A 115,343-nucleotide genomic window follows, 5' to 3' on the forward strand; every position below is an offset into this window, starting at 1 on the left:
AACCGAAGATGATTTAAAAGACACAGAAGAATCTTTGAAAAAGACAAAAAAGACAAAAGCAGAACTTCATAATGAAAGACTTGATGACATAATTGAAGCAATGCGAAACTCTCAGATAAATGAATTTAATAGATGTGCAAATACTCTGGAAAAATGGAAAGAAGAAATACTAAATTCATTTGTATGGTTTGATGGACGACGGTTCTCGAACGGTGTAATTGAAGGTAAAAATAACTATATTAAGAAAATTTTGAATAATGCAAATGGTTTTAGAAACTTTGAGAGAGCTCGCAATAAAATCATGTACTCGCAAAATAAGTATGAGCGCTATTCCTTAAGTGAATACAGGACAAAGAAGAAAAAAACAAATAAGAAAAAGAAAGGAACGAAAAAATAGACCTCAGTCTTGACTGAAGTCTATTGATTGAACTGATGGCTTTAAACTAATAGAGGGGTCAAGATTGACCCCTCTATACTTTATAACTTTTGTCTAAAACCCCGCTAGTTCTCAAAGCACCTGTATTTTTCGTATGTATTTTATAAAGAAAAAGAGCAGAATTACTTCCACTCAACTATGTTTGATTCATCTTAACTATTATTGAAAATAATGAACATCTTCATCAATATTAGACCAAAGAACAGTCTCAATGTTATATTGTTTCAAACCTTCTATTATTCCATAATCAACTTTATTATTATCATTTATCAAAACAATTAACTTACTACTAGTACGAGTAGTAAAAATATCATTCCAAGCAAATATTGTGTTCACCATATTATTCTTTGTAGTATTATTCATAGCTTTACATAGGCGTTCATCATTATTCTTGTTTCTTTGAAACAGAAAATCAAAACTATGAGTTAAACCCGTTTTTCCAACAAAAGTGATGTTATCAGAATAATATATTTCATGCGTATCAAAATAGGATTTAATATCTTCAAGAAAGTAAGAAGTTACTCTATTTTGCGAAGTTAAATACATATCATCAACTCTTAACATAGTTTGTGCTAAAGCATGCACTTTTTGAACTAAATCTTTTTCATTTGATACTATTTCCAACTGATTACCATTTAACTTTACACCCATTTTTGAACAAATCTCTTTAATTGATTCTTTTCTTTTCTCTGATATACTCAAACCGGTATCAGATAAAGATCTAATCACATAAGAATCATCACTGATGATATATTCCTCTGGATTATTCTCACTAACTTCTAAATATACTTGTAACGCATCATTGTATCGATCAAAAAAAGGTAAAGTTAATTCTGTTGAATTTTCCAATGTTTTTCCAGTCAATGAGTGTTTAAGATACTCCAAATATTCATTTTTGAATTTATTCAAATCAAATTCCATATCTCTCTCCTAACTAAATAGCGTTTGTTGATCATTAAATATTATCTTACTCTTACTTACATTAGTTATGTTAAATTCATCTATAAAAGTCAAGCAATAGTCTACAAGGTTTTCATTATCTAATTTAAACTCAATTGCGTCTGATAATACTTTTCCAGTATTATCAAGAATATGTAAATGTGTTCCTTGAATTCTTTTACCATCTGAATTGTAATGATTAAGTGTTTCACCTATATCTAACCTTAATAAATCTACTTTTGTATCAGCTGTCATTGCATGAAATGTACACTTGTTTGGATTCTTTTTTGAGCGGTTAACCACTATCGTATAATCCTGACGATAAAGTTTAATACTAGACGCAGTATATCTCCTAGATTCTCCTCTTTGCGGTATAGTCAAATATTTTTCAAGTAATTCTTTCAAGTCTAATACTAAACTTTTATAATTAATGTTCGCCATTTTATTCCCTCACTCTTATAAACCACAGTTTTCTATATACAATATAATAACATAGAGTAGAAGAAAAAAATAATAAAGAGCAGAATTACTTCCACTCTTCGAACTCATCATAAACTTCTTTATACTCTTTTGCACTGTGTTCCCAACTCACGTCAGTTGCCATAGCATTTCGTACAAGTTGTTTGTAATCTTTTGGATTGTCATAGTAACATTCCAACGCGCGATATACAGCATCAACCATTTCCCAACCATTGAAATTGGCAAAGCTAAATCCAGTACCTTCTTTTGTGTATTGATTATATGGAATGACTGTATCTTTTAACCCACCAGTTTCTCTAACAATTGGTAAGGTTCCATAATGCATGGAGATAAGTTGTGAAATTCCACATGGTTCAAATTTTGAAGGCATTAAAAATCCATCACAAGCTGCATAAATTTGATGTGCAAGATCTTCATTATATCCACAATAGAAGACAAACTTTCCTTTGTTTCCAGCTTCTACTGCTCGAAAATCATTTTCTATATCTGCATCACCACTACCAAGCACTACAATTTGCATATTTGCTGCAATCAAAGCACCCATTTCTTGTTGCACAAGATTCAATCCTTTTTGACCAGTTAATCGTGTAACTAATCCAACTAAATATACATCTGGATCTTCTTGTAATCCAAGTGCTTTTTGTAATGCCAGTTTATTAAGTTTCTTGTTTTTGAAAACATTGACCTTATTGTAGTTATGTGGAAGTGTTGTATCCGTTTTTGGATTCCAAACATCTACATCAATTCCATTCACAATTCCACGTAAGCTTTGAGCACGCATTTGAAGTACATGTTCCAAATGTTCACCATACTCACTTGTTAGAATCTCTTGCGCATAAGTTGGTGATACGGTTGTCACCTTATCTGCATAGACAATTCCACTTTTCATAAAGGAAATTCCAGTATCAAAACGAACATTTCCGTTGTCATATAAATGCATACTTAAACCTAAACATCCATCTAACATATCTTTGGAGAAATTTCCTTGATATGCAAGATTATGAATCGTATACACATGACGAATGTTTAAATAACGTGGGTCATGTAAGAAGTTTTCCTTACACATAACTGGAATCATACCCGTATGCCAATCATGCGAGTGCATCACATCTGGAAAATAGTCCAGTTGATTGCACATTTCAAGAACTGCTTTTTGGAAATATGCAAAACGTTCACCATCATCTTGATAGCCGTAAAGTGCACCTTCACGTTCAAAATACCCTTGGTGTTCAACAAAGTAGTAACGTACATCTTCATAAACGCTTGTTAATAAACGTACAGGTACTTCTACATAATTGATATTTACTGAATACTCACAAACAAATTCTAATTCTTCATGATTTTTTTCAGCGATTTTTTTATACAATGGGATAACAACACGAACATCTAACCCCAACTTCAATAATTCTTTTGGTAGAGAACCTACAACATCTGCAAGTCCACCACTTTTAATATATGGCAGTGCTTCTGCTGCCACAAATAATACTTTTTTCTCACTCATTAATAACACCTAAATCCGATCACTTCGTTTAATGTATACAGGTTGATCTGCACTTCCCTCAACTTTTTTCACTTTGTTGATGACAGCATTTTTATCCACAACTGCGTATTCAACAACAACATCTTTACCAATTTTTGTTCCTGGTAAGATAATCGAGTTTCTAACAACAGCTCCTTCTTCAACAATACATCCACGTGAGATAATACTGTTTTCAATTGTTCCTGAAATTAAACATCCATTTGATACAAGCGAACCTGTGGCTTTTCCACTATTAAAGTAGTGTGCAGGACTTGAGTCATTAGTTTTTGTATAAACGGGTAAGTCATTATCAAATAATTCATTACGTGTATTGATATTTAATAAATCCATTGAGCAATCAAAGTATGCTTTAAAGCTATTGATTGCATATAAGTATCCTTTGTGTTGGTATCCACGAATATCTAAGTATGCAGTTGCATCTAATACCATATCGCGCATCCAATATAGAGATGAGGTAGTGACTGCTTGGTCAATCATCGCTAAGAAGATATCTTTATTCATAATATATGTATCCATGGAAATATTACAATTTGCTTTTCCACCCAGGTTAAGATTCATACTCTTAACCCCTTTTTGTCTATTTAGTTCAATCACATCACAGTTGATAAATGCTTCATCTGCATTGTTTACATTTTTATACATCATTGTAATGTCTGCACCTGAATCCTCATGTGCTTTAATAACATCATTAAAATCAACAGTATATAACATATAGTTTGAAGTAATCACCACATATTTTTGAGGCATTTCTTCAATACGTTGTCTATTGTAGTTAAATGAGTGAACATCATTTTGGTAAATACGACTTGCTTGATTATCTTCATCAAACAATATTTTTAATTCCCCACGTTTGGTATTGATGTTGTACTGACGTCCAGCCCCAACATGTGCAATAATACTACGTGGTTTTTCATTTACATATAATTGAATGTTTTCAATTCCTGAGTTTGTTAGGCTTGATAAAGGGAAGTCAATCAAACGGTAACGTCCAAGAAATGACGTTGCTCCCATGGAACGGTATTGGCTTAGCCCTTCAATTTCAAATCCTTTGTTTGAATATACAACAATTCCAAATGCATCAGCCATTACGCTTTCCCCCCTTTACTTGCAATCACATTTTCACTAATCAATTCAATCTCTTTACTGTCCTTGCTACCAACAACAGCATTTTGACCAATGATCACATCTTCCTTGACAATCACTCGATCCAAAATCGCACCAGGTTCAACGATAACACCTGGTAATAATACAGAGTCACGAACAATCGCTCCTTCACCAATTACACAACCAAGTGATAACACCGAACGTTCTACACACCCATGAATTTCACACCCTTGGTTAATGTACGAATGAACAACCGTTCCCGTCTCTCCAATATAGTGTGGTAATGATGTTGAATCTTCTGAGTAAATTTTCCAGTTTGGATCATTTAGATTGATCTTATCTGGGTGATATAGTAAGTCCATATTTGATTCCCAAAGTGAATCAATTGTACCTACATCTTTCCAATATCCACCAAACGTATATGCATATAAACGTTTGTGTTCTTCTAACATTTTTGGAATGATATTCTTTCCAAAGTCATGCACAGAATTTGCATCAGATGCATCATCGATTAACATCTTACGAAGTTGTTTCCAGTTGAAAATATAAATCCCCATACTTGCCAAATTGCTCTTCGGTTGTTCTGGCTTTTCTTCAAACTCCACAATTCTTCCTTCGCTATCTGTATTCATAATCCCAAAACGACTTGCTTCTTCCATTGGTACTTCAAGTACAGCAATCGTTGCATCTGCTCTATTTTTGACGTGCTCTTCCAGCATCATCTCATAGTTCATTTTGTAGATGTGATCCCCAGATAGAATTAAGACATACTCTGGATTGTTTCGATCTAAGAAATCGATGTTTTGTGTAATCGCATCTGCTGTTCCTTCATAAACATTTAAATCCGCTTCTGCTTTTTCACGTGGTGGAAGTACATAGACACCACTGTCAAATGTATCAAGTCCCCATCGTTGCCCTTGACTGGCATATGCATTTAATAGTACTGACTCATACTGCGTCAATACTCCAACGACATTAATATTACTGTTTGCACAGTTACTAAGTGGAAAGTCGATGATTCGATATTTTCCACCAAAATGTACTGCTGGTTTTGCCACAGTATCAGTTAAGGCATGCAATCGAGACCCTCTTCCTCCAGCTAGAATCATTGCTACCATATTACTAGCTTTCATAATAAATAAACCCCCTCTTTTCGTATTGTTATAGGTAAATCATACAACATAAAAAAATAAAACTCTATGGTTTTAATCGATATAGTTATACGATACTTATACTTTGTCTTTTTCGTTGAAGAAAGTGGAAAATTTAGTCGTTGCAAAATAAAAGTGAGTTATATATATAACCCACTCGACTGTATAAATATCTTATTTTTGTGCTGCAGTAATTACTGATACAGAATAGATTTCTTCTGCATTACATCCACGACTTAAGTCATTGATTGGTGCATTAAGACCTTGAAGAATTGGTCCAACAGCTTGGAATCCACCAAGACGTTGTGCAATCTTGTATCCAATATTTCCAGCTTCAATTGAAGGGAAAATAAATGTATTACATTTTCCTGCAACTGTTGAATCTTTTGCTTTTGTGTTAGCAACTTCTGGTGAGATGGCAGCATCAAATTGCAATTCTCCATCTACTGGGAAATCTAAGTTCATAAGTTTTAAACGGTTTGCAGCATTACGTACTTTATCTACGCTAGGCCCTGCACCAGAACCTAATGTTGAATAAGATAATAATCCCATAACTGGTTCAACACCAAACACTCTAGCAGTCGCTGCTGTTTCAATTGCGATTTCAACAAGTTGATCTTCTGTTGGATCAATGTTGATTGCACAATCACTCATTACATATTTTTCATCTCCACGAGCTAAAATAAATGCACTTGATACAAGTTTTGCTCCTGGTTTTGTTTTGATAATTTGTAAAGCAGGACGTACTGTATCAGCAGTTGAATATGTTGCTCCACCAACAAGTCCATCTGCAAGTCCCATAGCAACTAGCATCGTACCAAAGTAGTTCCCTTTTTTTACAGCTGCACTTGCTTGTTCTTTATCCATTTTCCCTTTACGAAGGTCAACAAGTTTTTGAACCATTTCATCATGTCCTTCATAGTTTTCTGGATCGATAATTGTAATTCCAGTAATGTCAAATCCTCCAGCATTAGCTGCTGCTTTTACTTCTTCTTCATTTCCTAATAAGATTGGTGATAACACTCCATCTTTTTGTAGTTTAGCAGTTGCTTCTAGTATACGAGCATCTGTCCCTTCTGGATAAACAATGCGAATGTTTTTCCCGTTAATTTTATCTAACATACATGTTAACATTTTTCTCTTACCTCTTTCTTTGCGATACTTTCCGTATCTATTATACTCCTTTTATACAACTTTTCACATATCTTGTTTGATATAAAGAAATATATGGAAGCGCATGCATTATGCAAAAAAATCATATTATTAATATAGGACTTTTTTGCATATTATATAAGTACACGTTGTTCAATATATGTATACGTTTGTGGTGCATTTGATAATAATGTTTGTTTATCATAATAGTAAAAGACAACTGCATTTGCTAACCATTCATATGTATTATCATTCATGTTTGCACTATATTTTACAGGTAGTTTCCCTTTTTCACTTACATAGATTGCTTCAAATTCTGGTGTGCGGGAAATTGCAGAATAAAAATCATATGCATGAGTTGCTTCATGTAGAGCAGTTGTTGCATAGTACGCTGCTCCATTTAACCATAGACGGCCATCACTATATGCCATACCTAAATATGGATAGGGTTTGCTAGTATCGATCAGTATTGTATGAAGATTGTATTGATTATAAGTGACAGGAAGTGATTCAAGTTCATTTACATATGAGCGAATCACATCATCAGATACATTGCTTCCAGCAACAATCTTCCAACCACGAACATGTAAATTACTACGATCCAAACTTGGCATACTTGGGCTTTGACTAGCTAACGGTTCTGAAGGTGCGATACTTTGTACTTGTGCTTGTGGCTGCATTATAATCTCTTTTTCATGTACGTGAACATGTATTTGTTTACGTGAAGATTTTTGGTTTACATCCCTTGCCTCAATAACAATCGTATACTCACCAGTAACTTCAGTATTTACATCGTTTTCGATAATGTCATAGTTTAGTTTTCCATCAACCACATCATATGCTGAAATTTCCAGTTGTTCGATACTAAATGTATCCCCTACTTCAAGCTCAATTTCATCTACCTTGGTTTCAATAACGGGTACTTGTGTATCTTCCATTTTGACATATACATCGACTATTTCATTTGCTACATCATCTGTACTATCTGACGGTTTTACTTCAACTGTAAAAATATACGCATCTATATCTTTTTGTGCTTCCTCTTTAAAAGTTACAATCACTTTATCATCTTTTAATAACGCACTTGTAACTTCATCCTTAATTTTAGCTTTGGTGTTATATTCCACTATGATTTCTTTATGTGAATATATCATTTCACTTGCGCTTGCTTGATTGGTAAATATAAAAGCTCCAACCATGATCACAATTAAAATCATGGCAATTCCCCATTTTTTTCTCATCAATTCTCTCCTTCACACACAGTTTATTTATATTTGCGATGATACATCTATATATAACGCATAATTGATCAATTGCAGTTCCCTATTGCAACAAATAATCATTTAATAAATAGAACTATTTTTCATTATAAATACTAGCATATCATGTAGCAAAGTCAATTGAAGTCCACGAGCAAATAAAAAGACACTTTAGTGCCTTTCTAAACATCTTTAGGAACAAATAAATCTTGCATATCTACTTGTTCGTGTTGCAATAGTGCAATCTTCTTTTCGATTCCTCCTGCATATCCAGTCAAACTTCAATTTGTTCCAACTACACGATGGCAAGGAATAATGATGGAAATGGGGTTGTGTCCAACTGCTCCACCGATTGCTTGTGCGGACATTCGCTTGATGCCTTTAGCTTTTGCGATTTGTCTTGCAATATCTTGATAAGTAATTACTTGCCCATAGGGAATACGCATAAGAATATCCCATACATCTTTGCGAAATGGCGTTCCTACTGGAGCTAAATGCAATTCATCAATTGGTGGTTTCTCGTTGCAAAAGTATCGATCTAACCAACTTTTGGTTTGCATGATTATTTTATGTTGATCATCATTTCTCATTTCTTCGTTGATATTTTGTTTGTAATACTTTTGATCTTTCATCCATACACCAAGTAGTGCATCATCATTTACTGCAATTAATAGTTCACCAATTGGTGAGCGATATATTGATTGTATAATCATGTTGTTTCTCCATTCTACTTGTTTTCTAGTTCCCACAAGCCAATGGTTATATAGCTACGATATGGTTTATATGCATCAAATACTTTTTGATCTTCAATTGCATATTGCTGGAATCGTTTTTTTATTACATAATCTGAAGTTAAAAGAATATCTGTATCGATGAACGTACGTAACGCAACATAATCGAACGTCCAAGCTCCGATACCTCGTATTGCACATACCATCTGTTTTGTTTTCTTGTAGTCAGTCATACCTTGCAATTGCAAATTTGTTGTACACAGCAAGTTTGCTACACCCTTTAGAGCATCTACTTTGGTACGTGTCAGTCCTAGTGGACACAGTACATCATATGCACGATCCATACTTGCTACTTTTTCTGGTGTTGGAAATGCATATTGAAGTCCTTCTATATGTGAATTTACAGGTTCACCAAACTGTTCACTAAATCTACCTAGCACTTGGATTGCTTGTTTCACACTGACTAATTGTCCAATAATTGCACGGCACACCATTTCAAAATCATTTGGTGAACCTGGAATACGTGTTCCTATTTTATAGCAATCAGGAATTATCGTATTCGCTGACTCTAAGAGTTCATATATAAGATATGGATCACTATGTAAATCAAACATATGACGTACTTTACGAATAACTTGTGGTAATACTTGAATAAGACTTTCAGATATCGTTAGTTTTAAGACACTCTGCTTTTCAGCATTTTCAACGATAATGGTTCCATAGATGTATGTATCATTTTGTTTGATTGTTAGCACTCGATAATATGTGTCATTTTCGATTTTCTCAACACCTGGTATGAGTCGATTTGCCAGAAAAGCTAATAACGCATCATATCGAAATGGTTTTTTATATCCTAGTTTTACGGTAATCGTATCATCCTTCACCTTTTGACAACCTTTGCGAAAGTGACTTGGACTCATACGATATTGCACTTTAAATGTATCATTGAACCTGCGTAAACTTTTAAACCCAGCAGCATATGCAACATCAACAATACGCAAGGAAGTATCAGTTAATAAGTTTTTCGCTAATAACAAACGTGCCGTATCTATGTAATTCTTTGGTGAAATATGCAACTCTTCTTGAAATATTCTTCGCAAGTGTCGATCACTAACTTTCAGTGTTTGAGCTAATTCAGACATACTATGTTCTTCTACATACCCATCATCGATAAGTTGTAATGCTTGTTTCAATATTTGTTTTGTATGATCTATTTTAGCACTTCCTGGTGCAAGTTCTGGTCGACAAATTAAACAAGGACGATACCCATGTAGTTCTGCTTCTGCTGCACTTTTACAGAAGGTGCAATTTTGTTTTTTTGGCATCTTTGCACTACACACCGGTCGACAATAGATTCCAGTCGAGGCAACACTCATAAAGTATTTTCCATCAAAGCGAATATCTTTTGCTTGAAATGCTTGATATAAATAATCTAAGTTTTCTTTCATCTTGCTACCTCCTTACTGCAAGTATACCACCAATATACATAGATACTCGCTATTTCCGGACATAAAAAAAGTAATTACCAATTTTCAGCAATTACTTCATTTCCACTATTTTTGTTTACTTGCAAAAGATACTTTGTGGACAAGTTTTACCAAACTGAATCCAACGACAATATCAATCGGTATCATTACACAAGCTTTTACAACTCGAATAAACATCGACACAAACCATGGTATGTGATACATCACATCTAACCATAAAGGTGTAAGAATAATCGAATATAATACTTCACCTACAATTGCAATCATCATCCATTTGGCAAATGCTGCAGCTGTATCTTCTTTTTGATTTTTTTGCATATATCGCAATACCACAAATAAGACAACAATCGCTACACTAATAAATAAGACAATCGACAATTTCATCACCGTAGTAATTGCCACAACATCTTGTCCAACTTGGATTTCATCCATTTGGAAAATATATACTGCAGCACCAACACCCAAGCATATTAACACCGTATATATAATACGAAATGCGAGTTTTGGTTCCATCGACTGGCTTTTTACATACCATAATGATGGTAGTAAAGTAACCAAGACGTGACTAAGGGTAAACCCTAAAAACGGTTGATCGGTTGGGACAATTAATAAACCAACAAGGTCAAAAACAAGTCCAACCAAGTATGCCCATGATGGTGATAAACTACTACCTGCGACAATTAAGACAAGTATCACAAAGGATAGTTTTACACTTGGTACCCCAAAGAAGGGGATCATCACCGACAAAGCATTCATAACGGATGCTAATAAGACAAACATTGCGGCGAACACAATATTCTGAATGGTAACTTGAAGGGGATATTTTTTAAATACAAATAAACATAACCCAATAAGCACCAACAAACAAATAACTTGGACGAGTAAATCGCCACCTGAAAAACCTGAAAACATAATTTGTTTGCTACTCAAATGAGTAATAGAATTCCTGTTTCGGCGTGCGTACACTCCACAGGCGTAAATTCCGCTAGAAGGTTTTTCTTCCCGCGTACATTCTAAAACTTAAGAAAGAGTAGACTCTCCTTTCTTTAAAAACATGTCTCGTACTTCTGCAATAAAATACAAAGACCCGCATACAAGTAAGATATGCGACTCATCCATCAGTTCGTTGATGGCTTTACGATAGTCTTTGATGATTTTGACATTCTTTCCTGCTGCAATTGTTTCAGCTGTTGCAGCACGTGGGAAATCAAATTCACACACAGTGATATCATCGCTTATTTCCATTAATAAATCGATCATCTCCCCATATGGTTTATCAGCTAAAGCACTAAACAATACTCTAATATTATCATACTCACGACACGAGTCAACAAGAGCACGCATGCCTTCAACATTATGTGCACCATCAATAATAACTCGAGGATGTTTTTGAATTTCTTCGAATCGTCCTTTCCAAATTGCATTTCGTATTCCTTGGTGCAAGTCTTGATCACTAAATGTAACTAATTCACGTTGTCGCAATTGCAATAATGCTTCTATTGCCAAACTTGAGTTTTTTGCTTGGTATTTTGCCAATGTTTGTTGGTCAAAGTGCATATCACGATACGTAAAGTGAAGCATATCATCCACATATACATCACGTGGATCATCACATACGATCATTGGACTGTCGACTTGTTTGCATACGTTCGCGAAAACATCTAAGCATTCTTGTCTACGTTCCATAGTCACAAGTGGTGTATGTGCTTTGATAATACCTGCTTTTTTCTCAGCTATTTCGACATAGGTCTTGCCTAAGAATTCCATATGGTCCAAACCGATATTTGTAATCACACTAATCATTGGAAAAATGATATTGGTTGCATCACGGTCTCCACCCATTCCTACTTCAAAAATAGCTAAATCAACTTTTTGGTCCACAAAATATTGAGCCGCAATAAACATATCGATTTCAAACATGCTTAAATCGTGCTCCACCCATTTTTCATAGTATGTATTTGCATAATCAACGATTGCTTGATCACTAATAAACGTATCATTGATGCGAATTCGATCATGATGACTTTCCAAATACGGTGATGTGAACGTTCCTACTTTATAACCTGCTTCCATCAATACGTGATTCATCGCATTAACGGTACTACCTTTTCCATTCGTCCCAGCAACATGAATACATTTAAGTTGAAGGTGTGGATTTCCTACTTCTTCCATAAACGCTTTTAACGACAACAATTGTAATCCATTGCGTTTTTTTACTTCTATTTTATCGATGACTTGTTTTGAGTTTGTAAATTTCATCATTTATAATCTCCAATCAATTTCTGTTTCATTATGTTCCTTTAAAAATGCATTGGTTTGTGAGAATGGTTTACTACCAAAGAACCCACGATATGCACTTAATGGAGATGGGTGTACACTTTCCAAAATAAGATGATTTGGATTATGCAACAACGCTTTCTTTTCAATCGCTTGTTTTCCCCATAAGATAAAGACAATCGGTGTATCTTGTTTATCAAGCTCCATCAATACACGATCTGTAAAGATTTCCCAACCTTTTCCTTTATGTGAATTGGCTTTATCTTTTTCTACAGTTAATACCGTATTTAATAATAAAACACCTTGCTTTGCCCAGCTGGATAAGTCTCCAAACAAAGGAATTTCATATCCCATATCTGCTTTTAACTCTTTAAAAATATTCTGTAGACTTGGTGGTATTTTTACCCCCATTTCCACAGAAAAAGCAAGACCCATTGCTTCGTTTTGTCCATGGTAAGGGTCCTGTCCTAAAATAACAACCTTCACTTGTGTATCTTTAAGTAATTCAAACGCATGAAACCATTGTTCTTTTGGTGGATAGATGGTTTTACTTTGCATCTGTTCATCCAAAAATTCCATTAGTTTCTGATAATATGGTTGTGTTTGTTCGTTTGCTAAAAATGTATCAAATTTCATAATATCTTTTCTCAATGGCAAAATTATATCATAAAAATATATGACTAAGACATCATTATGACATGTTCGCATCAATATAAAGAAAAACATGCCATTTTAGACATGTTATCTCACTTTTGTGATTAGTACTCCATATGGATATACATCAAATTGATCCACATAATGATCTTGTACAATTCCATCACTGAAGATAATGGTTTGACTTTCTAATGGCTGCACATGAAATGTTTCTCCCGTTGGATTAAAATACACATGAAGTTCATGAGCTTCATCACTTACTTTATACACCAACATTTTCTCATCCACATGATCATAAATCACATGATCATAGATATCTTCAACTTCTCGTTTACGAAATACTGGGTAACTCTTTCGTAAGGAAATTAAATCTTTTGTATAGGTTACAACATCAGCATTTTTTGCGATTAATGTATAATCCAATCGATTGATATCATCACCACTATTGTATGAATTACGAACCCCTTTTTTCGTGCGTAAGAATTCTTGTCCAGCATGTAAAAATGGAATTCCTTGCGCAAGTAAAACAAATGCAAGCATCATCTTATGTTTCTTACGTTTGGTTTCATTTGGCTCATCTGCGCAAGCTAAATTAATGTAATCAAATGATGTATACCCATCATGACAAACCACATAGTTTAGTGCATGTGTTGGTGAACTAAAGATTTTATGATACCCAAAATCACCTACACTTGCACCAAGCACATTCATCGTTTGAAACATACGTGCTACATTACCTAATGCATACCCTTTATCATAATAGGTATTGCTTGGATCTCCTTTAACTGCTTGACGAAACACATCTGAAAAATGTGCAACATGCTCCATTTTCTCATTATTGATAATCGCTGCACGCTTATCTTCTTGTAAACCTGAAGGCATATTCCAACCTTCTCCATATATCATAAAGTCCGCTTTTTTTGCTTTTGCCTTTTCACTTATTTCATTCAAAGTATCCACATCAAGAATTCCCATCAAATCAAAACGTAAACCATCAATATCAAAATAATCAATCAGATATTGACTGCTAGCAACAATCATCTTTCTACACATCAAGCGTGATGAATCGATATCATTTCCACACATGGATGCATTTGTATATGTATAATCATCGGTAATTTGGAAATAGTAATACGGCACAGTTTTATATAAACTTGAACTCTCTATCTCATATAAGTGATTATAGACAACATCGATATTCACACGCATATCTTTTTTATGAAACTCTTGGATCATCATTTGGCATTCATAAATACTTTGTTCGGGGTTAAAAGGATTACTTCCATATGCATTTGACAAACTAAACCAGTGATTTACATCATAGCCCCAATTGTAGAATTTCTTTGGACGACTATCATCAACACCAAAAAAATCAAAGATTGGAAGTAATTGCACATGTGTAATTCCTAATGATGCAAAGTAATCAATTCCTGTTTTCGAGTGATTGGACATTCCCAGTGCTTGAAAGGTTCCAGCTTCACTTGCATCACGGACGCTTAACTCATAAACAACGGCATCAACTTCCGATTCGATTGGTGTAGTTGGTTGTATACACTGTGGTTTTTGTGGATTTACAACAATACTATAATGTGCATTTGCATCAACTGCTTTTCCATAGGGGTCAATTGTCGCAAAGATATGGCCATTCACACTAACTAGATAATGATAGCGTTGATGTAATACATCTTCATATACTTTACGTGAATACACTCCATGTTCATCACGAAACATCGGGTAGATGATACGTTCTCCATTGAGTATTTCTAAATCTACACGGTAAGCAGTAGGTGCCCAAACTTTAAACATCGTTCCATTTTTATCATAACTAACACCTAAGTCATCTCCATCATAATAAAAGCGTTGTTCAAAACGATCCGTTTTTACAACCATGGCAAATTCAAGTGGTGTTCGTCTTCCTAATTCGTGAACCACATCATATTGAATTCCATAAGTGATTGGCTTACTTAGTTTACACGTATAACAAATATAGTCATCAATTTCTTTTTGGCTTTCAACCATGAGATCTAAAAAATGATGATCGGTGTCTTCCATATAAAAACTCACTGGAATCTCAGTGATACTTTCTTTCTTTCGATATATATGCAACAAATCTTCATCATCAAGATATGCTTCAAAAAAACTATGCATTCTCATACTCTACTTACCTCTTCTTATGTATTATACCATGTTCATGTTTACGAAAAAAATAAGGCACACTGTGCCTTATAGATAGATAAATCCAATTGGTGTTCCACGTTGTGCGCATAATGCAGCATAACTCATTTGACTTGTTAGTGTATATTGAATTGCTACATCTAAACTTGTCCATGTTGGAAGTCCACCCCCTGGAGCATTTACATTTGCTTCAGAGATGGTAATCATTCCACCACCATAACTTTCAACGAATGCGACATGACCATAGTATCCATGTCCCCAAACCGCAATTGCGTTTGTTCTTGGTTCGCTTCCTACACTATATCCACGTGCAGCAGCAGAACCATACCAATCTTGTGCATTTCCTGTTGGAAGTCCCATGTAACTACCGTTATTTACTTCATTTGCACGTCCATATGCATACCATGTACATTGTCCAATGTATTGCGCTACAAATGGGTTTAATCCTGTTGTATACCAACCAGAATACCAATCACGGTTCCAGTTTAGTGATCCACTTCCTGCATTTGGTGGTGCTGCCATTGTTGGCATCAATCCGGTCATAGAATCCACCATAGAATCCGCAGATGCAATTTGTGCACGCAATTGTTCTTGTTTTGTAAGAATCTCATTATATGCTAGCTCTGCTTTTTCTTTTTCTTGTGCAAGTTGTACACGTTGTACTTCTAAGTTTTGTTTTTCTAATTCGTGTGTTTCTTTAACTCGAACTTTTTCCGTTTTTGCTGCTTCAAGTTGTTTTACTTCTTCTTTAAGTTCATCCATCAATTTACGGTCCGCATCATTGATAGTACCAATACTTTCACTACGTTGAATGAAATCAACTAAGTCTTCTGCACCCATAATGAAGTCAACATATTCATTTGCATTGATAGAGACTTGAACATCAAGTAAACGTTCCAAGATTTTTTCTTTTCTTGCTTGTACTTTTTCTTCATGTAAGGCAATTGCGACATCTGCTTTTGCAATCTCATCTGCAATACTTTGAATTGCAGCTTCTTGCATTGCAATTTCGCCTTCTTTATTTGCTACATCTTCTTTTGCTTTTGCGTAGTATGCTCCAAGTTCGTCAATGTTTCCTTGAATTGCATTGATTTCACTTTGCGCGTTATTTTTTTGCTGTGTTCCAGCATTTATTTTTCCTTGCAAGTAATTGCGGTATTCATTACATTTCGCAATTGTATTTTGATCTGTCGTATACTGGGTACATAACTCTGTCCAGTATCCTTCATTTCCTTCAAACTCACTTTTTCTTTGTACGTTTGGATTTTGAATGTTGAACCCAACCAACATTGCTACTACAAGTACACTTGCAGTAATTCGTTTTATTCCTTTCGCTAAATTCATTGATGACCTCCTATGAACTATCGCTTCCATTTTAAGTTTTTATTGATTGCTAGCAAACTACCGATAAATCCAACGAAAATACCGATGGCTAGTAAAATCCCACTCAAGTATACCACAAATGGTAGTGGAGCTAATAATGTAAACATCGAAGTTAACATATGTCCACCAAGCATATCATATACATACCCATATCCAAATATCGTCAACAAGATTGGAATGATGGAACCTAGTATCCCGATAAAGATTCCTTCAAACAAGAATGGTGCTTTAATAAAACCGTTACTTGCTCCTACATTACGCATAATTGCGATTTCTTCACGTCGGTTATGGATATTAATTTTAATCGTGTTTGAAATTAAGAACATCGCTAGAAAACTAAGTGCCGCAATAAAAATTCCACCATAAATACGAATACTATTAAATCCTTTAATCATTGCATTTACACTATCTCCACCATAGTTTGCATCCATGATGCCATCCATTTCTAAGATCTTTTTCTTAATTGCTGGGACGTTTTTCCCTTCATCTGCATCTACATAAAATGCAGCTGGCAAAGGATTACTATTTTTAAAACTGTTGTATTTTCCTTTACTTTTTTCATCATTGATTAATAAATCCAACTGCTCGCTAGCACTTGAATAACGCACATTTGTGACATGATCAATAGACTTTAATTTTGCTTCCAATTCTGGAATTTGACTATCTTCCACAATCGTATCCACACGTGCTAGCACTTGAATATGTGTTTCGATATTTGTGGTAAAACTTGAAACGTTAAATGCAGCAACTGCAAATAACATGATTAAAATTAGTGTAACTGTAACCGCAAAAATACTGGAAACAGATGCTCCCAGGTTTCTTACAATGCTTTTACATGCTTTTTTTATATTATAAGGTATTGATTTGATAGCTCTAATCATTATCCTTTTCCCTCTTTTCCGAAATTCTTCTACTAAACAATTATAGCAAACTTCACATAACAAACCAAACTTTTACATCATAAATGTAAAAAAATATGAATGAATGGTTCACAAAAAAATAGTAGCATATTACACGCTACTATCGTTTCCATTTTAAGTGTTTGTTTACAGATAGTAAACTACCGATTGCTCCAACAACAATTCCTGCTAACAGCAAAATCAGTGCAATGTTTCCAATAAATGGCATTGGCTTATATAAGCGGAAGACATCAGTTAAGATTCGTCCATTAAAGTAATCATAAAGCACGTGATATCCAACCATACTTACAATGATTGGAATAATGGAACCAATGGCACCAATCATCATTCCTTCAAAGATAAATGGGATTTTAATAAACCAGTGGCTTGCTCCTACATTACGCATAATTGCAATTTCATTACGGCGGTTTTGAATCGCTACTTTGATCGTATTTGAGATTAGGAAAATCGCAAGTACACAAAGCACACCAACAAAGATGGCTCCACCAAGGCGTACTTGGTTAAAAACATTCACCATACCTAAGGTTGATTCTCCACCATAGTTTGCATCATATACATTTTCAATTTTTACAGCTGCATCACGCACATTTGCTAGTGCTTCACCTTCTTTTACATCCAAATAGAATGCAGGTAAGAATGGTTTGTCTTCGCGTAAACTTTCGTATTGTTCTCCACCCTGTTCCGTGTTTTCAATCAGTTTATCAAATTCTTGATCACTTGATGAATACGTAACACTTTTCACATTTGGAATACGTTCTAGTTCTGCTTTGATTTCATCTTCTCTAGCTTTTGGTGTATCGCGTTCAACACGTACTTGTACTTGTACTGCACCTTCTACTTGAGAAATAAAGTGATCCAAGTTCAATGCTGAACATAGAAAAATAGAAATCAAAATCAAGGTTACCGTAACTGCAAGTGCACTTGAAATTGTACTTGGTATATTACGACGCAAAGAATTGAATGCACTTTTAAGAAAGAATGGGATGGAGCGAAAAAACTTACTCATGGTTGATGTAACCACCCTTCATCATATCTGCAACAATATATCCTTCCTCAAGTGCGATCGTACGCTTTTTAAAAGAATCTACCAATTGTTGGTCATGTGTAACCATTACAATTGTCGTTTTTTCTTCTTCATTGATACGTTCTAGTAAACGCATAATTTCACTTGATTTTTCAGGGTCAAGGTTTCCGGTTGGCTCATCAGCAACCAACACTTTGGGACGATTGGCAATAGCACGACCAATCGTTGCTCTTTGTTGCTGCCCACCACTTAATTCACGCGGGAAACAACGTGCCTTGTCTTCTAAATCTACAAGTTGTAATACTTCACGAACCCGTTTACGAATTTCGTGTTTATTTTCACCGATTGCTTCCATCGCAAAAGCGATATTTTCAAATATGGTTAAATTCGGTAATAAACGGAAATCTTGAAAGACAACTCCAATATTACGACGGTAATACGGAACTTTCTTAAATTTTAGCTTTCCTACATTTGTATTTACTACAGTTACGGTTCCTTCATCAGGAACTTCTTCTCCATCGATGAGTTTAATAAATGTAGATTTTCCTGAACCAGTTGGTCCAATCAAGTATACAAACTCACCTTCAGAAATATGAAGGGTCATATTTTTTATCGCATGTACCCCGTTCGGATACGTTTTTGATACGCCCACAAAATCGATCATTGTTACTCTCCTATCTATCCTATGTATGAAGGAATGTATGTTTCCTTTATTTTATCACTTTATCATATTTGTGTTACATTTTCGAATTTGTAACACTTATCCGTTATACGTAAATCCTTCTCCATGTACTTCATTTACGTTATTAACAATCATAAATGCAGATGGATCTACATGTTCAATAATTCTTGTTAGTAATGGCAATTGCTTTTTCAAAATAACAACCATAATCATATAGCGATCTTCTCGTGTATATGCACCTTTTGCATTCACAATTGTTGCACCACGATCCAATTGCTCATAGATTTGCTCAATGATAGTATCTGTATAATCAGAAACAATCATCACATTTTGTGCTTCTGCCATACCAAGTAACATCGTTTTTTCAACCATGAGACTACTTACATACACGGAAATCAATCCAATCAGTGCTGGTTCAATACCGTGAATTGACATCCCTAACAATACCGTTAATGCATCTGTAATCAAAACGAGTCTTGATACAGGGATGTTGGTATATTTATGAATAATCAGTGGAGGAATATCCATCCCTCCCGTTGAGGCTCCAGTTCGAAAAACAAACCCAAGACCACCACCAACAAATACTCCTGCATAAATAGAAGCTAATATCGGATCAGTCGTAATGGTATATTTTGCTGCAATCAATCCAAAGACATGAACGAGTACAGGATATAAAATACTTGAAAACGCCGACTTAATCATAAAGTTGCGTCCAAGAAATGCTCCACCAATCAAGAATAAGGATATTGTGAGAATGGTAATGATGTCAGTTACATTGATTGGCACAATTGGTGCTATAGCAACTGCAATCCCTGCAACTCCACCAGATAATATATCGTTAGGTACAATAAAGAAAGCAACTCCAATTGCCAACAATACATTTCCCAGTAGCATCATGCCTACATCATTTACTATCTCTTTTTTACTCATAATTCTCCTACTTCACTAATGATTTTAAATATGCAAAGACAAAGTCATCAAGTTTTCCATCCATGACTCCTTGCACATCTGTTGTTTCATAGTTTGTGCGGTTATCTTTCACAAGTTTATACGGTTGAAAAACATAGGAACGAATTTGGCTTCCCCATTCGATCAATTTGCTTTCTCCTTTAATTTCTGCCATTTTTTGCATTTGTGCTTCTACTTCTTTTTGATAGAGTTTACTTTTCAAAATCAGCAATGCTTGTTCTTTGTTGTCATGTTGGCTACGTCCATTTTGGTTTTTCACACTAATTCCAGTAGGAATATGGGTAATACGCACAGCGGAATCCGTCTTATTGACGTGTTGTCCACCTGCTCCACTTGAACGCATCGTTTCAATTTCCAAATCTTTATCTTCTAAGACAATTTCAACTTTGTCGTTGAATTCAGGAATGATATCGACACTTGCAAATGAAGTATGTCTACGTCCTCCTGAATCAAAAGGAGAAATACGCACCAGTCGGTGTACTCCTTTTTCACTTTTTAAATATCCGTAAGCCATTGGACCTTCAATACGGACTGTGACACTTTTTAAGCCTGCCACATCTCCTGGAAGATAATCCAAGACTTCCAGTTTAAAGCCTTTGCTTGTTGCATACTTTGTATACATCCGATAGAGCATTTCTGCCCAATCGCAAGATTCGGTACCACCTGCACCAGGATGCAATTCAAGAATGCAATTGCTTTGGTCATATTCACTTGATAATAGCACTTGGATTTCAAAAGCTTCGAGTTGTTCTTCAAAGCTTTCATATTCCATTTCAAACATTTCGTGAAGTTCATGATCTTCTTCTACTTTTAACATCTCATAGATATCAAATAGATTTGTATAGGCAACTTCTAGATGATGACTTCCATCCACATATGCTTTTAACACATTCAAGGATGCCACATTGGCTTGCGCCTTTTTGTGGTCATCCCAGAAATTTGGTTCATTTTGCGCTTGTTCAAGTTCCTCAATTTGTTTTTTCTTACTAGCTAGGTCAAAGAGAGTCGATAAGTTGTTTTAACTTATCACTGTCATTGTCCAAGTGTTGTTTAATCTCATATAATTCCATAGACACCTATGCTTCTTTACGCTCGATTTTAATACGAATTGCGAAGAATACGATTTCACGTGCGATGTTTTGTGACATATCATCGAACATTTCAAATCCTTCTTGTACATATTGTTGTAATGGGTTTGATTGTGCAAAACTACGTAAGTGAATTCCATCACGAAGTTTACTCATCGTATCAATGTGATCAATCCAGTTACGGTCAATTGTACGTAATACTACATTACGTTCGAATTGCGTATATTGTTCACGAATTCCATCAAGTTTTGCATCATAGAAATCCCAAGTGAAATCTAAAGCTTTGCCTTTTACTTCATCAGGGTCTAATCCAAAGAACATTTCTTCTTTGATCGTTCCTTCTTCAAATCCAAGTACTTCAAATGCGTTTACTAAACTTTTTGTATCCACATCTCCACTTGCACCAATGTTTGCATCTACCATGTTATTTGTAACACGTTCAAACATTTCTTTCACAATGTCATGTACATTTTCATTTTCTAAAATGTGGTTACGAAGATCATAAATAATCTCACGTTGTTGACGAAGTACATCATCATAGTCAAGTAATTGTTTACGCACGTCGTAGTTTTGTCCTTCGACACGTTTTTGCGCATTTCCAATTGCTTTACTTACCATTTTTGATTCAATCGCAGCTCCTTCAAGTGAAGAGAATGCTTTGTTTAATAATCCTTCTTGTCCAAAACGTACCATCAATGTATCTTGAAGTGATACATAGAATCTAGAGAACCCAGGGTCCCCTTGACGTCCAGAACGTCCACGAAGTTGGTTATCAATACGGCGTGATTCATGACGTTCACTACCCAATACAGCAAGTCCACCTAACACTTTACTTTCATCAGAAAGCTTAATATCGGTACCACGACCAGCCATGTTGGTTGCGATTGTTACAGAACCTACTTGTCCTGCTTTTGCGATAATATCCGCTTCACGTTCGTGGTTTTTCGCATTTAACACTTCGTGTTTAATACGTTCGCGTTTTAACATTTGACTAATGTGTTCAGAAACTTCAACTGAAATTGTACCAACAAGTACTGGTTGTCCTTTTTCATGAAGTGTTTTTACTTCTTCTACTAAGGCTAAGAATTTGTATTCTGCAGTTTCGAAAATTGCATCTGGATAGTCCATTCTTGCAACTGGACGGTTTGTTGGGATTTCAATAACACGCATGTTGTAGATTTCTAAGAATTCTTCTTCTTCGGTTTTTGCTGTCCCTGTCATACCACATAGTTTGTCATATAAACGGAAGAAGTTTTGGTACGTGATTGTTGCTAACGTACTTGTTTCTTCTTTGATCTTTACACCTTCTTTAGCTTCAATGGCTTGGTGTAATCCATCAGAATACGCACGACCTTTCATCAAACGACCTGTAAATTGGTCAACGATAACAATTTCATCACCATCAACTACATATTCAACATCACGCATCATAATGTAGTTTGCACGTAGTGCCATTGTAATGTGGTGAACAAGCTGTGAGTGTTCCACATCATATAAGTTTTTCACTTTAAAGTTTTTCTCTGCACGTGCAACTCCACTTTCTGTTAAGCGTACTTGACGTGTTTTTTCATCAACTTCATAGTCACTTGGTTTTAACATTTTTGCGAAGTAATCCGCATTTTGATAAAGGTTCGCTGTTTTCTTAGCTCCCCCTGAAATAATCAATGGAGTTCTAGACTCATCAACTAAAATTGAATCGACCTCATCGACAAGTGCTGTGTTAAGTCCACGCATAACACGGTCTTTTACGTCTGTCACCATATTGTCTCTTAGGTAATCAAATCCTAATTCTGAGTTTGTTGTATACATAATGTCACATGCATATGCAGCACGTTTTTCACTAGGCGTAAGTGCACGCATATTCACACCAACACTCAATCCTAGAAATTCATAAATTTGTCCCATCCATTCAGCATCACGACTCGCTAAGTATTCGTTTACTGTAACTACATGTACACCTTGTGATGAAAGTGCATTTAAATACACTGCCATTGTTGAAGTAAGGGTTTTCCCTTCTCCGGTTTTCATTTCGGCAATATCACCATTATGCATAACAATTGCCCCCATGATTTGGACCAAATATGGGAACTCACCAATCACACGTTTTGCAGCTTCACGACTTACCGCAAATGCTTCAACTAATATATCATCAAGTGTTTCTCCACCTTGTACTCTTGCTTTAAATTCTGCAGTTTTTCCACGTAATGCATCATCACTTAATGCTTCCATTTCACCTGCTAAGGCATCAACTTTTCTTGCTGTTGATTCAATTTGTTTGAGGCGTCCACTTTCCCCACCAAACAATTTATTTAAAATACCCATGTATATACCTCCATACCTTGATTATTATACCTTATTTACTGCCTATATACAAAACAAAGAGAAGGAATTTCACTTCCCTCTCCTTGTGTTAATTAAGCTATAACTTTAATGTCTTGCGCTTGTAATCCACGATCTGTTTCGATCATGTCAAATTCGACTTCTGTATCTGGATCAATTGTCTTGAAACCATCCATAACAAGTTGTGAATAATGGAAGAAAACGTCTTTTCCATCTTCAATTGTAATGAAACCGAATCCCTTTTCAGGGTTGAACATTTTGATTTTTCCTTGCATTACGATCAGTACTCCCTAGCCTTTCTATGCAGTGTGACCACATATACTCATTGTACACGCTTACTTTAAAAAAAACAAACATAAAACATACAAGTGTAATCCCTGTAAAACCCACATATTTTCATAACTTTTTCGAAACTATTTTACCAATAATAGTTTCATTGTATTTTTAAGCTATTTTCAGTTTTCAAACTTCAAAATAGACATTCAAAATCTACGTGTTACAATATATAAAAACTAAAGGAGGCACACCATGTTTTTAGCTACAAATGATACGACTGAACCAACCATTTTTGACTTTGGTAATACGATATTTGAAGATGGATTGCTGACAAGTTTGATTGTGGTTACTGTGTTAGCACTTATTTTCTACCTTTGTTACACATTTATTAATCGCTTTATGCAAAAACGCGAGTTAGTCAATGCAAGAAGTATTGCAAACATCACGCGTGGTATCTTAATTATGATTTGGGTAATTTTACTATTTAGTCGATTTGTTATGTTTGCACCCATCGCAAAAGGAATTCTAGCAAGTTCTTCAATTATCGCTTTGATTGTTGGTATTGCAGCACAAGATACACTTGGTAATTTGTTTTCAGGAATTATGGTTATTATTTCAAAACCATTTGTTGTTGGTGATTTAATCAAAATCAATCAAGATCAACTTATCGGATATGTCGAACAAATCACATTGCGTCATACAATTATTCGTACATATGAAAACAATCGCATCATTATTCCAAATAACGCGATCAACCAAGCAGTTGTTGAAAATGCAAACTTTGTGACTAGTGTGAAATCAAATTACTTTGAAGTTGTAGTTACCTTTGATTCTGATATCGATGTAGCAGTACAACTGATGAAAGAAGTTTGTTTGCAACATCCAAAATTCATTGATAATCGTTCACATGCAGAAATTCAAGCAAATATTTCACCAGTTAATATCAGTTGTACGCGTTTTGCTGATACGGGTATGGTCTTACGTGCTGAAGTTTTTTCAGAAGATTCCATCTCCGGATTTCACATATTAAGCGATTTGCGCTTTGCCTTAAAGAAAGAATTTGATGCACATGGTGTTCAATTTGCATACAACCATACATTTGCCAATCCAAAAGAAAAATGAGCCAACGCTCATTTTTTTAAAATAATAGAAAAATAAATAACGGTATACTTACCACAGATACTAACGTTGTTAGTGAAATTGTTTTTGAAGCAATGCTTGTATCCACATCATATTGCAAAGCCAACATCAACGGGATAGAAGCTGATGGCAACATAAATGAGAATACAAACAGTTCTTTTAAGAATACCGAAACATCTAGAAAATAGATCAATCCAAAACCGATAAACGGAAAGATAAACATCTTAATAAAGACATTTTTTAGCAGTGCGATGGTTTCCTTGTTTTTGGCAAGTCCTGCAAACGATAGATTTCCACCAACGACAATCATACTTAATGGTACAGTTGCTTGACCAAGCAACCCACTTGTTTCTGTCACAAAACTTGGTAATTTAAACTTCGCTAAAAAACAAACTAAGGCAATAATTGATGTAATTACACCTGGGGTTAAAAACATGCGTACATATTCTTTTACCTTGAAACTGCGTTTCCCCTTATTAAGCAAATAGACACCATATGTGTAAATCAAAATATTAAATGGCAAATGTAGTACCGTAAAAACGAATACTGCATAATTTCCATACATCACTTCCAACAGTGGATAGCCAATAAATGAGAAGTTAGCAAAGGCAAGTAAGATTTGATACAATGCCTTATCTTCATGCGTATGAGCAATTTTATGAGCAATCCATTTACTCATCATAATAAATACAACATAAAGTGCAATTCCAAGCAATAAACATTGTATGATTTCCGCATCACTGATACTACTTGGTGTGCTTGAGGAATACAAAATCAATGCTGGCATCATAATATTAGCCACCAAAAATGATGTTTGCTTCATCATTTCATCACCCAATCGATTTGCTCTTCGTAGAAAATAGCCAACGAGAATGAGTGAAAACAACTTCACCATCGTCGTTAATAAAACAAAAAAATCCATGCGTTTCTCCCTGTACGTCAATAAACTTTATTGTGCCTAGTATACGCCTTTTTTATACACAGTGGAAGTATAAGATACATTTTCCCTATATTTCTGCATCTGAATCTACATCTTTCAATCGAATGGAAACACGTATCACAATATCAATGGAATGTTGAACCGATATTTCATTAAGTAAATAATCTGCGTAAATATCGTTTTCCACTTTTAGTTGATGCTTTATAGCATATTTATACATACTTTTACTAAACTGTTCTAGTTGTTTAAAATCTCCATTCATATATCCAATCAAGTAGCTTCCTGCTTCGATATACGTATCACTCTTTGGAACATGATAATAAAATTCAGCTGAATCAACCGTGTCAAAACTATAACTAATTACATTATCTATACTTTTCATCCGTTGATGAAAGCCTAATGGAAAAGCAACATCATATCCTTCTTGCTTTGCCTGTTGATAAAATTTTGTGCTCATGCGCGTCATTGATTCTGTATGTGTCTTTGATTTAATCACTTGTTTGCTTGCCACAAAAATAGGTTGCCGCTTACTTCGATGTTCCACTCGTATATCACCAATCTTTATATCACTTACTTGTTTGGCGTATGCAACTTGCATTTCCATCATCTGTTGAACCTGTTGAAGCTTTGCAATTTTTGCTTCAACTTTTTTGTGTTGCATTTCAAATAATTCTATCATCGCCTCAGGTGAACGCTTATCACTATATGCTTTTATTTCTTCAAGTGACATACCTGTCTCCTTTAAAATACGAATCATACGAATCGTATATAGTTGACGATAGTAATAATAACGATATCCATTATCTAAAGTGATATCCGGCGTAAATACACCAATTTGATCATAGTAAATCAGATTCTTTCGACTTACTCCAGAGGCTTTGGCAAACTCTCCAATTGATAAATACATCTTACGATCTATTGTTTGTTCCATAAAATCACCACCTATTTACATTATAGTAAAATACCCCTTGACCGTCTAGTAACTATACAGTTTATGATGTGCATATAGATAAAGATACAACTAGAAAGGAGACCTACATGTTACATTCAAAATCAATTCAAACAAATAACAACTACTTACAACTTGAACCCATCAACTATGGTGAACTCGTCAGAAAATACGTATCACTTGTAAAACGCGATATTAATGAAAAGGTGAATTATTCTCTATACGTTGATTTGTGTCGCTATTTGCATCACTCTAAAATCATAGATGCGAAGGTAGATAAACAAACGCTTTGGCTGAATCAACACTTTTTCATGCAAGAGTACAATCTTGCGAAAGCACTTACTTCTGAATTACAATCACGAAGTTTAGCTCCTACATACAATACCTATCATGCAAGTGAAATCGCGCAACTAATTGTTGCTGCAAATTTCTCACTAACAACAAAGCAACTAAAGACGATGCATCATATCATTCTTGATATTTATCAAATCATCAATGATCACGTATCATTTTCGATTGATGAAAAGCGATTAAGTGTTCACAGTTTTATTGAACACATAAAATATCTAGCATATCGAATTATCCATCGTATTGATGCGCATAGTGATATGAGTGAACTTGCTACTTGCTACAAAGAACAGTTTCCAAAAGCCGCTACATGTAGCGCGAATATTGCAGCACATATTCGTGAACACTATGATTTTCATCTTTGTGAATCAGAACAATTATTTTTACTGTTTCATATTCAAAAACTTGCAAATATTCAGTCAAATGATTGAACCATAGCAATCGTAAGCAATTTCACATCATGCGCAGCAAGTAAATCAACCATTGCTTTTAGTGTATGACCGCTTGTACAAACATCATCAACGAGTAAAATTTTATGTGGTAAAACTACATCATTTCTAGCAATCACTTTAGCGACATCTTTTCGCTTACTTGCAATTTGATTGTTTTGTTTATAATCGTATTGTTTTACAAAGCCATGCATTTTTTTCAACTTTACTTTTGCAAACATTTTCTCTAGAGGAACAAACCCACGTTCCTCTAGTTTTTCTTTGCTTGTTGGTGCATAAACAATCGTATACCCTTTATAAGTTTTTTCAATGTATTTAATAAATGGCTCAATAAAAACAGTAGCAAGTGCTTCATCTCCACCTTCTTTACACGTAAACATCAAATCTTCAAAATATGTAGTGTATGCATAAAAACTGAATACTTTCATTCCTAACACATCATATTCACGATGTACACTTGTAAATGATCTTCGACAAGTTCCACAAATACAATCATTTGAAAAGTAATCAAAAATACTTCGTCCTTGCATAACCGATTGGAAGCAGACTAAACATGTTTCGCTTTTTTGTTCATCATGATAATTTCTTTTTTGCATGCTTCTATCTCCTTTGTTTTTCTTTTACAAAATATATAGGCATACCCTGTTGGTGCATCAAATTTACGACCGACACGTCCAATCATTTGAATCAAAGATGCTTTTGTATATACAACATGTTCACCATGCAAAATAGCAACATGTACACCTTTGATGGTAATCCCTCGTTCCAAGATGGTTGTTGCAAAGACAATTTGAAACTCCCCCTTATTAAATTGAACCATCAATTCATCTTTATCTGCAGTCTTTGAACTAATTGATCTACATCGAATAAATCGTCTACATAATTTCTCAAGTAACTCTACCTGTGAAATCTTAGGCAAAAAGATAATCCACTTCCCTTTGTGTCTCATTACACAAAGAAAACAAAGCACATATTGAAGTATGTTTGGTAAACGAAAAACCTTTGGTTTTATTAGTGGATGTTTATGTGGTCTTTCAAAGATGGATACTTGTCCCATATAACCATCTTCAACTTCTTGAAAGTGTTGTGCTTCAGGCGTTGCACTTAACAGTAACATTTTTCCACAACAAGCATTGATAGCAAGTTGCTGAAGTACTTCATTATTGGCAAATGGAAATGCATCCATTTCATCAAGCACAAGTAAATCAAAACATTTATGATACCGATACAGTTGATGTGTTGTGCAAACAATTAAGTCACCATCAATAACATTTGTATATCCACCACATACCTTAATGACATTTACACCAGGAAATGCTTGCGATAAACGCTCTGCTAGTTCAATAACAACTTGTCTACGTGCAATAGCATAACCAACCTTCTTTCCATTTCGTAAGTGTTGTTGAATTTGTTGGAGTGTGATTTCTGTTTTTCCTGCACCACACGCAGCATAGACAAGTACCTTATTATGATGTTCGTATAAGAGTTCAACTTTTTGAATTGCATCCTTTTGTACATCACTAAGTTCATAATCCAAATGAATCTTTGTTTGTATTTTAGGCTTATACACTTGTGGACTTACTATATGTTGATCCACATATACTTTGCCAAAATGAATGCATTTACGACAATAGATTCCTTTTGCATCTTCATAGAAATAGAGTTTGTTTTCATTTTTACATCTTGGACATTTCATACCTACATATACAAAAAATATAGGAAATTTCCTATGTACTTATCGTTTTTATAATAAAAATACTGTACAATAGAAACCATATAAAAAGGAGGCAGTATATGAACGATTTAGAATTACTACAATTATTAGCTGCAAATGCGAAGTATAACACTGAAGATCTTGCAGTTATCTTGCAAACAGACTTACAAGATGTGGAGCAAAGAATCGCCGCCTTGGAACAAAAGAAAATCATCTGTGGTTACCACACGATTATCAATTGGGATAAAACAAGCGAGGAACAAGTCACATCGATTATTTATTGTGATGCGATTCCTGAACGTGATCACGGATATGATAATATCGCTAAAAAGATTTACAACTATCCTGAAGTTGAATCAATGTATTTAACTAGTGGAAAAAGTGATTTCATTATTATGATTCATGGACAAACCATGAAAGAAGTGGCAAGCTTTGTTGCGACTAAACTTGCGTGTATTGAAGGTATCACTTCAACAAGTACATTATTTGTTTTACAAACATACAAAACAAGCGGCGTAATTATGAAAGATGAAGAAACAGTCAGCGAAAGACTTGTTGTTACGCCATAATGAAACTTGAAGATAAATTAAGCACTGTTGTAAAACAAATGAAGCCTAGTGGAATTCGAAAATTCTTCGACGTCGCTAAACAAATTGAAGATGTCATTTCACTAGGAGTTGGTGAACCTGATTTCGATACACCATGGCACATTCGTGAAGCTGGAATATATTCGATCGAACAAGGGCATACACACTATACAGAAAATGCAGGACTTTTAGAACTACGTAAGCAAATCTGCGATTATTATAAACATCGCTATGATTTAGAGTATCAAGCAGAAACTGATTGCTTAGTTACAATTGGTGGAAGTGAAGCACTCGACAACTGTTTTCGTGCTTTATTAAATCCTGGAGATGAAGTCATTGTTGCTACACCTTGTTTTGTCTCGTATGAGCCAACGGTACACATGGCTGGTGGTGTTGTAAAGTATTTACCACTACAACATCTAGATGAATTTAAAATTACACCAGAAGGACTTAAAGCATGCATTACCGATAAGACAAAATTATTGATGATCAACTTCCCTGGTAATCCAACCGGAGGAACAATGAGTAAAGAAGACTATGCAAAACTTGTTCCAATTATCAAGGAACATGAAATTATTGTAATTAGTGATGAGATCTATTCAGAGTTAATTTATGAAGGTGAACATGCTTCACTTGCACATTTTCCTGAAATCAAAGATCAAGTCTTAATCGTCAATGGATTCTCTAAAGCATTCGCGATGACAGGATGGCGACTTGGATATTTACTTGGTCCAAGTACAATCCTTCAAGCAGTCATTAAGATTCATCAGTTCGCAATTATGAGTGCACCAACAACTGCGCAATACGCTGCAATTGAAGCACTTAAAAATGGGCAAAAAAATGTTGATGCGATGCGCTTAGCATATAAAGCACGGCGCAACTTAATCGTTGATGGGTTTAATAAAATGGGACTACCAACGCATCTACCAAAAGGTGCATTCTATATCTTCCCAGACATTCGTCCAACCGGACTAACAAGTGATGAATTCTGTGAACGACTTATTAAAGAGCAACGCGTTGCCTGCGTTCCTGGAACCGCATTTGGTGAAGCAGGTACTGGATTCATCCGTGTATCTTATGCATCAAGTTTAGAAGAAATAAAAGAAGCACTATCGCGAATTGCAACGTTTGTTGAACCATTCAACCTAACAAGCACAAAGTAAATAAAGAAGCTGTATACAATAGAGAAATAACTCTTACATGTAACAGCTTCTTTTTATTATGCATTTGCAGTCATTATTTACACTTAGGTTGGCTAGTCGTCATAACGTTATATACAAGTTGTTAATATATATGTAATCAATAAAAAAGATGGATTCCGTAAGGTTTCCATCTTTGATTCTTAAACTTAAGGTAAGCGAATGAATACAGGTCCTGAACCTAAGTATGCACTTGCGATTGCAGTAGTTCCCATGTATCCACCATGGATTGCTTGTCCACCACCAATGTATACAGCGATGTGTGGTACTCCAGCTCCAGCGTTATCGTAGTAAATTAAATCACCAGGTTGTGCTTGGCTAGCAGGAACGATTGTTCCTAAGCTCATGTATCCAGCTGGCCATCCGTGGTAGTAAATACCTACAGCAGCCAATGCGTTTGTTACTAACATTGTACAGTCTTGGTTAACACCTAATTGAGCGTATGCAGCAGCAACGATTGAGTTCCCACTTACTGAATCAGGTACATTCACTGAAGAACCATTGTCTGCAGCTACTTGAGAGTTTCTTGCGTTTTCTTCTTCTAATGCAAGAGCAGCTCTTTCTGCTTCACGTTCTTCTTCTAATTCTGCTTCACGTCTTTCTTCAGCAGCTTCTTCATCTTCACTTACAGTTACAACTAATTGTGCTTCTGCTTTATTTCCATTAGCATCAACTGCTGTATATGTGAATGTATAATCTCCGTCGATGTATAATCCATCTTCGTTTTCTTCGATTTCTCCACTTACTGTGTAGTTCACTACTTCGTCGTAGTTATCAAATACACCTGTTACATATGCTTGAGGATCAAAGTCTCCTGTATCAAGTACATCTACATGTGTTTCTGATAAAGCAATCACTGGTGCTTGTGTATCTACATATTTTACATTAACTAAGTATGAGTTAACTGCAAATACATCATCAGCGATTACTGGTTTGTCGTTGTTTAGTTCTACTTTATTTACACTGTCACTTGCATAAGCTTCTTTTGATTGAATCTTAATTGCTACAGTATCTTCTCTTAATTCTTTTGTTGGGATACGATCCAATTTCACTACGTAGTTACCAATTTCATATCCTTGGCTTCCATCGTTAAGTGTAATTGCTTTTGCATCGTATACATTACTTTCATTTCTTGAAATGATTTCTTTAGCAACATCAATAATTGCACTATCATCACCATAGTTCACTTTGATTGCTTTTTCATTTAATGGAGTAGCAACTTCTACTTTACGAAGAACAGTTGCTGCATCAACTTGTGAGCGTCCTAGTCCAGTAAATGTAAATGTTACTGCAAATACTAAAGCAGCAGTAGTTGTTGTTAATACAAAGTGTTGAAAGTTGAAGTGTACTTTACCAAAACGGTTTTCAATTGTAGATAAAGCAACGTTTGCTTTACTTGCAATTGAAGTACACGTAGTTTTCGTTTGTTTGATAACTACTGGATAGATTTCTGTAAATGCTGCATCTGCTTTTACAATTGCTTGACTTGATAAAGCCATTGCTAATTCTAATAGTTCTGCACCAGCTACACTAGCTTTGATTTTACATGTATTTGCCCATGTTCCAGCAACTTTTAATCCTACCTTAAAGTTGCTCATTAAAATTGTGTTTAATTCTTTGAGTTTTCGTGTCCCTAGTACGAAAGTTTTCTTGATTGAATTCATTCGGTCACCCCTCAGTGTTTATTCATTTTCTACATAACAAAATCATATAGATTTTTACAAGTTTGATGATACCATAGTGAAAGCCCTTACACAATCAAATCCCAAATTTTCACATAAATATATTTATGCTTTTTCTATTAAGGGTCAAATGATGAAAAAAACGCAGTATTCATCACATTTTACTACATATTGAACTTCTAAAAAACAACGTTTTTTTATACTGTTTTTATAATAAAACTATCATGATTGTGGGTGAAAATACGCAATATTTATTCACGATTTATAACCACTTTATTTCTTAAATGAATAATTTCTATGCATAATAGAAAAAATCGACTTTCGTATGGCTTACTTCATAAAAAGTCGATCTTTAGTAACCTTAAAACACTCTATCCCTTCCTCACCTTTTCATAATTGAATATATCTTTATTTCATTCAATAATTGTATCGTTTTGCAGCATATATTCGAATCATTGCTTTTCATATTGAAGTGCATCAACGCCTTGTTCACCTGTACGAACCTTAATTGCATCAACTACATCATATACAAAGATCTTCCCATCTCCAATATTTCCAGTGTGTAATACACGTTTTGCTGTATCTACGACAAGTGCAACTGGCACTTTAGCAACAACTACCTCACATTTTATTTTCGGTAATAGCTCTGTATCAACCTTAGCACCACGATAATATTCCGTTTGTCCTTTTTGTGTTCCACATCCAAGCACTTTTGTCACGGTTAATCCCATGACTCCAATTGCACTAAGCGCTTCTTTTAAGTTTTCAAAGCACTCTGGACGACATACAATGACCACTTTATATATTCCACTTGTTATCGATGTTTCTTTTTCCATATATAGTGGAGTATATTCATATACATCATCTAATTGTTCTGTTGGTGTTATATCATCAAAACTAAAACCCGCATATGAAGAAACAAGTCCGTGTTCTTCAATATCAAGACCAACAAGTTCTTCTTGCCTTGTTACTCGTAAGCCCATTGTTTTCTTTATAGTCATAAACGCAATTGTCATGGTTACTGTAACCCATAGAATCACACTAACTACTCCAATGCACTGTGTAATAAAGAAATCCATTCCATGACCATAAAACAAACCACCATCAACAGCAAGCAGTCCTGTCATCAAGGTTCCAAGTGCACCACAACCACCATGTACAGCAATTGCACCAACAGGATCATCAATGTGTGCAATATAATCCATGAACCAAACAACAAATAACATTACTAGCCCTGCACAGCATCCAATGATAGCTGCACCAAAGGGATCTACTACATCACATCCCGCAGTAATTGCTACAAGTCCAGCAAGAGAGCCATTCAATGTCATTGACACATCTGGCTTTTTATATTTTATCCAAGTGAATAGCATAACTACAACCGTTGCACATGCTGCAGCTAAGTTCGTATTCACAAAAATATTACCTGCACTCACCATCGACTTTGAACTGCTTAACGATAATGTTGAAGTACCATTAAATCCAAACCAACAAAACCATAAGATAAACACACCTAGCGCTCCAAGTGTTAATGAATGACCAGGAATTGCTTTTACACTTCCATCTTTTCCGTATTTTCCAATTCGTGGTCCAAGAATTTTAGCACCAACTAAAGCAGCGACTCCACCAACCATGTGTACTGCAGTAGATCCTGCAAAATCATGGAAACCTTGTTGCGCTAACCATCCGCCACCCCAAATCCAATGACCTGAGATTGGATATACAATCATACTAATAATTATAGAATACACACAATAACTAGAAAACTTTGTACGTTCTGCCATAGCTCCAGAAACAATCGTAGCTGCGGTTGCACAAAACACAGTTTGAAATATCACAAATACATAAGTTGGGATATTGCTATCATAATTCCCTTGAATAAAGAAATCGAATGAACCAATCCATCCTCCAATGTCTTCTCCTTGCATCAAACCAAAACCAATAATCCAAAAGACAATCGTTCCTAATGCGAAGTCCATTAAATTTTTCATAATAATGTTTCCCGCATTTTTTGCCCTAGTGAATCCTGTTTCTACCATCGCAAAACCAGCCTGCATAAAAAATACAAGTGTTGCCCCCAATAATACCCATAACGTATCAATACCAGAAAATGAACCCATACACATACCTCCCTTATAACAAAAAAAGATGCATACTTTATAAAAAGTACACACCTTTGTGTCGGTCCAAACACAAGCAAAAACACAAAAGAGGCTTTGTAAGTTTTTTTCTTACAAAGCCTCTTTGCTTATGTTTGTACTTAGTTTACGCCTATCTAAAGTGCTTGTCAACCATTTTTTTACTCGCTCTTGCTAGCGTATGTTTCCACAAAGTTTTCTACAAGTGCTTCTGCATCTAGTGGACATGTCGTATGTCCAAGTATAAATTCTTTGCGTTTTTCACCATGGTATTCACTACCCGCACTGACTGCACAATTGTATTTTTTTACCAATTTCAGTAAATACTTTACATCATTCTTACTTTGTCTAGGCGTGAACACTTCAAGTCCATCAACACCAGACTCTAGTAATTCACTGATATATTCAGGTTCATCTTTTAAATACACCATTGGATCTTCTAACATAACAACACCACCGGTTGCTTTCACTAAAGAAATCATATCTTCTACTTTTGGATGTGCAACTGGGCAATATGCAACTGCTCCAGGAGCAAAGAAATCCTGCACGAAATTTGCAATTGGACGATTTCGTTTATTTCCAGTTAAATATGGTGCAATCAATTGATGATCTTTATAATTTACATTATTTAGTACATAACGAGCAATTAGTTCTGGTGAAGCAAGTTGGAAACGATTGCCTTTCAGTAATTGTTCGGTATCGATTTCTATACCTGTAAACTCTTCAAAGAGTTTTACACGACGCATACTACTCGCTTTTTCTTTCATCAAGTTTTCGTGTTCCAATGTCACAAAACGCTCATCAGATGGATCGATAAAGTATCCCAAGATGCGCATATGCATATCTTTATAACTACAATCGATAGAAATTCCAGGAATGTAGTTAATCTCATATAAAGGTGCTAAACGCAACGCAGATAAGTTTGCTTTTGCACTATTGTGATCTGTAATCGACAGTGTATGTACACCGGCTTTTTTTGCTTGTTTAAATAGATCTTCAACATTGTATTCTCCATCATGAGAAAATGTAGAAATTACATGTAAATCAATCGTATTTTCCGCTTTTGGTGTTTCTTTTGCTGCTGGTTTTTCAACAACAATATCTTCACGACGAACAGCATCATTTAAACAAACGACTTTTGTTTTCAAAATAAAGTCGATAATACTACGATGACGTCCATCAATAAAGACAAGTAAGCCATCAAGCACTAAAAATGCAAGTATTCCTAATATTCCATTTGTAAATAATGAGAATAATCCATAAAAGGCAAACATTGGTAATGTTTTACCAAATGCTTCACGAACAAATAATCTCTTTCTTGAACATTCACTTCCATCGCTATTTACCACTTTTAAGCGCATTGCAATTTTACCAAAACTTTGCCCTTTAAACATAATTGTCAAATACGTGTTTGCTCCAATTGCAAATATTACAATCAAAACAACTGTAACAATAGCTGCAAAATTCAATAAACTTACACTGATAAAACCACTACTTGTAAGTATAAAAACAACAAGCCATAAAATGACTGGAAGTAACATAAAAGCAATATCACCCAATTCCGCAATAAAGCGCATCCATAAATTCTTACGCGTGAAATTCTGTGCCATATATCGTCCATAACGATCATAGTCACTTGAGCGTTGTTTCATGCGTTTTTGTAGGGTTTCCTTTTTTCCTTGCATCGAATTTGTCATAGATCCTCCTATCCCTTTTTACGCAATTGATAGCATAAAAAGTGGAAATAAAAACCAAGGTAGCACAAGATTCGATACATGATCCCTGCACTTCCTAATATAATGATCATCTTTAGAAATATATCATCTGTTTTTAATATATTAATTGAAATAAACATGGCGAATATAACACTCACAAAAGGAAAAAGAATATACCAACGCCAAGCTTCGCTTTTTAGTTCATACTCTGAGCGACAATGCTCACAACGAATATGGGCAAACATAATTTTTTTCTTCGTTTGTATTTCCTTTTGACATACTTCACATGTTTGTATTTTCATAAGTTCTCCATAATTATAGCATGTATAGGCAAAAAGCTATAGTTTGAAAAAATGCTTGTAGTTTACTTGCATTTGATCCGCTAATACCTTTGGCTCAATATCTAGTAGTTCTACTAATTTTGCAAACGTATAACTTGCATACATCGGTTCATTTTCTTTTCCACGAAATGGATGTGGAGTCAAAAACGGACAATCGGTTTCAATAAACATTCGATCGATTGGCACAACTGCAGGCACCTCTAATAAACCACGTGCATTTTTAAATGTAAGTGGACCAGCAAACGAAATATATCCGCCCATTTTCATCACGATTTCTGCAGTTTCTTTACTACCACTAAAACAGTGCATCAAAAACTTTGTCTTGCAGTGTGCTGCAAGTATATCTAGTGTATCTTTTGTTGCATCACGCATATGAATTAAAATCGGATAACCATATGTATTGGCTAGTTCAATTTGTTTCATAAACAATTCTTTTTGCATTTCAATGTCCGTACCATCATAGTGATAATCTAATCCAATTTCACCAATTGCGATGATTTCATGATTTTGACATGCTTGTTCTAAACGCTGTAGATCCGATTCTTTAATATCAAATAAATCACTAGGATGAAAGCCTAGGGCTATATCTAACATATCAGGATATTTTATTTGTAAAGTTAATGCGCGTTCAAACTCAACAACGCTTGTACAAATACAAACGATTTTATTAAAATGTGCATCTTTAGCATGTTGTATAATTTCATCCACTCTTTCATAAAGTCGATCAAATGTAAGATGCGCATGTGTATCAATTAATGAATAATCCATAAACACTCCTAACTATTTCCCTAAACAGAATTTTGAAAATAATGTATCAAGTAAATCATCTTTACTTACTTCACCAAGGATTTCTTTTAGTGAATAATATGCATCTTGAAGATCAATTGTCACAAGATCTAGTTCATATCCTAACTCAAGGGCTTCTTTTGCTTTCACTAAAGATACTTTTGCTTTTGCCATTAAAGATAATTGACGTTCATTTTGTAGCATTGGCATTTGGTATGCTTGATGGAATGCTTGGTATTTTTCATTCAAAGCATCCATTAAGACATCAACATCTCCTTCTTTAGCAGAAATGTTAATTCCATCATGCGCTTTCTCATCTTTTTTATTATAGATAAGTAAGCGATCTTTTCCTTCACTAATAGCAAGCAATTCTTCATCTTGTGCATCCAATGGTTTTGAACCATCAAATACCACAAGTACAAGTTGTGCTTCTTCCACCATTTTCTTCGAACGATCAATTCCAATTTTCTCAATTGTATCATCGCTTTGACGAATTCCTGCTGTATCAATTAGATGTAATGTTACATTATCTAAACGAATACTACCCTCTACAATATCACGTGTTGTTCCTTCAATATCCGAAACAATCGCTTTATCTTCTTCAAGCAAGGCATTTAATAAACTTGATTTTCCTACATTTGGCTTTCCAATAATTGCGGTTTTAATACCTTCACGTAAAACTTTACCTGAGGATGCGCGACGCAACACCTCATCAATATCTTTTAATAAATCTAACGTTTTTGGTAATAAGATTTCAGCAGTTAATAGTTCTACATCATCATATTCAGGGTAATCAATATTCACCTCAATATTGGCAATAATATCAAGTAGTTTTTCTAACAATGGATCCATGACTTTGACAACACTTCCTTGGATTGCTTGAATTGCCATACGTGCGTTGTTTTTATCTTGCGCAAACACCATGTCATGAATTCCTTCTGCTTTCGTTAAATCCATTTTACCGTTTAGATATCCACGTTGACTAAACTCACCAGGATTTGCCATACGCGCACCATTTTCTAAACACAGACGCAAGATTTCTTTGGTAATGTATGAACCACCATGACAGTTGATTTCCACCATATCTTCACCAGTATATGTTTTTGGTGCTTTAAATAAGGAAACAAGTACTTCATCAACTTTCTCACCATTTTTTGGATCACGAATAAAACCATATGTAATCGTATGGCTTGCTTGTTGATGTAAGTCTTTATGTAATAATGTACTTGCGATTTCTATTGCATCTGGACCACTCATTCGAACAATGGCAATGGGGCCTTGTTGGAGTGCAGTTGCAATCGCTACAATTGTATCTTGGAACATATCATTTTCTCCATTTTCGTGTCTATTATTATACCACAATAAGAAAGTGAATATAACGCTTGCACTTTTAACTAAATTCCTTATAATACCAATGGGGGTAAGATAACTATGAAATATGACGTAATCATCGTTGGAGCTGGTCCTGGTGGGATTTTCTCAGCACTAGAACTAACAAGAAAAAACAAAGAACTTAACATCCTAGTACTAGAGGCAGGAAATCCACTAAGTAAACGCCACTGTCCTATCGATGGTGTGAATATTCGAAGCTGTATCTCATGTCCAAGTTGTGACATTATGAAAGGTTTCGGTGGTGCAGGTGCATTCTCTGATGGAAAATACAACATCACTAACGAATTTGGTGGAAACTTACACGAATACGTTGGAAAACAAGAAGCACTTGATCTAATGAATTATGTAGATGATATTAATATGGAATACGGTGGAGCAAGTGCTCGTAAATTCTCTACTGCAAATTCTGAATTGAAAAAGCGCTGTTTGCAACACGAATTGCATTTACTTGATGCACAAGTTCGTCACTTAGGAACAGACTTAAACTACATCATTCTAGAAAACCTATACAAAGAATTGGAAGATACAATTGATTGGAAATTCCATTCCTCAGTAACAAAAATTGAAAAAGTAAGTGACCATGACTATAAAGTATATGTTGGTGAAACGGTATATGAATGTGATACTTGTATCATTTCAACAGGTCGTTCAGGTTCAAAATGGATGCAATCGATTTGTGATAACTTAAATATTGAAACACGCAGTAACCGTGTAGATATTGGAGTTCGTGTAGAACTACCTGCTGCTGTATTTGAAGATATCACAGATGAAGTATACGAAAGTAAAATTATTTATCGTACAGAAAAATTCCAGGATAAAGTTCGTACATTCTGTATGAACCCACGCGGAATTGTTGTAAATGAAAATACAAATGGTGTTATTACTGTAAATGGACACTCATACGAAGACAAAGGATGTTTCTCAGAAAACACAAACTTTGCTTTACTTGTTTCTAACAAGTTCACGGAACCATTTAAAGATTCTAATGAATATGGAGAAAGTATTGCACGTTTATCAAACATGTTATCTGGAGGAGTGCTTGTCCAACGTTTTGGTGATTTGATTCGTGGACAACGTTCGACACAATCAAGAATTGATGATGGATTTGTGACACCAACACTAAATGCCACACCTGGTGATTTAAGTCTTGTTATTCCAAAGCGTCAACTTGATGATATCATTGAAATGCTATATGCATTAGATAAAATTGCTCCAGGAACAGCAAGTGATGATACATTACTATATGGAGTAGAAGTTAAATTCTATAACTTACAAGTAGATGTTGATAACCAACTAGAAACAAAACATAAAGGACTTTATGTTATTGGTGATTGTAGTGGAGTTACACACTCATTAAGTCACGCAAGTGCTAGTGGTGTATATGTAGCTAGAAAAGTTGCTGCAGATCTTCAAAAATAAACGTTAGAAATCATGCCTTGTCATGGTTTCTTTTTTTGTCCATCAAAAAAAATATATATTTTATGCAATACATTATGGTATACTAAAACGCGTGTAAAGGGGGAAATCACATGAATAAAAATACGAAAATGATTCTTTTTGGAGTTGCGCTATTAGTACTTGATATTATCTTACGAGTTGCATTACGATCAGATGTACAATCAGATAAGGTTGCATTAGGTTCAATTACATTAGTTATTGATGTTGTTGCAATTGTACTTATTGTAAAAGGAATTCTAGCCAACCGTAAAAACAAACAATAGAATATTATAAAACGCCAGTTCTCATATCGCGCGAGAGTTGGCGTTTTTAATTTGTTTTATTCTATATATGTACTTCTACGTTCCATCAATATGGTGTTTCTCCATATACCAAGAATATCTTTTCCAATACGTTCGCGATAACCAACAATTCGAAATCCATGTTTTTTGTGTAACTTAATACTTGCAATGTTTTCTTCCATAATTCCTGCTTGTAATGTCCAAATCCCCTGTTTTTCAGATGCGGGAATTACTTGTTCATACAAGGTGGATGCAATATGACATCGTACATACGAACGATCAATATAGACACTAATCTCGCAAACACCTTTATATACTTCTCTTGACGATGTTGAACTTAATGCAACCCAACCAACAACCTTGTCTTGAATACATGCAACATATCTTAGCTGCTTTAGATGTGACTTATCCCATGCGTTATATGTTGGTATTTCTGTTTGAAATGTTGCAAGATTTGTCTCAATTCCTTGCTTGTAAATTGCAGCCACTTGTTTCCAGTCTGATTGTTTCATTTCTCGTATTGTTATATCCATAGTATCCCCTCAAGTATGTACTTACATTACACCATATTTCCTGTTTTATGGACAGAAAAAAGAAACCAATTGCCTAAACAACTGATTTCTATATGTATCTATTCCTATAATGACTTACGGTAACGGTTTAATCTATATGCTAGATATAAACTAGCTCCTGCTAAAGTCACTAACATAACAATAAGTCCTGTTGCATTTTGACCAGTAGCTACACTTGGAAGTTTCTTTGGTTCATCCTTTGGTGTATCTTTTACATCTGGCGCAATACTAGGTGCTGATTTTTCATACCCTACATAGATATTTGTGCAATCCATAATATCTGTAAGTGCGTATGCATTTCCTGATAGTGTTGAAAGATCAACTTTACTAACTACTGCATCTTTATTCATTGGATATGTAGTTACTACAACTTCTTCTAGTGTCGCTTTTACATCTTTAGGTGCCCATGTAGCCGTATGACTTGCACCGTTTCCTACATAATATTCTGTAGTTTTATATGTATTTTCAATTGTAGAGTTTTCACATGAACTAACATTTACTTTATGTGTTGTTAAATCAACTGCTTCATCAATTGCTACTGCACCTTTTTCTTCACCATATGTGTAATTAAAAGTTACTTTTTGTTGAATGGTTGTTGTCTTAAACTCTTTTTGTGTTAACTTAGCAGCTTCTGCTTGGTTAATTTTCACTTTGTATGAATATGTATACGTTCCCGTAGTTGGACTACTTACTCCAAAAGCAAAATCATGTACATCACCAGCACTACCACCTTGGATGTCTGCTCCATTTTCTTCTGTGATTTCTAGTGAACCAGCCACAAAATCATAGCTTTGTGGAAGTGTTACATCTACATTCACCATATCAATCATCGCTTTTGAAACCTCAGTATGAATACTATTAAGCACATCTTCTAATATATCTTCTTCCAATGGAATAATGTGCGTTTGGGCATTCACGTTTGCTCCAACCGAAGCTGATAAATTGTTTAGTGCATCTGCACCTTCTTTATTCTTATCTTCTGAGAATCCCATTCCAATTAGACGATAGATAGTTGTTGTATCCTTCAAACTTTTAAAATGAGACAGAGTTAAACTTGCATTTGAAGATGGGTCATCTTGACCATCAGTAATCGCAATAATAACTTTTACTCGATCTTCCGTATTCGTGTCTTCACTGATTAATTTTTCAGCTTCTTTAACCCCACTTCCAAGATATGTTCCACCAGTTTTATCTAGTCTATCAACTGCATTGTTGAAAGTTGTTAAATCTGAAGTGAACGTCGTAAGTGTTTTCGCTGTTGAATCAAAGTCTACTGCAGCCACACGGTTATTTGCATTACTGTTCATAATTGCTTCAGCAAGTTTCTTTGTATTTTCAACTACTACTTCATTTCTTGTTTTTTCATTTGCTCCTGCTTTTTTTTCGGCACCGTCCATACCGTACCCCATACTTCCAGATGAATCAAGCACAAACACTACATCTACATCTTTTTGATTTGTTACTGTCAACTCTTTTGGTACTACCTGAAATGTTCCAGTAACTGTGTATGTATCATCAGTACCTGAATCTACCTTAGCGTTTACTGTAACATCACTTTCTGCATTCACGTATGTGTTTGCATTTTCTTTTGCATTTACTGTTGCATTTGTCGAAAACATTGTTGCGCATGCGACAAAAACAACCGCAAATAAGGCAACGAGTTTCGTTAACCCTCTTTGTGTTATTTTTAACATTTAAAAACCCTCCTTATAAAACACATTTAAATTATAACACGAATATTTTGTGAATTATAAATAAAAGATGTTAATTTTGCACAAAACACATCAAAAAAACACATAGAATTTTACATCTATGCGCTTTCGACAAATCTATTATTTTGTTATATATGTAATCATCAGTCTAGATTTGCACCATTAGACTTGATTACTTTTTTATACCAGTAAAAACTCTGCTTTTTATAACGATTGAATGTACCATTTCCATAGTCATCCGCATCTACATATACAAACCCATAGCGTTTGGACATTTCCGATGTTGACATACTAATAATATCAATTGGCCCCCATGCTGTATATCCAAGTAATTCTACTCCATTTTTAACAGCATCTCGCATTTGCTTAATATGACTACGTAAATATTCGATACGATTATCATCTTGAATTGTCATTTGAGAATTTAGTTCCTCTTTAATCCCTACCCCATTCTCCGCTATCATAAGAGGTATTTGATATCGATCATACAACTTCTCTAGTGTAATACGCAATCCGATTGGATCAACTTGCCATCCCCACTCACTACTATCTAGATATGGATTTTTCACACCATTTACTAAATTTCCAGTAGTTAATTCAGTATCTGCATCAATTTCTGCTTTGGACAATACCGTCATATAATAGCTGAATGATAAATAGTCTACTGTATATGTTTTCAACAATTCTTTATCCGACTCTTCTATATGCAATGAAATATTATGTTCTTTAAAATAAGCTAGTAGATAACTTGGGTAATATCCTCTGACCATAATATCTGAGAAAAACAAATTGTTTTGGTCTTCTCGTATTGATTCCAACACATCTTTCGGATTACATGTAGCTGGATATGCTTCTCTTCGTGCAATCATTCCTCCCATTTTTGCATTTGGACATAATTCATTCATTACCTTCTTTGCGATTGCACTTGCAACTAAAATATGATGAATTACTTGATAACGATCATTTTCTTCATTTTTAATGTAGTCTTTTGGGACTGCTCCACCTACATAAAAACTATGTTGAATAACATTGATTTCATTAAATGCCATCCAATAGTTCACATATTCTTTGAACTCACTCATCACAACACGACAGTATTTTTCAAAATATACTAACATATCTCGATTTAACCAACCACCGTATGTAGTTGCTAAATGTGCCGGTGTTTCATAATGTGATAATGTCACAATTGGTTCAATTCCATTAGCCTTTAACTCCTTAAATACATTCCTATAGAAATCCAATCCTTCTTGATTTGGCAATTCCTCATCACCTAGTGGAAATATTCTTGACCACGATATAGACATACGTAGAGCTTTAAAACCCATTTCTGCCAAAAGAGAAATATCCTCTTTGTATCTTTCGTAAAAATGATTCCCCCATCGTTTTGGATAATAATTCTTTGTATCTTCTAATCTATCTTTTATTGTTTCTATAGATAATTCCTCAAATGCTTCATATGTTCCATAGTCCTGATTCGGATGATATTGTGCAGTATCAGCAATTGAAAGTCCTCTTCCCCCTGCATTCCAAAAACCTTCTGATTGATTTGCCGCTGTTGCACCACCCCATAAAAAGTTATCAGAAAAAATATTGTTATTAGACATCGTATAAACCTCCTTGTCAGTCAAATCATAAGCGATGCTTTTTTGTAAATCAACGAATTTCATACGAGGGTGCAAAAGATGTCACCTACATGAAAAAGGGTGCATTTTTTGTAACTCATAAGATGACAAAAAGATGTATGATTAGCTCATGAAGAACGTTCTTTATTTCAAATGCCAAAAACAAAAGGGGGCTAAACTTAATGAATTTTGATCACATTTCAAAAGATCTATTGAATATCATTGGATCTTCAAACGTTACAAACGTTACGCACTGTGCAACTCGATTACGTGTTGATGTTAAGGATATTGGTTCGATTGACACAACAAAAGTCGAATCAGTAGACGGTGTACTTGGTGTAGTGAAACAAGGTAGTACACTACAAGTAATCTTTGGGCCTAATGTTGAACAAGTCTACAATGCATTTTCAAAACTAACAGGTTCAAGCGACAAAAGAAATGAAACAAGCGTAGAAACAAAGAAGGAAAATCCTTTCTCAAGAGCACTTAGTTTTCTAGCTGCTGCTTTTTTACCAACAATGCCAATTGTTGTTGCTACTGGACTAATATCTGCATTATTAAACATTCTCGTACTAACAATTGGTCTCTCAACAGACTCACCAACCTATACATTAATTAATGCAATCGCAAGTACTGGTTTCTTCTTCTTACCTTTATATGTAGGATATGGATGTGCAAAACAATTAAATATCAATCCTATTTATGGAATATTTCTAGGTGCTGTACTATTGAATCAAAGTATTAATGGAGTAGAAAATCTTGATTTATTTGGAATTCCAGTTCTTGCGACAACATATTCATATACAGCACTACCTGTACTTCTTGGTGTTGTTGTAATGGCTCAAACACATAAATTAATATACAACATCATTCCTAGTTACTTAAAAGATGTCATTATTCCATTGGTTGTAATTCTCGTTGGAACATTAGTTACATTATTAATTGTTGGACCACTTGGAGTTATTCTTGGGGATTGGATGACTGAAGGTTTTGTATTCATTCACGATAAGATTGGTTGGCTTGCTTTAGGTTTAGTAGGTGCACTATTTGGCTTTACTGTGCTAACTGGAACAAACAAAGCACTCGTTCCAATTATGGTGACAGCATTAGCTACACAAGGATATGACACATTTTTAATTCCAGCAATGTTAGGAACAAATATTGCAATCGCTACATCTGCATTAGCAGTTGCATATTTAGAAAAAGATCCTGTTAAAAAAGGAACACAAATTTCTGCAGGTGTTACAGGTCTAATGGGGATTTCTGAACCAGCTTTATTTGGTGTATTAATCAAAGATAGAAAAGCACTAATTGGTTCTATGGTTGGTGGTGCAGTCGGTGGTATTCTTGCCGGACTTACAAACTTAGCACAAAACTCAATCGTTTCTGGTATTCCTGGACTACCAACAATGATTATTTCCATTCCTCCATATGATGGATTGACAAATATGTATTGGGGAATTGCTGTTATTGTAGTATCTGGAATCGTTGGTTTCTTAACAACATTATTACTTAAGAAACGCACATAAAACTCAAAAAAGTATCTTAATAAGAAGTCATCATATGATCATTTGATGCTTCTTTTTTTGTGGTTGATAACTCTTTTAGATATTCAAAAGCAAAATCTTGTACCCTTAAGGTGGGTGTTTGCAGAAAAGACTACTTGATTCATATTTTCTTTTTTTATTTTCACATCGTATACTTTGAGTAGTTGGATTAGCAACTAGACATAGACTCTAACTTGAGGCTATTAAGAATTATTTTAATTAGTGCAAAATTGCACACTTTTTTTTGCATGATTTCGCCTGTTCTTAGGAAATTGAAGATGCAATAATGACGTTAGGAGATAAACATAGTGAATAAACAAATATTAGAATTATTTCAAGCAAATGATGTTCTATCACTTGAAGATTTAAAACAAAATCTTCACTTTTCAGAACGAAAGGTTCGAGGATTATTAAGTCAAATTAGACAAGATGAAAAATCCAATGGATTTAAAATCGTAACCGTAAGTAAACGTGGGTACTTCTTACAAATAAACAATCAAGAAATGTTTGATACGTATATGAGTAACCAAAAAGGAGACTTACAAGATTATATTGGAAAAAAGGAATATCGAATATCTTTAATCCTATTCCTTTTACTTCAAAATACTGGGTTTATTTCAATAAACCAAATCGCACAAGTGTTGGATGTTAGTAGACGTACAATCATTAATGATTTAAGTGAAGTAAAAAAGCAATTACACGCTTATGACATCGAATTGGAATCACGATCTCATTACGGAATACGAGTTACTGGGAAAGAAAAGGATATTCGTCAGATGTTGTCAAGAATTAGTGGAGATATCGCTAAAACACAGGAGATTCCAATTGAATTCTTTAACTTCATTGAACAACTCGATTTTACTAAAGAAACAGAGAAATTTGTGTCGTTACTTAATCAATACAATATTCTTATGACAAATAATGCAATTGAATCCATACTATTTCATTTGAAAATACTTGTCTATCGAATATTGCAAAACAACTACATTAATGAAATTCGAATCAATCGAAATATGATTGATTCAACGATATATTCAATCACCAATGAAATCATTTCCTTTATTGAAGAAAATCACAATATCCACGTGACAAGTGATGAAATTGATTTAGTTGCTTCTCAGATTTTTGGAAAAGCTAGTTCAGAAAAAATACCAGAGAAACAAAAAAATGAAATGAGTGCTTCCATTGAGAGCGTACTTGCCAAATTGGATAGTGATTTTGAGACAAACTTCACAAATGATGAATTATTGAAAGAGAGTTTATTATTACATTTACATCCATTACTCATGCGAGTTTCATATGGATTAACTTTGAGTGATTCCTTAATTGGATCTATATCCGTACAACATATGAATGCATTTTTAGTCGCAATTCAGTTTATTGACTATCACGATGAATTGAAGGGTTGCAAGTTATCACGTGATGAAATTGGATATTTAGCACTTCATTTTGCAACTCACATTGAAAGAGAAAATCAACGTAAACTACAGCAAATTAAGAAAATTGCATTTGTGGCTGATAACATGAGAAGTTCTACCTTATTTATAAAGACAAAAATTCAATCGTGTTTTCCATTAGCAAACGTCATCGTAATCGCACAAAGTAATATTGACAAACACGATATGAGTGATATTGAACTGATCATTACCACAGAACCAATTCATATTGATAAACAACAAAACAAAGTTGTTATGATCAGCGAACAGTTTGATGAAATGGAATTTAGTAAGATCAAAAATGAAGTGATATTTACAGTGGACAACTATACAAATGAAACACTGGGAATAAAAGAATTGTTTTATGAAGATTTATTTATCGTAAAAAAGAGGGGGGATTATATAGCCTTAATTGAAGAAATGTGCAGTAAAATGGTGCAACTTGGTTATGCACAAGACGGATACAAACAATCCGTATTAGAAAGAGAAAGTCGGTTTTCTACCATTTATGGAAATGGTATTGCAGCACCGCATAGTTTAAAGCAGATGGGAAATGTTGACAGTATTGGAGTCATCTTATTGGAAGAACCAACTGTATATGATGGAAAAGAAGTACGATACATATTTGTAATAAACGTTAAAAAAGGACATCTACTTCTACACCAAGAAATCAGTGATTTCCTAGTTCGATTAATGAATGATGAAAACAAAGTTAAGCTATTAGAGTTAGTAAATACATATCAAAACTTCAATGTATTTATTAAAGATTATTTGTAAGGAGAAAACATATGGAAGAAGAAATTATGACTATTATTTTAAATGCAGGTGATGCACGTTCAAAAAGCCTAATAGCTTTGCGTTCTGCTAGAAAAGGGGATTTCGAACACGCAGAAAAAATGTTAGAACAGGCTGGTAAATCGATGGTTTTAGCACATCAAACACAAACTACATTAATTCAAAAAGAAATATCTGGTGAAAAACAAGAAGTTTCTTTATTGATGGTTCATGCACAAGACCACTTAATGACAGCCATGGCTATTCGCGACATGGTCGATGAATTGGTAAAATTTGCGAAAGATTTGAAAGGAGAAAAACATGGTAAATAAAATATTACTTGCTTGTTCAGGGGGATTTTCAACAAGCATGCTGGTTCAAAAAATGAAAGAAGCAGCAGAACAAAAAGGATTAGCTATTGAAATTTTAGCAGTTGGAGAGGATAACATCTTTGAACATCTGGATTCAGATGTATTGTTATTAGGTCCACAAATTGGACATAAATTGGAAGATTTAAGTGAAGAACTAGATTTTCCAGTATTTGTAATCGATATGATGGATTATGGAACAATGAACGGTGAAAAAGTATTATCAGAAATATTAGAAAAAATCTAAAAGAGGGAGGATTTAATAATGAATCAAAATTCATTTTCACAAAAGTTAAATAAACTAGTGACGAAATTTTCGAATAACTTAGTTGTAAAAACGATATCATCAGGGATGGCACGACTATTACCAGTCATTATGATTGGCTCGGTAGTAACCTTATTGATTAGTTTACCAATCGATCCATGGTTAGAATTTCTTGCAAGTTCAGGATTAGGTGCAATTATTACGATTGGATCAACAATGACAAATGATATTATTACGATTTATTTAGTTGTTGCATTGGCATACGATATGGCACGACTACTAAAAGTAAGTCAAATTAATGCAGTTATGGTTGCAGTAGTATCATTCTTTATTATTACACCAATGACTGCCGCAATGATTGGTGAAAATACAGTAAATGTATTTACTACAACATATTTAGGTTCAAGAGGGATGTTCGTAGGTATATTTGTAGCATTAATTTCTACATATTTATTCTACTTATTAACGGAAAAAGGACCTAAGATCAAAATGCCTTCAAGTGTACCACCAGCAATCTCAGGTTCATTTGAATCATTAATTCCAGCAATTGGAGTTGCAGCATTATTTATTGTTATTAGTGCACTATTCTCATTAACATCTTGGGGTGATGTTCATTCAGCAGTATATGCAGTATTACAATCTCCACTTGAAGGATTAGGAAGTTCGATTTGGACAATGGTGTTCTTAGCCTTATTAGGTGAGTTCTTCTGGTTCTTTGGAATCCACGGAAGTAACGTTACTAGAGCTGCAAACAGTACACTATTTACACCACCAGCAATTGAAAATGCTTCAAATATTGCTGCAGGATTACCAGCTACAAATGTAGTTAATGCATACTTCTTAGATGTATTTAAAGGTCCAAGACATACGGTATTATCAGCAATGTTATTCTTTATGGCGAAATCAAAACAATTAAAAGCAGTGGGAAAAGTCGCCGTAGTACCAGGATTATTTGGAATTAGTGAACCAATGAAATTTGGTATTCCAATGGTGTTTAACCCAATTATTTTAATTCCTATGTCATTAGCACCAGTTATTTCATTATTAATTGCATATTTTGCAACAGCAATGGGACTTGTTCCAGTTGTATGTATCGCTGTTCCTTGGGCAGTTCCACCAATTATTGGAGGATTCTTAGCAGCAGGATGGCAAGGAGCAATCTTACAAATCGTTCAAATGATCGCAATCTTCATCTTATATTTACCATTCTTCAAATTACTTGATAAACGTAAATGTGAAGAAGAAGCAGCAATTGAAGCACAAGCCACAGCAGAGGCTGCATAATGAGCAAGATTATCGAATTAGAAGGTACCTTTAATACTCGGGATATTGGAGGCATCAAAAATCGTGATGGAAAGACAATTCGCTATAATCGAATGTATCGCTCAGATGCTTTAAACAAATTAAGTGAAAAGGATATCGACTTCTTTAAAGAAGTCGAACTAAAGACAATCATCGACTTTCGTGGGGCAAAGGAAGTCGATGATGCTCCTGATGTAAAAATTGAAGGAGTGCAAGAAATCAACCTTTCACCAAACGCTGAAGTCGCAAATTTAGCAAGTGGTAATATCGTTAATGATAAATTAAAAATTGATACCTTATTAAATGAAGTTAGTACACAAGAAGGAATCGATAAACTCCAACTTCGAATGGATGAAATGGCAGAACAAATGCGTGAATTAGTAAATGATCCATTTGCAAATGCACAATATGCAAAGTTTGTTGATGTACTTTGTGATGAAAACAACTATCCATTATTACATCACTGTAAAGGTGGAAAGGATCGTACTGGATTTGCGGCAATAATTACGTTATTCATTCTTGATGTAGATATACAAGACATCAAAGCAGATTACATGCTAACTAAACAATGTATGGCTGCAAGAAATGAGCGACGTATGGACGAATACCGACAATATACAGATAATAAAATCGTACTCGAATACTTATCAGGGTTGATGCAAACAAAGGAAATCTATTTCGATGCCGCAATTGATGAGATACATAAATTATCACCATCAATTCCAGCGTATTTAGAAACATACTTAGGTCTAACACCTGAGAAGAAGGAAAAAATTAAATCTATATTCTTAGCAGAATAAAAGAAAAAAGTTATTGGTTTGAAAATCAATAACTTTTTGTTTACTCAAAATGATGTAATAAAACTTACACCGACTCGATTTCGTCTTGTGAAGCTCTATATAGTTTCGCATACTCATTATACAAAAAATCAAAGAAAAGGTTTGTTGCATACTTGCGATTTACAACTTCCTTTTTAATCGTATCTTTTGATATTTGATGTGTATAATTATATAAAACATGATCCGTCAAACGGATAACATCATAAAATACTGGATGTGTATACTGCATGTTTAGTGTTACCAAATATATAGGGCACCCAATGGATTCCAATTCTTCTACAATCGTATTTGCTAAAACCGCGCTTGATGAAGCAACAATCACAACATCATCCTTTGTAATTTGTATGTCTTTACTCTTTTCAAAATTGATTATAATATCCCATAAGCAATCAAATCGTAAAAACTGCATTTGCATATCTTCTACCATTCGGGTAGTTGATGTTGAAGTAAGCCAATAAATATTCTTTGAATGAAACATACATTTAGCTAAATCTTCAATTTTGTTTAGAACATTCAACTTATTTTCTTTGAAAAACTCTTGTATCTCATTCATATCTGCTAAATGATCAAGCATATAATTTTGCCTTCCTAGCTCTATTTCAAACATACTAATGTCATAAGGAATCGCAAACTCATTTTTGAAATCTAAGAAACTCTCGTGATCGAGTCTTGTAAAAAATCGTCTGACAGTCGCTCGCGATACATGACATTCTTCAGACACATCATAAATATTTATATCTTTAATATTATCAAAACGTTTCAAAAAATATCGTGATAGAATTTTTTCCGTTGAATGTATAGGAGATTCATTATAAAGTCGTAAAAGAAGTAAAAACGTTCCGTATCTTTCTATTGCCATAGTATTCCCTTTCAGTGCATTTCTCTAAAATAAGTTTACCACACTTCATTGACACATAGTATAAAACGACACAGTATTCAAACAAAAAAACACATAGATTTTTACATCCATGTGTTCTTTATTTCCTTATGGTAATGCGTGCCCAATTGCATCAATGTAAATGTGGTACCATTCTTCTCTACTTAGTTCAACATTACATCCTGCACACATCTCACGAAGGTGATTCACACTTGTTGTTCCAAAGATTGGTTGGAAGTTTGCTGGGTGGCGTAAGAACCAGGCAATAACAACTGCACTTTTACTAACATCGTATTTATTTGCATACATATCTAATGTATCATTCAACTTTTGATAGTCTGGGTTGTTTAGGAAAGTTCCTTCTTCCCAACTTGCTTGCATAATACTCCATGGTTGAATCGTAACATCATGTAAACGACAGTAATCAAGAATACTTCCATCATGATCAATACTTTGACTTTCTTTCATATTCGTAAATAAACCTTGTGTCATCATTAGTGAATGCACTGGACTTAATTGCAATTGATTGAATATCAATTTTTGTTTACATGCTTTTTGTAGTAATTCCATTTGCATTGGATTCATATTACTCACACCAAATGCTTTTACTTTTCCACTTGCTTCAAGTTCATCAAATGCTTCAGCAATTTCTTTTGGGTCTGCTAGTGTATCCGGTCTATGTAAAACCAATACATCTAAGTATTCACAGTTCATTCGTTCAATACTTTGATTTACACTATTGATGATGTGTTCTTTACTAAAATCAAAATATCCTACATGTTCACCACGACGAATTCCACATTTTGATTGAATGATCATCTCTTTACGTAGTTCAGGATTTTGTTTTAGTACTTCTCCAAATAATTTTTCACTTTTTCCACCACCATAAATATCTGCATGGTCAAAGAAATTTACGCCTTCTTTCAGTGCTTCTTTTACAAGTTCTGTAAAGTCAGTTACACTCATATCACTAATACGCATACAACCGAAGGCCAGTTGACTTACTTTCATTCCATTTTGTAATTCTAAATATTTCATTAGGTTCACCTCTTTTGTATTCATCATAAACCAATTTATGAAAAACTGCACCACTTTTCATCATTTCATATGATTCTTTTAAGTTGCTAGCAAACTTGGATTAGATTTATGCTATGATAATCATATGAATTTATGGCAAAAGTATTGGGGACATTTAACTACCATTAATAAACACAAGATTAAAGTTACTGCATTATGCTTTCGATGTGGAATATATAAACAAGGACTATTACATGATTTATCTAAATATTCGTGGGTTGAATTTAGTTCTGGTGTAAAATATTTCCAGGGAAATCGAAGCCCAATTGATGCAGAAAAAGAAGACAAAGGATATTCCTTAGGATGGCTTCACCACAAAGGTAGAAATAAGCATCACTGGGAATACTGGCTAGATAATGCGGTTGGTGGAATCAAGCCGATTCAGATGCCTACCAAGTATGTTGTTGAGATGTTTTGTGATCGTGTTGTTGCCTCTAAGATATATCAAAAAGATGCATACACAGATAGTAGTGCACTAGATTATTATGACAATGGAAATGGATATTTAATTATCCACCCTGAAACAGATAAGCTCATTCGACACCTTCTTGTATACTTAAGTGAAAACGGATTAGATAAAACTGTTGCTTATATTAAAAGCGAAATTCTTTCTAAGAATTAAAAAACCAGAAATCAACTCTGGTTTTTTATTTTATTGCTGTAAAGAAACATCTTAAAAACGGAAAGAGAACTTCTCCATTTTCACTAACTGGATATGATTCGATAATTCGATTGTATATTTCTTGTTCGAAGACTATTTTATTATGTTCATCTAATTGCTGATAATATGGTCTAAGCCCACTTCCTTTATACCATTCAAGTATATCTTTATGCGAAGGTAATCGGTGATAATATACGGTTGTCCATACATCGAAGGAATCAGTCAATCTTGCTAAAACATCAACGTATGCTTCTGGGGTTAGTTGATAAAAGATTCGTTTTGTATGAAATGTATCTTTCCATTTCGACTCATGTACAACATCATGTATAATTCTTTGAATCGGTGCTTCTTGGTTGATTGGAACTTGCACCGCAAGTACACCATTTTTATTTAACATATGAAATAGTTCTTGAAGTACTTTTTCATTATTTGGTACCCATTGCAAACAAGCATTTGAAAAGATTAAATCAAAGGTTTCATTTAGTGTATATAAATCTTTTGTAACATCAACTTGTTGAAAATTAAGATGTGGATAATCTTTTCTTGCTTTATCAATCATATCTTCAGAGCTATCAATTCCAATAATATGTGCGTTTGGATATTTTTGATACAACTGATTTGTACTATTTCCAGGACCACATCCTATGTCTAAAATTGTTAGCATTCCTTCTTCTGGTAATCTGGACACCAAATCAATGGAAGGTTGTGTTCGTTCTTTGTGATAGCATAAGTATTGTTCACTACTCCATTGATGCATGTTTCTCACCTACTTTACTTTCAAGTCTGCATAGACCATAGCATGATCAGAAAACGTCGTTGCTTGCATTTGCATCGAGATTACTTCAAATGCTTCGTCGATAAAAATATTATCCGGACTAGCAAACCCCATAAAGGTTATCAAACGATTGTCTTCATTGTTAAGTTGTTGTAAGCCTAGAAATTGTTCTTGTTTTTCATTCCAAAAGGAATTGAAATCACCCATAAGTATGATATTCTCTTTAGCAAGATTGTCTTGAACAAAGTTTACTTCCTTCATTTGCACGCGTTGTTGGTTCCATGTAAAGTGCGTGTTGTACACATGTACTTCTTTCTCACCTAATTGAATAATCGCTTCAGCCAGTATTCTAGGTTCTGTAAATATCTCTTGTGGTATTTCCCGAGAAATAACTTCTTTGATTGGATATTTGCTCAATATTGCTAACCCGTAGTGACCAGGAAATACAAACATCGTTTGATAGAAATGATAGTATGGAAAACCTAGTGCATTTGCAATTGCTTCAACTTGATCAAAATTACCTGAACGTAGTGCATTTTGATCCACTTCTTGAAGACATAGAATATCGATATCCATATCTTTTAGTTCCTCAGTGATCTTTGATAGTCCCTTTCCTTCATCAAGTAGTTTAATGTTATAGCTTGCAACACGTAAGGTATCTGGAGTATGCACTGAAGTATTAATATCAAAGTCTTTTCGATAACTTCGCGATTCAAATCGCCACACTAAAAAAAGCGCACATGCTACAACTAACAATACAATAAGTCCTACTAAAAATCGTCTTCTAATCTTCGCCATATAAAAAGTATAGCATAAACTGTATTAAAAAAAGATATGCAGCTTATTTACCGCATATCAATAACTATCGTTCTTCTTGTACAATTTCTAGTGCTTTTGTAGCTCCCATTACATCTGCACCTGCTTGTACAAATTCATTTGCTTGTGTAAGACTATGAATGCCACCAGACGCTTTTATTTTCACACATTCTGGTAAGATCTTACGCATGCATTTTACATCATCAATTGTTGCACCACCAAAACTCTTTCCAGTTGAAGTTTTAAGAAAAGCAGGCTTTACTCTTGCAGCAATTTTACACACTTCTTCCTTTGCTAGATCATCTAGCTTACACATTTCCACGATTGCTTTATCTACAACATGATATTTTCTACATAAATCAGCAATGGTTTGCATTTCTAATTCAATTTGCTCATAATCTTTGTTCTCTATATTCTCTTGATTTAGTACATAATCAATTTCATAGTAACCTAAGTCAATGAGTTTTTGAAATGCTTCTACTTTCTTGTCAAGCTTCATTATTCCATCAGGAAAATCGATTGCACATGCAATCCTTACATCGCTACCAGCTAATATCCTTTTAGCAAAATCGAGTTGATCTGGATATGCAAAAATACAACGCATATGATAATCAACTGCATTTTGTAAGTACTCTTCATAAGATATTTTACGATTCCATATATAGTCTAATCTTCTACCTATCATATGAAACTCCCTTCTTTTTCATTGCTTCAAAGTATGCGATGGATTGTGCGTCTGCTTGCGCAGGATTCGCATACGTCGTACGATCTACAGTTTCAAAAGAATAGAACCCCTCATAATGATGCTTGTTGAACTGATCAAACATCGTTTGCAAGTCTAGTTCTCCAGTACCTAGTGCCATATGTCCTGTCGGTTTTCCATCCACGAAATGACAATGCTGTATTCGATTGTTAAACACTTTAAAATATGTATCTACACTATCTTTAGCTGCTACCATAGCTCCGATATCCAAGCATACTTTTACATTATCGTGGTTCACTAGTGAAAGAAACTCAGCTAATTCAGATGCGCTATTTGCAATTCTGGATTCACGATTTTGTAAGGCTTCTATTGCTAGAAAGATTCCTTGCTGTTTTGCATAATCAGCTAATTTATGTAGCATACTTGCACTTCGTTTTCTTGCTTCTTCAACAGATTCATCATAATAAGACCAGCCTGGTGTCACGACAACAAAACCTGCATTTACCGCTTTAGCTAAATCAATTGCATTTTTAAAGTATGAAAATACTCGTTTTTTCGCATCTTCATTTCCTGTTGCAACATTATTTGGTTTTGGATTGGTTTGTTCTGGACATATTCCAATAATTTGTACATCGTACATTCTTTGTAAATCTTGTAATCGTTGTATATCTTCATACCCATTATAATCCACATAAAAATGCATAGGTCCTAGCCATAGTTCTACATATTTTGCACCATTTTCATGTGCATGCTTAAAAAAAGAATCAAGTGTATAAAATCGATGATGGGTATTCATTAATGCATACTTCATATTATTTTTCCTCGTTTAGTTTGTTTTTAATGATCGTATATATTTCGAATAAATCACTTCCGCATATATCTGCTGGTGATTGATCATAATGAAATCGTTTATCTTCCTTTGCGATGACATACATTCCTGCATCCTTTGCTGCTCGTATTCCATATGTAGAATCTTCAACAACAATACAGTTTTTCGGATTCACCTGTAATTGTTTTGCTACTTCCAAATAAATATCCGGATATGGTTTGCTTCTTTGCAAGTCCTCTCCACTTTGTTTAAAAGAAAAGTACGAATCAATTCCACATGATGTACACATGGAATCAATCAGCACTTTATTGGAAGCAGAGGCAATTGCCAAAGGAATTCCTTTTTCAGACAATTGCCTTAATATAATTTTTGTATATGGTTGCAGGATATATGGATATATATCTTGTACACGAACTAGTTGTGTTGCTTGTTGGTACATACTTTTTAATTCCTGGATAGAAATTGAGGTCGGCCACCAACTTTGCATGATTTCAAAATCTCTTTTTGGCTAGACCCCGCTAGTCGATACACATCTTGCATGGATACTTTAATATGATGCGAATCAAGAAACTGTCTCACTCGATACATGTAAAATGGTTCTGTATCAACAAGTACACCATCCATATCAAAAATGACTGCTTCTATTTTCATATGGATTAATATTCAAATTGACGGTAGTAACGTCTAGTGTTTAAATCATGTCCTGAATAGTGTTCTAAGTATTTAGATAAACGTCCATTTAATAATGCAGTAGAAACGATTGGTGAGATTAATGCTTCAAATTCTTTATCGAAACCAGGAACCATGTATTCAGCTACATCGATTACATTTAATTCATCTGTATATTTACTTAAGAATGCTTCTGCACGGTCATCGATTGGACGATATTTTCCAACACCTTTAACTAAGAACACACATACATCTTTTTCTACAAGTTCAATTGTTCCGTGGAAGAACTCAGCAGTAGTTACTGATTTTGTGCGCATCCATTGCATTTCTTCTAAAATACACATTGAGTATAAATAAACTTCGCCCCAAAGTTCACCACCACCTAACCACATTTGGTAGTCAGTGTTCCAGTATTTTTTCGCAATTGCATTTGCACGATCATCAAAATTCTTTTGTACATTTACCAATCCATCAACTAATTTATCTTGAATTTGTTGGTAGAATGTATCGAATTTAGGGAAATCTCCTTGGTTAGCTAGAAGCCCATAGAACACACCCATAATATTTAAGTATTCATATTCAACTCCGAAGAATGTTGCTAAAGGAATACACCATTTACTTTCTTTTCCTAATGGAGATGTTGGATCAATAACCATTGATGCAACACGGATACCTCTTTCGTTACACCATTTTGCAGCAGCTACTGTTTCTTTAGTATCTCCAGATTTTGAACCCATAATAACAATTGAGTCTTTCGTTAATTGTTTATGTCCAGCTAGAACAAGTTCTCCAGCTTGTGCTGTATACACAGGTACTGATGAGTATTCTTTTGCAATTTCTGCAAAGTGCATCATCATCGCGATTGTCCCACCAACAGCTACAAAGAATATATTTTTATATCCTTCTTTCGCAATTTCATCAGCGATTTTCTTTCCTTCAGCAATATATTCAATTTGCTTTGTTAAATTCTTTCTGTATTCTTCTTCGTTAAACTTCAACATCATTTTCTTTTCTCCTCCTAGTTTGACGTGTTTATCCTAAAATTCCAAATTGTGCACATACGATTCCAAAAATTGCAGTAATTACAATTAATAGAATGACATTCACTTTTTTCTTTAAGAAATAGTAGTAAATTCCTGTAGCACAAAGTGGTAATAATCCAGGCATAATTCCATTTATTACATCTTGTAGTAATGGAGCATTCTCTCCACCACCAATTGTTAATGGTGTAGTTACACTCACTAACTCATTTGTCATTCCACCAATGACCATAACCCCTAGCATTGATGCAGCTAACATAAATTTGCTCATCAATCCAGATTGTTGAATTTTTTCTAAATAATTAACTCCAAGTTCGTACCCTTTCAAAGAACATACATAGCGTAGGATGAATGCAGGTATATTAAAGATCAATAAGAATAAAATTGGACCTAAGATATTTCCTTGTACCGCTAGTGAAGTACCAACACCTACAGCTAATACACGAAGTGTACCTAACATAATAGAGTCACCAATTCCACTTAATGGACCCATAAGTGCAGCTTTTACCGCATTAATCGAAGCCGTATCGAAATCTTCTTGTTGGGCATTCATTTCTTCCATCGCAATTGTGATACCACCAATAAATGGAGCAATGTGCGGTGTACAGTTGAAGAACTCTAAGTTTCTTGTTAATGCATCTTTGTATTTTTCTGGTTGTCCCTCATAAATCTTACGTAATGCAGGTTCAATCATGAATTCAAATCCCATGTGCATTTGTCTTTCATAATGCCAAGAGAATTCCATAGGAAGTGATCTCCAGAACATTTTACGTAAGTCTTTTTTCGTAATTGAATTAGAAGTCTTCATCAACTGCTACCCCCTGTACTTGTGTTTCATCTTTTGTAAATTTGATTGATAAGAAAATCAATATAACTCCAAACAAGGCAATACCTACTACTGGGATTCCTAAGTATGCTGATAATAAGAATCCTAAGAAGAAGTGTGGAATAACTTTCTTATTCATAATCATTTGTAATAACATGGCAAACCCAATTCCTGGTAATAATCCAGTTGCGATAGTTAATCCGTTTGTAATTACTTCTGGAATTGCATTTACAATTGCTTCCATTTGCGCAGATCCTAATGAGAATCCTAAAAATGTAATAATTGCTAATACTGTACATGTGATAAATCCTGTACACATGTGAATCACAGATACTGCTTTTCCATTTCCTTTTGCAGCATAGTTGTCTGCAAGTTTTGCCATCAATGGACGAACAAGTGAGAAAATCACGTTGTCAATTGCTAAAGCTAATAATGCAATTGGAAATGCCATTGTAAAGGCTACTTCTGGTCCTTTTCCTGTTACAATTGCAAATGCTGTTCCTAATACTCCTCCAACAATAACATTTGGTGGAATAAATGCTCCAACTGATACAGACCCTAAGAATGCTAATTCAAGAGTTGCCCCAATTGTTATCCCCATTTCCAAGTCACCAAGAATCAATCCAACAACTGGACCTAATACAATGGGACGTTGGATCATATTTGTTCCCGTAGCTAAATCACATTTCCCAATGAATGCTACCAACGCTAATAATAGTGCTTCCATAAATTCTCCTCTCTACAATACACTTTCAGCTTTTACTTTTTTATCTGTAGGTACCATACGTATTTCTACTTCGATACCTTTATCAACCATCTCTTTGATCATGTTTTCTTCATCTGTTGAAACATTCATCGCTTTTGAGATTTGTCTTGTTTCTTTTGATGCTTTTGTACCACCTAAGTTTACGCTTTTTACACTTGGGCATTGATCAACAAGCATTTTTGCATCTTTAATTGACTCAACAACAACTAATAATTTGTATTTATCAGTTACCCCACTGTTGATAGCCTCAACTGCATCTTTCATGCTTTTCATAACCAGTTTTACACCACTTGGTTGTGCTAGTTTGATAGTTGTTTTACGTAAATCATTTACAACAACATCATCATTAGCAACTAGAATACAGTCTGCCGAAACCGCTGATGTCCATGAAAATGCAACTTGACCATGTAATAAACGATGATCGACTCTAAGTAATTGAATCATAAGTCCTCCTTTCTAAAACTCTTCATCTTCTCGTACTTCTATAAAATCCTTACTCACTACACTCATACCATTTTTTGCGTTTTGAATAAGGTCAAGATAGTCACTAGTTTCTAACTTTTCTTTTTGGTTTAGTAATAAATCCAACACCATACTCATATTCATCCCTGATAAAATTGTCACATTTCCAAATTCCATTAGTTTTGATAAGGTTGTGTGAACACTACCACCTTTCACATCACAAACAATTACATATCTATCTGTACTTGTTGATATTTCCAACTTTAATTTTTCATAGTAATCATTTGGTGTCTCCCCTGGATATAAACTATATGTTTCTACTTGTTTTGCTAAATCACCAACAATCATCGAAACTGAATGTAGCATCCCTTTTGATAGATCACCATGTGAAGCCAAAATTACTTTTTTCAAGAAACCACTCCTTTCAATTCTTATCAAGCAAGAACTGTGCCAAACCGATTATTTTCAGTTCTTTACCCGTCACTTACTAACAAGCAAAAAGTGTGCCAAACTGACACACTTTAATCATTTTTTATATAATCGTAAATATAACCGATTTCAGGAATCGAGATATCTACCCCATAATATTCTTCAACTTCTCTAAATGTTTGCTTTACTAAATTAATAAAATTTTGATTTTCTTTGGTGAATTCATCGACATCTAAATACGTTTCAACTTCTTTGTTCATAACTAATCGTTCAATCAAACAACTAATGTGAACATACAAACCAAAACATGTACTACTTGATAATGTTTTATCCAACGCATTTTGTAAGCGATCAAGTGCATCTGCGACATGTTCTAATAGTTTGTTTGGATTTAAGATGGTTAAACTACTCATAATATTACTTAATGAGAAATTCTTTAGAATCTTCTTTTTGAAAGTATCCAATTGCTCTGCACTCATGATGGATTGCAACTCATGATTTAAAACAGCAAAGCTATCTGTAATAATTAATTCCTCGATTGGAATAAATGGAAGATTTTCAATGTTTGGATTGAGTGTTCCTACTATAAATAATACATGGTTATCTGCGAACACTTTATTATGAATTCCTTTCTCTACCAATTCATTGTAATTATATGTTTGAACTTCAATAGGAACATCTACTGGTAGTGAATCTTTTAGAATACGGCGTAGCTTTTCTGCAGTACCCATACCACTTGCACATGAACATAATATTACATTTTTCTTTAATTGATTTTTCTCAATGTGATAATGGGTCTTTGAATATTGAATGACTTCATCAAAAATATCTTCCATCGGACGATTTTGAATAATACCATTTCCAATTTCTAATGCTGTTTTTGTGCTGATGTTATTAATAATTCCAATGTTGGCTTGTTTGTTTTGTATTCCTTTGTAAATATCTTCTAAACTTCCCATATCTACTAAAAGAAATAGTTCTTCAAATTTACCCATACTATTTAGATATTCATTTAATTTTTTTATAATTGTTTGCACATCTTGGTTGATTGGCATATCAATCGCATCAAAAACATAGGTATCTAGAAATTGATTTGTCGCTTCTGCAATACTACTAGCCGTAGAAAATCCATGAGCAAGTATTACAGCTAAACGTTTCTTTTCGCTTTTATGATTTGTTACATTACTTAGATAAAACATAAACACAATTTTTACAATATCTAAAATATCTAAATCAAGATATGCATGTAAATAGTTTGTGATTTCTTTTGTAATATTAGCTTCGTAATATTTATGATTTTCTAAATAACTAAGCAATTCTGATATTTGTTCTGCTTGTTTGTACGACCAATTTCTAACACTGATATAATTCTTTCGATAATCCATAATAAAACAGTTTAAGGTCAGAATATCATTGTTTGATAAACTCAAGCCATAACGATTCCGGATCATATCGAAAATGTTTTCGATACCTTTATAGTAGAAATCTTTATCTGTTGACAGCGTGGCATGATACAAGATTTTATCAAAGTACTCATGGATATTTTGATTGATCGATACATCCATTTCTGTGATATTCGCATCATTACCTGTATATGTTTGAAAGGTTGTTAACACATTATGTAGCATTTGAATAATATAACTCTCTGCTTTAATAAAACTATCTAATTCATCTACAGCAATTGTATCTCCAGTATTTTCAAAGTTTGTCGTTATGCTTTGTAATTGTTCACTTTCTAGTATGTCTTTTGGTAGATCATGCAATTGAATAACAATTGCATCATCGTCTTGATTACTAAACATCGATTGGATACAACATGTTTGAATACATCCGCGAAGTCCTCCAATATTTCCTGGAAAATCATATGCTAAGAAAATGCTATATGCTTTTGCACTTATTCGAATTTTCTTCTGTAGTTTTTCTTGTTCTGCTTTGAACATGGAATATAAGAGTTCCACTCTTTCATGTAGCCCACGTTCTTTTAATGAAGGAACTGTAATCGTCATAGGAATACGACGCAATAATGTTTTGAGTAACACATCCTCAGGCTTTTCTGTAGTCGCAAATATCAATTTCACATTTGATGCATACCAGTTCTCATTATCTCCAACACGGTGATACTCTGCTAAATCCATAAACTGAAATAGTTTTTCCTGACATTCTGGAGATAAGTTGTGTACTTCATCTAAAAATAAAATCCCTCCATCTGCCAATGCAATTAAACCTTCATTATCCTTATCTGCACCAGTAAATGCTCCTTTTACATGTCCAAATAAGTTTGCAGTTAGTAATTCTGGGTTATTGGCATATTCACTACAGTTTACTGAGATAAACCGTTGTTCTTTACTTAATAAACCTTTATGTTTGGCATATTCATAAGTCAATCGCGCAATGTATGATTTCCCAGTACCTGTTGGTCCATATAACATCATGGGTAATCCATTAGGTGGATAAGATATGGTACCTTTACATTGACTAACTAATTCAGAAAGACTTCCATCATATCCAATGAGTTTTTCAAAGTCTCTTTTTTCATCAGAGTTTGTTGAAGTAAGCACATGTAATGAATCTACTTCAAGTGTGTCCACTTTTTGATTGTGGATTTCTTCAAAGATCTCTTTTGCTACATACAAAATTGGTTTTTGATTTATTTTTATTAGTTTTCCCTGTGCAAAGAGCTGACGAATTTCACTAGCTACTACATTTCTTGAAACTTGCAGTTTCTTTGAAACCTCAACTACCGAGTTACTCTCATAATCATTATTTTGGGTATGAACTTTAATTTCATCTAGTATTTTGTCTCGCATAGGCCACCTCTCGTATCCCATACTATTGGTAAAAAATAGCTTTGTCAAGAGCATAGTTTGGCATGAATCTTGCTATAATATTATTAATGAAAGGAAGTGCCATGAAACAAACTTTAAAAACTTCGCAAACAGTCCAACAAAAACTGATCTTATCCACAAAAATGAAGGATTCACTTGATACATTAAGCATGGATCGTTCATCTCTTTTAGTGATGCTACAAGAGGTTACACAAAACAATCCAGTTTTTGATTTTACACCAAACTATAGCAATGAGGATTCATTTTTTGAGTTAGCTTCAACAGGTGCTTCATTGCGTGATGAACTTTATTTACAGCTACACACAAGTAATGCGTATTATGATGAAGAAGTTTGTAGTTTCATCATTGAATCACTAAATGAACATGGTTTTTTAAGTGACTCCATCGAGGATTATATTCACACATTACAAATCGATACATCAACTTTTATGGCAAATCTAGCACTTATTCAATCCTTTGAGCCCATTGGTGTAGCTGCGCGTAATTCTATTGATTCCATTTGTATTCAATTACAACATAAAGGATATGATGCAGCAGCAAATTTATTAAAAGAATATCCAAAAGAACTTGCCAATAAAGAATATTCGAATATCATCAAGAATACTTCTTATTCAAAACATGATATCGATTTATTTTTGAAACAAATTCAGACATGCAATCCATATCCATGCTCAAATTATACAACTACAAATCAACAAGTAATTACTCCTGAATTTAAAGTAGAAATAGATGAACATACGATCGAACTCATTCCTAATGATCTTGGTCATGTATATGTACTTGATGAATATAAAGAATATACAGAAGAACTCAAGAGTTATTTTCAAGAAGCATATTTCTACATTGATGCAATTAGTAAACGAAATCAAACGTTAATGGTTTTAGCCAATGCGCTTTTTCATATTCAAAAGTCACATTTCTTATATAATGATGAATTACAACCTTGTTCCTTAAAAAAACTTGCAGATTTGACAGGATTTCATGAGTCGACTGTTTCTCGTACGCTCTCTAACAAGTACTACGAATTTGGAGAACAAGTACTTCCATTAAAACATCTTTTCGTATCACAAACAAAAGGTGGTACGAGTAAAGATGCACTAATTAAAGCAATTAAATTACTAATCGAACAAGAAGATCCAAACGCACCATTAACCGATGATGAGTTAGTTGTATTACTTGATGAGATGGAACTTAACGTTTCACGACGTACAATTGCAAAATATCGAAAACAATTGAACATTCCTAACTCAAATAAGAGAAAACGAAAATAAAAAAGAGAAAGACTATTCTTCCTCTAATAAATCTAATATTTCTAAGACACGATTTAAATCATTTACACCATCATAGTGAATCGTGATCTTACGATCATCAATATCAACTTTTGTTTGTAAGCGATCTTGCATCATTTTTACAACACCATCGTAATTTGAAGCTTTACTTTCTTCTTTACGTTTGTTGACATATGGTGATTTCATTTCTTTTACTAAACGTTCTACCTGACGAACGCTCATCTTATCTTTAATTGCTTGTTTTGCTACAAGTTTCATATCATCTTGTGAATCAAGTGCAAGAATTGCACGTGCATGTCCCATTGTCAGTTTATTATCAGCAACATATCCTTGAATATCTTTAGGTAGTTTTAATAAACGTAAAATGTTAGTAACATGCTCTCTACTTTTCCCAACTTGTTTTGCAAGTTCTTCTTGTGTGTATCCAAGTTTCTCAATCAAGTTCGCCATTGCTTGCGCTTCTTCAATCACGTTTAGATCTTCACGTTGAATATTTTCAAGTAAAGAAATCTCCATCATTTGTTTGTCATCAAAGTCGACAACAATAGCTGGAATTTCTTTTAATTTTGCAATTTTCGATGCACGCAAACGACGTTCACCAGCAACAAGTTCATAACCGGTAACACTTTTCTTTACTAAAATTGGGGTAAAGACTCCATGCACTTCGATCGATTGTGCTAACTCTTCCAATGCTTTTTGATCAAATTCTTTACGTGGTTGGTATGGGTTTGGTTTAATACTTTTTACTTCAATCAATGAAGCTTCATATCCTTCCACATTACCTTGTTGTAGATTTTCTACTGCTTTACCTACTTCTTTACCAAAGATTGCCTCAAATCCAGCACCTCCAGTAATATCTTGAAGACCTTTTCCTAGTCCACCTTTTTTTCCGTTTTCTTTACTCATGTTTTGCCCCTTTTCGATTTGCTTTCTCAACTTCACTTGCTAATCCAGCATATGCTTTTGCACCCTCACAACGTACATCATATTCAAAAATTGACATACCACGGCTAGGTGATTCAGAAAGACGCACATTTCTTGGTATAAAGCTTTTGTAGACTTTATCCTTGAAGTGTTTTCGTACTTCTTGTTGGACTTCCAATGATAGTTTTGTTCTTGCATCAAACATTGTAAGAACAACACCTTCTACTTCTAAATTTGGATTGAATAATTGTTGCACCAAACGAATCGTTAGTAACAATTGCATCAATCCTTCTAGTGCGTAATATTCACATTGTACAGGAATAATTACGCTATCTGCAGCAGTAAGTGCATTGGTATTCAACAACCCTAGCGAAGGAGGACAATCGATAATAATAAAATCGTATTCATCTTTCACTTTATCTAATTTATTTTTTAATAATTCTTCTTTACCTGTTTCGTATTGCACCATTTGTAAATCCGCTCCAGCTAATGAGATATTTGCTGGAATTAAATCAATTGGTGGATTTACCAATTTCTTACGCATTTGATCCACTTCATAATCTTCCATGATCAAATTGTAAACACTGAGTTTGCTGTCATCATTATTTGCACCAACACCCTGTGTTGCATTTCCTTGTGGATCAAAATCAACAAGTAGTACTTTCTTACCTAGATAACCAAGTCCACTAGCAAGATTTATCGCCGTAGTGGTTTTCCCGACACCACCTTTTTGGTTAGATATTGCAATAATCTTTCCCATAAGTCCCCTTTCTATTTCGTAATTTTTAGTGTAATCGTTACGAAATCTTCCTCTTCAGATTGGGCATAGTCAATCGAGATACCACTCTTTTCAACCATTTCCACTGCTCTTTTAATGGTATTAATACCAATTTGTACATTTCTTGATACACCTTTAACGGTTTTCGCGACAACCGGTTTCTTCTCTTTTTTCTTTTTCGCAATTTCACTTTCTACTTGTGAAACCGTCCAACGATTCTTAATTACTTGGTCTAAGATTTCGTTTTGGCTTTCTCCATCTAATGATAACATACTTCGTGCATGTCGTTCACTGATCAATTTACTTTCTACTGCATTTTGAACATTAATATCCAGTTGCAATAAACGTAATTTATTGGCAATCGCAGGTTGTGATTTTCCCAAGCGTTTTGCAAGTTCTGCTTGTGTCATATTGAATTGACGCAAAATATGATCATAGGCTTTTGCTTCTTCAATTGCACTAAGATCTTCGCGTTGTACATTTTCAACAACTGCCATATATGCAGAATCTTTTACATCACTTTCTACAATATATGCAGGTATGGTTTCATATTTTAAGTATTTCGTGGCACGTAATCGACGTTCCCCTGCTACAAGTTCATAACCATCATCAACAATCCGTACACTAATCGGTTGAACTAGACCGTTTTCACGAATCGAATTAGCTAATTCAATAATGGCATCCACATCAAAAAATGAACGTGGCTGATTTGGATTGATTTTAATTTCATTTATGTTTATGTCTCGTATTTCACTCATGCTTTTCTCCTCAACGGGTTCTTTTTTATCTGCGCAAATGGGCGCGGATATTTTTTCGGTGTCGAATCGACTTTCTTTATAATTAGGTTATTGCGTTGTTGACCAAAAAACTCTTGATGATCAATACGCTCAACACTTCCTTTTAATGTTTGTATTGCAAATGCAGCTTCTTGTAATTCATCGTCTGCACCTGGCCCCTTCAAGGCCACAAAAAATCCACTTTTTTTTACTAGTGGTAAACATAATTCACTTAACATTGTTAAGTTTGCAACCGCTCTAGCTGTCACAATATCAAATGCTTCACGGTGATCTTTGGCAAAGTCCTCTGCTCTAGCATTCATAATTGTAAGATTTGATAATCCTAGTTGTTTTTTTACCTCATTTAAAAAGGTACAACGTTTTTGCAGTGGTTCAACAATCGTTACCTTTAACTCTGGATATAATATCAAACACGGCACACTAGGAAAACCAGCCCCTGCACCAACATCGCAAAGACTGCCTTTTATATCAACCGCGTAAGCTAAAAGAAAACTATCGAGAAAATGTTTCTCATAGATCCCTTGTTCATCGACGATTGCCGTCAGATTCATTTTTTGATTCCATTCAACTAATAAGTCTGCATACTTTGCGAATTGAAGTTTCATTTCTTCACTGACTTCAATTCCTTTTTTTGCGACTTGTTGATAGAAGAATTCTTTCTTATTCATATGCCTACCTATTATAGCATATAATCCTAAAATTCATTCCCTTGACATAAAAAAATTGGGTTCATTATTATCTAATCATAATAACGAACCCGTCAACAATTCAAATTTTCCAAACAATTTCTCCTTTTCTTTACTTCTAACTTCTTTGTTGTTGATGTTTTTCCTACATTCTTACTTTTCTGTTGTATTTTCTTCTTCAATTACTTCGTCAAATTATTTTGATTGTAGTTACCTTATCACTTACCTATATTTACTTTCTCTTACTTCTATGCTCATTGTTATCAGCTAGGTGTCATAATGTATTAATCAACAACTTTTTTCTTTTGTCCAAATGAATTTCTATTCACCCTAATTTGATAGCGGATACTGCCTGAATAACCCAAATGTATTATTCATTCCTATTGCCTTATCATATTCAAATGTAGTCTTTGTCAATTTTTTCATTTAGACTGCTTATGTTCCCATGGGTCTAAGCTCCTTTCTGTTTGGAAATTTATGCGAGGTAGCTAAAGCTTTTCCTTTAGTCTTCCTCCTTACCTACATTATACGTATAGAATCGGATTTGTTAATGGCACTGTCCAATTCTGCTCGTTTTATGGAAGATTCGGATTTTTACATTATTTGAATTCTTTTTCACTAATTTTTAGGATAATCTTTTTACTTTTTCCAATATATAAGCGAGGAGGTTTTCTATGAAAATTAAACGATTGATTTATGTAATGCTCGTCATGCTTATCAGTTTTAGTAGTGTAGCCTTTTATCCTAATAAACAAGCACGAGCACAAAATGGAAATCTATCACAGATTTCTACAGGGATATCTTATCGCTGGGAAGCCACAGCAGGAAATGTAAATGGAATGGCAGCTGGATGGGGTACACTGCATGCTTTTACTGTAGATGGACAGCGCGCACTTTGTATTGATCCCGCAATCGAGGCAAGTCTAGGACCAGGATATCAAGCAAGTCCATTACCTAACAACACTTTGCAAACACGCATTGCTCGTTTAGCAATCGCAAATAATTATGCAAATATGTCAAACGAGGAAATCAGCATTTTTAATGCATATGTATGGAAAATATTACATCCAAATTTAGCCTATGCTTCTCTTGATGTCGCTAACTTTCAACAGCGTATCCAACACTGGGAAGCCATAAATACTAACTATTGGCTTAAACCAACCTATGCGCTTGGTGATAGCTCAATCAAAGCAAATGAGACACGTAGCTTCACTGTAAATAATCAAGCCACAAATCATGCATGGAAAGTCGTGTCAGCAAGTCCAAACGTATCAGCAAGCATACAGTCACAAAATACATTACATGTGCAAAATAATAATACAACAGACGATTCGATTACTATCACTTTAGAAAAGGATATTGGAAACTATAAAGGTGGTGCAACGATGTTTACTAAGACTGGTGCACAAACTTTAGCAAGCTACAAACTTAGTCAAAGTGATACAATGCAAATCACCTTAAAGAATATTCGTTATGGTGCTCTTGAGATAACAAAAATTGATGAACGTGGAACCCCTGTTGCAGGTGTAACTTTTGATTTAGCTACTGACATGCAGATGCAACATAAACTAGGTACATATATAACTGGTGAACAAGGAAATGTGCGTATCGAGAACCTTCTTCCACAAACATTGTATTTACAGGAAGTTGCTGTTGTTGCACCTTTAGTTGTTGATCCAAAAGTTGCACCTATATATATTCAACCAAATAAAACATATACATATACAATGAGCAACAAGCGTGCAAAAGGAACTATCAACTTGCACAAACAAGATGCAACAAACGGTATAACTCCACAAGGAGATGCATCATTGTATCCTGCAACCTATGAAGTATTTGCGCATGAAGATATTATCGATCCAGTTAGTAAACAAGTACTTTTACCAAAAGACACATCGATTGGTCAACAAAGTACAAGCAAAGAGAATTTAACTCTATCTTGGCAAGGCTTAGAATTAGGAACTTACCGAATTGAAGAAACAAAAGCACCTAATGGCTATGCAAAAGATAAGGCCAAGATTATTAAACTAACGTACGAGAATCAAACAACGGATGTAATTACACGTGATGTGACTTCTTATGAGCAAGTATATCAAGGACAACTAGCGATTATAAAAGTATGGGGACCATCATCGGGGTTACAACTGAATGAACAAGGTGCTGAATTTACCATACAGCTTGCTTCAGAAGTAGAGCGTGTTGGAAAAGAGAATGCAACAATTTACGATACACTTTGTACCAATGAGAAAGGGCACGCAAAAAGTAAACCCCTTCCTTATGGTACATACATCATCACAAATACAAAAACCGGAAATCTAAACTTACATAAATCTCCAGATATGACTTTCACGGTAAAAGAAGAAAACCAAGAACTTCAAACTTATGTTGTTCGCAACAATCAATTTGAAGCCTATGCAAAATTGATAAAAGTGGATGCAGACACAAATCAGAAAGTTACATACTCAGCAGCAAGTTTTAAACTGAAAGATACAGATGGAAAGTATGTAAGTCAACGAGTTGGAAATAAAGTATATGATACATTTACAACAACAAAAGATGGACATATCGCAAGCAAAGTAACTGGTGAAGCATTTACACCATTAAAACTTTGTGCAGGTACTTATACTGTTGAAGAAATTAAAATACCTGAAGGTATGCTAGTTCTCGATTATACGCCAACACTTATCATTTCAAGTGATAGCGAGTTCTTAGAAAGCGATGAAGATGGAAATAGTGTAATAAGCTTAGTCATTAAAAACAAACAACCTACTGCAACTATACAACTGCAGAAAACATGGGAAATGCCACTAGCTAGTCATACCTATAGTGCCGGATTTGAACTACAAGTTTTAGATGATATCCTTTCACCAATTGATGGTTCAACGCTATATAAAAAAGGTGACATAATTGTAAATAAAGATTCAGAAGATGGATATTTTTACACAGATGAAAATCATCTTCTACAAATTACAAACTTACCAATTTCTGTAGTAGGTAAAACCCGTTATGCCCTCCTAGAAAAAGTTACATCAACTGGTTATCTACTTCATGAAGAACCACTTATTTATACATTTAGTCAAACGGATAATAAGACAGCAATTTACACAGAAAACAAAAAACTAGAAAATACATATATTCGCACCAATCTTGTCATTGAGAAAATTGATGCATACACAAATGAAATCATTACTGATCTTGATGGGTTCGAATTTAGTCTGAGTTATACTTGGCATGACAAAGAATATCATCAAACAAGTAGTATTGATCCAAGTACAGGGAAAATAACATTTACAGATTTACCTTATGGTGCAACAGTTCATGTCACAGAAAGTAAAAGCAATGATTTATATCTACTATCTGATGAAGTGTATACATTTGTCCTAGATGAAGCATTTGTTGATTTAGGTAGTACACATACTATTGCATATGCAAATGTACCAAAGCCGAAATTGTCAACAATTGCTTTCAACAGGGATGAAGAAAAAATTATCGATCCAACCATCGATCAAGTCTTAGTAGATACATTGATGTATGAAAACATCGATATCAATCAAACATACGTATTAGTTACTGAAATAATTGATAAACAAAGTACATCATGTATCCAATCCATCACTAGCGAAGATATTCATTTTGAAACACACAATGGCATCTATGAAGTAGAACATCATGTATCAGCAAATACCTTCAATGATGCAGATGAAATCGTGTTTTATGAATATCTATATAGCAAGGACGACTATCTAAAGAGAACTGAGCCAGTACCATACTTGGTACATGAAGACATCAACAGTGAAGATCAAAGTATTACATTTCATTCAACAGAACATACAATCTATGTAGAAAAAAGGGATACATATTCAAAAGAGCCAATCAAAGGTGATAAAAATAAAGAAGTTATCTTCGAAGCAAATTTCTACAAAGATGATGCATGCGTACAAACAAAACAAATTGCTTCAGAAAGCGAAACTGGAGTAGCTACTTTATCATTTGCAGGTTCTGGAAGTTATGATCGTATTGAAATAAAAGAAATCAAAGCACCAATGGGTTATCAAATATCTGATGAGATCATTACCGTACAAATGGATGACTTTGATGATAAACATATCTACACGATTCATTATTTCAATTCTCTTATTGAATCGATGACACTCCCAGCCACAAATGATACCAGTCAAATTCATTTCTTTATTGCTTTGATTTGCACTTCGATTGGTGGAGTATGTATATTACGATATAGAAAACATCGTGAAACATCATAGAAAACAAATCATGATTTGCATCTTTCTTCTCTTTTGTAGCGGATGCAGACAAAGTGCAAGTGAACAAGGAAGCTTAAAAGATTTTTCTCTTTTAGAAGAAGAAAAAGATCTTACTCCACCAATCATCATTTGCGATAGTGATTCCTATGAAATTGAATTAGGTGCAAGCTTTGATTTAAAAGAGCATATAGAAGTTGTCGATAACAAGACAAAGAATATTCGCTATCAAATCGAAGGAGATTTTGATAAATACAAACCTGGTCACTACCAAGTAGAAATTGTGGCAAAAGATCATGCAGGAAATGAAGCACGTAAAGCACTTGAAATACTTGTACGCGATACGTCTTCAAAAAAAGAGCCATCCAAGGCGATACCTCCAAAGAAAGAAAGTGATACTACACCTTTACCAAATACAAATTTACAACCAAATGGTGTAACTCCTATCATAAATACTTCTACAGAGAATGGGAATTCCATAGTGGTCGAAACTGTCGTATCACAAACAAAACCTGAAGAACGAAGTTTTCTGTTTACAGAAGGTTATACTACTTCTACAGGTTTAAAACCTGCAGATTATGCTTGCCAACAGTACCTACTTAGTGTGCATACAAGTGGATATAGTGGACACTGTGAAATCCTTTACGATCAAGATCGTAATCCGATAGGAACAAAAGCCACGTTCCATTAAAAAAGGTCAGTCTCATGTAAGTGAGATTGACCTTTTGCTTTTTCATTATCTTTCTCCAGCGTCGTAAATTTGACCTGCAGCTTTTGGACCAATTGAACGTTTGGCAAATAATACCAATGCAACAATGGTTAATACATAAGGAATTGAGTAGAAGAATTCTGTAGGCATTCCACTTAATCCAGGTATGTTTCCTGAATATGATGAAATGATTTCTGAGAATCCAAAGAATACTCCAGTAAGTAGACATCCCCATGGATTCCACTTTCCAAATACCAAACATCCAAGAGCGATAAACCCAACTCCGTGAATAACTGATACAGAGAATTGAATGTTTGTTGTTAAAAGCATAATTCCTCCAGCAAGCCCTCCAAGAGCTCCTGAAGTTAAAACTCCAATGTAACGCATTTTCGCAACATTGATTCCCATTGATGCACTGGCTTGTGGGAATTCTCCACAACTACGTAAACGTAATCCAAATCTTGTTTTATATAACAAGAAGTATGCACCAACAACAAGTAATACGGCAATGAAGAATGTTGGATATGCTTCATTAAAGAACATACGGCCAAGAATTGGAATATCCTTTAAAATAGGAATTGAAATCTTTGGCATACTTACAGGAATGTTAGGCGATCTTTGTCCTTGGAAAATTAATTGACATAAGAATACGGTAATTCCTGTTGATAACATATTAAGCGCAGTACCAGAAATGGTTTGATCTGCACGTAATCGAATCGAAACAAAAGCATGAATTGCTGAGTAGGCACAACCAACAAGGGCTCCTACAAGTAATCCAACCCAAATTGCAGCACGTCCCATACTTTCACCTAGGAAAATAACGGTAACTGCAGTTGCGAATGCTCCTACTAACATAATCCCTTCTAAAGCGATGTTGATAACTCCACTTCTTTCTGAGAATAATCCACCAAGCGCTGCAATGATAATTGGCGTTGCCATAACTAGTGCAGCTGGGAACATTTGTAAGAATAATTCCATTTTATTTTCCCTCCTTACTAGTTTCTAAGGTTTTTGGCTTAGCTTTTTTATGCTTACGCGCTTCAAGTTTTGTAAGTAATAAGCGAATACCATATTGCATTGCCACAAATAATACGATAAATGCTGAAATAATTTCATTGATTTCTTTTGGTACTCCAGTTGCTTGCATTAATGGTGCCATAACTTTTAATAGACCAAATAGCAATCCAGCTAAGACAATACCAATTGCGTTAAATGCACCTACAAAGGCAACCGCAATTCCATCAAATCCGTAGTTTTCAAATCCACTAAGAACACGTCCCATGTTGAATACACCAAGTGACATAATTGCTCCAGCTACACCCGCTAATGCTCCAGCGATCATCATCGATAGTACAACGTTACGTTTTGTTTTCATACCTGCATAATCTGCAGCGTATTCATTGTGTCCAGTTGCTCGTAAACTAAATCCAAATGATGTTTTGTTTAAAATAAACCAGTAAGCAAATACACAGAACGCAACAATTAGAATTCCCCAGTGCAAACGTGAGTGATTGGTAAGTCCACTTAAGAACTCTGAACTCAATGATGCAGATGAAGGAATCACTACTGTTTTAGAAATACTTGATCCTGGTAATGATTTCAAAATAAAGTTACTTAAATACATACCAAAGTAGTTCAACATAATACAAACTACAACTTCATTTATCTTAAAATTACTTTTCAGCAGACCAGGTATAAAGCCCCACAGAGCTCCTGCAAGTGCTCCTGCAAGTACGGATGCAATTACATGTAAGATTCCTGGAAGTGGTACTAAAATAGCAACTACAACACTTGCACAAGCTCCTACCATGAATTGTCCTTCAGCTCCAATGTTAAACATTCCTGTTTTATAGGCAAAGGCTACAGACAATCCCGTTAAAATTAGCGGTAAAGAGAATACGATAAATTCTCCAGTATTACGTAAGTTAAAAACTGGACGCTGTGTTGTCATACCAGTAAGTCCACGTAAAATCGCATTGAATAATACCATTGGACTATATCCAGAAACAACTAAGATAATTAGACCAAGAAGTAACCCAAGTCCAACTGAAACTAACGAAACTTTTAATGCTGAGGTTTTGTTATTCATGAGTTGTGTCCTCCTTGTGTGTTTCTCCTGCCATATACAATCCAATGTCTTTGAAGTCCGTTTTATCACGATCAATAAATGCTGTACGTTCTCCATCATGGATAACTACGATACGATCTGATAAATCTAGAATTTCATCTAAGTCTAATGACATTAATAAGACAGCTTTTCCATTATCACGCTCTTCCACGATTCTTCCATGGATGTATTCAATCGCCCCAACATCAAGTCCACGTGTTGGTTGTACAACAAGTAGTAATTTTGGTGAGCGATCAAGCTCTCTAGCAATAATGGCTTTTTGTTGGTTTCCTCCTGACATACTACGAGTTAAGGATTCTTTTCCTTCTCCACTACGTACGTCAAATTCATCAATTAGTTTATTTGCATGTTCATCAATAATATCCATTTGCAGAATTCCATGTTTTGCATATGGTGCATCTGCATAGGATTGTAAGATTAAGTTTTCTTTTAATAAGAAATCAAGTACCAACCCATATTTATGGCGGTCTTCAGGAATGTGTCCCATCCCTTTGTCAAAACGTTGTTTGACAGAACAATTGCGAATATCTTCCCCACAAAGTAAAATCTCACCTTTACTTGCTTTCATCAATCCAGCAAGTGCATAAATTAGTTCACTTTGTCCATTCCCATCAACTCCGGCAAGCCCAACAATTTCACCTGCACGTACATCAAATGAGAAATCTTTTACGATTTGTTTCTTACTTTCATTTTCCACACATAAGTTTTTTACATCAAGAATTACTTCTTTTGGATTTGCTGGTTTTTTATCAATCGTAAAGTTTACGTTACGACCAACCATCATTTCCGCCATTTCTGGAATACTTGTTGTTTTTACATCAACTGTATCGATGTATTTTCCACGACGTAAAATTGTACACTCATCTGCTACTGATTTTATTTCAATCAATTTGTGGGTAATTAAAAGAATGCTTTTTCCTTCTTTTACCAAACGTTTCATAATTTCAATTAAATCATCAATTTCTTGTGGCGTTAATACCGCAGTTGGTTCATCAAAAATAAGAATATTTGCATCACGATACAACATCTTTAGAATTTCAACTTTTTGTTGCATCCCAACGGAAATATCAGAAATCTTTGCATTTGGATCCACGTTGAATCCATATTGTTCTGACAACTCTTTGATTTTGCGATTTGCCGTTTTAATGTCAATAACATTCATTTTGTTTTTGACTGGTTCATCACCTAAAATGATGTTTTCTGCTACTGTAAATGATTCAATAAGTTTAAAGTGTTGATGCACCATCCCTATTTTTAACTCTGTAGCCAAGTTTGGATCCATTTCCTTAATCGTTTCACCATGAACCTTTATTACACCTGAGGTTGGTTGGTAAAGACCGAAAAGAATGGACATTAATGTAGATTTTCCTGCTCCGTTTTCACCAAGTAAAGCATGGATTGAGCCTTCTTTCAAACGTAATGTGATATTATCATTTGCTTTGATTCCCGGGAATTCCTTGGTGATATTTAGCATTTCAACAGCGTATGCCATATCTTCCTCCTATTTTATAATTATCTAAGTTAATTTTATCATAAGAAAAAGGGGATGGACATCCCCCTTATTCTTGATTTAGTTAAGAACGACTAGTTAGTCCCACCATTTGAAATTGTTGGTTCTTCAGACACTTTAATAGTTCCACCTTTGATTCCAGCTACAGCACTGTCTAATGCTTTTGTAATTGCTGCAGATAAGTTTGGATTTTCTTCTGGGTATCCAACTCCATCAAGGTCAAAGTTGTAAGTGATTGTTTCTGCTTTGAAATCACCATCTAGTACTTGTTTACAAGCATCGTAAGTTGAAACATCAACACGTTTTAGTGCAGAAGTTAAGATTACAGAATCTCCATTTGCCATTTTTCCATCTTCGTATTGGTCACGGTCAACTCCAACTGTGAATACTTTATCGCCTTTTTCCGTACGTTCTTGTGCTTCTTGAATCACACCGTTTCCTGCATTACCAGCAGCAGCATAGATAACTTTCGCTCCAGCATCGTATTGTTTAGCAGCTAGTGTTTTCGCTTTTCCTGCATCATCGTATGATCCAGCGTAGTCAACGTAAATTTTTACATCTGGGTTAGCAGCTAATGCTCCTTGTTCGAAACCAGCTTGGAATGCTCCGATAACTGGTCCTTCCATACCACCGATAAATCCAACACTGTCAGATCCTAATTCTTTAGCTTCCATTGCAGCAGCCATACCAGCTAAGTATGAACCTTCGTGAGCAGCAAATACAGCAGATTGTACGTTGTCAGCTTCAACAACAGCATCGATAATTAAGAATTTCGTTTCTGGGAATTGTGCAGATACATCTTTCATTGCATCTTCAAATAAGTATCCAGCAGCAACTACTAGATCATATCCATCTTCAGATAATTGTGTAAGGTTACTTACGTAATCAGCTTCTGCTTTTGATTCTAGGTATGTAATACAGTCATCTCCTAAACCTTCGTCTTCAGCAAATTTTTTGATTCCTTCCCAAGATCCTTGGTTGAATGAACGGTCATCAATACCACCCATGTCAGTTACGAAACCTATTTTTACTTTACATGCTTTGTCATCTGATCCTTTGTCTTTGTCATCTGATCCGCCACAAGCTGTTAGCGTGAATACTAACATTGCACATAGTGCGATAATACTAAATTTTTTCATCTTTACCTCCGTGGGAAACTCCCTAAAAACATTTAGTCAATCTATTTATACAACGTAAACTTGCCCTTGTCTATTCATTAAAGCGATTTTCTTATAGGCATTCGCATCCGCTTCACTTACCGTCTTCATTCCGAACACGGATACCCCCTCTGGACGTACTCCATAAGGGCGGTAGCGTAGTAACTTATAAGGAATACTCGCCTCAAGATGTTTACTTACATAGTCAACGGTCTTCGTATTTTGCGCATCTTCATCAGGCAATAATACGGTTCGCACTTCGACCAGTTTTCCTATCGATTGTAAGTATTCAAGATTTTCAAGAACAACTTTATTGCTGTATCTGCAAAGCTTTTGATGAAATGTCTCATCTACAGCTTTTACATCTAACATCACTCCATCACTAATCTCAAGTAGTGGTGTATATTGTTTAAAATCATATGCACCATTACTATCAATCAGACAGGTTAATCCCAACTTTTTCACTTCTACAAATAAATCATAAATGAAGTCTGCATAATTCATACATTCACCACCACTAACCGTAATTCCGCTAATGAATAATGCATGTTCCTTAATATATGCGACTAGTGTTTGTACATCGTATGTTTTCACTTTCGGGGATGAATGGTGTTTACATACTTTAATGCACGTATCACAGTCTACACATTTACTAGAATCCCAAACAACTTTTCCACTTACTTCACTAAGTGCATGGGTTGGGCATGTTGGTATACATTCTTTACAATCCACACAAAGATTCATCGTTTCTGGATTGTGACAATACAAGCAACGAAATGGGCAACTTTGGAAAAAGATCGCCGTTCGATTTCCTGGTCCATCTACATTTGAAAAGGGAATAATCTTATTTACAATTGCAGTTTTACTCACTGTAAATTTTGCGATTTAACGCTTTTCCTTTTTCTTGTGCACCTTTTCCAAACATCGTTACTTGGTTTAGACTTGCTTCATTATTTCTTAATTTTTCAATTTCACTTCGTTTTACTAAATATCCAGTTACTCGGACTACATCGTTATCTGCATTATATCCTGAGAAATAACGCATTCCACTAGCTAGAGCACCTTTAATAATTTGTAAGACTGCTTCTGGTGTTTTCGTCCATGTTTCATCAAACTTGAAGATATCTCCAACTCCAGAAACAAAATGTTTATGCATTTTTGCTTCCAATAAAATATGATCCCGTAATTCTGGTTCACTACCAATCGGAATTCTCACACCTGGTGAGTTTTCCGTACCATCACTATCGATTCCAACTTGTGCATGCATGACATAGGTATCATTGCACCCTTCACAGTACAATCCCTTATGTCCAACAACAAGTTCGTGAATCGTATCTAATATTTGCAAACCAAGATTGGTTGCTTCTTCGTTATGTCCATATCCTGCATTTGGATCTTTAATATCAAGAAGATGGTTCACACATTCAGCTAATCCAACAACTCCAAACATACCTGTGAAGTTTTCTTGTTTTACAAATCCTTCTTTGACTAAGAAGTTACTTTTGAAGAAACTTGATTCTTCAACAATGTAACGAATTCTTTGATCCATGTTTTTTAGCATGATTTGGACGTAATTTGGTAATACATGCGTAATGAAATCATTTGCATCTTTTGCCTTCTTTGATGCATTGTACAAACGAATTCTTGGTAATGTATACCCACCTCCACCAACACGTAGTGAATTGTAGCAACTAACAATTGCATATTCTTTTGAACCTGCATCTTGTTGGTACATCACGTCATTGGCAAAACTTGGTTTACTTGTTGCTAACATACATTTTACACTGGCAACACCAAAGTCATCACTTGTATTCTCTGGGTTATATAATAGTGTAATGTTCGGAATTGCAAGTTGCATTTCCTCTGTTAGTTCTAAAATAATTCGACTTACGCGATTATCTTCTGGACCGATATTTGCATGCACGAAACTATCTGTTAATGTGCTATCGATATGTTGTAAGAATAAGCGTAATGCCTTCTTTGTTTGCTTTTCATCTGTATCAAATGGAGCGAATAATTTTGAGAAGTTTCCTAAATATACTGGAAATGAAGTAATACTAGGTACATGCTTATAGAAAATCAATAAGGCATTGGTTGCTTCCCAAATATCTGTTGGTGCTTCTACGTTTAAAAACTTACACCCTTTTTCCATTAACACGTTGTAATCAGGCACTATATACCGTGGTCGGTATGGTGCAAGACCTTCACCTAAGTCACATAGAATTTCTTCATTTAACGCTTCAATCCATTCTGGATCACGAGCTAATGAATCATCCATGTTTTCCGCTAAGCGAGCAAGTGATAAAACTTGTTGTTCATACGTTAAGGTTGGATCGCTAATAATATCGTGTACTTTGCTCATCCTGTACTCCTTTATTTTTCTAGTTGTTCAACTAGCATATCTAAAACACTTTCACCAATGGTACCTTCTGGCATTGCAACTTCAAAGTTATCACAAATCGTAGCACCAATATTGGCAAATGTATCAAATTCTGTAATATGTTTTCCCGCTACCATCTTCTTGCTGTAGGCGATGAATGGTACTGTTTCTTTGGTGTGATCACTACCTTCATACGTTGGATCATTTCCATGGTCTGCAGTAATAATTACCAAATCATCATCTTGCATTTGTTCTATAAACACTTTTAATTTTTCATCAAATCGTTCCAGTTCTTCTCCATATCCTACAGGGTTTCTTCTGTGTCCCCATAAGGCATCAAAGTCAACAAGGTTGGTAAAACATAACCCGGTAAAATCTTTTTGTAGTAGATCAATGGTTTGTTCCATCCCGTGAACTGAACTTTTACTTTTATATGCTTCACTAATACCTTCACCATCGAAGATATCTTTAATCTTTCCAACACTGATGACATCATAGCCACCATCTTTTAAAGCATCTAGTGCAGTTGGACCGTATGGTTTTAGTGCATAATCATGACGATTTGCCGTACGGACAAATTCACCTTTTTTACTTCCTGTGTATGGACGTGCAATAACACGACCGACCATCCATTCTGGACGCATCGTTAATTCACGTGCAATTTCACAGTATTTATATAAGGTTTCTACACCCATCGTTTCTTCATTCCCACAAATTTGCAGAACGGAATCCGCAGATGTATACACAATTAAGACACCATTGTTGATTTCATCTTCACCAAATTCATCAAGAATTTCAGTACCTGATGCACTTTTATTTCCAACAATTTTACGACCGGTACGTTTTTCCAATTCATCAATTAATTCTTTTGGAAATCCAGTTTCTGTGAATGTTTTAAATGGTGTTTTAATTTCAAGACCCATCATTTCCCAGTGTCCAGTCATCGTATCTTTTCCAACACTTGCTTCTTTCATTTTTGTGTAAACCGCTTTTGGTGAAGCATTTGCTTCTACACTTGCAAGTGGTGTAATATTTGCCATTCCAAGTTTTTGTAATGTTGGAATTTTGAAGTTAGGCATATGATCTGCAATGTGTGCTAATGTATTTGCACCAGTATCATAACCTGGTAAATCATCTGCACCAACGCCAAGTGAATCAACGACGATGGTAAAGATTCTTTTATAGTTTTTCATTGGAACTCTCCTTATAGTTTAATTGCACTTTCTAAGGCAACTTCCATCATTTCATTGAATGAATTTTGTCTTTGTTGGGCCGTTGTTACTTCGTGTGTTACTAATGAATCAGAAATTGTTAATAAACATGCAGCTTTCTTACCTAAGATTTGTGCGTTATGGAATAATGCAAAACTTTCCATTTCGACACATACACAACCATGTTTTTCATAGAACTCAACGTGTCCATCTACATTATCTTCATGATAGAACACATCACTTGAGTGAATTGTATTCTCGTGAACGGTTTTTCCAATCTTTGTTGCTGTGTCAGCAATCAATGCATTTAATTCACGATTTGGTTCGATTACATCTTTATCATAACCAGATTGTGCAAGTGCAAAGCTTGATTCACTCCATGCATCTTTTGCAAGCACAAGATCAAATAGGTTTAAATTATCTGTATATGCTCCTGCACTACCAATACGTATAATTACTTCTACATCAAAGAATTTAAATAATTCATATGAGTAGATACCAATGCTAGGCATTCCCATTCCTGAACCCATAACACTGATTTCCTTTCCCTTATATGTTCCGGTAAATCCAAACATATTTCTTACACTATTAAATTGTTTTACATCCTCTAAGTATGTATCAGCGATAAACTTAGCACGTAAAGGATCACCCGGCATCAGAACAACTTTAGCAATTTGTCCCTTTTCTGCTTGAATGTGTGGTGTTGCCATAAATTTCTCCTCCTATGACATGCTTTTTTAAAAATTGATGCGCATGTCTTTACATGCACATCATAACTTGGTGTATAATATTAAAAAAGGCCATGTGTCCCTTTTTGGAGAAAAAATATGAAATTTTTATTAGATCAGATTGAGCACCTATTACAACCCGATACGTATGCATTTCTAGCAACGCTTTTTAAGCAATGTCCAAAAGATATTCTAATGCGTATGGATATCATGCATTTTCCCAAGAATCATATTATTATGCATACGGGAGATCCCAACAAGGATGTCTACATTCTTATCAAAGGTGGAATTGAAGGAGTTGATGAGTCCGTACCAACCATTCCATATACATTCAGTGATTTACGTCCGATTGATATACTAGGTGACTATGAGTTATTTAGTAATGTAGCCACACGGTATGTATCTTTGAGAACAACAACTGAAACAACATGCCTAAGAATTAATGCTCAAGATTATCTGAGTTGGATGAAAACCGATATAAATGCGTTATTTATGCGCATGGGAATGTTAATGCTTGTACTTGGACAAGAAACCCAGTTCCATCGTCAATTCCTGTTTTTAGACAACGAAACTCGATTGCTATTATTCTTACTCGAACAAGTTGAAAAGAAGGCAAAAAACTTTCCGTACAAGATTGAAGCAAGTCGCGAACAAATCGCTTCACGTATCGCAAGTAGTATTCGTACACTCAATCGAACACTATCAAAACTTGAAGATATGGGAATGATTTCACGAACACATGGGAAAATCATTATTTCAAAACAACAGAGTGTTTTAATCAAAGCTGCAATTCATCAAGCAGAAAATGATTTACGCCTCACTTTACCAAAGACATAAGAAAAGCAGCAACCGCTGCTTTTTGTATTATATTATAAAGTTTTTGCGCGAATGTAACGCAGTAATTTAGGTTTGCGTGAGCGTGATATTGGTAGACGTACATGGTTATGCAATTCTACTTCATCACCTTCAATTCTAAAAATATATTCATAATTAACAAGAATTCCACTATTTACGCGTACAAAATCGTATGGTTCAAACTCTTCACTTTTCTTGTTCATGCTTCCGCGTTCGTAGAATTCACCACGTTTCGTATAGTATACCAAGTTCTTTTCTTCTTTAATCACATAATAAATATCATGATATTTTAATTTTAATGTGACTCCATTATATGAGAATAAATATTCACTATGCTTACGCAAACGAATGTTGATCATGTCTTTGATGCGAACAAACTCATTGGCAAAATCCGAACGCTTGATGCGAAAGATTCGTCCATAGTTAACATTTTGACTTTCATAGCCATCTTGGCATAAGTAAATATACACACTATTGCTTTTATCAAAATTCAATGCAGATGTAATACGCACATTATTGTATGCCTCATTTAAAATGACAACATCAAATTGCCCAGTATCTTCTTTGACTAAATCCACAATCTTCTCATAGTAGTTAAACGTAAATTCATCACTAAGAATCTTCGGTAATAAGAAGATAACATCTTTAGCAATTTTCTCTTGTTCAACTATTGCAACTTTCAACATACACAAAATCTCCTACAGGTATTATACACTATTCTAATTTTTTCCCAAAGGATAATCGTTGACAAAATATCGAAACCGTTTTATTATAAATACACACCCCTAGGGGGTATTAGAAATGAGGTGTTACAATGAAACAAAAAATCGATGTAACCGGAATGACATGTAGTGCTTGTGCTGCACATGTTGAAAAAGCAGTAAAGAAATTACCAGGCACAAAAGAAGCTAATGTCAATTTAATGCAAAACAAATTACTCATTGATTACGATCCTAAAGTAACTAGTGAGCAAGATATCAGTGGTGCTATTGAAGCCGCTGGTTATGGCGTGAAAAAAGAAGTACAAACAACAAACACAGAAAATCAATTTGCTAAACAAGCAAAACAGGAAAAGCGAAAACTTTGGATTTCTGTAAACTTATTAATTGTACTTATGTATATTTCCATGGGAAGTATGGTTGGCTTACCTTTACCATCCTTTTTAGATGGATTACATAATGCAATCACATTTGCGATGGTTCAATTTCTTTTAACACTAATCATCCTAAGCATGCATTTCCATTATTTTAAAAATGGATTTAAAGCGCTGATTCATCGTGCACCTACAATGGATTCCTTAATTGCCTTAGGAAGTAGTGCTGCTTTACTTTATGGTATTTATGCAATTATCATGATGGGACAAGGTCTAGCAAATCAAGATATGCATATGGTTCACACATATCACATGGACTTATACTTTGAAAGTGCAGCAATGATTGTGACTTTAATTTCGGTAGGTAAATACTTAGAAACCCGTTCCAAAGGTAGAACCAATGATGCCATTCAAAAATTAATGGATCTTACACCAAAAACTGCATTTGTTCAAAAAGGTAATCAAGTAATTGAAGTTGCCATTGAAGATGTGCAAAAAGATGACATCTTAATTGTTAAAACTGGCGCAAGTATTCCTGTAGATGGAAAAATTATCGAAGGAAACGGAACACTTGATGAAGCATTGATTACTGGAGAAAGTATTCCTGTTGAAAAACACGAAGCAGATAAAGTAATTGGTGGTACTATCCTTGTTTCTGGATATATAAAAATGCAAGCACTGCATGTTGGTGAAGATACAACTATTGCCAAAATCATTCAGCTTGTTGAAGATGCAAATGCCTCAAAGGCTCCTATTGCAAAACTTGCGGATAAAGTAAGTGCCGTATTTGTACCAATCGTTATAGCCATTGCGACTATTGCAACCATCACATGGTTAGCTCTAGGTTATGATTTAAGTTTCTCATTATCCATTGGTATTGCAGTTCTTATTATTAGTTGTCCTTGTGCACTAGGACTAGCCACACCAACAGCAATTATGGTTGCAACTGGAAAAGGTGCCCAATTAGGAATTCTATTTAAAAATGCCGAAAGTTTGGAACAAGTTGGTAAAATGGATACTATCGTCTTAGATAAAACTGGTACCTTAACAAAAGGAAAACCTGAAGTTACTGATGTTGTAAGTCAAAATGAGATGCACTTATATGCTGTTGCTTATGCACTTGAACATAGAAGTGAACATCCTCTTGCAAAAGCAATAATCAATTATACTAAAGATCAAGATATCGAAGCGATTCCTATTGAACAATTCGAACAAATTGCTGGGCAGGGAATCAAAGCAAGTAGTGAGACAAACACCTATTTTGCTGGAAATGCAAAAATGATGGAAGTAAACCAAATGCAAATCGATGCTTATCAACAAGTTGCCTCGCAGTTTGCAAATGAAGGAAAAACCGTATTGTACTTTGCTGAAAACAATCAAGTCATCGGACTGATTGCACTTGCAGATGTACTAAAAGATAGCAGCATCGAAGCTATTGCAGCAATTAAGCAACTTGGTAAAGAAGTCGTGTTATTAACTGGTGATAACAAACAAACTGCAGCCGCAATATCAAAAAAAGCAAATATCGATACCGTCATTGCTGAAGTATTACCCCAAGATAAAGAAGAATACGTACGCAAATTACAAACACAAGGAAAACAAGTTGCCATGGTCGGTGATGGAATCAATGATGCACCTGCACTTGCTAGAGCAGATGTAGGAATTGCAATCGGCGCAGGAACAGAGATTGCCATGGAAAGTGCAGATGTCATTCTAATGCACAGCGACTTAATGGATGTAGCAACAAGTATTCAGTTAAGTAAAGCAACCATTCGTAATATCAAGCAAAACTTATTTTGGGCATTCTTCTATAATGCCATCGGAATTCCATTAGCTGCAGGATTATTTTATCCAGCTTTCCAATTAAAACTAAACCCAATGTTTGGTTCAGCAGCAATGAGTTTATCCAGTTTATTTGTTGTAAGTAATGCATTGCGACTACGTTTTTTTAAACCAACATACTCAAGCACAAATGTACAACAACATGAAGTACATACAGAAACAATCGAAATAGATAAAAAGAAAGGAGGATTACCTATGAACAAAGTAATCCATATTAATGGCATGATGTGTGCCAACTGTGAACGTCACGTAAATAACGCATTAAATGCACTAGATGGAGTTGAAGCAAAAGTGGATTTAGCAAACAATCTAGCAAATATTACGCTTTCAAAAGATGTTGATGATGCAACACTTACCAAAGCTGTTACTGATGCAGGATATGAAGTTACTTCCATTGAAGGTTAGTCATGCAAGCAGATCATAAAAAAATAGAGCGATACTTAAAAACCGCTCGTGGCCAAATCGATGGCATATTAAAAATGATTGAGGAAGACAAGTACTGTATCGACATTGTTAATCAAGTATTGGCTAGTGAAGCATTACTATCAAAAGCAGCTAAACAGATTTTACTTGGACATATCCAAGGCTGTATCGTTGAAAGCTTTGAATCCGATGATAAAGAATATCAAGCAGAAAAAATGGCTGAACTTTCAAAAGTATTAGATAGAATCGCAAAATAAGAGGCAAATCGCAATGATTGCCTCTTATATTTATATTCATAAAACATCCATATATCCAACATAAGATATATTCTGTTTGCCTGATAATTTACACTCTAAAACTCGTATTTCATTGGTGTAAATCTTATACCATTTGTTACTTGTTCATCAGCTACATCCACAAACCCCAATTTATGATAAATAGAAATTGCATAAGGAGATGCATTCACTGTGATGACTTCACTTTTACTCTCATCACGAATATACTCCCAAAGTTTTCTACCAATACCTTGTTTATGATATTTCGCTTTCACAAAGAAGAAACATATATGTTTTCGATTATTCCTTGTAGCAATTACACCTTGAAGTTCATCTTGATTATATGCTCCCCAAAATTCCACACTTGTCATGATTTCTTTATTGTCTATATAATCTTTGAACCACTGTATTCCTTCTTTCGAATAATCAGGACCTTCAAATTGTAGAAATGTCTCCCAAATCAGATCAATTGCATTTGGAATTTGTACTGCATCTATTTTTTTAATTTCCATATAATCATCTATTGTTTCTTTTTTTGTATTATAACATCTCTTTTTGTATGAAGTTAAAAAAACAGAATTAACGTTTCTGCTAACTCTGTTATTTACACGATTTATTTGTGGTTTGAAAATCTTGTGTTTGTGAATTTCTTTTCTTCCACTGCGAATTCAGCTTGACCAAATCCACATACTGGACAAATTTTTGGTGCTTCTACACCTTCTGCATGATATCCACAGATTCCACATACCCAAGTAGTTGCTTCATCTTTTTTGAATACTTTACCTTCTTCTACATTTTTAAGAAGATCTAAGTAACGTTCTTCGTGACCTTTTTCGATTTTTGCAACTTGTTCCATTTGGAATGCAATTTTTGTAAATCCTTCTTCGTGAGCTTCTTTTGCCATACGGTCATACATATCTGTCCACTCGTAGTTTTCACCTTCTGCAGCAGCTTTTAAGTTATCAGCAGTTGTGTGAATTTCTCCACCTTGAAGAGCTTTGAACCACAATTTTGCGTGTTCTTGTTCATTACGTGCTGTTTCTAAGAATATTTCAGCAATTTGTTCCATACCTTCTTCACTAGCTTTTTGTGCAAAGTATGTATACTTGTTTCTTGCCATTGATTCCCCAGCAAATGCATCCAATAAATTCTTTTCAGTTTTTGAACCTTTTAATTCCATGTCTGTCTAACCTCCTATTTTTCTAAACAATCCTTACAGACTCCTTTAACAACGACTTCATGCGAATCGATATGACCAACTACTTCATCGTTTGTAAATTTGCTATGATATTCCGGGTCGAACGGTGCTTCTAAGTCGTATAATTTATGACACTTCTCACAAAAGAAATGGTAATGTGGATCACTTGTTTTATCGTAAACAAAGCGGTCTCCATCAATTGGAATTTTCTTTACTTGCTGCATTTCACTAAGAATACCTAGATTACGATAAATTGTTGCTAGTGAAATCTTCAAGCCTTTTTGATTCATTCCTTCATAAATTTGTTCTGCACTGGCATGACCAATCATGCCTTGCATATAATCTAAGATCATATCCCTTTGCTTTGAGTGCTTATATGACATAAAGCTCCTCCTTCCTGAATATGAATGTATTATATCATCTATTTTTCAATTTGTGAATAATTTTAAGAATAATTCTTAAAATAATTCTTAATATAGAAAAACAGACTATCTGATTCAGTCATAAGAATCATACATAGTCTGTTTAACATTGGCAATTATCACAAACGACTTTTTGTGTTTTTTATCTTTTTATACGTAAGAATTACTGTACAACATAAAGCTAACGATGCCATAACATATAAATTCGCCATAGTTTCATTAAGGTTTACACCTGTGCTTGGTTGATTTGTGACTACTTGTTTATTTTGTTGATCACTTGGTACAATACTTGGTTTTTCATTGTTTGGAATTGTTGGATCTGGCTTACTTACTTCAATATTTTTTTCCCACTGTGCTACATAAACGATATCTCTTGTTACTGTTTTTTCAACGTTAGGATACCATCCTTTAAACGTATAACCTTCTCGATCTATCATTTCTTCATATACTGGAGTGTCCATACCCTCTTCTACAGAATATATAACATCTTCAAAGATCATTCCACCTTCAACTCCATCAGTATATGTAACATTGTAATATCTAATTTTTTCATAAACATATGTAACCGAAGTCGTTTTCTCAACAAACTCACCACTTTCATTTCCGATGACTTCTTTATAACGATATCCATCAAACTCTTTTCTTTCAAGTTGATATGTATCACCTAGCAAACCTTCAATTTCTATAGGCTGAATAATTTCATTGTCTTGTTCATCAACATATGAAACAATCACTTTTGATGGTTTAGCAACAACATCATAATAGTGATAATAGAGTGATTTTTGGAAACCTCCACCTTCAACACTTATTACAACGATATATTTACCAACTTCTTGGTTTAATTCCTTTGGTATGAAAATTTCACCTTGGTTTACATATCCATCTTGGCTAACATCAGTAGCTTTATCCATAATACTTTGATGTGTATCTTCTTCTACATAGGTTGCATGATGCACTTTAATTACATGATTGTTATTGTGGTGTAACTGAGCAAATGTACGATATACTGGTAATCCAGAAATTTCATATGCTTCACCTTGTTTAATCATTGCATCATCAACTGATATATTTGACTGGCTCGCCAATCCTTTTGCATTAATACTTGTAATATACGTATATTCATCAAGACTTACATTTGTTAGGTGATTTCCCACAAATGTTACGGTTTTTAATTTTTGTAAAGTTGTAAGACCTTTTGGTAAAGAAGTCAACTTCGCATTTGATGCATATAATGTATCAAGATTTATTAACTTACTATAATCACCTGGCATTTCTTGAATAAATGTACCTGTAATATTTATTCGATTTAAATTTTGTAATTCTGTTATACTTTCTGGAATACTCGAAATACTTGTTTTATTAAGTTCAATTCTTGTTAGATTTGTGAGATTTTGAATTTCACTAGGTACAGCTCCACTCATATTCAAATTCGAATTCAACTCTAATCTTTCTAATTTTGTTAGTTTAAGTACTTCCTTTGGAAACTCTTGAAGATTCGTTGCAAACAAAACTAAAGTCGTAATATTTGGAAAATTCTCTAATCCTTTTAATGATTGAATATCCTTGTTCGTAATCTTTACATATTTTAGACCTTGGACATTCGCTTCAGTGATTACATAATCTACGTCATACTGTCCTGACAACATGTATGCAATTTCTTTACCTAATTCATCATCAGCAAATACTTCAGAAATACGTTTCCCTACAATCGCATCTAATTGGGTATTTTCATTTGCCTGTATTGGTTGCATAATCCCAATAGCAGCAATACACACCATAAAGACAACGAGCACTACTTTTTTCACTTTTCTTTGAATTATTTTTTGTGTTCTTTTATACATAACTATCTTCCCTCCATTCCACCGTCACAAAAACACACAGCACGGTTTCAGCTCTATAGTTACATAGTTCTTTACCTTTTTCTTATTTACCGTCATCAATGAGCAGTTTATTGACATGAAAATTATTGAATCAACATAGAAAAAAAAGACTGGCAGCTTTTACTGAGAAAAGCTGTCAGTCTTTTACATTCCTTCGTGCATTGTACGATTGATAACGTCATCTTGTTGTTCTTTCGTTAACTTATTGAAGTTTACTGCATAACCAGATACACGAATCGTAAGTTGTGGATAACGCTCCGGATGTTTTTGTGCATCAAGTAATGTCTCGCGTGTAAACACGTTTACATTTAAATGGTGCCCTCCGCTTTCGGCGTATCCATCAATCATCGTTACTAAATTATCAATACGATCTTGTTTCATGATATACCTCCTTTACTCTCACACAAATTATTCTATAATTCTTTAAAATATTGAATGGCTATTGAACCAATTCCTGTATGTACTCCAACAACACTTACAAGCTTAATGAAATTGTAATGTGCATTTGGAAAATACTCTTTACACTGTTCTAAAAACTTTCTTCCTAATTCTTCCGCTTTCACATGCGTTACTGTAATACTATACTGTTCACCTAAAGCTGGAATTTCTTTTTTCATAATCTCTAAAGCTTCATCTAGCGCTTTAGACATTGTTCGCACTTTTTCTTTTACATCTACTTTTCCTTTGGTAGATTTATTGATTTGTAAGATTGGTTTAATCTTTAGAAATCCACCAAGTGTTGCTGCAAGTGGTGTTAATCTTCCACCTCGACGCATGTGTTGTAAATCATCAGGAATAATTAATGTATTCGTCGTATCACAGATCTCATTTAAGATATCCATAATTTCATCAATTGTTTTTCCTTGTTCATAAAGTTCCTTTGCACGAACTACCATATATCCTTCAACTATTGCAGTTACATGATTATCAAACCCATAGAATATAAGCCCAACTTGTTTTGCGACCATTTCCATGGCATCCATCGTTCCACTAAGTCCTTTACAAATCGGAACACAGAAAACTGCTTCATATCCATCAGCTTTTAACTTGGTGAATAATTCTTCAATTCGTCCAAGTGGTGCTAGTGATGTTTTGATCACTTTCTTTTGTTCCATCAATTCGTTAACTTGGTCAACGTTAATGTCTTCATTTTCTAAATATGCGTGATTTCCTTCAGAGATTTGCAAAGGAACGCTGTACACACCGTGTGTAGCTGCTTCTTTTACACTCCATCCAGTTCCACTGTCAGTAACAAATGCTATTTTCATATGAATATCACCTAAACTTTCTTAATATATTGCAATCCAATCGCTCCAGTTCCGGTATGTGCCGCAATAACTGGTGCAAGCAATCCAAATACTTTCATATCTGTTTGTACTGCATCAAAGTATAATTCTTTCATCAGTACACCTGCTTCATCTGCATTTACATGTAAAATTGCAATCACATATGAATCATCAATTCCGCGTTCTAAAAATGTATCAACTGCTTGCTTAATCGCTTTTGACATCGTACGAACTTTTGCATGTTGATCTACTTTCCCACCACTTGATTCATTTAACTTTAAGATTGGTTTGATTTTTAACATCCCACCAAGTCTAGCTGCCATTGGCGTTAATCTTCCTCCAGCTGCTAAATGGTCAAGATTTTCTACAATTAAAAATGTATTACTATCATCGATAGATGCTTGTATACGTGTTTTAATTTCTTCGATATCCAATCCTTCATCGACCAAACGTTTTGCACTTTCAGCAATATACATTTGAATAAATGCAGTAGTATAAATTTCAAAGCAAGTGATTGGTAAACCAACATTATCTGCTGCTAGTTTTACTGCTTGCATCGTTCCTGAAATACCTGCACTTAATGGCACGAAAATCAAGTGCTCATATCCATCTTCCTTCATCTTTTCAAGCATTTCTTCAACCAACCCAATTGGTGGCAAACTTGTTTTCAACATCTTTCCATCTTCTAACATTTGAAAGATTTGTTCAGTTGTTGTATCGACTCCATCTAAATATACGTTATCACCATCAATAATTTGTAATGGCAAAAAGTATAACCCTTTGGCTTCTACCTGCTCTTTGGTTAAACCGCACCCACTATCGGTTAATACTGCAATTTTCATGTTTTCTTTTCTCCTCTAATTTGTTTTCAAAGTTGTTTGTACTGCCACACAGCCAAGCCCCCCGTGACAAGTTAGGACTGTTGGTAGTTCAATGATTTCACACTCAATATCGTCAAAGTACGCTTTGGCAATTTTCTCAACCTTTTGCGCTCCTTTTATATTATTCGCATGTAAGATATAGGCTTTATGCGTTAATGCTGTTACATTTAGCGAACGCAGTTTATCCACTGCTTCAGAAACCAACTTTGTTTCCGTACGTGCTACTGCAAACTTATCAACAACACTTCCATCTTCTTTTAAATATAATAAGATTTTAATTCGCAACAAAGATGCGACGTTTGCCGCAATTGGTGAAATACGTCCACCACGTTTTAGTTGCGTTAAACTTTCTGGATATAAATACGAGAAACTGTTTTTACATTTTAAATCAATTACTTGTAAAATCTCATCTACGCTTTTATCTTCACTTGCCATTTGTTTCGCAGTGCGTACACAATCAAGAATTGGTGCAGCAACACTACGCGTATCAATAATGTATACATTACTCATACCTAAATCTTCTTTTACCATGTGGTATGTGTGGTTTGCCCCACTTAAAGAAGATGAACATGTAAAGATTAGAATTGCTTCATAATCTTTTTGTTTCCACTGTTCCATGCGTTGTGTAACATACCCGATACTTGGTTGTGATGTTGTTGGTACAACACCATTTTCTAATTCACGATAAAGCGTTTCTTTATCTATATCTATAAGATCTTTAAATTCACGTTCATTTATAATGACGGAAAGCGGCAGCAATTCTACACCAAGTGCATCTGCCATTTCAAAATCCATTGCACTTGTCGTATCACATACAATTAAATAGTTTTTCATGTTTCTACCTCGTCTACGTTTATTTTACCACATTATACACCGCTTGATAGAAAAAACCCACTTGGTTGCTGTGGATAGTTAAATAATGATATGATACGTGTATGTATAGAATAAAAGAAGCCACAAATCACGAGATTGTGATTGATAAAAGTCGATTCATTTGTTACTTATTTCGCGTATTTAGCGAACAAGAAGCAAAAGATAGAATACTAGAAATCAAGAAATTACATCCAAATGCAACACACCACTGTTATGCCTTTATGATTGGAGCGCATAATGAAATCCAACGTAGCAACGATAATGGAGAACCTAGTGGAACTGCAGGTGCACCAATATTAGATAGTCTTACTAAAAATGAGATGAATGATACACTTGCTATTGTTGTTCGCTATTTTGGTGGGATTAAATTAGGTGCCGGCGGATTGATTCGTGCATACTCAAAAAGTACAAGTGAAGCAATTAAGCATGCAACTCGCACAAAGAAAATGGATACTATTGTTTCTATGATCACCTTTGATTATAATTTCATTGGAATTCTTGATCATTATTTAAGTACCAACCAAATCATCGTCTTAGATAAACAATACGAAGAACATGTAACATACACCCTGCGTAGTACACAGGATATAGCTAAAGATATCCAAGAACTAAGTAGTGGTAAGTTTCTACTTCAACATATTAAAAATGAAGAAGTGGAAATTGATGTGCCTCATGAAGCATAAAAGACAGTTTACTCAATTATTTTTGAGTCAAACTGTCTTTTTCTTATGTATTAAGTAGTGTTTCAAGTGTTTGAATCACTGCTTCTTCATCATTTGTACCAATAATATATTTTGCTACTTTTTTCACTTCGGGATGTGCATTTTCCATCGCATAGCTCTCTTTTGCTACTTTCAACATTTCATAATCATTTAAATAATCACCAAATGCCATAACTTCTGATGTTTCCAGATGTAAAAGTTCCGTAAGTTTTTTTACACCAAAACCTTTGTTGATGCCATGATTACTAAAATCTGTCCACTCTACCGCTGATATTGTAACATCACAGTACTTTCGAAATGGTTCAAAGGTTTCTGTAAAATCCTTGGCATTGTAGTTTTCAAAATACGTTGCCATCTTTACGATATCATCCTGAATATCTTCAAATGTATCTACCCATAACATGTTTGGATAATACACATCAAAGATATGTCCAAGATGTTTAAATTGCTTCAAACCATAAGTAACCATACCGCTTGCAAATAGTGGTACAACTCCTTCTAACTGTAAAATTTGTGTAGCGATATCTTTTAATATTATTTTATCCATATTACTTGTATATAACATCTTGCCCTGATGGAATAATACACTACCATTTTCCGCAATGACAGTAAATCGATCTTTAAACTTTGGAAAATCACGTTGTACACTTGCTAATGACCGACCCGTCGCAATTCCAACGTAGTAGCCACGATCCAACAATTGTTCAAATACTTCATTTGTTTTTTCAGGTAGGCTTTTATCGGAACGCGCTAAAGTTCCATCCATATCACTTAATATTAACTTCACCATTCTTGTCACCTACTTCAATTCAAATACTTCTTTTATCGTTTGGATAACTGCTAATTCATCATTACTACCAATTACATGTTTTGCGACTTTTTTCACAGGTTCTACAGCATTTGCAACCGCATAACTTTCTCCTGCATTTTTAAGCATTTCATAATCATTCATATAATCACCAAATGCCATTGTTTCTTCTTTAGAAATATGTAGTAATTCTTGTAGTTTTTGCAGGGCTTTTCCTTTATTTAAGTCTTTAGCAAACACATCAATAAAATCAGATCCAGAATAGACAACTGTATAGTTTTCTTTATATGGTTCAAGTTCCTTGGCAAAACTTTCTGCATTTCCATCTGGCAAATAAATAGAGATTTCAAGAATTTCATCATCAACCAAGCATAAATCATCAACCATTTCCACAGCAGGAAAGTGATGCTCTAAAATTGGCAAAGCAAAAGCAAATTCCTTTTCAATGTATGCCATCTTTAAACCCGAAGCAACTAAACAATATCGTCCATCAATGTATGCACGAATGCTTTGAATCACTGATGTATCTGTTGTTTCCAAGTGAATGATTTTTCCTTTATGGCAAATAACAGCTCCATTTTCTGCAATAATTGTAAGTTCAGAAAAAATCTTTTTAAAGTCTCGTTTTAATGATCCTAACGATCTACCTGTCGCAATCCCGCAATATACACCTTTATCCAATAATTGTTTGAAAATTCCATCTACTTCACTAGGAATCTCAAAATTTGATTTTACGAGCGTACCATCCATATCGCTCAATACTAGTTTAATCATAAACACCTCATCTATAATCGTCTTCATTAGTATAGCATGTATTTTATTACATATTTACTTTCATGTTAAAATATTAGAAAGAGAGGAGTATCAAATGAATCAAAAATTTATCGATTTATATGAACCGTGTAAAATATTTAAAATCAACGAATCCAATTGTGAATACAACGGCATTATTGAAATTAATAAAAATCTTATAGTTACAATAAAATTTCTAGGAGTTGAAAGTGAAATATCAAAGCAATTAATGAAATCAACAAACCAAACGGTAATGCTAAGGACCAAAAATAAAATAGTAACCGCTTTTGAATGCATTTTTAGGTCTGCAAAGCATAGTAGTTTTGCTAGTGATAATAGTGTTTATCAAGATATTACATTGGAAGCCACTCATACATTTTTCAGTGAAACAATATTAAATTCAGATATATCGAACTTATCATTCACATCTATGCATCTTCAATTTACAGAAGGAAACGATATTTTTGGATTTAATCCATTCGAAAACTTAGATTTGATAAAATTCCAAATGGCAAATTTCCCAATTGAACTAATCCCAATTCATCATAATGTTGAATATGATAACTTACTATTTAGTACTTATCCATTAACATCAACTAAAGATGGAGTATATTCATTTTCATTTAAGAGCAGCTTGCAATTCAGTCTCAATAACAACAATAGCATTAAGGCTTTAAATAATTATATTCGAAAAATAATCAATCTATTTGAACTTATGGTCGGAGAACTGATAACAACAACTAGTGTGATATTTATGGATAATCAACAACACTATGAATACTTAGGTAATATCAATTATCCTAAATACGAGTTAAATTTATATAATCAAGATTCATTTCATGACAAAATCTATATTAGACGTCGTATCTTTAAAATAAGTGATCTACAGAATTTAGGCGACACTGTAAAAACTTTTAATGAATTATACTCAGAGAAGAAAATCATTTTCGATATTTATGAACAAATCCTACTTGATTTTGATGTAAATATCGTTACTCCTAATCGATTTATAAAAGTCATGCAGTTAGTAGAAGGATACCAAAGAAGTATCATCAATTCATCAAATGCTGATTCCCAAAAGAAAAAAGACGAAATACTTTTAACAATTACTGATGATGATACCAAACACTTTAACACCAATCATTGCAATAATCATGGTGTAACCTTTCTTAAATGTTTGAAAGAATTTACTTATGATGCTCTTCTCATTTTCGAGTCTATATCGAAAACGTCCGTTTTTAAAAAATATGACTCTATTTTAATGTCCATTAAGACTCAGCGTGACATCTTAACTCATGCTAATACAACAGAATCTGTGCCACTGAGTGACAGAAAAATGTATCAGATATCCTACTGTTATTTATATTTCTTTAGATGTTTAGTTCTGAAAAAAATTGGATTCACTGAAGAAGTTATTTATACTAGAATGTGCTATAATGCAACTTTTTCTTTTTATTTAGAGAACATTTTCGATATTAAGATGGAATTTTCTAAATATAATTATAAATCATCATACGACGACTCTTTAACTAATTCGTTTATGAAATAGTAAAAAGCTAGACCATCACTTCATTAAGATGATCTAGCTTTCTTTTGTTTTATTCGAATTCAGCTAATCCAGTTAAACGACGGAAACGTTTTTCAGCATCACTTCTAGTTTTAGCAAACGCAGCTTCTGCGTGTTCTTCACCAGTAAGTTTTAATAATGCAGAGTAACGAGTTTCATTCATAATAAATGTTTGGAACTTGTCGAAGTCTGGGTTTTTGAAGTCAATTTGTAATGGTTTTTCTAGGCGTGGATCGAAACGATATAATGGCCAGTAACCACATTCAACTGCAGCTTTTTGTGTTTTTTGGTGATTCATTAATCCACCTTTAATTCCGTGTTCAATACATGGAGAGTAAGCGATAATTAATGAAGGTCCTTGGTAAGCTTCAGCTTCTTTAATTGCTTTTAATGTTTGGATCTTGTTAGCTCCCATTGCAATACTTGCAACATATACATGTCCGTATGCCATAGCAATTTGTCCAAGATCTTTCTTAGCAGTTTGTTTACCACCAGCAGCGAATTTCGCAATACTTGCAGCTTGACTTGCTTTACTTGATTGTCCACCAGTGTTTGAGTAAACCTCAGTGTCAAGAACTAAGATGTTAACGTTTAATGCGTTAGCAATAACATGGTCAAGTCCACCGTATCCGATGTCATATGCCCATCCATCTCCACCAACGATCCAAATTGATTTACCAACTAGGTCACGTTCGTAGTTTAATAATTCTTTAACTGCATCGTTTTTACTTGCTTTTACACCAGCAACGATTGCATCTTTACAAGCACGTTGTGCATCACGGTTATCGTTAGCATCAATGTATGCTTGGAATGCTTCTTTTAATTCAGGTTCAACATCGTTGATGTTTTTTTCCATGATATCAAGAATGGTTCCTTCTTTGAATGTTTGTGCAAGCGCCATACCATATCCGTATTCAGCGTTGTCTTCAAATAGTGAGTTCGCCCATGCAACCCCTTCACCGTTTTTGTCAGCGATGAATGGTGTAGATGGAGTAGATCCACAGTAGATTGAAGAACATCCAGTAGCGTTAGCTACCATCATGTCTTTACCGTAAAGTTGAGAAATCAAACGGTAGTAAGGAGTTTCCCCACAACCTGGACATGATCCACTTACTTCGAAGTAAGGAGTCATGAATTGACTTTCTTTTACAGCATTTGTTTCGTAGTAACCTAATTTAGGTTCAGTTTCTTTGTATAAGTAGTCAGCTAAAGGAGCTTCTGGTAATACTTCGTGAATATCAACCATTTCAAGTGCTTTGTTTCCACCTTTACCTGGACATTCTACAGCACAAAGTCCACAACCAACACAGTTGTCTGGTGAAACTTGAATGCGGTATTGGAATTCTTCAACACCTTTACCCATTGGCGTAATTGTTGTGAATTCTTGTGGTGCATTTTTAATGTCTTCTTCTGTTAATAAGAATTGACGGATTGTAGCATGTGGACATACGAATGAACAGAATCCACATTGGATACAGTTTTCAGAATGCCATTTTGGTACTTCCGTTGCAATTGTACGTTTTTCCCAGAAAGAAACATTGTTTCTCATTGATCCATCAAGTAGATCGTATTTAGTAAATGCAGATACTGGTAAGTCGTATCCCATTGCCATGTTAATTGGAGCAACGTGTTTGTCGAAGTATTCATCTCCAGTTGTAGATGTTAATGGATCTGATTTTAAATCTGCCCATGCTGCATCAACTGTTACTTCAACTAAACCAGCTTTACCTTCATCGATTGCTTTGTAGTTCATTTCTACAACTTCATCACCTTTTTTACCGTATGATTTTTTAGCAGCTGCTTTCATTAAGTCAATTGCTTTGTCATAAGGCATAATGTTTTCGTTAAGTGCGAAGAATGCAGATTGTAAGATTGTGTTTGTACGACGTCCCATACCAATCTTAGCAGCGATTTCTGTAGCATCAATGATGTAGAATTTCGCATGTTTTTTCGCCAATTGTACTTTAATACGGTTTGGCATTTGGTTAATAATATCTTCTTTCTTGAATGTTGTGTTAAGTAAGAATGTTCCTCCATCTTTTAATGAACGAAGTAAGTCATACTTGAACATGTATGAATCAAGTGAACAAGAAATAAAGTCAGCTTGGTTAATGTAGTAAGTTGAACGGATTGGACTTGATCCAAAACGTAAGTGACTACGTGTAACCCCACCAGCTTTTTTAGAGTCATATGCAAAGTAAGCTTGTGCATATAAGTCTGTGTTATCACCGATAATTTTAATTGAGTTTTTGTTTGCAGATACAGTTCCATCTGATCCTAGACCCCAGAATAAACATGAAGTGTAGTCACTAGCAACTTTAAAGTCTGCATCTTCAGTTAATGATAAGTTTGTTACATCATCAACGATACCAATTGTAAATTCTTCTTTTGGTGCATCTTTAGCTAGTTCATCGTATACAGCTTTAATTTGACCTGCAGTTGTATCTTTTGAACCTAATCCGTAACGTCCACCAATAATTGTGATGTCTTTACGGTCTTTTAATACAGATAATACATCTAAGTATAATGGTTCTCTAGCACCCATTTCTTTTGTACGGTCAAGAACTGCAATGCTCTTAACTGAACTTGGAAGTGCATCTAAGAAGTATTTTGCAGAGAATGGACGGTATAAGTGAACTTTCATAAGTCCTACTTTTTCTCCATTTTTATTCATTGTATCAATTGTTTCTTGAATCGTTTCAGTTACTGAACCCATTGCGATAATGATACGTTCTGCATCTTTTGCACCATAGTAAGTAAATGGAGCGTAGTTACGTCCAGTTTGTTTACTGAATGCTTTCATGTAATCAGCTACGATATCTGCGATTGCAGCGTAGTGTTCGTTTTGTGCTTCTCTTCCTTGGAAGAAAATGTCATCGTTTTCTGCACCACCACGAGTCACAGGGTTAGTGTGTGGGTTTAATGCATTTTGACGGAAGCGTTCTAATGCTTCTGTATCTAATTGTGATTTTAAGAAATCATAATCCATTGTTTCAATTTTTTGAATTTCATGAGATGTTCTGAATCCATCAAAGAAGTGGATAAATGGAACTGATCCTTTAATTGCAGCCAAGTGTGCAAGTCCACTTAAGTCCATTGCTTCTTGCACAGAGTGTGAAGCAAGAATTGCACATCCGATTTGACGACATGCGTAAACATCTTGGTGATCTCCAAAAATATTAAGTGCACGACTCGCTAAAGCACGAGCAGCAACGTGGATTACACCTGGTAATAATTCCCCAGTCATTTTGTAAATGTTTGGGATCATTAACAATAAACCTTGTGAAGCAGTGTATGTAGTTGACAATGTTCCACCTTGAAGCGCACCATGCACTGCACCAGCAGCACCTGCTTCTGATTGTAACTCACTAACTTTCACTTTTTGTCCAAATACGTTTTCTTTACCTTGAGTTGACCAAGTATCAGTTACTTCGGCCATTGGTGAAGATGGGGTAATTGGATAAATTCCAGATACTTCAGTAAGAGCATATGCTCCATATGCAGCAGCTGTATTTCCGTCCATAGACACGAAATTTTTTGCCATTTTGTTATGTCCTCCTTTAAACAGTCTTAGCATAAACCATTATAGTACTAATTAGTTGAAAAAAAAAGGGCTTTCCACGTTTTTGTTGAATGTAGAACCCATTTGCGAAAACCTTCACAAAGTTAGTATTCATCTAACTTTATGCTATTTTTTCACATTTTTTGAAAAGGGTTTCAAAAAAACAGTCGTGATAGAAGCTCCTTTTTACTTATGTTATATTAAGATATCTCTAACATGCAAATCTTGTTTCATCGTTTTTCAAGTTACACTCATGAATGAATGACTTTTATATCTGGTTCATAAGTTGTCAATATATCGATTACATCATCAATAGTAACTATAACTATATGTATAATTTCATCGACTGTATATATTCCACAACTTTCTTTTTCTAGCCAAGATGCAAATGATGAGTTTTCTACTTTGTAAAATGGCCAGTCCGAAAAATAGTATCTATCATTTTGTAATTTTTGATTTGCCATGATTGTATTAATCCGTTGTCCTTCATCGACATTTCTAAGTCCTAGTACAATTCCATTAAATAATATTTCTACTAGCATTTCCTCTTTTCGTAAAACTATCTTCGTATGTTTCGTATTTTGAACCAATTCATCAACTACATAACTACCTTTTTCTATTGACACAGGTGACCATTTTATCCATTTTTCCATAAACTTTCTCCAATCATTAAACAATCTTGATTACTCTATAAAACCAATCATATTTAGCCTTACAGAAAAGAAAAGAGTGAAGTCAAAGTAATCCATTAGTTTGATATGCTTCCTTCAATGCCACCCGTTTCAGTTATAGCGTTTAGCACATGATACATCATACCTAAGAGAAATTTGTCAATCTTATTATCCTTATCCGATAACTCTTTAAAGAAAATCCCCTTTTCAGTTTTTAAATAAACTCTAACATTGTCACTATTGTAAAAGTCTGTTTTGTCTGTTTTTTTCATATATGGTAGAACTTGATGACTACTAATCAAAACTGATTGCATTGCGCGTATTACAGGATCTCTTTCCTCTAACCCCACAACAACAGAACCACTACCATGATACAAATGTGTATTCAGTCCAAAAACAAGGGTTAAGCTTTGCGTTTGAAATCCTACAATACCACTTTCAATAGGAATGTCAAAAACTGCAATATACACTTGTTCATCATTATCCAGTCTTAAATTCATATCTTCATTTGTATACTGTAGAACCTGATCTCTATTGGCGAGATATGTTGGACTCACGTTTAAACCTTCTACAAATTCAAAAATACTTTTCTTGCTCATAATACTCCTTTTATTTATCACCTTTTCACATGCTTACACATTTTTTCATCTCTTTTAACCTTTTACACGATCCGTTTCTAACACTTCTAGTAACCAACGCAACTGTTGGTGATTAATTTCTCTAACACTGCTAAATCTCCTTTTTCTAACATATATAAATATTGTCCTTGTCAACCGACTATCCACACGACACATTAGAAGGATAAAACATATTACACTATATGAGTTGCTAATTAAATATTTTTAATTCTGTTAAAACTTTGTTTTGTCAATATACCAAAACACTCTTCTACATACTTAAAAAACAATTTAAAACTTTGTTCATAAGTCAAACTTTCTATAATAGAAACTTCAATTAAACTCTTAATTTCTTTATCCCCTTTCTCTAACATATTTTCAATAAAGGTAAATATTTTTTTAAGCATTTCAATATTTTCGTTCTTTATTTGATTAACTATAAACTTTTCAAATTCAGTTTCATAGAATACATAGGGAAGACCCTCATAATAATCCCTATCATTCTCATATTTCACCTTCATTTCAGGTATATTTTCAATTAGAATTTCTATTGCATTTTTATAATCATACATTACTATTACCTACTTTCCACTCAATCCATTGATAATATCATTAATTAATGCATCTGTTATTATTGAGTCTTATGGGCTTAACTCACCTTCATTTTTTTACTTGTTCAATACATTTAAATAACCATTCAGCTTTTGAATATGAAACCTTCCAAAAAAGTTGGCTTGCCTGTAGCATTTTTATTTCTTACAGTATCCATAGTTATTCCGTTACCAATACTATTAGGATTATCTTGATCTCTGTATAAATCCTCAACAACAGCTTTCAATTTTGAATTTTCTACTACTGGCTTCTTATCTAAATCAACATATTCCGAACCCTATCCAAGAAAACCTAGTTTCAAATTATATTAATATTTGACACTTTCTATAATTTGACACTTTCTATAAAAAGTGTCCAACTTCATGTTGCCCTTATACTAATTCTATATCCTTTTCTGTTACCGCAAAATATATATTGCTTGTTTCACCTTTATTATCTAAAAAATGAACTTCAAAACTTGTTTCATCATAAATATTCATAATGATTCCACAAGTTCCTTTACCAACTCCATTATCTTTGTATCTATCTGTTGTAAGCCTAATTTTAGAATACATTTTATATTTCATATAATACCTACTTTCCAAATCCTGCAAAAGGAGTAATTAATTGTAGATTTACCTGCTGCCGAATCAATTCCATCTATGTCTATATTTATTGTAACTCGTTGACCATAAGAATCTTTAACTCCAGTTACAAAGTCACCAGATGCATATTTTTACTGTGCTTGCGTTTGATATATTTTTGATAAATTACTTGCATTTGTTTTATCATATCCGTATGAATTAATATTTCACTTTTTCCATTTGAATTAGATTGATCTAATGCATATTCTGTAAACTTTCTTTCATCTACTGTTACTTTCCCCGAACCCTATCCAAAAAATCTTAAGATTTCAAAAGAAATAGTAATGGACACTCTCCTATAGAAAAGCGCCTAATATCTTAGCCTTGTTTACAAATTATCGTAAACATACATATCAAAATCATATTCTACATTTAAAGTATTTGCAAAAGACAGCATATCCTTTCCAAGTGAAATAGATGGAGTATTTTTATCCCAAATTTCTATAACAACTGAAATGAAAAATTGTACATCCTCCTTCTTTTTGATTTCTAATAAAGATGATGTTTTACCTTTCATCATATAAATTATTTTTCTAACTTCATCATCTATTATGTCTTTATTGAAGTAAATTTTTGTAATATCAAAATCTAATTCTTTATAGTGTTTATCATCATAATCATATTGACTATAATTAATTCTATTGCTTGGATACATCAACTGAATTTTTTCTTGTATCAAAAAAACTTAGGCAATTTTATTGAATTCTTAAATTACATAGGAATTTCACACCAAAGTCATAACAAGTTCCTACAACATTTCACTCTCTGTAATTAGAATTTTATCGTATCTCTAATCACTTTTCTTTTCCAATTCTATAACTAATTCTTTATTAGATTCATCAAGGAAGTTTTCCTTATCTAGATGGATATGATATCCATCAATTTTAGATAAGGCAACATCTAATATATAGTCAGCTAACATAATTAAGCCTAACTTATTTCCGGTAAGAATAACCTCTTCTCCATTTACTAAGAGTTTATTGATAGCTATAGAATTAGTTTCTAAATTTATCATCTTTTTTTCTTTCAAGTAATCTAAAATTATTTGTTGCATAATAGTCTCCTTTATAAAAAAAGTGCAAAGTAAAAAAACAAACGTTTTGTTTCTTAACTTCGCACACATAATATACACACTTTAACATATAATTTACGTCAATTTCTATATATACATCTTTATCTTCAGCATTTCATTTCCAGCTATGCCTGATTTTTATTCAGCTTTTAGATAGCACCATAAATCTTGTTTCATCGCTTTTCAAGTTTTCCACAAACAATTTTGCTTTTGATTTGTTCTACAGTGTCCTTGCTACCTGCAAAGATTCCGCTACTTAAGCTACTTGCCACATTACGTGCAAGACATTCTTGAATAAAGCGTGTAATATCTCCTTCATTCTCGTAGCATATTGCAATACCTGATGCAATCGCACCTAGATAACTCTGATTGCTTTCATCTTTAACTGCACATGAACCATAGTACATTTGATTTTCAACACTCACGATAATGCGATTGTTTTTCATTGCGAGTACGATAATTCTCGCATATTTATGCAGTTCTGTTGTAAGTGCTTGAATCTTATCTTGATCCAAAGCATCAATTTCGTATATATGTGCAAGTTCATCAAAATCAAATACAAGTACATTGTAATATACATCTTGATGTACAACTTTCTCTACAGGTAATACTCCTACAAGAATATCGACATGTTCTTTACACATTTGACTTAAATACTCTAATTGATTTGCACTTGCATCTTGAGCATCACAAATAATCGCGATATCACTTTTTTGTAACTTACTTTGTGCTAGCATACGATACAGTTGCATCTGTGAATCATCTAGTTCCATTTCATGTTCTGTCATGCTATGCAGCAATGTATCATCTTCATACATCGATACTTGTAATTTATTGTGAGCAGTAATTTCTAGAACTTCAGTGTTAGCAGTATCCACAAATTTGGTGGCATCACTAGCTAACATCATCATTTGTTTGCATGCAAGCCCTTCTTGCTGTATGTATGATTGACATTGCAAACCATCACCCATCACTTGATAGGTAATATGTTCACTATAAAACTGTCCATCTTCATCTGTTTTTCCACGTACTACTTTTTGTAGGTATGGATATAAGGATAAGATTTGTATCATCTATGTTCCTCCAATTTCCGTAATACTTGTTGTATTTCCTTTAATACATCTGTTGGTAATAACGAGAATACACTTTTTCGTTTTTTTACTCTATCTCCAGCATATGCATGTAAAAATACACCCAACACTGCAGCTTTAGCAGTATCTTCATTTTGTGCATACAAACCCGTAATACAACCAGCAAGCACATCACCACTTCCACCTTTTGCCAAGCCATTATTTCCATAGGTGTTAATCCATACTTCATCTTTATGGAAAATCAGTGTTGTTTCACTTTTTAAGACAAGTGTTGCCTTTGGAAATTTCTCCATGAACTTCTTACCCCAATAAAGAAAATCATCAATCACTTCTTTCGTGGTAATATTCATAATATCTGCGAATTCTTTTGGATGTGGTGTAAATATTACATGTTCACGGTCTGTATATTGATCTTGAATTTGACGGAATGCCCATAGACCATCCGCATCAATAATTAATGGTTTTTTACTATCAAGAAGCATTTTTACCATATCAACCACAGCTTCACTTCGTCCAATTCCACAACCAACTAAGATTACACCATATGGATCTAGTTGTGCTTGTAGTTCATCGACTGCTTTAGGTGCAATAATCCCTGCTACATCTGGTAATGGAATAATCATTGATTCAAATACATTGGTCGCAATCACTTCACGTACACTTTCTGGTACAGCACAAGTCATCATTCCTGCACCACTACGTAATGCACTTAAACTAGCCATTGTGATTGCTCCACTCATGTGGATACTTCCACCAACACATAATACCTTTCCATAATCCGCTTTATTGGAATGCATAAAACGATCTGGTAGGAAATCTACCATTTCTTTCTTGGCAATCAAATGTGTTTTAGGGTGAATCGATTGTATATACATCTCAGGAATTCCGATATCAAGGATATGGACATTTCCTGCATGCAATCGTCCTGGATAAATATATAAACCGATTTTCCCAGTTTGTAAGGTATAGGTTTCGTGAGCTTGAATTGCAACACCCAACACCTTGCCCGTTGCACTATCTACTCCACTAGGAATATCAACGGCAATAATGTGTTTCTCTGATGCATTCATCTGCTCGATTACATCTCTATATGTACCTTGGATTTCACGATCCAAGCCCGTACCAAAAATACAATCTACAAGTAGTGTTGCCTCTTCAAATGTATCGATAAATGGTACACCTGCAACGACACATGACTCGCGATTCATGCGTGTTTCTAAACTTAATTTCACTGTTTCTATCGGAAAGATAAATACGTCATAGTCTGCTGCATAAAGTAGACGACTAAGCACATAGCCATCTCCTCCATTATTCCCTCCTCCACACACAATGACAATCTTTTCCGTTTTCTCAACATTTTGCACGAAAGCTTCAAATAGTGCATCCCCTGCTTGTTCCATCAATTGAAGACTTGGAATTCCCCCATCAATAGCCATTTGGTCAACTTCATGCATTTGCTTTCCTGTAAGTATTTGCATATGGCTATTATACAACAAAAAAGAGGCAATATGCCCCTCTTGTTCTACTTACTTATATAATTGCACCAATTTGATTGCATCATGTAAGCCAAATGTTTGCTACTATAAAGCATCTCTTTTGCTCCATCGATCATCACAAAGAACTGTACAACTTCTCCTTCATAGTAAAACTTCACTTCTATTTTATAGTGTTTTTTCTTTACTTGAAAATCATCCATTTGCACTTTGTAATACACAAAAGATTCATTTCCATCAATACTTGCTAAAACCATTTTATCTGGTCCAACCACAAGTTTATATGGTCTTTCTTCATAATATGAAGATTGATGATCTTGTTGCATCACAAATGATAACAGGCTTTTCTTTTTACCAAAGGTACGAAAAGCAATCATCGTATTTTGATTTGGTTCTATTTCATGAGATTGTGCAAAGACTTCCATGTCTTTTTCTGTTGGTAGTTGCATCACGTACTCCTTATCTATATATAGTATAGTCACATACAACTATAAAACAACAGTTCTTCCTAGAATTTATTTCTGGAATTTACTAAACAAATACACATAACGATCCACCAATGGACCTGTTGTTAAGAAACAGAAAATCGTTCCTACACCAACAACTCCACCAAGCATAAATCCGACTGCAACTAAAAAGAAGTCAACACCCATTCGCGCGATACGAAAACTGATTTTCGTTTTCTCTTCTATATAATATGCGATTGCATCAAATGGATTCATTCCTTGCTTATAAATAATCAATAATGCATACGATGCACATAAAATACATTGTGCCAAAATAATGATAATGACTTTAATTGCAACATCCATTTGTCCAAGTTGTTCTATGCTAATGATACTGCAGAAAAAATCAATGGCAAATCCTGCCAATGCATTATAAATAATCGACATCCAACCCATTTTATCGCGTGCCACAAGAAGTCCAATCGCAATAAAAATAATACTTGTAATACGTGATCCCCAACCTAAGGATACATGTAAACTCTTATGTAATCCTTCATTAAATACCGTAATCGCATCACTACCTAATCCCGCACCAACAAATAAGGTGCATCCTAATCCAAGTAGCATTACAGCAACAAATAATACCAACCATGCCTTTATATCTTTCATGTTCTCTCCTCTATCAAAAAAACCTACGCCAAAATAACTGCAAGGTTATCCTGGGTAGGTTTTAACTTGTCTTAACATGAAGTAATTTAGCACAGAACTATAAGAATGTAAATCACTTCTAATATTTTTTGTGTGTTTATAATCCTAAGTCTTCTCCGTTTGTCTCAATTACGCGTTTATACCAATCAAAGCTTTTCTTTTTGATTCGTTTTCCACTTCCTTGACCATAATCATCAAGATCTACATAAATAAATCCATAACGTTTTTTCATTTCACTTGATGAACAACTAATGATATCAATTGGTCCCCAAGGGAAATATCCAACAACATCAACTCCATCAATAATCGCTTCACGAATAGCTTCTACGTGTGTCGCAAGATAATGAATACGCGCATCGTCTGTAATAGTTCCATCTTCATTAATCGTATCAAAAGTTCCATAACCATTTTCCGCAATGATAATTGGTTTATTGTAACGATCCCAAAAGTAATTTAATACCGTACGTAATCCAAGTGGATTAATTCCCCATCCCCATTCACTTTCTTCAATGTGAGGATTTTTAATTAACCCATAATCATTTTGTTTTGTACGCCAACTTTCTGCCGATGTACACATCGTATAGTAGTATGACATCGAGAAGAAATCTGCTGTATTTTCCTTTAGCAAAATTTCATCTTCTTCAGGAATATCCAAGTGTATATTCTGTTCCTTAAAATAACGCAATGCATATCCTGGATACACACCTCTCATTAATAAATCAGAGAAGAAATACTCCATTTGGTTATGTTGTAAATTAGCAAGTACATCTTCAGGTTTACACGTTAATGGTTCTGCTAATCCATTATAAACCATGCAACCAATTTGGAAATCTGGATTAATTTCATGTCCAATCTTTGTTGCTAGTGCGCTAGCAACCATTTCATTATGTACACCTTGGTATTTTGCTTCTATTAAGTTTTCAACACGATCTTCTGGAATACCTAAATGATTGAATGACTCATGTTGAATCAAGTTGATTTGATTTACGACAATCCAATATTTTACTTTATCTTTATAGCGTTTGAAACATGCTTCACAAAACTTTGCGAAAAAATCAATAGTTTTGCGATTATACCATCCATTATATGTAGTTGCTAAATGAAGTGGCATCTCGTAGTGCGACAAGGTGATTAATGGTTCCATTCCATTTTTTAACATCTCGTCAATAAGATCATCATAGAACTGTAAACCTGCTTCATTTGGTTCATCTTCATCACCATTTGGAAAGATTCTTGCCCAGTTAATTGATGTACGAAATGAATTCATACCTGTTTTGGCTAATAGTTTTAAATCTTCTTTATATGTATGATAGAAATCAATTCCATAACGTTTTGGATAGTATCCTGTAGTATCTTGTAAAGCATACTCAATGTCTGCCATTGTTGTTTCTTTATTTGATTTCTTTTTCAAATCCCCTTTATCTTGAACCTTTAAGATATCTGCTACACATAATCCTTTATTTCCTTCTTGGTAAGCACCTTCTGCTTGATTTGCTGCAATTGCTCCACCCCAAAGAAAATCTTTAGGAAAACCATCTGGTACTTGTCTCATCACTTTTTCTCCTTCAGTTCAAATATTTCTTTTTTATTTTCAATAATTTCCATCATTAATTCTTTTGCCAAAATCGTCGTCATTAGATGATCTTGTGCATGAACCATAATAAAGTTAACTTCCACATCATTTGCACCGCTTGATTCATCTGATAATAATTTAAATTGAATTTGATGTGCTTCAGTTAATAAAACATCCGCTTTTTCAATTAAGCTTGATGCCTCATCAAAGCGTCCTTCCTTTGCCGCAAACATCGCTTCAAAGATATAACTTTTTGCTTCACCTGCTTTAGCGATTAAGCCAAATGCTGTTTCTGTTGTTTTACTCAGTTGCTGCATTTGGACTTCCTTCTACTTGCTCTTCCGCATATTTTGCTTTATCAAACATACGTAAGAATGGGTAGTAAATCACCATATTGATAAGTAGCATGATAATAACAAGCACAAATGCTTTCCAGTCTAATGTTGCAATCATTGCACCAATTGGAGCAGGTGATGTCCATGGAGCTGCAATCGTTGCCATATTTACTAACCCTGATGCAGTAGCTAACCAACCAATTACAATATTTACCATTGGTGCAATCATAAATGGAATGATTAAAATTGGGTTTAAGAAAATTGGTAATCCAAAGATTAATGGTTCATTAATGTTAAACAATGATGGAATAAAAGCAACCTTACCAACATCTTTTACTTGTTTTGATTTTGCCTTAAGTGTAAGAATTGCTAATCCTAAAGTAGCTCCTCCTCCACCAAGTGCAGCATAGAATGCCCAGAATGGTTGTGTATAAATTTGTGTTGCTTGTAATCCGTTAGCAACTAAGTTTGCATTTTCTGCAATATTCATCGCTTCTAATGGATCTAGAACTGGTCCAACCACCGTTGTTGGGTGAACACCAAATCCAAATAATAAGTTTTCAACTCCAGTAAGCAATGTAACTGAAATTAAGTTATCTACACTCGCTTTAATTCCACTAAATAAGTTAAAGAATACATCTGGTAATAATTGTCCAGTTGTTGCCTGACAAATCAAACTCAGTGAATAAAATAAAATTAAGTTAATTCCAAATGGGAATAATGATGCAAATGAGTTTGCTACAATTGGTGGAACTCCTGCTGGCATTTTAAATGTCCAACCTTTATTTTCCACGAAATTCATAATTTCTGTACCAATCAATGCAACAAATGCAGCTAGCAAAATCCCTTTTCCATCAAATGCTGCAGTTGGAATCGCACCATCTGTAACCGGTGCACAAACAAGAATGTAAATCGATACGTTTGCAATTATATAGTTTAATGGTTTCTTTCCGTAATGTGATGATAATGAGTATGTTGAACCCATACATACAAATAACGATAAGATAGCCATCGTTGCACTAAATGGTGCTAAAATTGCTGACATATTTGCATTTGCCCAGTTGTACCAAGCAAGTAAGAAATCTCCAAGTAATGGAATATCCGGCATATTTTCTGGACTCACTGGTGGACACGCTAATATAAGAAATATACTTCCAATAATCGTAAGTGGCATTGCTGATACAACACCATCTCGTATTGCCAATAGATGTCTTTGTTGACCAAAGAAATTTGCTACAGGCATCAGTTTTGCCTCTAGCTTATTAAAAAACCCTGTCATATTATATTCTCCTCTTTAATTTTATAAACTACGGACGGAATTCAAAATCTTTTCTCCATTACATGTCCCATATGCAACAGAGTCAATGTCAAGTACTCTAATATCGTATGGTGCTGCAATTTCTTCCAACATTTTTCGTTGGTAACGAATTTGTGGCGCCATTAAGATAACATCATACTTTCCCACACTTTCTTTTACTTCTTGAATGGATTTCGCTTCAATAAACCAATCCGCTTCACTTTCTGTCAATGCATTTTTCATTGCCTCGACAAGTATGCTCGTAGATGCTCCACAAGCACAAACTAATAAAATATTCATGTAAACCTCCTTTGTGTTTTATCTACTTCCAGTTATAGCATGTAACATTTTTTATGTCGTTGTTCTCTTTGTCCAGTTTTATTGTGGACAAATTTAAACATATGAAAAACCCTTTATTCATCGCTTTTTCTTAATTTTCGAAAATCTTATGGACACTTCTTGTGATTGCAATGGTATGATGGTAATAACATAGAGGACATTATATGAACAAATACCAGGAACAAATTTTACGCGAGCTAATGTCAGCAGATACATCACTAACAAATGAAACGTTAGGAGGCATACTGAATGTTAGTGCAAAAACGATTCAACGAAATACCAAAGATTTGAAAATTATCTTACAAGTCAATGGTGCAACTTTAGAAACAAAACCAAGTGTAGGAAGTACACTTTATATTCATGACCAAAATAAGTTTAATAAATTTTTAGCATTACAAACGAACCATGATTACTTACCTTCCACACCTGAAGAACGTATTGCATATATTTTGGATAAGTTGCTGTATTCACACGAATATATCAAAACATTAGATCTAGCAAATCGTTTGTTTATCTCGCAATCATGTTTGGCAATGGACATTAAAAAAGTACGTGAAATTCTAATAAAAAATGATTTAGAAATTATTTCTAAACCAAATTATGGAATTAAAATTAAAGGTAGTGAAAGAAACATTCGACTAGCCATGGCAGAACAATATACAAAACGACGCCAAAATGAAACATTTGTTGTTGCTTCAATTCATAATGATTCATATAAGACGATGCTTAACGAAGTCATTTCACAAGTCTTAATTACTGAGAATTTACGAATGTCCGATGTCGCTTTAGAAAGTTTAGTGATTCATTTACTAATTGCAATTGAACGTTTAAAAACCAACAATGTAGTAAAACTCAATGAAGGAACGATCCAGTCACAAAGTAGTAAGTCTGAATATCAAACCGCTGTGTTATTGCAAAAGGAAGTAGAAAAACGTTTTGGTGTAACTTTGCCACAAAGCGAAATTGCATATTTATCACAACACTTATCAGGCAAGAAACATTTTGATGCAAATCTTGAAGAATTCCAAAACGAAATTGATGATAAATATAAAGTTTTAGTAAATACCATATTACGTGCGATTTTTGATCAAACACGTATCGATTTCTATAATGATTTGGATTTGAAGATGAACTTACTCTTGCACATCATTCCATTTGTGAATCGTATCGAGAATAATATGCAAATTAAAAATCCGATTATTAATGATATTAAAGAAAACCATAGTTTTGCCTATGAACTTGCTTCTATTGGTTTACATAGTGTTTGCGATAAACTACAAATTCATGTTTCCGAGGATGAAATCAGTTATTTTGCCTTGCATTTCATCTTAGCTTTGGAACGCACAAATGATAATATCAAATACAACATCCTTATTGTATGCAATACAGGAAAAGCAACTTCTCAACTACTTGCATATCAAATGCAACGCAATTTCGAGCAAAAAATAAATACGATTCGAATCGTTGAATCATACGTAGTAAAAACAATGGATGTATCTTCTTATGACTATATCTTTTCAACTGTCCCCCTTGATGGATCATTTCCTATTCCTGTTCACTATATAAATAACATTCTTTCAGATAAGGATTTAGCAACCATCAACGGAACATTTACGCACGTTACTCGACCAAGTTCGATATCTCATTTGATTACAAGTGATTTATTCTTCACAAATATTGATGCAAATTCAAAAGAGGAAGCAATCTCAACATTTGTAAAACACTTATCCAATGTTAAAGAACTGCCTGATAACTTTGAAGAAGAAGTACTAGAAAGAGAACATTTTTCTTCAACCGAATTAAACAACCTAGTTGCGATACCACATCCAAACAAAGCACTTGTTAATGAAACTTTCATTGCGGTTGGAATTTTGAATCGTCCTATTTGTTGGAACACAAAAAAAGTACAAATCATGTTTTTGATTGCGATTCAACCAAACAATAAAGCAAATCTTCGTGATTTTTATGAAAGCCTTGTGGATTTCACAATGAACGAAGACAATCCAAAGAAATTAGTGAGCGAGCCTACATACGAGAATTTGTTAACACTAATTCAAAATGCATAAGCAAAAAAAGATTGTTTTTCTTTCTTACCTTGTTGGTAGAAAGGCATAAACAATCTTTTCTTTTCGTTATTTTGTTTGTAGATATTGCAGAGCTTGTGTTGTATCCCAGAAAAAACTTTCTTCACCAACAAGCTTTGTAATTTCTGCCCGATCAAAGAATACACGCACTTTATCCTGTACACCGGAAAATAGTACAGAACCACCTGCTTCCTGTTTTTCCTTGCAGAAGTTTAAGATTTCTTGAACACCTGATGTATCAATATTTGCTACTCCACGCATGGATAAAATTAGATGCTTTCCTTTAGCATGTTGCATTTGTTTAGCAAATGATTCGGCAGTTCCAAAGAAAATAGGTCCCGTAATATATACAACTTGTGCATCTGTTGGACAATCTTCTTTTGAAGCAAAACGTAGTGGATCAATCTCACTAACTTGCACATCAATATTTGAAGCACGTACTATAAATAAGAACATCGCAATAAAACAACCAACCGCAATTGCAACAGTTAAATCAAAGATTACTGTACAGATTAATGTCACACTAAATTTTACTATTGCTTGTTTGAATCGATGTGAGAAAATATAACGAATACTTTCCCATTCATTCATACGCCATGCCGTCATCATCAATACTCCAGCAAGTGCTGCCATTGGAATTTGTGACATAAATGGACTTAACAAGAACATCGATAGAAGTAGTACAAGTCCTTGAATCCAACCCGTCATTCGTGTACAAGCACCAGCTTTAATTGCAACGCTTGTTCTTGCGATTGCTGCAGTTGCAGGAACTCCACCAAAGAATGGCAGTAAGGCATTTCCTACTCCTTGGGCGATTAGTTCACGATCATTACGCAACTTCTCTCCAGACATTTTTCCAGCAACAGCTCCACATAGCAAACTTTCAATCATTCCTAATGCCGCAATGGAAATCGCTGGCATCAATACAACATCCCATGGAATTCC

Annotated in this window: 109 protein-coding genes (1 of these 109 running past the window's edge); 23 read left to right on the plus strand and 86 right to left on the minus strand. The window is 34.4% G+C overall.

The features are described 5' to 3' along the window. Window positions 1–397 (plus strand): transposase (locus tag M2098_RS04230; protein WP_280681830.1); only part of this gene is annotated, 397 nt, incomplete at its 5' end. 198 nt (window positions 398–595) lie between these two features. On the opposite strand, the gene M2098_RS04235 is transcribed toward M2098_RS04230, so the two are convergent. From M2098_RS04235 to M2098_RS04335, 21 genes are all read right to left on the minus strand, one after another. Next, a complete protein-coding gene (locus tag M2098_RS04235; protein WP_280681832.1) occupies window positions 596–1,357 on the minus strand; it encodes a DUF1829 domain-containing protein in 762 nt (253 codons plus the stop codon). 9 nt (window positions 1,358–1,366) lie between these two features. Further along, a complete protein-coding gene (locus M2098_RS04240; RefSeq protein WP_280681834.1) occupies window positions 1,367–1,816 on the minus strand; it encodes a hypothetical protein in 450 nt (149 codons plus the stop codon). Between the two features lie 85 nt (window positions 1,817–1,901). Beyond that, the gene (gene glgA, locus M2098_RS04245) at window positions 1,902–3,356 is read right to left on the minus strand and encodes a glycogen synthase GlgA (protein ID WP_280681836.1); all 1,455 of its coding nucleotides are present in this window, start codon (window positions 3,354–3,356) and stop codon (window positions 1,902–1,904) included. 9 nt (window positions 3,357–3,365) lie between these two features. Continuing rightward, window positions 3,366–4,481 (minus strand): glucose-1-phosphate adenylyltransferase subunit GlgD, encoded by a 1,116-nt coding sequence (gene glgD / locus M2098_RS04250; protein ID WP_280681838.1) that lies wholly within the window; start codon window positions 4,479–4,481, stop codon window positions 3,366–3,368. Beyond that, on the minus strand, window positions 4,481–5,632 hold the full coding sequence (locus tag M2098_RS04255; protein ID WP_280681839.1) for a glucose-1-phosphate adenylyltransferase: 1,152 nt from the start codon (window positions 5,630–5,632) through the stop codon (window positions 4,481–4,483). Before M2098_RS04255 ends, glgD begins: the two co-directional genes overlap by 1 nt. Before the next feature lie 192 nt (window positions 5,633–5,824). Further along, window positions 5,825–6,784, minus strand: a complete 960-nt coding sequence (pta, locus tag M2098_RS04260) for a phosphate acetyltransferase (RefSeq protein WP_280681841.1) — start codon at window positions 6,782–6,784, stop codon at window positions 5,825–5,827. A gap of 152 nt (window positions 6,785–6,936) precedes the next feature. Then, window positions 6,937–8,043, minus strand: a complete 1,107-nt coding sequence (locus tag M2098_RS04265) for a hypothetical protein (RefSeq protein WP_280681843.1) — start codon at window positions 8,041–8,043, stop codon at window positions 6,937–6,939. A gap of 299 nt (window positions 8,044–8,342) precedes the next feature. Beyond that, window positions 8,343–8,774 carry a methylated-DNA--[protein]-cysteine S-methyltransferase gene (locus M2098_RS04270; RefSeq protein WP_348521563.1) on the minus strand — a complete coding sequence of 144 codons (432 nt, stop codon included), beginning with the start codon at window positions 8,772–8,774 and terminating at the stop codon, window positions 8,343–8,345. A gap of 14 nt (window positions 8,775–8,788) precedes the next feature. Further along, on the minus strand, window positions 8,789–10,240 hold the full coding sequence (locus M2098_RS04275; protein WP_280681845.1) for an AlkA N-terminal domain-containing protein: 1,452 nt from the start codon (window positions 10,238–10,240) through the stop codon (window positions 8,789–8,791). A 105-nt stretch (window positions 10,241–10,345) separates the two neighbouring features. Next, window positions 10,346–11,191: a folate family ECF transporter S component gene (locus tag M2098_RS04280; protein ID WP_280681846.1), complete on the minus strand. Its 846-nt coding sequence runs from the start codon at window positions 11,189–11,191 to the stop codon at window positions 10,346–10,348. A gap of 108 nt (window positions 11,192–11,299) precedes the next feature. Then, window positions 11,300–12,541 carry a folylpolyglutamate synthase/dihydrofolate synthase family protein gene (locus M2098_RS04285; protein ID WP_280681848.1) on the minus strand — a complete coding sequence of 414 codons (1,242 nt, stop codon included), beginning with the start codon at window positions 12,539–12,541 and terminating at the stop codon, window positions 11,300–11,302. Further along, window positions 12,542–13,192: a uracil-DNA glycosylase gene (locus tag M2098_RS04290; protein WP_280681850.1), complete on the minus strand. Its 651-nt coding sequence runs from the start codon at window positions 13,190–13,192 to the stop codon at window positions 12,542–12,544. A gap of 105 nt (window positions 13,193–13,297) precedes the next feature. After that, on the minus strand, window positions 13,298–15,364 hold the full coding sequence (gene pulA, locus M2098_RS04295) for a type I pullulanase (RefSeq protein ID WP_280681852.1): 2,067 nt from the start codon (window positions 15,362–15,364) through the stop codon (window positions 13,298–13,300). Between the two features lie 69 nt (window positions 15,365–15,433). Continuing rightward, entirely contained in the window at window positions 15,434–16,729 is a 1,296-nt protein-coding gene (locus tag M2098_RS04300; RefSeq protein WP_280681854.1) for a CHAP domain-containing protein, read from the minus strand. Window positions 16,730–16,746: 17 nt separating this feature from the next. Then, on the minus strand, window positions 16,747–17,649 hold the full coding sequence (gene ftsX, locus M2098_RS04305; protein ID WP_280681856.1) for a permease-like cell division protein FtsX: 903 nt from the start codon (window positions 17,647–17,649) through the stop codon (window positions 16,747–16,749). Between the two features lie 139 nt (window positions 17,650–17,788). Next, window positions 17,789–18,694: a permease-like cell division protein FtsX gene (gene ftsX / locus M2098_RS04310; protein ID WP_280681858.1), complete on the minus strand. Its 906-nt coding sequence runs from the start codon at window positions 18,692–18,694 to the stop codon at window positions 17,789–17,791. Beyond that, complete coding sequence (gene ftsE, locus M2098_RS04315) at window positions 18,687–19,376, minus strand: cell division ATP-binding protein FtsE (RefSeq protein ID WP_280681860.1); 690 nt, start codon at window positions 19,374–19,376, stop codon at window positions 18,687–18,689. The genes ftsX (M2098_RS04310) and ftsE overlap by 8 nt, the downstream gene beginning before the upstream one ends. Window positions 19,377–19,472: 96 nt before the next feature. After that, the gene (locus tag M2098_RS04320; RefSeq protein WP_280681862.1) at window positions 19,473–20,324 is read right to left on the minus strand and encodes a YitT family protein; all 852 of its coding nucleotides are present in this window, start codon (window positions 20,322–20,324) and stop codon (window positions 19,473–19,475) included. A 7-nt stretch (window positions 20,325–20,331) separates the two neighbouring features. Then, a protein-coding gene (prfB, locus tag M2098_RS04325; protein WP_280681864.1) for a peptide chain release factor 2 occupies window positions 20,332–21,433 on the minus strand; the annotation gives its coding sequence in 2 pieces (ribosomal slippage) (window positions 20,332–21,369 and window positions 21,371–21,433; 1,101 coding nt in all). Window positions 21,434–21,439: 6 nt separating this feature from the next. Next, on the minus strand, window positions 21,440–23,773 hold the full coding sequence (gene secA, locus M2098_RS04330) for a preprotein translocase subunit SecA (RefSeq protein WP_280681865.1): 2,334 nt from the start codon (window positions 23,771–23,773) through the stop codon (window positions 21,440–21,442). Between the two features lie 92 nt (window positions 23,774–23,865). Beyond that, window positions 23,866–24,066, minus strand: a complete 201-nt coding sequence (locus M2098_RS04335; protein ID WP_067421503.1) for a cold shock domain-containing protein — start codon at window positions 24,064–24,066, stop codon at window positions 23,866–23,868. A 253-nt stretch (window positions 24,067–24,319) separates the two neighbouring features. On the opposite strand from M2098_RS04335, the gene M2098_RS04340 reads away from it, so the two are divergent. After that, complete coding sequence (locus M2098_RS04340; RefSeq protein WP_280681870.1) at window positions 24,320–25,189, plus strand: mechanosensitive ion channel family protein; 870 nt, start codon at window positions 24,320–24,322, stop codon at window positions 25,187–25,189. Window positions 25,190–25,205: 16 nt separating this feature from the next. Here M2098_RS04340 and M2098_RS04345 read toward each other — a convergent pair whose 3' ends face one another. Both M2098_RS04345 and M2098_RS04350 read right to left on the minus strand, forming a co-directional pair. After that, window positions 25,206–26,129, minus strand: coding sequence for an AEC family transporter (locus M2098_RS04345; protein ID WP_280681872.1), 924 nt, complete (start codon window positions 26,127–26,129; stop codon window positions 25,206–25,208). An 85-nt stretch (window positions 26,130–26,214) separates the two neighbouring features. Further along, on the minus strand, window positions 26,215–27,078 hold the full coding sequence (locus M2098_RS04350) for a MerR family transcriptional regulator (protein WP_280681874.1): 864 nt from the start codon (window positions 27,076–27,078) through the stop codon (window positions 26,215–26,217). Window positions 27,079–27,185: 107 nt separating this feature from the next. On the opposite strand from M2098_RS04350, the gene M2098_RS04355 reads away from it, so the two are divergent. Next, a complete protein-coding gene (locus tag M2098_RS04355) occupies window positions 27,186–27,875 on the plus strand; it encodes a PRD domain-containing protein (RefSeq protein WP_280681876.1) in 690 nt (229 codons plus the stop codon). On the opposite strand, the gene M2098_RS04360 is transcribed toward M2098_RS04355, so the two are convergent. Further along, window positions 27,860–28,489 carry a phosphoribosyltransferase family protein gene (locus M2098_RS04360; RefSeq protein WP_280681878.1) on the minus strand — a complete coding sequence of 210 codons (630 nt, stop codon included), beginning with the start codon at window positions 28,487–28,489 and terminating at the stop codon, window positions 27,860–27,862. The genes M2098_RS04355 and M2098_RS04360 overlap by 16 nt on opposite strands. Next, window positions 28,441–29,589 (minus strand): helicase-related protein, encoded by a 1,149-nt coding sequence (locus M2098_RS04365; protein WP_280681880.1) that lies wholly within the window; start codon window positions 29,587–29,589, stop codon window positions 28,441–28,443. Before M2098_RS04365 ends, M2098_RS04360 begins: the two co-directional genes overlap by 49 nt. A 98-nt stretch (window positions 29,590–29,687) precedes the next feature. Here M2098_RS04365 and M2098_RS04370 point away from each other — a divergent pair, with 98 nt between their 5' ends. Both M2098_RS04370 and M2098_RS04375 read left to right on the plus strand, forming a co-directional pair. Continuing rightward, window positions 29,688–30,176, plus strand: a complete 489-nt coding sequence (locus M2098_RS04370) for an Lrp/AsnC family transcriptional regulator (RefSeq protein ID WP_134167760.1) — start codon at window positions 29,688–29,690, stop codon at window positions 30,174–30,176. Next, the gene (locus M2098_RS04375) at window positions 30,176–31,357 is read left to right on the plus strand and encodes an aminotransferase class I/II-fold pyridoxal phosphate-dependent enzyme (RefSeq protein ID WP_280681884.1); all 1,182 of its coding nucleotides are present in this window, start codon (window positions 30,176–30,178) and stop codon (window positions 31,355–31,357) included. The genes M2098_RS04370 and M2098_RS04375 overlap by 1 nt, the downstream gene beginning before the upstream one ends. Before the next feature lie 185 nt (window positions 31,358–31,542). On the opposite strand, the gene M2098_RS04380 is transcribed toward M2098_RS04375, so the two are convergent. The 6 genes from M2098_RS04380 to mnmE all read right to left on the minus strand — a co-directional run bounded on the left by M2098_RS04380 (window position 31,543) and on the right by mnmE (window position 39,378). Further along, the gene (locus tag M2098_RS04380; RefSeq protein ID WP_280681886.1) at window positions 31,543–33,057 is read right to left on the minus strand and encodes an NlpC/P60 family protein; all 1,515 of its coding nucleotides are present in this window, start codon (window positions 33,055–33,057) and stop codon (window positions 31,543–31,545) included. 470 nt (window positions 33,058–33,527) lie between these two features. After that, a complete protein-coding gene (locus M2098_RS04385; RefSeq protein ID WP_280681887.1) occupies window positions 33,528–35,195 on the minus strand; it encodes an ammonium transporter in 1,668 nt (555 codons plus the stop codon). Between the two features lie 179 nt (window positions 35,196–35,374). Then, a complete protein-coding gene (locus tag M2098_RS04390) occupies window positions 35,375–36,910 on the minus strand; it encodes an RDD family protein (RefSeq protein ID WP_280681889.1) in 1,536 nt (511 codons plus the stop codon). Window positions 36,911–36,918: 8 nt separating this feature from the next. Next, complete coding sequence (locus M2098_RS04395; protein WP_280681891.1) at window positions 36,919–37,230, minus strand: hypothetical protein; 312 nt, start codon at window positions 37,228–37,230, stop codon at window positions 36,919–36,921. A gap of 36 nt (window positions 37,231–37,266) precedes the next feature. After that, window positions 37,267–38,037, minus strand: coding sequence for a TatD family hydrolase (locus M2098_RS04400; RefSeq protein ID WP_280681892.1), 771 nt, complete (start codon window positions 38,035–38,037; stop codon window positions 37,267–37,269). 12 nt (window positions 38,038–38,049) lie between these two features. Continuing rightward, on the minus strand, window positions 38,050–39,378 hold the full coding sequence (gene mnmE / locus M2098_RS04405) for a tRNA uridine-5-carboxymethylaminomethyl(34) synthesis GTPase MnmE (protein WP_280681894.1): 1,329 nt from the start codon (window positions 39,376–39,378) through the stop codon (window positions 38,050–38,052). Window positions 39,379–39,486: 108 nt separating this feature from the next. Between mnmE and M2098_RS04410 the strand changes: the two genes are divergently transcribed. Further along, window positions 39,487–40,866, plus strand: a complete 1,380-nt coding sequence (locus M2098_RS04410; protein ID WP_134167775.1) for an NAD(P)/FAD-dependent oxidoreductase — start codon at window positions 39,487–39,489, stop codon at window positions 40,864–40,866. A gap of 110 nt (window positions 40,867–40,976) precedes the next feature. Next, the gene (locus tag M2098_RS04415; RefSeq protein WP_280681896.1) at window positions 40,977–41,168 is read left to right on the plus strand and encodes a hypothetical protein; all 192 of its coding nucleotides are present in this window, start codon (window positions 40,977–40,979) and stop codon (window positions 41,166–41,168) included. A gap of 56 nt (window positions 41,169–41,224) precedes the next feature. On the opposite strand, the gene M2098_RS04420 is transcribed toward M2098_RS04415, so the two are convergent. From M2098_RS04420 to M2098_RS04430, 3 genes are all read right to left on the minus strand, one after another. Beyond that, window positions 41,225–41,719, minus strand: coding sequence for a GNAT family N-acetyltransferase (locus M2098_RS04420; RefSeq protein WP_280681897.1), 495 nt, complete (start codon window positions 41,717–41,719; stop codon window positions 41,225–41,227). Window positions 41,720–41,823: 104 nt separating this feature from the next. Then, window positions 41,824–43,452, minus strand: a complete 1,629-nt coding sequence (locus tag M2098_RS04425) for a vWA domain-containing protein (protein WP_280681898.1) — start codon at window positions 43,450–43,452, stop codon at window positions 41,824–41,826. A 161-nt stretch (window positions 43,453–43,613) separates the two neighbouring features. Further along, entirely contained in the window at window positions 43,614–45,077 is a 1,464-nt protein-coding gene (locus tag M2098_RS04430; protein WP_280681900.1) for a family 1 glycosylhydrolase, read from the minus strand. A 200-nt stretch (window positions 45,078–45,277) separates the two neighbouring features. Here M2098_RS04430 and M2098_RS04435 point away from each other — a divergent pair, with 200 nt between their 5' ends. From M2098_RS04435 to M2098_RS04460, 6 genes are all read left to right on the plus strand, one after another. Next, on the plus strand, window positions 45,278–46,624 hold the full coding sequence (locus tag M2098_RS04435; protein WP_280681902.1) for a PTS transporter subunit EIIC: 1,347 nt from the start codon (window positions 45,278–45,280) through the stop codon (window positions 46,622–46,624). Between the two features lie 326 nt (window positions 46,625–46,950). After that, window positions 46,951–48,855, plus strand: coding sequence for a PRD domain-containing protein (locus M2098_RS04440; RefSeq protein WP_280681904.1), 1,905 nt, complete (start codon window positions 46,951–46,953; stop codon window positions 48,853–48,855). Between the two features lie 11 nt (window positions 48,856–48,866). Next, window positions 48,867–49,184, plus strand: a complete 318-nt coding sequence (locus tag M2098_RS04445; RefSeq protein ID WP_280681906.1) for a PTS lactose/cellobiose transporter subunit IIA — start codon at window positions 48,867–48,869, stop codon at window positions 49,182–49,184. Further along, on the plus strand, window positions 49,174–49,467 hold the full coding sequence (locus M2098_RS04450; RefSeq protein ID WP_280681908.1) for a PTS sugar transporter subunit IIB: 294 nt from the start codon (window positions 49,174–49,176) through the stop codon (window positions 49,465–49,467). Before M2098_RS04445 ends, M2098_RS04450 begins: the two co-directional genes overlap by 11 nt. Window positions 49,468–49,485: 18 nt before the next feature. Further along, window positions 49,486–50,769, plus strand: coding sequence for a PTS transporter subunit EIIC (locus M2098_RS04455; protein WP_280681910.1), 1,284 nt, complete (start codon window positions 49,486–49,488; stop codon window positions 50,767–50,769). Next, on the plus strand, window positions 50,769–51,587 hold the full coding sequence (locus M2098_RS04460) for a tyrosine-protein phosphatase (protein ID WP_280681912.1): 819 nt from the start codon (window positions 50,769–50,771) through the stop codon (window positions 51,585–51,587). The genes M2098_RS04455 and M2098_RS04460 overlap by 1 nt, the downstream gene beginning before the upstream one ends. 64 nt (window positions 51,588–51,651) lie before the next feature. On the opposite strand, the gene M2098_RS04465 is transcribed toward M2098_RS04460, so the two are convergent. Both M2098_RS04465 and M2098_RS04470 read right to left on the minus strand, forming a co-directional pair. Beyond that, window positions 51,652–52,485: a hypothetical protein gene (locus tag M2098_RS04465; protein WP_280681914.1), complete on the minus strand. Its 834-nt coding sequence runs from the start codon at window positions 52,483–52,485 to the stop codon at window positions 51,652–51,654. 126 nt (window positions 52,486–52,611) lie between these two features. Further along, entirely contained in the window at window positions 52,612–53,541 is a 930-nt protein-coding gene (locus M2098_RS04470; protein ID WP_280681916.1) for an aldo/keto reductase, read from the minus strand. Between the two features lie 124 nt (window positions 53,542–53,665). Here M2098_RS04470 and M2098_RS04475 point away from each other — a divergent pair, with 124 nt between their 5' ends. Further along, window positions 53,666–54,202 (plus strand): DUF5662 family protein, encoded by a 537-nt coding sequence (locus tag M2098_RS04475; RefSeq protein ID WP_280681918.1) that lies wholly within the window; start codon window positions 53,666–53,668, stop codon window positions 54,200–54,202. 25 nt (window positions 54,203–54,227) lie between these two features. Here the strand turns inward: M2098_RS04475 and M2098_RS04480 are convergent, their stop codons facing one another. The 11 genes from M2098_RS04480 to M2098_RS04530 all read right to left on the minus strand — a co-directional run bounded on the left by M2098_RS04480 (window position 54,228) and on the right by M2098_RS04530 (window position 64,363). Further along, complete coding sequence (locus M2098_RS04480) at window positions 54,228–54,998, minus strand: methyltransferase domain-containing protein (RefSeq protein WP_280681919.1); 771 nt, start codon at window positions 54,996–54,998, stop codon at window positions 54,228–54,230. Window positions 54,999–55,007: 9 nt separating this feature from the next. Continuing rightward, window positions 55,008–55,814 (minus strand): endonuclease/exonuclease/phosphatase family protein, encoded by an 807-nt coding sequence (locus tag M2098_RS04485; protein ID WP_280681921.1) that lies wholly within the window; start codon window positions 55,812–55,814, stop codon window positions 55,008–55,010. A gap of 64 nt (window positions 55,815–55,878) precedes the next feature. Next, on the minus strand, window positions 55,879–56,517 hold the full coding sequence (gene deoC / locus M2098_RS04490) for a deoxyribose-phosphate aldolase (RefSeq protein ID WP_280681923.1): 639 nt from the start codon (window positions 56,515–56,517) through the stop codon (window positions 55,879–55,881). Beyond that, a complete protein-coding gene (locus M2098_RS04495; protein ID WP_280681925.1) occupies window positions 56,507–57,346 on the minus strand; it encodes a sugar phosphate isomerase/epimerase family protein in 840 nt (279 codons plus the stop codon). Before M2098_RS04495 ends, deoC begins: the two co-directional genes overlap by 11 nt. Before the next feature lies 1 nt (window position 57,347). Next, entirely contained in the window at window positions 57,348–57,851 is a 504-nt protein-coding gene (locus M2098_RS04500; protein WP_280681927.1) for an HAD-IA family hydrolase, read from the minus strand. Between the two features lie 169 nt (window positions 57,852–58,020). Next, the gene (locus M2098_RS04505) at window positions 58,021–59,037 is read right to left on the minus strand and encodes an SIS domain-containing protein (RefSeq protein WP_208318281.1); all 1,017 of its coding nucleotides are present in this window, start codon (window positions 59,035–59,037) and stop codon (window positions 58,021–58,023) included. A gap of 28 nt (window positions 59,038–59,065) precedes the next feature. After that, window positions 59,066–59,881 carry a PTS system mannose/fructose/sorbose family transporter subunit IID gene (locus tag M2098_RS04510; RefSeq protein ID WP_280681929.1) on the minus strand — a complete coding sequence of 272 codons (816 nt, stop codon included), beginning with the start codon at window positions 59,879–59,881 and terminating at the stop codon, window positions 59,066–59,068. Next, window positions 59,868–60,626: a PTS sugar transporter subunit IIC gene (locus tag M2098_RS04515; protein WP_280681931.1), complete on the minus strand. Its 759-nt coding sequence runs from the start codon at window positions 60,624–60,626 to the stop codon at window positions 59,868–59,870. Before M2098_RS04515 ends, M2098_RS04510 begins: the two co-directional genes overlap by 14 nt. 12 nt (window positions 60,627–60,638) lie before the next feature. Then, complete coding sequence (locus M2098_RS04520; RefSeq protein ID WP_280681932.1) at window positions 60,639–61,109, minus strand: PTS sugar transporter subunit IIB; 471 nt, start codon at window positions 61,107–61,109, stop codon at window positions 60,639–60,641. Between the two features lie 12 nt (window positions 61,110–61,121). Further along, on the minus strand, window positions 61,122–61,538 hold the full coding sequence (locus tag M2098_RS04525; RefSeq protein ID WP_280681933.1) for a PTS sugar transporter subunit IIA: 417 nt from the start codon (window positions 61,536–61,538) through the stop codon (window positions 61,122–61,124). A 110-nt stretch (window positions 61,539–61,648) separates the two neighbouring features. Beyond that, complete coding sequence (locus M2098_RS04530) at window positions 61,649–64,363, minus strand: sigma 54-interacting transcriptional regulator (RefSeq protein WP_280681934.1); 2,715 nt, start codon at window positions 64,361–64,363, stop codon at window positions 61,649–61,651. Window positions 64,364–64,464: 101 nt separating this feature from the next. Here M2098_RS04530 and M2098_RS04535 point away from each other — a divergent pair, with 101 nt between their 5' ends. Beyond that, a complete protein-coding gene (locus M2098_RS04535; protein WP_280681935.1) occupies window positions 64,465–65,673 on the plus strand; it encodes an RNA polymerase subunit sigma-54 in 1,209 nt (402 codons plus the stop codon). Between the two features lie 12 nt (window positions 65,674–65,685). Here the strand turns inward: M2098_RS04535 and M2098_RS04540 are convergent, their stop codons facing one another. The 4 genes from M2098_RS04540 to rsmG are packed head-to-tail and all read right to left on the minus strand — an operon-like array spanning window position 65,686 to window position 68,858. Next, window positions 65,686–66,597, minus strand: coding sequence for a ParB/RepB/Spo0J family partition protein (locus M2098_RS04540; protein ID WP_134167820.1), 912 nt, complete (start codon window positions 66,595–66,597; stop codon window positions 65,686–65,688). Next, window positions 66,590–67,375 (minus strand): AAA family ATPase, encoded by a 786-nt coding sequence (locus tag M2098_RS04545; protein WP_134167822.1) that lies wholly within the window; start codon window positions 67,373–67,375, stop codon window positions 66,590–66,592. Before M2098_RS04545 ends, M2098_RS04540 begins: the two co-directional genes overlap by 8 nt. Window positions 67,376–67,386: 11 nt before the next feature. Then, the gene (locus M2098_RS04550) at window positions 67,387–68,151 is read right to left on the minus strand and encodes a ParB/RepB/Spo0J family partition protein (RefSeq protein ID WP_280681938.1); all 765 of its coding nucleotides are present in this window, start codon (window positions 68,149–68,151) and stop codon (window positions 67,387–67,389) included. Beyond that, window positions 68,148–68,858 carry a 16S rRNA (guanine(527)-N(7))-methyltransferase RsmG gene (gene rsmG / locus M2098_RS04555; RefSeq protein WP_280681940.1) on the minus strand — a complete coding sequence of 237 codons (711 nt, stop codon included), beginning with the start codon at window positions 68,856–68,858 and terminating at the stop codon, window positions 68,148–68,150. The genes M2098_RS04550 and rsmG overlap by 4 nt, the downstream gene beginning before the upstream one ends. Window positions 68,859–69,550: 692 nt before the next feature. On the opposite strand from rsmG, the gene M2098_RS04560 reads away from it, so the two are divergent. Both M2098_RS04560 and M2098_RS04565 read left to right on the plus strand, forming a co-directional pair. Beyond that, entirely contained in the window at window positions 69,551–73,138 is a 3,588-nt protein-coding gene (locus M2098_RS04560) for a SpaA isopeptide-forming pilin-related protein (RefSeq protein WP_280681942.1), read from the plus strand. Window positions 73,139–73,148: 10 nt separating this feature from the next. Beyond that, the gene (locus tag M2098_RS04565) at window positions 73,149–73,826 is read left to right on the plus strand and encodes a hypothetical protein (protein ID WP_280681944.1); all 678 of its coding nucleotides are present in this window, start codon (window positions 73,149–73,151) and stop codon (window positions 73,824–73,826) included. 45 nt (window positions 73,827–73,871) lie between these two features. Here M2098_RS04565 and M2098_RS04570 read toward each other — a convergent pair whose 3' ends face one another. The 8 genes from M2098_RS04570 to deoD form a co-directional block, all read right to left on the minus strand. Then, window positions 73,872–74,822 carry an ABC transporter permease gene (locus tag M2098_RS04570; protein WP_134167832.1) on the minus strand — a complete coding sequence of 317 codons (951 nt, stop codon included), beginning with the start codon at window positions 74,820–74,822 and terminating at the stop codon, window positions 73,872–73,874. Between the two features lies 1 nt (window position 74,823). Beyond that, on the minus strand, window positions 74,824–75,933 hold the full coding sequence (locus M2098_RS04575; RefSeq protein ID WP_280681946.1) for an ABC transporter permease: 1,110 nt from the start codon (window positions 75,931–75,933) through the stop codon (window positions 74,824–74,826). Next, window positions 75,926–77,464 (minus strand): ABC transporter ATP-binding protein, encoded by a 1,539-nt coding sequence (locus tag M2098_RS04580; protein ID WP_280681948.1) that lies wholly within the window; start codon window positions 77,462–77,464, stop codon window positions 75,926–75,928. The genes M2098_RS04575 and M2098_RS04580 overlap by 8 nt, the downstream gene beginning before the upstream one ends. A gap of 92 nt (window positions 77,465–77,556) precedes the next feature. Then, window positions 77,557–78,621 (minus strand): BMP family ABC transporter substrate-binding protein, encoded by a 1,065-nt coding sequence (locus M2098_RS04585; RefSeq protein ID WP_280681950.1) that lies wholly within the window; start codon window positions 78,619–78,621, stop codon window positions 77,557–77,559. A 45-nt stretch (window positions 78,622–78,666) separates the two neighbouring features. Continuing rightward, on the minus strand, window positions 78,667–79,509 hold the full coding sequence (locus tag M2098_RS04590; RefSeq protein WP_280681952.1) for a YjjW family glycine radical enzyme activase: 843 nt from the start codon (window positions 79,507–79,509) through the stop codon (window positions 78,667–78,669). Further along, on the minus strand, window positions 79,502–81,001 hold the full coding sequence (locus tag M2098_RS04595; protein WP_280681954.1) for a YjjI family glycine radical enzyme: 1,500 nt from the start codon (window positions 80,999–81,001) through the stop codon (window positions 79,502–79,504). Before M2098_RS04595 ends, M2098_RS04590 begins: the two co-directional genes overlap by 8 nt. An 11-nt stretch (window positions 81,002–81,012) precedes the next feature. After that, the gene (locus M2098_RS04600) at window positions 81,013–82,212 is read right to left on the minus strand and encodes a phosphopentomutase (RefSeq protein WP_280681956.1); all 1,200 of its coding nucleotides are present in this window, start codon (window positions 82,210–82,212) and stop codon (window positions 81,013–81,015) included. An 11-nt stretch (window positions 82,213–82,223) separates the two neighbouring features. Beyond that, window positions 82,224–82,940 (minus strand): purine-nucleoside phosphorylase, encoded by a 717-nt coding sequence (deoD, locus tag M2098_RS04605; protein WP_280681957.1) that lies wholly within the window; start codon window positions 82,938–82,940, stop codon window positions 82,224–82,226. A gap of 117 nt (window positions 82,941–83,057) precedes the next feature. On the opposite strand from deoD, the gene M2098_RS04610 reads away from it, so the two are divergent. Then, window positions 83,058–83,795 carry a Crp/Fnr family transcriptional regulator gene (locus M2098_RS04610; RefSeq protein ID WP_280681959.1) on the plus strand — a complete coding sequence of 246 codons (738 nt, stop codon included), beginning with the start codon at window positions 83,058–83,060 and terminating at the stop codon, window positions 83,793–83,795. A gap of 32 nt (window positions 83,796–83,827) precedes the next feature. Here M2098_RS04610 and M2098_RS04615 read toward each other — a convergent pair whose 3' ends face one another. Beyond that, on the minus strand, window positions 83,828–84,499 hold the full coding sequence (locus tag M2098_RS04615; protein ID WP_134167850.1) for a LytTR family DNA-binding domain-containing protein: 672 nt from the start codon (window positions 84,497–84,499) through the stop codon (window positions 83,828–83,830). Between the two features lie 128 nt (window positions 84,500–84,627). Between M2098_RS04615 and M2098_RS04620 the strand changes: the two genes are divergently transcribed. Continuing rightward, window positions 84,628–87,153: a heavy metal translocating P-type ATPase gene (locus tag M2098_RS04620; RefSeq protein ID WP_280681962.1), complete on the plus strand. Its 2,526-nt coding sequence runs from the start codon at window positions 84,628–84,630 to the stop codon at window positions 87,151–87,153. A 2-nt stretch (window positions 87,154–87,155) separates the two neighbouring features. Further along, a complete protein-coding gene (locus M2098_RS04625) occupies window positions 87,156–87,428 on the plus strand; it encodes a metal-sensing transcriptional repressor (protein WP_134167854.1) in 273 nt (90 codons plus the stop codon). 95 nt (window positions 87,429–87,523) lie between these two features. On the opposite strand, the gene M2098_RS04630 is transcribed toward M2098_RS04625, so the two are convergent. From M2098_RS04630 to M2098_RS04665, 8 genes are all read right to left on the minus strand, one after another. After that, a complete protein-coding gene (locus M2098_RS04630) occupies window positions 87,524–87,958 on the minus strand; it encodes a GNAT family N-acetyltransferase (protein ID WP_280681965.1) in 435 nt (144 codons plus the stop codon). Window positions 87,959–88,059: 101 nt separating this feature from the next. Then, window positions 88,060–88,626 carry a rubrerythrin gene (gene rbr, locus M2098_RS04635; protein ID WP_280681967.1) on the minus strand — a complete coding sequence of 189 codons (567 nt, stop codon included), beginning with the start codon at window positions 88,624–88,626 and terminating at the stop codon, window positions 88,060–88,062. Between the two features lie 14 nt (window positions 88,627–88,640). After that, window positions 88,641–89,027 carry a transcriptional repressor gene (locus M2098_RS04640; protein WP_280681969.1) on the minus strand — a complete coding sequence of 129 codons (387 nt, stop codon included), beginning with the start codon at window positions 89,025–89,027 and terminating at the stop codon, window positions 88,641–88,643. Between the two features lie 158 nt (window positions 89,028–89,185). Further along, window positions 89,186–90,907, minus strand: coding sequence for a MucBP domain-containing protein (locus M2098_RS04645; RefSeq protein ID WP_280681971.1), 1,722 nt, complete (start codon window positions 90,905–90,907; stop codon window positions 89,186–89,188). Between the two features lie 183 nt (window positions 90,908–91,090). Beyond that, window positions 91,091–91,327 carry an autonomous glycyl radical cofactor GrcA3 gene (grcA3, locus tag M2098_RS04650; protein WP_134167861.1) on the minus strand — a complete coding sequence of 79 codons (237 nt, stop codon included), beginning with the start codon at window positions 91,325–91,327 and terminating at the stop codon, window positions 91,091–91,093. Between the two features lie 32 nt (window positions 91,328–91,359). Beyond that, window positions 91,360–92,214 (minus strand): DegV family protein, encoded by an 855-nt coding sequence (locus M2098_RS04655; RefSeq protein ID WP_280681974.1) that lies wholly within the window; start codon window positions 92,212–92,214, stop codon window positions 91,360–91,362. Window positions 92,215–92,225: 11 nt separating this feature from the next. Then, entirely contained in the window at window positions 92,226–93,074 is an 849-nt protein-coding gene (locus tag M2098_RS04660) for a DegV family protein (RefSeq protein WP_280681976.1), read from the minus strand. A gap of 15 nt (window positions 93,075–93,089) precedes the next feature. After that, the gene (locus M2098_RS04665; protein ID WP_280681978.1) at window positions 93,090–93,947 is read right to left on the minus strand and encodes a DegV family protein; all 858 of its coding nucleotides are present in this window, start codon (window positions 93,945–93,947) and stop codon (window positions 93,090–93,092) included. Window positions 93,948–94,048: 101 nt separating this feature from the next. On the opposite strand from M2098_RS04665, the gene M2098_RS04670 reads away from it, so the two are divergent. Then, window positions 94,049–94,669, plus strand: coding sequence for a YigZ family protein (locus tag M2098_RS04670; RefSeq protein ID WP_280681980.1), 621 nt, complete (start codon window positions 94,049–94,051; stop codon window positions 94,667–94,669). A 43-nt stretch (window positions 94,670–94,712) separates the two neighbouring features. Here the strand turns inward: M2098_RS04670 and M2098_RS04675 are convergent, their stop codons facing one another. Together M2098_RS04675 and M2098_RS04680 are read right to left on the minus strand one after the other, a co-directional pair. Further along, the gene (locus M2098_RS04675) at window positions 94,713–95,498 is read right to left on the minus strand and encodes an HAD family hydrolase (RefSeq protein WP_280681981.1); all 786 of its coding nucleotides are present in this window, start codon (window positions 95,496–95,498) and stop codon (window positions 94,713–94,715) included. 9 nt (window positions 95,499–95,507) lie between these two features. After that, the gene (locus tag M2098_RS04680) at window positions 95,508–96,290 is read right to left on the minus strand and encodes an HAD family hydrolase (protein WP_280681983.1); all 783 of its coding nucleotides are present in this window, start codon (window positions 96,288–96,290) and stop codon (window positions 95,508–95,510) included. A gap of 94 nt (window positions 96,291–96,384) precedes the next feature. Between M2098_RS04680 and M2098_RS04685 the strand changes: the two genes are divergently transcribed. Continuing rightward, window positions 96,385–97,857 carry a HEPN domain-containing protein gene (locus tag M2098_RS04685; protein ID WP_280681985.1) on the plus strand — a complete coding sequence of 491 codons (1,473 nt, stop codon included), beginning with the start codon at window positions 96,385–96,387 and terminating at the stop codon, window positions 97,855–97,857. Window positions 97,858–97,906: 49 nt separating this feature from the next. On the opposite strand, the gene nifJ is transcribed toward M2098_RS04685, so the two are convergent. From nifJ to M2098_RS04760, 15 genes are all read right to left on the minus strand, one after another. After that, entirely contained in the window at window positions 97,907–101,419 is a 3,513-nt protein-coding gene (gene nifJ / locus M2098_RS04690) for a pyruvate:ferredoxin (flavodoxin) oxidoreductase (protein ID WP_280681987.1), read from the minus strand. 269 nt (window positions 101,420–101,688) lie between these two features. Continuing rightward, window positions 101,689–102,090 (minus strand): hypothetical protein, encoded by a 402-nt coding sequence (locus M2098_RS04695; RefSeq protein ID WP_280681989.1) that lies wholly within the window; start codon window positions 102,088–102,090, stop codon window positions 101,689–101,691. Between the two features lie 95 nt (window positions 102,091–102,185). Beyond that, window positions 102,186–102,707: a hypothetical protein gene (locus M2098_RS04700; RefSeq protein WP_280681991.1), complete on the minus strand. Its 522-nt coding sequence runs from the start codon at window positions 102,705–102,707 to the stop codon at window positions 102,186–102,188. A gap of 233 nt (window positions 102,708–102,940) precedes the next feature. Continuing rightward, window positions 102,941–103,297 (minus strand): hypothetical protein, encoded by a 357-nt coding sequence (locus M2098_RS04705; RefSeq protein WP_280681993.1) that lies wholly within the window; start codon window positions 103,295–103,297, stop codon window positions 102,941–102,943. 411 nt (window positions 103,298–103,708) lie between these two features. Beyond that, window positions 103,709–103,903 carry a hypothetical protein gene (locus M2098_RS04710; protein ID WP_280681995.1) on the minus strand — a complete coding sequence of 65 codons (195 nt, stop codon included), beginning with the start codon at window positions 103,901–103,903 and terminating at the stop codon, window positions 103,709–103,711. Between the two features lie 385 nt (window positions 103,904–104,288). Beyond that, a complete protein-coding gene (locus M2098_RS04715) occupies window positions 104,289–104,639 on the minus strand; it encodes a DUF4279 domain-containing protein (RefSeq protein WP_280685248.1) in 351 nt (116 codons plus the stop codon). Between the two features lie 111 nt (window positions 104,640–104,750). Continuing rightward, window positions 104,751–105,014 (minus strand): hypothetical protein, encoded by a 264-nt coding sequence (locus tag M2098_RS04720; RefSeq protein WP_280681997.1) that lies wholly within the window; start codon window positions 105,012–105,014, stop codon window positions 104,751–104,753. 191 nt (window positions 105,015–105,205) lie between these two features. Then, entirely contained in the window at window positions 105,206–106,105 is a 900-nt protein-coding gene (locus tag M2098_RS04725) for a hypothetical protein (protein ID WP_280681998.1), read from the minus strand. After that, entirely contained in the window at window positions 106,102–107,601 is a 1,500-nt protein-coding gene (locus M2098_RS04730; RefSeq protein ID WP_280682000.1) for an NAD(P)H-hydrate dehydratase, read from the minus strand. Before M2098_RS04730 ends, M2098_RS04725 begins: the two co-directional genes overlap by 4 nt. 44 nt (window positions 107,602–107,645) lie before the next feature. Beyond that, the gene (locus tag M2098_RS04735) at window positions 107,646–108,065 is read right to left on the minus strand and encodes a hypothetical protein (protein ID WP_280682002.1); all 420 of its coding nucleotides are present in this window, start codon (window positions 108,063–108,065) and stop codon (window positions 107,646–107,648) included. Between the two features lie 66 nt (window positions 108,066–108,131). Further along, window positions 108,132–108,731: a hypothetical protein gene (locus tag M2098_RS04740; RefSeq protein WP_280682004.1), complete on the minus strand. Its 600-nt coding sequence runs from the start codon at window positions 108,729–108,731 to the stop codon at window positions 108,132–108,134. 136 nt (window positions 108,732–108,867) lie between these two features. After that, window positions 108,868–110,322: a family 1 glycosylhydrolase gene (locus tag M2098_RS04745; protein ID WP_280682006.1), complete on the minus strand. Its 1,455-nt coding sequence runs from the start codon at window positions 110,320–110,322 to the stop codon at window positions 108,868–108,870. Further along, a complete protein-coding gene (locus M2098_RS04750) occupies window positions 110,322–110,660 on the minus strand; it encodes a PTS lactose/cellobiose transporter subunit IIA (protein WP_280682008.1) in 339 nt (112 codons plus the stop codon). Before M2098_RS04750 ends, M2098_RS04745 begins: the two co-directional genes overlap by 1 nt. Continuing rightward, on the minus strand, window positions 110,644–111,957 hold the full coding sequence (locus M2098_RS04755; RefSeq protein ID WP_280682010.1) for a PTS transporter subunit EIIC: 1,314 nt from the start codon (window positions 111,955–111,957) through the stop codon (window positions 110,644–110,646). Before M2098_RS04755 ends, M2098_RS04750 begins: the two co-directional genes overlap by 17 nt. A 21-nt stretch (window positions 111,958–111,978) precedes the next feature. Continuing rightward, window positions 111,979–112,275: a PTS sugar transporter subunit IIB gene (locus M2098_RS04760; RefSeq protein WP_280682012.1), complete on the minus strand. Its 297-nt coding sequence runs from the start codon at window positions 112,273–112,275 to the stop codon at window positions 111,979–111,981. Window positions 112,276–112,478: 203 nt separating this feature from the next. On the opposite strand from M2098_RS04760, the gene M2098_RS04765 reads away from it, so the two are divergent. Beyond that, window positions 112,479–114,380 carry a PRD domain-containing protein gene (locus tag M2098_RS04765; RefSeq protein WP_280682014.1) on the plus strand — a complete coding sequence of 634 codons (1,902 nt, stop codon included), beginning with the start codon at window positions 112,479–112,481 and terminating at the stop codon, window positions 114,378–114,380. Between the two features lie 66 nt (window positions 114,381–114,446). Here M2098_RS04765 and M2098_RS04770 read toward each other — a convergent pair whose 3' ends face one another. Continuing rightward, window positions 114,447–115,343, minus strand: the 3' portion of a protein-coding gene (locus M2098_RS04770; protein WP_280682016.1) for a SulP family inorganic anion transporter. 720 nt of this gene lie beyond the right edge of the window; the window shows 897 of its 1,617 coding nt (coding positions 721–1,617); its start codon lies off the right edge, out of view; its stop codon occupies window positions 114,447–114,449.

The sequence above is a fragment of the Breznakia sp. PFB1-19 genome (assembly GCF_029893935.1).
Lineage (GTDB): Bacteria > Bacillota_I > Bacilli_A > Erysipelotrichales > Erysipelotrichaceae > Breznakia > Breznakia blatticola.

Bases quoted from the DNA above. Each gene is read 5' to 3' on its own strand.
- M2098_RS04290 (WP_280681850.1), bottom strand. From the start codon at position 13,192: ATGAAATTTGATACATTTTTAGCAAACGAACAAACACAACCATATTAT.
- M2098_RS04360 (WP_280681878.1), bottom strand. From the start codon at position 28,489: ATGCAAAAAAGAAATTATCATGATGAACAAAAAAGCGAAACATGTTTA.
- M2098_RS04320 (WP_280681862.1), bottom strand. From the start codon at position 20,324: ATGAGTAAAAAAGAGATAGTAAATGATGTAGGCATGATGCTACTGGGA.
- M2098_RS04270 (WP_348521563.1), bottom strand. From the start codon at position 8,774: ATGATTATACAATCAATATATCGCTCACCAATTGGTGAACTATTAATT.
- M2098_RS04430 (WP_280681900.1), bottom strand. From the start codon at position 45,077: ATGTCTAATAACAATATTTTTTCTGATAACTTTTTATGGGGTGGTGCA.
- M2098_RS04400 (WP_280681892.1), bottom strand. From the start codon at position 38,037: ATGGATTATTCATTAATTGATACACATGCGCATCTTACATTTGATCGA.
- M2098_RS04350 (WP_280681874.1), bottom strand. From the start codon at position 27,078: ATGGAACAAACAATAGATCGTAAGATGTATTTATCAATTGGAGAGTTT.
- M2098_RS04255 (WP_280681839.1), bottom strand. From the start codon at position 5,632: ATGAAAGCTAGTAATATGGTAGCAATGATTCTAGCTGGAGGAAGAGGG.
- M2098_RS04505 (WP_208318281.1), bottom strand. From the start codon at position 59,037: ATGATGTTGAAGTTTAACGAAGAAGAATACAGAAAGAATTTAACAAAG.
- M2098_RS04680 (WP_280681983.1), bottom strand. From the start codon at position 96,290: ATGATTAAACTAGTATTGAGCGATATGGATGGTACGCTCGTAAAATCA.
- M2098_RS04300 (WP_280681854.1), bottom strand. From the start codon at position 16,729: ATGAATTTAGCGAAAGGAATAAAACGAATTACTGCAAGTGTACTTGTA.
- M2098_RS04720 (WP_280681997.1), bottom strand. From the start codon at position 105,014: ATGCAACAAATAATTTTAGATTACTTGAAAGAAAAAAAGATGATAAAT.
- M2098_RS04515 (WP_280681931.1), bottom strand. From the start codon at position 60,626: ATGGAAGCACTATTATTAGCGTTGGTAGCATTCATTGGGAAATGTGAT.
- M2098_RS04410 (WP_134167775.1), top strand. From the start codon at position 39,487: ATGAAATATGACGTAATCATCGTTGGAGCTGGTCCTGGTGGGATTTTC.
- M2098_RS04630 (WP_280681965.1), bottom strand. From the start codon at position 87,958: ATGGAAATTAAAAAAATAGATGCAGTACAAATTCCAAATGCAATTGAT.
- M2098_RS04565 (WP_280681944.1), top strand. From the start codon at position 73,149: ATGATTTGCATCTTTCTTCTCTTTTGTAGCGGATGCAGACAAAGTGCA.
- M2098_RS04335 (WP_067421503.1), bottom strand. From the start codon at position 24,066: ATGCAAGGAAAAATCAAAATGTTCAACCCTGAAAAGGGATTCGGTTTC.
- rsmG (WP_280681940.1), bottom strand. From the start codon at position 68,858: ATGAATAAGAAAGAATTCTTCTATCAACAAGTCGCAAAAAAAGGAATT.
- M2098_RS04475 (WP_280681918.1), top strand. From the start codon at position 53,666: ATGAATTTATGGCAAAAGTATTGGGGACATTTAACTACCATTAATAAA.
- M2098_RS04640 (WP_280681969.1), bottom strand. From the start codon at position 89,027: ATGTCATATAAGCACTCAAAGCAAAGGGATATGATCTTAGATTATATG.
- grcA3 (WP_134167861.1), bottom strand. From the start codon at position 91,327: ATGAAACAAGATCGTATTGATAATTTAGTAACGATGATTGATGGATAC.
- M2098_RS04415 (WP_280681896.1), top strand. From the start codon at position 40,977: ATGAATAAAAATACGAAAATGATTCTTTTTGGAGTTGCGCTATTAGTA.
- M2098_RS04685 (WP_280681985.1), top strand. From the start codon at position 96,385: ATGAATCAAAAATTTATCGATTTATATGAACCGTGTAAAATATTTAAA.
- mnmE (WP_280681894.1), bottom strand. From the start codon at position 39,378: ATGTTCCAAGATACAATTGTAGCGATTGCAACTGCACTCCAACAAGGC.
- glgD (WP_280681838.1), bottom strand. From the start codon at position 4,481: ATGGCTGATGCATTTGGAATTGTTGTATATTCAAACAAAGGATTTGAA.
- M2098_RS04655 (WP_280681974.1), bottom strand. From the start codon at position 92,214: ATGAAAATAGCATTTGTTACTGACAGTGGAACTGGATGGAGTGTAAAA.
- M2098_RS04735 (WP_280682002.1), bottom strand. From the start codon at position 108,065: ATGCAACTACCAACAGAAAAAGACATGGAAGTCTTTGCACAATCTCAT.
- M2098_RS04370 (WP_134167760.1), top strand. From the start codon at position 29,688: ATGAACGATTTAGAATTACTACAATTATTAGCTGCAAATGCGAAGTAT.
- M2098_RS04435 (WP_280681902.1), top strand. From the start codon at position 45,278: ATGAATTTTGATCACATTTCAAAAGATCTATTGAATATCATTGGATCT.
- M2098_RS04455 (WP_280681910.1), top strand. From the start codon at position 49,486: ATGAATCAAAATTCATTTTCACAAAAGTTAAATAAACTAGTGACGAAA.
- M2098_RS04665 (WP_280681978.1), bottom strand. From the start codon at position 93,947: ATGAAAAACTATTTAATTGTATGTGATACGACAAGTGCAATGGATTTT.
- secA (WP_280681865.1), bottom strand. From the start codon at position 23,773: ATGGGTATTTTAAATAAATTGTTTGGTGGGGAAAGTGGACGCCTCAAA.
- ftsE (WP_280681860.1), bottom strand. From the start codon at position 19,376: ATGATCGATTTTGTGGGCGTATCAAAAACGTATCCGAACGGGGTACAT.
- M2098_RS04340 (WP_280681870.1), top strand. From the start codon at position 24,320: ATGTTTTTAGCTACAAATGATACGACTGAACCAACCATTTTTGACTTT.
- M2098_RS04275 (WP_280681845.1), bottom strand. From the start codon at position 10,240: ATGAAAGAAAACTTAGATTATTTATATCAAGCATTTCAAGCAAAAGAT.
- M2098_RS04560 (WP_280681942.1), top strand. From the start codon at position 69,551: ATGAAAATTAAACGATTGATTTATGTAATGCTCGTCATGCTTATCAGT.
- M2098_RS04625 (WP_134167854.1), top strand. From the start codon at position 87,156: ATGCAAGCAGATCATAAAAAAATAGAGCGATACTTAAAAACCGCTCGT.
- ftsX (WP_280681856.1), bottom strand. From the start codon at position 17,649: ATGATTAGAGCTATCAAATCAATACCTTATAATATAAAAAAAGCATGT.
- M2098_RS04760 (WP_280682012.1), bottom strand. From the start codon at position 112,275: ATGAATATTTTATTAGTTTGTGCTTGTGGAGCATCTACGAGCATACTT.
- M2098_RS04695 (WP_280681989.1), bottom strand. From the start codon at position 102,090: ATGGAAAAATGGATAAAATGGTCACCTGTGTCAATAGAAAAAGGTAGT.
- rbr (WP_280681967.1), bottom strand. From the start codon at position 88,626: ATGGAATTAAAAGGTTCAAAAACTGAAAAGAATTTATTGGATGCATTT.
- M2098_RS04395 (WP_280681891.1), bottom strand. From the start codon at position 37,230: ATGAAAATACAAACATGTGAAGTATGTCAAAAGGAAATACAAACGAAG.
- M2098_RS04675 (WP_280681981.1), bottom strand. From the start codon at position 95,498: ATGGTGAAGTTAATATTAAGTGATATGGATGGAACTTTAGCGCGTTCC.
- M2098_RS04545 (WP_134167822.1), bottom strand. From the start codon at position 67,375: ATGGGAAAGATTATTGCAATATCTAACCAAAAAGGTGGTGTCGGGAAA.
- M2098_RS04740 (WP_280682004.1), bottom strand. From the start codon at position 108,731: ATGAAAGATATAAAGGCATGGTTGGTATTATTTGTTGCTGTAATGCTA.
- M2098_RS04385 (WP_280681887.1), bottom strand. From the start codon at position 35,195: ATGGGTTCATTTTCTGGTATTGATACGTTATGGGTATTATTGGGGGCA.
- M2098_RS04450 (WP_280681908.1), top strand. From the start codon at position 49,174: ATGGTAAATAAAATATTACTTGCTTGTTCAGGGGGATTTTCAACAAGC.
- M2098_RS04510 (WP_280681929.1), bottom strand. From the start codon at position 59,881: ATGAAGACTTCTAATTCAATTACGAAAAAAGACTTACGTAAAATGTTC.
- M2098_RS04580 (WP_280681948.1), bottom strand. From the start codon at position 77,464: ATGGCATACGCTGTTGAAATGCTAAATATCACCAAGGAATTCCCGGGA.
- M2098_RS04460 (WP_280681912.1), top strand. From the start codon at position 50,769: ATGAGCAAGATTATCGAATTAGAAGGTACCTTTAATACTCGGGATATT.
- M2098_RS04470 (WP_280681916.1), bottom strand. From the start codon at position 53,541: ATGAAATATTTAGAATTACAAAATGGAATGAAAGTAAGTCAACTGGCC.
- M2098_RS04420 (WP_280681897.1), bottom strand. From the start codon at position 41,719: ATGGATATAACAATACGAGAAATGAAACAATCAGACTGGAAACAAGTG.
- deoD (WP_280681957.1), bottom strand. From the start codon at position 82,940: ATGGCAACACCACACATTCAAGCAGAAAAGGGACAAATTGCTAAAGTT.
- deoC (WP_280681923.1), bottom strand. From the start codon at position 56,517: ATGATAGGTAGAAGATTAGACTATATATGGAATCGTAAAATATCTTAT.
- M2098_RS04670 (WP_280681980.1), top strand. From the start codon at position 94,049: ATGTATAGAATAAAAGAAGCCACAAATCACGAGATTGTGATTGATAAA.
- M2098_RS04265 (WP_280681843.1), bottom strand. From the start codon at position 8,043: ATGAGAAAAAAATGGGGAATTGCCATGATTTTAATTGTGATCATGGTT.
- M2098_RS04485 (WP_280681921.1), bottom strand. From the start codon at position 55,814: ATGGCGAAGATTAGAAGACGATTTTTAGTAGGACTTATTGTATTGTTA.
- nifJ (WP_280681987.1), bottom strand. From the start codon at position 101,419: ATGGCAAAAAATTTCGTGTCTATGGACGGAAATACAGCTGCTGCATAT.
- M2098_RS04445 (WP_280681906.1), top strand. From the start codon at position 48,867: ATGGAAGAAGAAATTATGACTATTATTTTAAATGCAGGTGATGCACGT.
- M2098_RS04500 (WP_280681927.1), bottom strand. From the start codon at position 57,851: ATGCAAAGTTGGTGGCCGACCTCAATTTCTATCCAGGAATTAAAAAGT.
- M2098_RS04465 (WP_280681914.1), bottom strand. From the start codon at position 52,485: ATGGCAATAGAAAGATACGGAACGTTTTTACTTCTTTTACGACTTTAT.
- M2098_RS04615 (WP_134167850.1), bottom strand. From the start codon at position 84,499: ATGTTGAAAGTTGCAATAGTTGAACAAGAGAAAATTGCTAAAGATGTT.
- M2098_RS04600 (WP_280681956.1), bottom strand. From the start codon at position 82,212: ATGAAAAACTATAAAAGAATCTTTACCATCGTCGTTGATTCACTTGGC.
- M2098_RS04355 (WP_280681876.1), top strand. From the start codon at position 27,186: ATGTTACATTCAAAATCAATTCAAACAAATAACAACTACTTACAACTT.
- glgA (WP_280681836.1), bottom strand. From the start codon at position 3,356: ATGAGTGAGAAAAAAGTATTATTTGTGGCAGCAGAAGCACTGCCATAT.
- M2098_RS04240 (WP_280681834.1), bottom strand. From the start codon at position 1,816: ATGGCGAACATTAATTATAAAAGTTTAGTATTAGACTTGAAAGAATTA.
- M2098_RS04425 (WP_280681898.1), bottom strand. From the start codon at position 43,452: ATGTTAAAAATAACACAAAGAGGGTTAACGAAACTCGTTGCCTTATTT.
- ftsX (WP_280681858.1), bottom strand. From the start codon at position 18,694: ATGAGTAAGTTTTTTCGCTCCATCCCATTCTTTCTTAAAAGTGCATTC.
- M2098_RS04535 (WP_280681935.1), top strand. From the start codon at position 64,465: ATGAAACAAACTTTAAAAACTTCGCAAACAGTCCAACAAAAACTGATC.
- M2098_RS04285 (WP_280681848.1), bottom strand. From the start codon at position 12,541: ATGATGAAATTTACAAACTCAAAACAAGTCATCGATAAAATAGAAGTA.
- M2098_RS04235 (WP_280681832.1), bottom strand. From the start codon at position 1,357: ATGGAATTTGATTTGAATAAATTCAAAAATGAATATTTGGAGTATCTT.
- M2098_RS04730 (WP_280682000.1), bottom strand. From the start codon at position 107,601: ATGCAAATACTTACAGGAAAGCAAATGCATGAAGTTGACCAAATGGCT.
- M2098_RS04550 (WP_280681938.1), bottom strand. From the start codon at position 68,151: ATGAGTGAAATACGAGACATAAACATAAATGAAATTAAAATCAATCCA.
- M2098_RS04495 (WP_280681925.1), bottom strand. From the start codon at position 57,346: ATGAAGTATGCATTAATGAATACCCATCATCGATTTTATACACTTGAT.
- M2098_RS04660 (WP_280681976.1), bottom strand. From the start codon at position 93,074: ATGAAAATTGCAGTATTAACCGATAGTGGGTGCGGTTTAACCAAAGAG.
- M2098_RS04480 (WP_280681919.1), bottom strand. From the start codon at position 54,998: ATGCATCAATGGAGTAGTGAACAATACTTATGCTATCACAAAGAACGA.
- M2098_RS04375 (WP_280681884.1), top strand. From the start codon at position 30,176: ATGAAACTTGAAGATAAATTAAGCACTGTTGTAAAACAAATGAAGCCT.
- M2098_RS04280 (WP_280681846.1), bottom strand. From the start codon at position 11,191: ATGTTTTCAGGTTTTTCAGGTGGCGATTTACTCGTCCAAGTTATTTGT.
- M2098_RS04380 (WP_280681886.1), bottom strand. From the start codon at position 33,057: ATGAATTCAATCAAGAAAACTTTCGTACTAGGGACACGAAAACTCAAA.
- M2098_RS04745 (WP_280682006.1), bottom strand. From the start codon at position 110,322: ATGAGACAAGTACCAGATGGTTTTCCTAAAGATTTTCTTTGGGGTGGA.
- M2098_RS04750 (WP_280682008.1), bottom strand. From the start codon at position 110,660: ATGCAGCAACTGAGTAAAACAACAGAAACAGCATTTGGCTTAATCGCT.
- M2098_RS04645 (WP_280681971.1), bottom strand. From the start codon at position 90,907: ATGTATAAAAGAACACAAAAAATAATTCAAAGAAAAGTGAAAAAAGTA.
- M2098_RS04345 (WP_280681872.1), bottom strand. From the start codon at position 26,129: ATGGATTTTTTTGTTTTATTAACGACGATGGTGAAGTTGTTTTCACTC.
- M2098_RS04755 (WP_280682010.1), bottom strand. From the start codon at position 111,957: ATGACAGGGTTTTTTAATAAGCTAGAGGCAAAACTGATGCCTGTAGCA.
- M2098_RS04540 (WP_134167820.1), bottom strand. From the start codon at position 66,597: ATGAGTAAAGAAAACGGAAAAAAAGGTGGACTAGGAAAAGGTCTTCAA.
- M2098_RS04765 (WP_280682014.1), top strand. From the start codon at position 112,479: ATGAACAAATACCAGGAACAAATTTTACGCGAGCTAATGTCAGCAGAT.
- M2098_RS04620 (WP_280681962.1), top strand. From the start codon at position 84,628: ATGAAACAAAAAATCGATGTAACCGGAATGACATGTAGTGCTTGTGCT.
- M2098_RS04520 (WP_280681932.1), bottom strand. From the start codon at position 61,109: ATGATTCAATTACTTAGAGTCGATCATCGTTTATTACATGGTCAAGTT.
- M2098_RS04585 (WP_280681950.1), bottom strand. From the start codon at position 78,621: ATGAAAAAATTTAGTATTATCGCACTATGTGCAATGTTAGTATTCACG.
- M2098_RS04575 (WP_280681946.1), bottom strand. From the start codon at position 75,933: ATGAATAACAAAACCTCAGCATTAAAAGTTTCGTTAGTTTCAGTTGGA.
- M2098_RS04700 (WP_280681991.1), bottom strand. From the start codon at position 102,707: ATGAGCAAGAAAAGTATTTTTGAATTTGTAGAAGGTTTAAACGTGAGT.
- pulA (WP_280681852.1), bottom strand. From the start codon at position 15,364: ATGAGAATGCATAGTTTTTTTGAAGCATATCTTGATGATGAAGATTTG.
- pta (WP_280681841.1), bottom strand. From the start codon at position 6,784: ATGTTAACATGTATGTTAGATAAAATTAACGGGAAAAACATTCGCATT.
- M2098_RS04610 (WP_280681959.1), top strand. From the start codon at position 83,058: ATGAAATTTTTATTAGATCAGATTGAGCACCTATTACAACCCGATACG.
- M2098_RS04390 (WP_280681889.1), bottom strand. From the start codon at position 36,910: ATGACAAATTCGATGCAAGGAAAAAAGGAAACCCTACAAAAACGCATG.
- M2098_RS04595 (WP_280681954.1), bottom strand. From the start codon at position 81,001: ATGAGCAAAGTACACGATATTATTAGCGATCCAACCTTAACGTATGAA.
- M2098_RS04570 (WP_134167832.1), bottom strand. From the start codon at position 74,822: ATGGAATTATTCTTACAAATGTTCCCAGCTGCACTAGTTATGGCAACG.
- M2098_RS04710 (WP_280681995.1), bottom strand. From the start codon at position 103,903: ATGAAATATAAAATGTATTCTAAAATTAGGCTTACAACAGATAGATAC.
- M2098_RS04725 (WP_280681998.1), bottom strand. From the start codon at position 106,105: ATGATACAAATCTTATCCTTATATCCATACCTACAAAAAGTAGTACGT.
- M2098_RS04530 (WP_280681934.1), bottom strand. From the start codon at position 64,363: ATGCGAGACAAAATACTAGATGAAATTAAAGTTCATACCCAAAATAAT.
- M2098_RS04365 (WP_280681880.1), bottom strand. From the start codon at position 29,589: ATGAAATGTCCAAGATGTAAAAATGAAAACAAACTCTATTTCTATGAA.
- M2098_RS04705 (WP_280681993.1), bottom strand. From the start codon at position 103,297: ATGTATGATTATAAAAATGCAATAGAAATTCTAATTGAAAATATACCT.